The sequence below is a fragment of the Luteibacter sp. KNZ12-1A genome (assembly GCF_056755675.1).
In genome coordinates this window covers 1-86,553 of sequence record NZ_JBPGXU010000006.1, presented here as the reverse complement: position 1 = coordinate 86,553, position 86,553 = coordinate 1, and the positions used below count along the sequence as shown (strand labels likewise).

Below are 86,553 nucleotides of genomic sequence, written 5' to 3'. Positions count from 1 at the left end.
ATGTGTATAAGAGACAGGCCACCGACTCCGTGGCCGACCACGGCGCGCGTTCCCGTGGCGACAACAGGCGGTATAGCGAACCCCGTTGCACCGTGGCGCGGATCTTCTTGTACTCGGCGACATAGTTCCTGGCCGTCGCCTCTTCCGCGGGCGTCCAGTCCAGCAGGTTCGCACCGATGCCGAGCCCGCCTTGCATCGACGACAGGAAACGGAAGTCGAGCGAGCTGACGCGATTGTTCACCCAGTTCGGCGAACCCGTGACCCACGCCATCATGGTCGCGGGTGCATAGGCGTAAGTGAAGCCATCCTGGATGGACAGGCGATCGGAGGGATCGGTGTTGTCCGAAGGCCACACTTCATCCGTCAGCGCCATGATGCCCAGGTCCACTCGCGCGCCACCTCCGGAACACGATTCGATCTCGACTTTCGGATGGCGTGCGCGCAGCTGGCGCAGGATGTCGTAAAGGTTGCGGACATAGGCCACATAGACCTTCTGCTGTTCGTCGGGCGACATCTGCGGCCAGCCGGGCTCGGACCAGTTGCGGTTGTAATCCCATTTCAGGAACTGGATATCGTTCTCGCTGAGCAGGCGATCGAGCACCTCCAGAAGGTGCGCTTTCACATCGTCGCGGGCGAGATTGAGTACGAGTTGATGGCGCCCTTCGCTTCGCTCGCGGCCCGGGAAGTTGAGTACCCAATCGGGATGCGCGCGGTAGAGGTCGCTGTCGCGGTTGACCATCTCCGGCTCGACCCACAGGCCAAAGCTCATGCCGAGCCCATGCACCTTGTCGATCAACGGCTTCAGGCCATGGGGAAACTTGCGGCGATTGACCACCCAATCGCCGAGGCCGGCGTGGTCGTTGTCGCGCGCCCCGAACCAACCGTCATCCACGACGAAACGTTCCACGCCCAGCGCGGCGGCCTTCTCGGCGAGGCGCTCTTGCCCCGGCTCGTCCACCTTGAATTCGGTGGCCTCCCAGGAGTTGTACAGTACCGGGCGCAACGCCGCGTGGGCACCGCCAGGCAAGATGCGATCGCGCTCGAACCGGTGCAGGAGCCGCGACGCTTCGCCGATGCCGTCGCCGGTGTAACCCGCATAGAAGACCGGCGTATCCAGCGCCTCGCCCGGCTTCAGCCGATAGGCGAAGTCGAACGGGTTGTAGCCACCGACGACACGGACCTGGCCGAGGATGTCCTCGTCGACACGGATGCTCCATGAGCCGCTCCAGGCGAGCGCACCGAACCACACGTCGCCGTGTTCCTCGTTCCATTCGCTGCCGCGGCCGATCGCGAACCAGGGATTGTTCTCGTCGCCCGTACTGCCGCGGCGGCTCTCGAGGACGGTGGCACCTGGCGTGACGGACCGTGTCTGCAGGTGCCATTCCCCCGCCCATGTGCCGGTGAGATAGCGCAACGAATAGTCACCCGCGCGGGGCAGGTTCCACGTGGCCGACGCGGCGGCATCGATCGTGAGCGCCTGCTTTCCCGTATTCTCAATGTGAGCCGAGCGGCCGACGATGCCGGTCGCGGCGTCGGCGGTGTAATCGAGGGTCACCGCCACGCCCGCCTGTGCGTCACGCAGCAGGATGGCCAGATGGTCGCCATCGACGCGATGGCTGTCGTAGCGAAGCACCACGTCACGGTTGCCGTCGTCGAGACGGATCTTGAGCGCGGGGGTGGCCGTCATCGCACCACCCCAACCGGCGTATTCCTGCGGCGTGAGCGCACCGGCAGGGTCGAACGACGAGCGTTCAGGCGCCGGGACGGCGGGTCCGAGCGGATCGTCCGCGGGCAGCCGTGCGCCCCAATAGATCGTCTGCAACATGCCATCGGCGTTCACGCCCATCGCATAGGTGACGCCACCGGCGTCCAGCCTGAAGACGCGGTGCGCGGCATCGTAGCGTGGCGATGCCATGCGTTCCGGCGACCCCTTGGCGGTGACGCCGACCGGAGCGGCGAGCAGGCTTGCCGCGAGCAACATGGCGAGGCGGATCGTGCGGGCTCGTAACTTCAACGGTGCGATCTCCCTTCCTTTCGACTATCCGAAGCCTCCGCACGAAAGGCGAAGGCACGTTCAAGGGTTTCACCCGGTGCCAGGTCGGTCATGCCGTTGGCGACGGGGCCGCCTGGCAGGTGCACGGCATTGATCGGATGATCCACGGGTTCCAGGCAAAAGAAGTCTTCGCCTGCCGGGACATACAGAACATAGCCATCGACTTCCGCCTCGACATGCAGGCGCAACGCAAGCGCCGGCCACTCGATGGTGGCTCGACCCGGCCATCCCACGAAAGCATGGTTCAGTCCACCCGCCGGCAGCTCGCGATCCGACGAAAAATCCCACTCGGGCGGTACCGGCCCACGCCGGATCGGCAACGGATCGCGCCCGTCGTTAAGCCAGGCCGAACTGGCGGCCGCGCGCAACCGGACGCCGCCGTGCAGGGGAAAGAACGGATGCAGTCCGAGGCCGAACGGTAGCGCGAAGCTTCCCGTGTTGGTGACCCGCAGGCCCACCCTCAACGTGTCTTCCTGAAGCCGGTACTCAAGGTCCGCTCGATAGGCGTACGCATCGGCAGAGACCTCGTCAAGCGTCAGCATGGCGCTGTCGGCCTCATGTCTCGCGACCGACCACGCTCTTTGCCAACCGCTTCCGTGGATCGGATAAGGATCGTCCTCGCGGTTGAGCGTCAACGCGACCCGCCGTCCTTCATGAAAAAAACCGCCGTGGGCAATGCGATTGCTCCACGGCAGGAGGGGGTAACAGGCGAGGCGATTCGGCTCGTAACGGCCGGGCGACACATCCGGCGACCCCTCGCAAGGCCGCATCAACGGCAACTCCCGGTCTTGCCCGAGCCAATCGAAGCGGGCGATGGCGCCACCTGCGGCCGGTAGCAGGCAAACGCTCAACCGGTCGTTGCATAGCTGCAACATGTCAGAGCGAGGCACGCACACCGAGGAAGAACGTGCGGCCATTGGCCTCGGCGTAGCTCTGGCGATCGTCGAAGACCTGGTACTGGTAGATCTTCTCGTTGTTGAGATTCGTGGCGTCCATGAAGAGCGACACGTGCTCGTTGAGTTTGTAGCTGGCGCTCAGGTCCACCTGCCCGTATGCCTTCACCGAGGTCGGCTGGCTCTGGTTGCCGGCGATCGAGGCGAGGTACTTCGCGCGCCAGTTATACGCCGCGCGGAACTCGACCGGACCCTTCTGGTAATAAAGGCTCACGTTCGACGAGTTGCCGATGCCGGGAACGGCGAACTTGCCGGCGTTGGCAATCTTGTCCGCGCTGATCGAGGCGTCGCTGGTCACGTAGGTGTAGTTGGTCGCCACACCCAGGCCATCGAACGGTGCGGGCAGCTTCGTGAACTGGTAGTTGAAGGTGAGCTCGGCGCCCTTGATCGTCGCGGTGTTGAGGTTCACCGGCTCGGTCAACTGGAAGGGAAAGCCCAGCAGCGTCGTGTTGGTCGTGATAAGCGTGCTGAAATTGCTGACCTTCTTGTAGAAAAGGTTCATCGCGGCGTAACTGGTTTCGTTGAAATACCACTCCACGCCCGCATCGTAGTTCTTCGAGATGTAAGGCTTCAGCGCGGCATTGCCACGAGTGATGGTCTGGTCCTGCGGACGGAAGTTATACGACACGGACGCCGCGAGGTTGCTCAGGTCGGGGCGGGTCAAGGTCTTGTACGCGGCGGCACGGAACACGAGGTCGTCGCGCAGGTTGAGCTTGAAGTTCGCCGATGGCAACCACTCGTGGTACTTGCCATTCTGCGAAATCGGGCTCAGGGCACCGTACGTCGGGATCGCATTCGTCGGGTCGTTCGGGTTCACGGCGATCCCTACGATGGGTACCGAGTACGCATAGGAGGTCGTGTTGGTCTTGGTGTAGCGGATACCGGCGTTCAGGGTCCACGGCATGTCGCCATCGCCTTCCAGCGTCGCCATGCCATAGGCCGAACTGATCCGCTCCTTGATCATGCTGTAGGTGTTCGGATCGGGGTGCGCCGTGAAGCCGCCGCCGTTCGCGTCGAGCTGTGCCTTGAACGCGTCGGCGTTGGGCAGCTGGTTATACGCGGCCGGGGTGGCCAGGTACGCGAACAGTTTGTTGACGTCGTAGACGACCCAATCCCTCGGGAACCCGGGAGCGGCGCCACCGACCAGGTTGCCCGCATGGTAGACGTGGGCACCGACGGCATCGGCAGGCACCGTGGCGACGTAGCCGCAGTACTCGGCGCAACCGAAGCTGTTGGGAGTGTTGTAGGTGACTTCGGTCTTGGTGCGGTTGGAATTGGACAAGCCGAAATCCAGGCGCGAGAGCGTACCGTCGAGGAAGCTCTTTCCAAGGTGAAGCTGGTTCTCGAAAATCTTGTCGCTGACATTCGGGCTCTGCGTGCCCTGGTTGGTCACGTGGGCGTGAAGCGTGGAGGTATCCGTGGTCGGCAACAGCCCCGTATACGTCGGCAGGTGATCGTCACCGTTATTCGTCCAGACCGGGTTCACGCCGATGTTGCGCGTTCCCAGCACGACGAAATAGCCATTCTGCGACTCCTTGTTCCAGGCCCGCGACACCGCGCTGTCCCAATCCAACTGCAGCGACGGATCGATCTGCCAGTTGATGTGGCCGCCGACCTGTTCGTTGAATGCATCGCGCGGATTGGACTGCATCGCATAGTCGTTGGACATGCCGCCGGACTGGTCGAGCACGAATTGCTGGGCCGTTCCATTGGCCCCCGGCGTGATCGACTGGATGATGCCCGTGTTGGTGAAGGCGCCGAACGCGTTGTACTTCGAATCGATCTTGTATTCGGAGAAAAGCCCGTCCAGCTTCACGGTGACGCCTTCGACCGGTGCCCAGTCGATCGCGCCATTGAAGGATTTGCGTGTCCGCGTCTCGTTGATCACCTGCCCTTGCAGCGTCTGCGGCAAGGCGACGCTGGTGTAAGCGGGATTGATCCGCGAGAAGTTCTGGTTGGTCAGCCAGCCCAGGGTATCGATCGACTGCTCGACGTGGTCGCGCTTGTAGTAGACCACCGAAGCCAGCCAACCGAAGGTATGGTCTTTGTTGGTGTTGCCGATGAGTCCCGAAACCTTCGGCGTGGTCTTGCTCGCAAAGCCGCCATCGATGCTGTCGTTGACCCCCGCGGCGCTTCCCGCCGCATGGAAGCCGTTGAAGTCGAATGGCCGCGCGGTGATCACATTGACCGTACCGCCGATGCCGCCTTCCTCCAGGTCCGGGGTGCTGGTTTTCTGCACGACCGCCTGCTGGATCACTTCGGATGGCAATACATCGAAGTCGAACGCGCGATCGGTCGCGGCCGTCGCCATCGTGCGGCCATTGAGCAGAACGTTGACGAAGTTGGGGCCGAAGCCGCGCACGGTAATCTGGTTCGATTCACCGCCACTGCGGTTCACCGACACGCCGGGCACGCGCTGTAGCGCGTCGGCCACGTTCTGGTCGGGGAACTTGCCCGCTTCTTCGGCCGACACCGAATCCACGGTATTGACCGCATCGCGCTTGGTCGACTGCGAGAGGAACAGCGATTGCAACTGGCCCGTAACAGCGACGCCATTGAGTTCCGTGACCGCCTTGCCATCCTTCTGCCCCTTGCCGTCCTGTGCCTGGGCGACCGCGATGGGCGTCTGGCCCGGGGTGGAGGACGGTGCATCCTGTGCGTGTGCGATGGACCCGCCGATGGAACAGATGCCGAGCATGCCAGCCAATGCGTTGCGCACCGACAGCGCGAGTAACTTCCGCTGCATTCCTACTCCCCTCTCATGATGGATGGCTCACGAAGGCCGCACGCTGCCTTCGAGGGCAAGCGGACTTGCACCCGTGCATCGATGGACTTCGGTGATCCCGACTCTTCCCCGCTGATGCGTAACGACCCGCACCCCGATGGGACGCTCATGACCTGCACCCGGCAGGCGGAACGTCCGTGGGTCAATTGTAGTATTTTATGATTATATGACCGCAAGCTGCGGCGCAGCATGAGCGGATACGGCAGGTAAACGGCCTGGCTACGCCGTTTCCGTGCCCTCTCCGCTCAACAGGAGAGCGGAGGATGCAGCGGCACGAGTGCCAACCGCTTCACATTTCCGTGATCCTGGGTCGGTCGCGTCAAGCCTTCCTGCGGCCTTTGCCCCGGATATTGCTGCGCGACTCACTGACCATCCGGAGCATCGCCTGGCGCGCCACTTCAGGCTGGCGGCGACGCACCGCTTCGTAGACTTTCTCGTGGTGCGGCAAGGCGGCCTTAAAGTTCGCGGCGTTGCGCGCTGAAAGAAGGAAGAAGGTGCCCAGGGCGGTTTCGATGACCGAAAACAGAGAGACCATCAGTTCGTTGTTGGTCGCGCGCAGCAAGGTTTCATGGAACGCGAGGTCGGCCTGGGCCCAGGCGTCGAGATCCTCGGAGGCGGCCATCGCGTCATAGGCCGCCTTGAGGGTGGCCAACTGCGCATCGGTGCGCCGCCTCGCCGCGGCGGCCGCGGCGCCTGGCTCGATCAACTCGCGCATTTCCACCAGCTTCTCGACAAAGCTTTCGGTGGGCATGGAGGCGCAACGCCAGGCCAGCACGTCGGCATCGAGCTGGTTCCAATGCACGGCCTCCCGCACCCGGGCGCCCGTGCGCTGCCGCGATTCGATCAGGCCCTTGGCCACGAGTACCTTCATCGCCTCGCGCAACGCGGTGCGGCTGACGTTCAAGCGCTCGGCCAGGACCTCCTCCCGTGGCAACCCCTCCCCCGGCGCCAGCTCCCCACTGACGATAAGCCGTCCCAGCTGCTGGACCACCAGGTTGTGGAGGCCGCGCGCGGTCACGGGCTTCACCATGCATTGCTCCTTGGGATGTCTGGATTCTTCGCCATACCATTACACAGGTGCCCGCATGAGAGGTCGATATCCATGGAAAAGGCCGCGCATTGCTGCGCGGCCTTGGGTCGAACGAGGAAGGGAGGTTCGGCGGCTTGTCAGCCGTGGTCCTCGTTTTCGTGCGTCTGTTGGGGGGATTCCGGGTTCCTTGGTTTCTTTTCGATGCGGTCGCCGACGTCCTTGTCGTAGTCACGCGGGCTTCTGGGTTTTGTGTCTGGTTCGTCTGGGGTGGATTGAGTCGAAATGGGATCTTCCGAGGTGGGCCGTTTGCCAACCGTTTCGATCGTAGATGAGGACATGGCTGTGTCTCGTCGTGGACGAGCATAGAGGATAGATAGCATCTCGTTATGGTCGACGCGTCTTTTCGTGAATTCCACGAATACCAGGGCGCCCCATCTGCGTAAGCGTTCAAGCATGCCCGGCTTGTTTCAACGCCACGCATTTCTCCAGATAGATGTTTGAAAATGCACGAAGGTTTGCGCGACGCACGGATCGCTCCGCTTCAGATCCGGGGCTCGTGCGCTGCGGCAGACAACGGGTAACCGTTGGTCCGAGCCGTGCATGAATCCGACCCGTCGGATGCAGCTGCCAGGCACCATTGGCCCGCCCATCCCTTAGCACCGTTACAAGGCTGCAATGAATCTCTGCGAGGAAATCCTGCAACAAGTAATCACGGGTGGCGATGTAGGGGAACACGATCGTGTCTTCGGTACCGGCGGGAAAAAGCGCCACCGCCGGCAGCATGACATCGTGTCCAAGATTGAGCACCGCTTTCTTTTGCTCATCAAAACTGGACATCAACTTGGTATCTTTCTGCACTTTGCTGAACACTTTGCTGCGGAATAACGAAGGTTGTTCCTTCACCAGGAACAACAACGCTGCCAGATAATAAGGCAACTGCAAAAATGGCAAGTCCACCGCCTGGATCAGTCCACTAAGCCACTCCAGTTTGGACTCCGCACTACCAGCCTGATGGTAGATATACAGAATTGCTGGCAGATAACCCGACAGCAGGTCGATGTTTTGAGCGAACTCAGGTTTTCCATCCTCCAGCAACTGATCGAAGGTATTGGCATTTTTCTTTGCATCCCATGCGCCGAAACGTTTCCCTAATAGTTCGGAAAAATCATGCAGCGCCTGGCTGGCACCCCCGAATTTCTGCCGCTGTTCGAGCATGGCCATCACCGGGTTCAATTCCAGCGGTTTCGTACGCAGGAGATGCTCCAAGTAATCGGTATTGGCCGAACGACGACCTTCAACCATATCTGTCAGCACATTGTTGTCGAGCACGAGCGAATGCAGCACCTTTGACCCTGATGGGACCGCCCCCCTTCGGTGCAGTATCGGCCGGATGTACAGCGCGTCCGAATCGGCAGGCGGCGATACCGTTACCTTGCCGTCCACCACCCAAGTTTCGCCAATCAATGGCTCCACCAAGTCAAAATCGCTCATACTCTGATCCACTCGTTGTTATGTATCCAACCCTTCGATACGTATCTGACGAGCTGCATGCCTGTGCTCTTCCACCTTGACGACCTCGTAGTCGGTTCTGGCTCCCTGCTGCGTCTGCCACTGCTTGACTCGCACCGTGCACACAAGCACATCGCCCTTGGCGAAGGTCTCCACGCTTCTGTTCACATCGTCAAGGAATGACTGATCGGAGATGGTTGCACTGATCGTTGCCGCGCCATCCGACAACCTCCATTTGTTGTCCTCCTTGAACGCAAGGGAGATGATCGAGAACACCATGCGTCGCGTATCGTCGATAAGCAAATCCTCCTCGACGTCAGGCGCGTCGAAAGCCGCACGTTCATCCTTCTCCACAACGAGATTGAAACCAACACCTTGGCCTACAGCGAACGTGTTCACTCCGGCTCTATCAAGAGGCGCGAGAACCTTATCGAATGCCTTCCTTACGCCAACGTCCCGCAGCAAATCGACCGCTTCCTTTTCTACTTCGCAGAACGCTTCTCCGACGTAGATTCGAGCCTGCCTCGGCATTCCGTCGACCTCGGACAAAACCTCAACTCGCGTAATCGTCCTGCGATCGAGCCACACGAGGAGTTGTGCCAGGCCCTTTGCTCCAAAGAAGCCCAAAGGCGTGAGAATGGCCAATCCATTCGCCACCGCTGCAGCGTTTTCACCCGCAAACAGGTCGCGAATCGACCTCAGCCACTGCAACCCGGTGACAAAGTCGATATTGAAACTGCCCGTCTGGAACGAGCCTTTCACATTGATCTTGAGTTTGACGTTTTCGCCGAACAACACCTTGGCGGACGATTCAAGCAGCTCTGCCACCGCTAACAGTGCCGGCGCGAGCTCCCTCGGATCCATTTCATGGTTCGCGAGGGCGGGGCCATCGTAGGTGACGCGGAATTCAGTCATATCGTCCATGGTGCTTCCCTGCCAGGTCACGTTCTGAGATTTGATCTTTCTGATTCCAGCGAGGATATACGCAGAGCGACACCTCTTCGACCAGCCATCCGGCCGGCGCTCTTTCCGACTGTCCCGGCCATTGACCTGGCTGGCATTCGACCTTTTGCAAAAACAAAGCCGATACGCGCGGTCGAAGGCGGTATATCCCGACACGACTCGTCGGCAACTTCGCCTTCGTGTACGAGAGGCATACCCACATTCAAAACGATGGGAAAGCGAAATGGTGCCCGGAGTGGGACTCGAACCCACATACCCTTTCGGATGAGGGATTTTAAGTCCCTTGCGTCTACCGGTTTCGCCATCCGGGCGGAAAGAAAAAAGGCGCCTCCGCGTGAGCGGGTGCGCCTTGGAATGCGATGGAGGCCGAGGTCGGAATCGAACCGGCGTACGCGGATTTGCAGTCCGCTGCATGACCACTCTGCCACCCGGCCATCGCTTGCGCAGCGCGAAGAGTATCCGCGTAGCGCTTAAAAAACAAAACCCCGGATGTCCGAGGTTTTGTGGAATTACTTGGAGCGGGAAACGAGACTCGAACTCGCGACCCCGACCTTGGCAAGGTCGTGCTCTACCAACTGAGCTATTCCCGCGTCGTTGTCCGGCTATTTTAGATCAGATGGGAAATGTGTCAACCACCTTGCACCGTATTTTTTTCACTTTTTTTCACCTCGTCTGAATCCCCGCGCAAACTGGGCCATGCGGCGCGCAGGTAGTCCAGGCCCGACCAGATGGTCAGTACGCCGGCGACCACCAGCAGGGCTTCGCCGATGTGGTACAGGCGCAGGGTCTCGGCGTCGTGCTGGAGCAGGAGCACCACCAGGGCTGCCATCTGCATGGCGGTCTTCAGCTTGCCCAGGAAGGCCACTTTCACCTTGGACCGGGCGCCGATCTGGGCCATCCACTCGCGCAGGGCCGAGACGCTGATCTCGCGGCCGACGATGACCGAGGCGGTCACCGCCATGAGGATGCCCTGCCAGCCACCAGGATGGGACTGCACCAGCAGGAACAGCGTGACCGCCACCATCAGCTTGTCCGCCACCGGGTCCAGAAAGGCGCCGAAGGCGGACGTGAGCTGGAGCCGCCGGGCCAGGTAGCCGTCGAGCCAGTCGGTGAAGGCGGCAAGGACGAAGACGAGGGCCGCGGTGAGGTTCGCGCCGCGGAACGGCAGGTAGTAGACGATGACCATCACCGGCAGCAGCAGCACGCGGAACAGGGTCAGCCAGGTCGGAAGGTTGATTCGCATAGGTCGGCCGGTACGGGAGGCGTGCCGCGTGGGCGCGTCTTGGTTCAATCAAGGATGCAGCATGGCATAGATGCGTTCGGCGAGGCCGCGATCAATCCCCTTCACGCTCATCAGTTCCTCGACGCCGGCGGCTTCCACGCCCGCCAATCCTCCAAAGGCCTTCAGGAGCGCCGCGCGACGGCGCGCGCCGACACCCGCCACATCCTCGAGGGTACTCCGCTCGCGCGCGGCTTCGCGACGGCGGCGGTGCCCGCTGATCGCGAAACGGTGCGCTTCATCACGTACCGCCGCCACGAGGTGCAGCGCGGGCGAGGACGTGCCGGGGTGAAGGGTCTTGCCGCTGTCGGCCAGCACCAGGGTCTCCTCGCCGGCACGCCGGCCCGGGCCCTTTGCGACGCCGACCACGCGGATGCCTTCGACGCCCAGCTCGCGAAGCACGTCCACCGCCTGCGCCACCTGCCCGGTTCCACCGTCGATCAGGAGGATATCGGGCTTCACCCCGCCCTCCACCACTTTCCTGAACCGGCGGGTCAGGGCCTGGTGCATGGCGGCGTAGTCGTCACCGGGAGTGATACCGGCGATGTTGAACCGGCGGTAGTGCGACTTCTCCGGTCCCTCGGGGCCGAAGACGACGCATGAGGCGACCGTCAGTTCGCCGCGTGTATGGCTGATGTCGAAGCACTCGATGCGACGCGGTGTCGCGTCGAGGTCCAACACCTTCTGCAGGTCGTCGAAACGGGCCAGCAACGTATGCCGACTGGCGAGCCGCGAGGTCAAGGCCGCGCTGGCGTTGCGCTGGGCCATCTCGAGGAAACGCGCGCGCTCGCCACGGACGCTTGGCTTGAGCGAGACGGTATGGCCCGCATGGTCCGATAGCACCGATGCCAGCACGTCCGCGTCTTCCACCGGATCGCTCAATACCAGCTCACGGGGAACCTGACGCTCCAGGTAGTACTGGGCGATGAACTGCGAAAGCACGTCGGACATCGAGGCGTCGGTCGGCAGTCGCGGGAAGAAATCGCGCGAACCCAGGCTGACGCCGTTGCGGAAGAACATCACGCTCACACAGGCCATGCCTCCTTCCATGCAACAGGCGATCACGTCCATGTCCGCACTCGCGCCCTGCACGAAGTGCTGGGCTTGCAGGCGGCGCAGGGCGGCGACCTGGTCACGCAAGGTGGCGGCGCGCTCGAAATTCAATGCCTTCGAGGCATGTTCCATGGCGACGGCGAGTTCGTCGATCACCGCGCTACTGCGGCCTTCGAGGAACATCTCGGCGTGACGGACATCGTTCTTATAGTCCTCGACCTCGATCAGGCGCACACAGGGCGCGCTACAGCGGCCGATCTGGTGCTGCAGGCAGGGCCGCGAACGATTCCTGAAATAACTGTCCTCGCATTGCCGCACCTTGAATAGCTTCTGCATCAGGCCAAGGCTTTCACGCACGGCGAAGGTGCTCGGATAGGGGCCGAAGTAGCGCCCCGGGCCGGTCTTGGCCCCACGGTGGAAGGCCAGGCGCGGGTAGTCCTCGCCGCCCGACAGGTAGATGTAGGGGTAGCTCTTGTCGTCGCGCAGCACGATGTTGTAACGCGGCTTGAGCGACTTGATCAGCTGCGACTCGAGCAACAACGCCTCGCCGGCGGTGCGCGTGAGGGTGACCTCGGCACGGGCGATCTGCGACACCATCGAGGCGATGCGCGGATCCATCGGCGGTTTCAGGAAGTAATTGCCGACACGCTTCTTGAGATTGGCCGCCTTGCCGACATAGAGCAGCTCGTCCTCCGCGTCGAAGTAGCGGTAGACGCCTGGCGAGGTGGTGAGATGGCGGACGAAGGCCTTGCCGTCGAACGGATGCGACTCGGTGTGCTCCATCCCGCCATTTTACCGCGTTGGCGAGCGGCGGACGCGAAAACGCCGGCATGGAGATGGGCCATGCCGGCGAGGACCTTCCGTGGGAGCGTCGCCTGTCCTTCAGGGGGTGAGTGTGGCGACAGGGATAGGTTACGTCGCCGCCCTCTCCGGCGCGCCCGGCGAAGCCCGGGAACCCGCGTCAGGCTTGCCCGATGGCAACTGTGGGGGAACCCCTACGGTCACTCCGGACCCTGCGCGGCGAGCCATCGTTCCGCCCGGACCAGGTCCTCCGCCGTGTCGATGCCCGGTGGGAAAGGTTCCGGCGTCGGCCGGACCGAAATGGCGTAGCCGTGCTCCAGGGCGCGCAACTGCTCCAGCGACTCCGCTTGCTCCAGGGGCGTGCGCGGCAACGCCGCGAGGCGGCGCAGGAAGCCCGCGCGGTAGGCATAGATGCCGATGTGCCGCAGGAACGGCACGTTGGGCGGCAAGACATTCCGGTTCGCGGCGAAGGCATCCCTGGCCCACGGGGCGGGGGCGCGGGTGAAATACAGCGCCCGTCCGTTCCCCCCGCGCACGACCTTGACGATATTCGGGTCGAACAGTTCATCGGCGTGCTCGATCGGCGTGGCCAGGGTCGCCATCGGCGCATCGTCGCCCGCCAGGGTCGCCACCACGGCACGGATACCGGCGGCCGGGGCGAACGGCTCGTCGCCCTGCAGGTTGACCACCACGGTGTCGTCCGGCCAGCCGAAATGAACGGCGGTCTCGGCGATGCGATCGCTGCCGGAGGCATGGTCCGGGCGGGTCATGCAGACGAGGATGTCGCCGCAGCCCCTGAGTTCGCGGGTGACGCGTTCGTCATCGGTGGCGACCACGACTTGTGCCGCCCCGGCCAGCCCCGCCCTCGCCGCCACGCGACGAATCATCGACTCGCCCGAGATCTTGAGCAGCGGCTTGCCCGGCAGCCGGGTGGAGCCGAAGCGCGCGGGCACCACGACGACGAACGGGGGAATCTTCTCGGCCATGACCATATCCGCTGACAGGAAAGCGAAGCGTAGCGCCTTCCCGCCAGCGGAGGAACGCGTCAGGCAGCGGGGCGCAGCCTGAAGCCCACGCCGTTGGCCAGTTCCATGAATCCCGGGAACGAGGTCGCGACGTTGGCGCAATCGCCGATCGCGATCGGTGCCGAGGCCACCAACCCCGCGATGGCGAAACTCATCGCGATACGGTGGTCGCCGTGGCTGTCGATGCTGCCACCGCCGATCGTGCCACCTCGGATGATCGCGCCATCGGGGAGTTCGTCGACGAGGACACCGCAAGCCTTCAGGCCGTGGGCCATGCTGGCGATCCGGTCCGATTCCTTCACGCGCAGTTCGGCCGCGCCGCGGATCGTGGTCATGCCCTCGGCCACCGCCGCGGCCACGAAAAGCGCCGGGAATTCGTCGATCATGTCGGGGACGATCTCCAGCGGCAACGCCACGCCATGCAGTGGCGCATGGCGGACGACCAGATCGCCGATGTCCTCGCCGCCGCTGCTGCGTTCGTTTTCCACGCGGATATCCGCGCCCATGAGTTCCAGCGCGGCGAGCAATCCGGTGCGGCGAGGATTGAGGCCGACGGCCTTCAGGCGCAATTCGGAGCCCGGCACGATGCACGCGGCGACGATGAAGAACGCAGCGGACGAGAAGTCCGCCGGCACGTCCACATCGACGGCGCGCAGGGTGTGGCCACCTTCCAGGCGCGCGCGGCCGGGCGAATACTCGATCGGCCAGCCGAAGGCCTTGAGCATGCTCTCGGTGTAATCGCGCGTCGGATGCGGCTCGACGACCTCGGTGAAGCCGTCGGCGTACAGGCCCGCCAGCAACAAGGCGGACTTGATCTGCGCACTGGCCACGGGCGGCTCATAAGAGATGCCCTTCAACCCCGCCCCGCCACGGATGCGTAACGGCGGCTTGCCATCGTTCGTTTCGATCGACGCACCCATCGCTTCCAGTGGATCGGTGACACGACGCATCGGCCGGCGCGACAGCGATTCGTCGCCTACCAGGACGGAATCGAAAGCCTGGCCCGCCAAGAGGCCCGCAAGCAGGCGCATGCCGGTACCGGCATTGCCACAGTCCAAGGCGTCAGGACTGCCGCGCAAGCCATGCAGACCCACGCCATGGACGATCCGCTCACCCGACGCGGGTGTCTCGAAGCGCACGCCCAGCTTGCCGAGAATGGCGGCCGTGGCGCGCGTGTCCTCGCCTTCGAGGAAGCCACGGATGTGCGACACACCTTCGGCGATGGCGCCGAACATGAGCGCGCGATGCGACACCGACTTGTCGCCCGGCACGGCGATGTCGCCGCGAAGCGGACCACCCGCCGTGCTCACCCAATCCACGCGGCTCATGGCAGGTTCTCCAGCAGGCGTTCCAGTTCGCCGCGGCTGCCGATGCTTATCCGCAACGTATGCGGCAAACGGTATCCCGCCATCGGCCGTACGATCACCCCGCGTTCGAACAGGTGCGCTTCGAACGTGGCCGCGTCGCGACCGAGGTCCACGAGCAGGAAGTTGGTCTGCGACGGCAGCACGCGCAGGCCCCTTGCCGTCAGCTCGTCGGCGAGCCATGCGCGGTCGCGGCGGTTCGTATCGCGCACGCGGGCGCGGTGTTCGTGATCGCCGAGCGAAGCTTCCGCCGCGGCCAGGGCCACGGCGTTGACGTTGAACGACTCACGCAAGCGCTCGCATACCGCGGCCACGGAGGGATGGCTCAGCATGTAGCCGATACGCAGGCCCGCAAGCGCATAGGCCTTGGAAAAGGTGCGCGTGACGGCGAGGTTCGGGAAACGACCGGACAGGTGCAGCGCGGTGCTCAGGCCCTCGGCGTCCACGTATTCGTGGTACGCCTCGTCGACCACCACGAGCGTCCGCGCCGGGATCTTTTCGAGGAACGCCTCGAGCGCGGCATCCGTGAACCATGTGCCCGTGGGATTGTTCGGATTGGCGAGGTAGACCAGGCGCGTTTCGGGCGTGACCGCCGCCGCGATCGCGTCGAGATCGTGCCCGTATGGCGCGTGCGGATGGTCCGCCGGCAGCGCCGATACGGTGATCGATGGCGCACCGGCCGCCGCCGCCGCGATCGGAAATACCGCGAAACCGTACTGCGAATACACAACCGGGTGTTCCGCATCGGCGAAGCACTGCGCCATCAGCATCAGCAATTCGTGCGAGCCGTTGCCCAGGGTGATGCCCTGGACCGGAACGCCCAGCTCGGACGAGAGCTTCTGCTTCAGTGACGCGCCCAGCGGGTCGGGATAGCGCCAGATGTCCTCCAGCACACGCGTGGCGGCACGCATGGCGAGCTTGCTCGGCCCCAGCGGGTTTTCGTTGGAGCCAAGCTCGGAGAGCACGGCACCGAAACGCAGGCGCAGCGCGGGAAGGTCGTGACCGGGATCGTAGGCACGGAGTGCCGACGTCGCCCGGTTGGCGAGCGCGGCGGCATCGAAATGTGAAGTCATGGCAAGGCGACAGGGTAGGAGCCGAGAACGCGCACGTCGGCGGCGGCAGGTTTCATTTCTTCGAGCGCGGCCTGCAGGGCCGCGTCTTCCACATGGCCCGACACGTCGATGAAGAACGCGTACTGCCACTTGCCCGTATGTGCCGGGCGGGACTCGATCCGGTTCATGCTGATGCCGTGATGCGCGAGCGGGCTCAGCACGTCATACAACGCGCCGGGCTTGTCGCGCACCGATACCAGCAGCGACGTGCGGTCGTTGCCCGAGGGCGGAAAGATCGAGCGTCCGATGACGAGGAAACGCGTGGTGTTGTCCGAACGATCCTCGATCGGCCCCGCGACCGTCTTCAGCCCATAGACGCGGCCCGCCGTTTCGCCGGCGATGGCGGCGGATTCCGGCGACAACCGCGCGGTGCGCGCGGCTTCGGCGTTGCTCGACACCGGTACGCGCTCGACGTGCGGCAGGTTCACGCGCAACCAGCCCTGGCACTGCTGCAACGATTGCGGGTGCGAATAGACGCGCTTCACATCTTTCAGCTCGCCCGACAGCGACAGTAGGTTCTGGTGGACACGCAATTCCACCTCACCGCAGATCGTGGCCTTGGACACCAGGAACATGTCCAGGGTCATCTGGATCATGCCCTGCCCCGAGTTCTCGACGGGTACCACGCCGAAATCCGCGTTACCGGCGGCCACTTCCTGGAACACTTCCTCGATGCTTCCCAACGGAAGGCCATAGGCGGCATGGCCGAAGTGCTTGCGCACCGCCTGCTCGCTGAAGGTGCCCTCGGGACCGAGGAAACCGATCTTCAACGGCTGCTGCTGCGAAAGGCAGGACGACATGATCTCGCGGAACAGGCGCACCAGCTCCGCGTTCGGAAGCGGCCCGTCGTTACGGTCGATCACGCCACGAAGTACCTGGGCTTCTCGTTCGGGTCGGTAATATTCCACCGCCGCCTTCAACGGGCCCTTGGCCCGGCCGACCTGCTGTGCCCAGCGGGCACGCTCGCTGATGAGCGACTGCAGTTGCTGGTCGATGCTGTCGATACGCGTACGCGCCTCGGTCAGCGTGGCTTGTTTATCGGCCTTGTCGGCGGGGGACTTGCTCATGGACGTCCAGGCGGCTAAGTGGTTGCAATTGAAACGGTTATCGCCGCGATGCGATGTTGCAGCGCGGCGACCTCCGACTTTAACCGTGCCGCGTGGCAAAGTCCCGCATGAATTGCACGAGGGCGTCCACGGCCGCCTGTGGCACGGCGTTGTACAACGACGCGCGCATGCCGCCCACGGCCTTGTGGCCTTTCAGCGCCAGCAGGCCTGCCGCTTCCGATTCCACAAGGAAAGCGGCATCCAGCGACGCGTCGTGCAAGGTGAATGGCACGTTCATGCGCGAACGGGCGCGCACCGCGATGGGACTGCGATAGAACCCGCCCGAACCGTCGATGGCGTCGTACAAGGTCTTCGCCTTGCGCGTATTCCGCTCGCCCATCGCCACCAGGCCGCCCTGCTGCTCCAGCCATTCGAAGGTGAGGCCGGCCAGGTACCAGCCCCAGGTGTTGGGTGTGTTGAGCATGGAATCGTTCGCGGCGTGTTCGGCGTAGCGGAAGATCTTCGCCATCGGCCGGCCCTGACGCGCCAGCAACTCGTCGCGCACGATCATCACCACCAGGCCCGACGGCCCGATGTTTTTCTGCGCACCGGCATAGATCAGGCCGAAGCGGGACACATCCAGCGGGCCGGACAGGATGTTCGACGACATGTCGGCCACCAGCGGCACCTCGCCCACGTCCGGGATGTCGTGGAACTCGACACCCTGGATGGTTTCGTTCGGCGTGTAATGCACATAAGCCGCGTCGGGGTTCAACGTCCATGTGTCGCGCGGCGGCACGTCGACGAAATTCACCGATGCCGAACTGCCGGCTACGCGCGCCTCGATATAAGGCGAGGCCTCGCGCACGGCTTTCTCGCTCCAGTGTCCGGTCACGATGTAGTCCGCGCTACCACCTTCGGACGCGAGGTTCATCGGGATCTGCGCGAAGTGCTGGGTGGCGCCGCCTTGCAGGAACAGCACCTTGTATCCGGCGGGTATGGACAACAGTCCACGCAGCCGGTGCTCGGCGGCGGCGGCCAGTTCCATGAAGCGCTTGCCGCGGTGGGACAACTCCATGACGGAGGCGCCCGATCCGTTCCAGTCGAGCATTTCCGCCTGTGCGCGTTGCAGTACCGCTTCAGGCAACGCCGCGGGACCCGCACTGAAATTCCAGACTCTGCTCACGTGATTCTCTCGGCCAGGGGGAACGGCCATTATGCCGTCCGCGGAGCCACTCAGAACTGGACGAACAAGACCAGCGCGATGCCGAGCGCGAGCACCGCGGCGGTGAGGATCAGCCACCATACGTCGCCACGCGGGCCCGCGGCATCCTCAGGAAGCGGTTCGGGTTCCGGCTCCGGCATGACCACCTTCGGCTCCGCGGCCCAGCCGGGACCGTCGAGGACGAAGCGGTGCGAGGCGACGCCGAGCTGGTCGCCGGGCTGCAACGACGCGCGAACCACCTTCACCCCATTCACCCGCACGGCATGCCGCGCAGGCACGCGGGATGCATCCAGAATGACCTCGCCACCCTCCCACGCGAGGACCAGCAGGGCCGCGTCGTTGCCGGGCAACTCAAGCGGCATCGCACCATGGCTGGCGCCGAGTTCGAGGCGATCGCCCACGGGTATCACCCGGCCCGACAGCGGCCCGGCCACGGGCCGCAGCGCCACGGTGCAACGCGACTGGGTGGGTTCCCGTACCTCACGCGCCTCCAGGTCCGCGTCGTCGCGGATCAGCATGCGGCAGTCGCCCAACGACAGGCTGTCGCCCGGGCGCAGCAAGGCGCGCTCGCGCACGGGGCGCGCATTGACGTAGACGCGTCCGGTGTCGGGGGCGACTTCCAGCACCAGGCCGCGACGGTCGCGATGCAGGGTGACGTGGCGAGCGGCGACCTGCGCTTCGGACACGACGAGGTCGTTGTCGTCGGCACGGCCGATGGTCAGCACGGGCCGTGACCAGTGGAAATCACCGCGAGCCGAGCTGACGAATTCGATGCGCATGGAAGAACCGGGACGTTGACGACGCGACTTTAGCAGAGTGCGGTATCTGATTGAACGCAAAGGCGTCGCTGCCTTCAGGTAGGAACGCCTGTTAAACTCTCCGCTTTCACGCGCGAGAACCATCCACGATGGCGAAGATCGACATCCGCCGCCCCCACGGGACCACCATCGAGGGAGCCCGCGCCGTCGTCGACAAGGTGGCCGCGCGCATGAGCGAGAAGTTCGGTACCGAGGGCACGTGGCAGGGCGATACCCTCACCTTCGCCCGCTCGGGAGTGAAGGGCGCGATCGCGGTCACGGCCAGCGAGGTGCACGTCACCGCCGAGCTCGGCATGCTGCTCTCGCCGCTGCGCGGCACCATCGAGGACGAAATTCGCAGGAAGCTGGACGAGCAGTTCGGCTGAGGATTCCCCCACGCCTCCCCTCCGGCCCGGACGGGCAGGTCAGCTTCGGGTGGCCTGGATCGGCCTGCTATGGCATACTAAGGGACTTATGCGGCCATTCCGGCCGTTCACGCCGACCCGGAACACATGGCAAAAGACGACGTCATCGAAATGGAAGGTACGGTCCAGGAGACCTTGCCCAACACCATGTTCCGCGTGCAGCTCGAGAACGGGCACGTCATTACCGCCCATATCTCCGGCCGCATGCGCAAGCATTACATCCGTATCCTCACAGGCGACAAGGTGAAGGTCGAAATGACCCCCTACGACCTGACCAAGGGACGCATCACGTACCGCATGAAGTAAGGGCGCCACGCGCCGGCCTCATCGGGACATGAAAAAGCCGCGGCATGGCCGCGGCTTTTTTGTTGATGCGGGGTCGCAAGACCCCGCCCTTTGTTTACGCGGGAACCGTCGCCGGCTCGGCCGACTCCGTCTCCACGTGCAGCTCGTCGCCCTCGACCGAAAGGGTGACCTTGCCGCCCTCGGCCAGCTTGCCGAAGAGCAGCTCGTCCGCCAGCGCGCGCTTGACCTTGTCCTGGATCACACGGGCCATCGGGCGTGCACCCATCTGCGGGTCGAAGCCGTGCTCCGCCAACCAGCGGCGGGCTTCCGGTGCGACGTCCACGCTCACCTTCTTCTCCGACAGCTGGGTTTCCAGCTCGATCAGGAACTTGTCCACCACGCGAAGGATGTGGTCGAAGTCCAGCGCGTTGAACTGGATGACCGCGTCCAGACGGTTGCGGAACTCCGGTGTGAACATGCGACGGATCGTCTCCATCGCGTCCAGGGAGTGGTTCTGCTTCACGAAGCCGATGCCACGGCGCGACGCCAGCTGAGCACCCGCGTTCGTGGTCATCACGATGATCACGTTCTTGAAGTTCGCCTCGCGGCCGTTGGTATCCGTCAGCACACCGCGATCCATGACCTGGAGCAGGATGTTGTAGACGTCCGGATGGGCCTTCTCGATCTCGTCCAGCAGCAGCACGCAATGCGGATGCTTGGTGATCTGCTCGGTGAGCAGACCGCCCTGGTCGAAACCGACGTAGCCCGGAGGCGCACCGACCAGGCGCGACACCGAATGCGCTTCCATGTATTCCGACATGTCGAAGCGAACCATCTCGATACCCAGCTGCATGGCGAGCTGACGAGTCACTTCCGTCTTGCCAACGCCAGTGGGACCGGCGAGCAGGAAGCTGCCGATCGGCTTGGACGGATCGCCCAGGCCCGAACGCGCCATCTTGATCGAGGATGCCAGCGCCTCGATGGCCGCATCCTGGCCGAAGACCACCATTTTCAGGTTGCGCTCGAGGTTACGCAGCACGTCGCGATCCGACGCCGAGACCTGCTTGGCCGGGATACGCGCCATCTTGGCGACGATGTACTCGATCTCGGGCACGTCGATCTTGCCGGTACGCTCTTCCTCCGGCAGCAGGCGCTGGCGGGCGCCGGCCTCGTCGATCACGTCGATGGCCTTGTCCGGCAGCAGGCGATCCGGGATGTGCTTGACCGACAGGTCCACGGCCGCGCGCAGGGCCTCACCGGTGTATTCCACCGAGTGGTGCTCTTCGAACCGGCTCTTCAGGCCGCGCAGGATCTCGATCGAATCGGCCACGGTCGGCTCGACCACGTCGATCTTCTGGAAGCGGCGGGCCAGGGCGCGATCCTTCTCGAACACGCCACGGAATTCCTGGAACGTGGTGGAGCCGATGCAGCGCAACTCACCCGACGCCAGCATGGGCTTGATCAGGTTCGAGGCGTCCATGGTGCCACCCGACGCCGAACCGGCACCGATGATGGTGTGGATCTCGTCGATGAACAGGATGGCGTTCGGCTGCTTCTTCAGCTGGGCGATGACCGCCTTCAGGCGCTTTTCGAAGTCGCCGCGGTACTTGGTGCCGGCCACCAGCGCACCGAGGTCCAACGACCAGATGGTGCAGTCTTCGAGCACTTCCGGCACCTGCCCCTCGACGATGCGCTTGGCCAGGCCCTCGGCCAGGGCCGTCTTGCCCACGCCAGCGTCGCCCACGTAGAGCGGATTGTTCTTGCGGCGGCGGCAAAGCACCTGGATGGTGCGCTCGACTTCGTCCTGGCGACCGATCAGGGGGTCGATCTTGCCCTGGATGGCCAGTTCGTTCAGGTTGGCGGCGTATTCGTTGAGCGGGTTGCCCTTGCCTTCGCCGCCCTCCTCGCCGTCACGCTCGGCATTCGGGGCCGCGGCGGCCGACTCGTCGCCGATCTTGGCGATGCCGTGCGAGATGTAATTGACCACGTCCAGGCGCGTAATTTCCTGCTGGTGCAGGAAATACACCGCATGGGAATCCTTCTCGCCAAAGATGGCCACCAGCACGTTGGCGCCGGTGACTTCCTTACGGCCGGAAGACTGCACGTGGTAGACCGCGCGCTGGAGGACGCGCTGGAAGCCCAGCGTGGGCTGGGTGTCGCGCTCGTCGCCGGCCGGAAGCACCGGTACCGTCTCGGCGATGATCCGCTGGAGATCCGCCGCCAGGCGCGGCAGATCGACGCCACAGGCGCGCAGGGCGGCCAGGGCGGAGGTGTTTTCCGTCAGGGCGAGCAGCAGGTGCTCCACGGTCATGAATTCGTGGCGCTGCTCACGGGCCTGCTTGTAGCAGTGCCCGATGGTGACTTCTAGATCCTTGCTGAACATACGGACCGTCTCCGATAGCTGTGGGCGGCGGGGAACCAGCCCCTTGTCAATGCCGCATGAACTCCAGATGGGGGATCGGCTACATCTTTTCCATAGTGCACAAGAGCGGGTGCTGATGAGACCGTGAGTATTCGTTGACCTGGGTCACCTTCGTTTCTGCCACCTCGCGGGTGAACACGCCGCAGACACCCTTCCCCCGCGTATGTACATGAAGCATCACCTGCACCGCCCGCTCCTGGTCCATGCCGAAGAAACTGCGCAATACCTCGATCACGAAATCCATCGGCGTGAAGTCGTCGTTCAGCAGGACGACCTGGAACAGCGGCGGCCTGGCGGTTTCGGGGCGGGAGGTCTCGATGGCGAGGCCATGCCCGCGCTCACTTTCCTGGTCGTGTTCGTGTTCGTGGGACATTCAGTTCGGAGCCTTCGATACGCGAATTGTTTATACACCGGATTCCGTCCCGCTTTCCGGGTCGATTCCCACAGGTAATGGCACAATATGTCTTTTTCCAGAGCCACCTATCTCATTAAGCCGATGCCGCAGACGCCTTCTTCCGCCGAAAACGTGTGGTGCCCCCGGGTAACGGCGGCTTGCGTGGTCGCGCGCGGCGATCGATATCTCATCGTCGAGGAGGAAGTCGCCGGCGAACTCGCCTACAACCAGCCCGCTGGCCATCTCGATCCAGGCGAGACGCTGCAGGCGGCGGCCGTGCGCGAGACGCTCGAGGAAACCGGCTACGGCGTAGCCCTCGACAGTTTCATCGGTGCCTGGCAATGGGTGAATCCCGAGCACGGCGAGCAAGTGCTGCGGTTCGCCTTCGCCGGCCATGTCACCTCGCACGATGCCGCCCGGCCGCTCGATACGGGGGTGCGGCGCGCGCTGTGGCTGCGTCGCGACGAAATCGAGGCGCTGGGCGCGCGCCTGCGTACCCCGTTGATCCTGCAGACGATCGATGCGTGGCTCGACGGCCGCCGGCTGCCCCTGGATGCCGTGTCGAGCCTGTTGCCGGAGGTATCCGGATGAAGGTGATCCTCGGCGTCTCCGGCGGCGTGGACTCCTCGGTCGCGGCCCTCCTGCTCCAGCAGGCGGGGCACGAGGTCGAGGGCATGTTCATGCAGAACTGGGAGGAAGACGACCGCTCCGGCCCCTGCACCACCGACGACGACCGCAAGGACGCCGTCGCCGTTTGTGGCCGCCTCGGCATGCCATTCCACGCGCGGAACTTCGCGGGCGAGTATTGGGACGGCGTGTTCGAGTATTTCCTGGCCGAATATGCCGCCGGACGTACCCCCAACCCGGACGTCCTCTGCAACCGGGAGATCAAGTTCAAGACCTTCCTGGAGCACGCGCAGGCCCTCGGCGCGGAAAAGATCGCGACGGGCCACTATGCGCGCGTGGATTTCCGCGATGGCCGGTATCGCCTTCTCCGGGCCGTCGATGCCGCCAAGGACCAGAGCTATTTCCTGCACGCGCTCGGCCAGAAGCAGCTTGCCGCCACCTTGTTCCCGGTGGGCGAGATCGAAAAGCCGCGGGTACGAGAGATGGCCCGCGAGGCCGCCCTGCCGACGCATGCGAAGAAGGACTCCACCGGCATCTGCTTCATCGGCGAGCGCGACTTCCGCGCCTTTCTCGCCCAGTACCTGCCGGCCAGGCCCGGTCCGATGGTCGATCCCGAAGGCCGTGTCATCGGCGAGCACCAGGGAGTGATGTACTACACCCTCGGCCAGCGCAACGGCCTGGGCATCGGCGGACGCGCGGATGCGCCCAATGAGCCCTGGTACGTCGTGGGCAAGGATGTCGCCACGAATACGCTGGTCGTGGCGCAGGGTGGCGAGAACCGTTGGCTTCAATCGAACCGCCTGATCGCCACCGATGCCACCTGGGTGGCCGGTGAGCCCCCCGCCCTGTCGTTCCGCTGCACCGCGAAGACCCGTTATCGCCAGGCGGACCAGGACTGCCATGTGGAGGTCCGGGGCGACACCTTGCATGTATCGTTCGACGAACCGCAGCGCGCGGTGACACCCGGACAGTCTGTCGTCCTGTACGACGGCGAGGCATGCCTTGGCGGCGCGGTGATCGCCGCGACCGACGCGCCCTATGGCGGCCTGGCGTGAGCTTCACCCGGCCGCTCGATCATCGCTGCAAAAGCCCGGTGGGAGCGGACCTTGTCCGCGATTCCCGCGAAGCGAGTCGCAAAAATTACCGCGAGCCTGTATCGCCGACAGGGTCGGCTCCCACCAGGAACTCGCCAGACCGCGCTGCTTCGAGTCACTTCTTCTCTCCCCTACATTTCCCGAGCTTTCCGCATGAATGAAGAACGCGTCCTCGCCCTTGCCGGGGTCTTCCAGGGCGTCGCCCTCGCGCAGCAACTGGCTACCGACGGGCGGTGCGACGAGACCGCCTTCGAGGCCAGCCTTGCCAGCGTGTTCCGAATCGACGCCGATTCGGTGGCGTCCGTCTATGGCGGTGTCTCGGGAGTGAGGCGGGGATTGCGCACGTTGGTCGCGCAGTTCGAGGACCAGACCCGCGACGTGGCGGTGATGCGCATGGCGATCACCGTGCTACGCCTCGAACGCTCGCTGTCGCGCAACCGCGGCCTGCTTGAGCGCCTGCGCGAGGGCATCGTCGGCACGCAACGCCAGGTCGAGCATTTCGGCATCGGCCACCCCAATGTCGCGGCGAGGCTGGCCGAGGTGTACACCTCCACGCTATCCACGCTGAAGCCCCGCGTCATGGTCACGGGTACGCCATCGCACCTGCAGCAGAAAGCGAACGTGGACAAGGTACGGGCGGCCTTGCTGGCAGCCGTGCGCTCGGCGGTCCTGTGGAACCAGATCGGCGGCCGCCAATGGCACCTGCTGATCTACCGCAAGCAATGCGCGATGCTGGCCCGGGGCCTGCTGACCGGCTCGACCCTGGACGACGGCGGCTGATCGAGATCGAGCCCCGCGGCCCGGCCTGAGCGCCGCGCGCATCTGGTGGGAAGCCGCCTCGGCGGCGATAGCCTACGGAGCCGCCGCATCCAGCCCGGGGATCGCCTCGGCCAGCGCCCGCAGCAAATCGCCGAACTGCGCCAGATCCTCCCGCCACGGCGTGGCATTCCGCCAGTACAGCGAGATATGCCGCCCCGGCCTCGCGCCTTCCACCGCCGCCAACACCACGTTCGGTATGGAACCCAGCCGCTCGTGCGCGAGGATCGGCACCAGCGTGTAGCCACCCCGCAGCGCGACCAGCGTGGCAAGGCTTTCGATGCTCAGGTCCTGGATGCGCTCGGGCCGTGCCGAGCCGCTCATGCCGAGGTCGGACACGCCATTTCCGTGACTCTCGGCCATCAGCGTGGCGTCCGCCGCGTCCAGTTCGGTCAGCGCGATGGACATGCGTCCGGCCAGCGGGTGGCCCTTATGCAGCATCAACTCGTAAGGCTCGAAGAACAAAGGGATGGACTCCAGCCCGGTGACGATCGCGCTCGGCGGTGCCAGCACGGCGTCCAGCTCGCCCTCTTGCAAACGGCGCGAGAGGCCTCGCGGCTTGCCTTCGGAAATCGTCAGGCGGGCACCCGGGAAACGCTGGGGAAACGGCTCGATGAAGTGGGGCAGCAGGTAGGGTCCCAGCGTGGAGGGCACCCCCAGCCGCAATTCGCCGCCAAAGGCGACATCCCCGGCCCGGGCCGCGTGTTCCAGATGCTCGGCCGAGGCCAGCACCTCTTCTATGTAGCCGAGCAGGCGCTGCCCGCTGGCGGTGGGCACCACTCGCCGGCCACCGCGTTCGAACAGGGGCGTGCCAAGCGCCTGCTCCACCTTCTGCACCTGGTGCGACAGGCCGGAAGGGCTGATGTACATGGCCCGGGCGGCGCTGTTGAAGCTGCCCTCCCGGGCCACGGCCTGGACCAGGGCCAGGTCGCGCAACGACACCGACGACAAGGCCATCGATATCATCGAACGCTGCGTGCCATCAAATACGTTTGCGCTCACGTGCTCCGGCCCTCATCCTTCCGCCGCCCAGATTTCGCGCGGCCTGCGCCACCGAACGCCCATTCTAGCCGGAGGCCGGTCTCACGGCGGTCGCACACCAGCGGCAGACTGCGCGATAATCAACGCCTTTGGCGATCCGCAAGGGTCCGCCAGGCCTCCCCAGCTAAAGAACGTCACGCCAGGAGTACAGCATGAAAGACTCGTTCTCAGTCCGAGACAGTATCGAAGTCAACGGCAAGCGCCACACCATCGCCAGCCTGGCCAAGTTCGGCAAGACGTTCGACATCAAGCGCCTGCCCTACTCGATGAAGATCCTGCTGGAGAACCTGCTCCGCCAGGAAGACGGCGTGAACGTCACCGCCAAGGAAATCGAGGCCGTGGCCAAGTGGGATGCCAAGGCCGAACCGGACACCGAGATCTCCTTCATGCCCGCCCGCGTGGTCCTGCAGGATTTCACCGGCGTGCCCTGCGTGGTCGACCTGGCCGCCATGCGCGACGCCGTGACCAAGCTCGGCGGCGACCCGGACAAGATCAACCCGCTGGCGCCGGCCGAACTGGTCATCGACCACTCGGTGCAGGTCGACACGTTCGGCACGGAAAGCTCGCTCGAGCAGAACGTCGCCATCGAATTCGAGCGCAACCAGGAGCGCTACTCCTTCCTGCGCTGGGGCCAGAAGGCCTTCAACAACTTCAAGGTCGTGCCGCCGCGCACGGGCATCGTCCACCAGGTGAACCTGGAGAACCTCGCCCGCGTCGTCTTCACCAGCGAAGTGGACGGTGAATCGTTCGCCTATCCGGATACCGTCTTCGGCACCGACTCGCACACCACGATGATCAACGGCCTCGGCGTGCTGGGCTGGGGCGTGGGCGGCATCGAGGCCGAGGCCGCGATGCTCGGCCAGCCGTCGTCCATGCTGATCCCGCAGGTCGTCGGCTTCCGCCTCAAGGGCAAGCTCTCGGAAGGCGTCACCGCCACCGACCTCGTGCTCACCGTCACCCAGATGCTGCGCAAGCTCGGCGTCGTCGGCAAGTTCGTCGAGTTCTTCGGCCCGGGCCTGCAGAACCTGCCGCTGGCCGACCGCGCCACGATCGCCAACATGGCCCCGGAATACGGCGCCACCTGCGGCATCTTCCCGATCGACCAGGAAGCACTGAACTACATGCGCCTGTCCGGCCGCGACGAGGCGCTGATCGCCCTGGTCGAGACCTACGCCAAGGCGCAGGGCCTGTGGCACGACGCGAACACGCCGGAAGCCGAATTCACCACCACGCTCGAACTCGACCTCGCCGACGTTCGCCCGTCGCTGGCCGGCCCGAAGCGTCCGCAGGACCGTGTATTGCTGGAGTCGGTCAAGGACAGCTTCCTCGACGCCGTCGGCCCGCTCACCGCGAACCGCAAGCCGAAGAACGGCGACGTCGCCCGCTTCAACAATGAAGGCGGCGGTACCGCCGTCGGCAACGAAGCCAACGCCGTCGATGGCGAAGGCGTGCTCGTCGAGAAGAACGGCAAGTCCTTCCGCATCAATGACGGCTCGGTCGTGATCGCCGCGATCACCTCGTGCACCAACACCTCCAACCCGGCCGTGATGCTCGCCGCCGGCCTGCTGGCGAAGAAGGCCGCCGCACGCGGCCTCACCTCGCAGCCGTGGGTGAAGCCCTCGCTCGGACCGGGCTCGCTGGTCGTGACCGAGTACCTGAAGAAGACCGGCCTGCTCGAGGAACTCGAGAAGGTGGGCTTCTACGTGGTCGGCTACGGCTGCACCACCTGCATCGGCAACTCCGGTCCGCTGCCGGTCGAGATCAGCAAGGGCATCGCCGATGGCGACCTCGCCGTGGCGTCGGTGCTTTCGGGCAACCGCAACTTCGAGGGCCGCGTGCATCCCGAAGTGAAGATGAACTACCTGGCCTCGCCGCCGCTGGTCGTCGCCTACGCGCTGGCCGGCACGCTGAACATCGACCTGACCAAGGACGCCATCGGCACCGGTAGCGACGGCAAGCCCGTCTACCTGAAGGACATCTGGCCGAGCAACCAGGAAGTTTCCGACGCCATCGCCGGCGCGATCAGCCCGCAGATGTTCAAGGACAGCTACGCCGACGTCTTCAAGGGCGACAGCCGCTGGAACGCCATCGCCTCGCCGGATGGCAAGACCTACGCCTGGGACGATTCCACCTACATCAAGAACCCGCCTTACTTCGACGGCATGACCGCCGAGGCCGGCACCATCGAGGACATCCACGGCGCGCGCGCCATGGGCATCTTCGGCGACTCGATCACCACCGACCACATCTCGCCGGCCGGCTCGATCAAGAAGGACAGCCCGGCGGGCCGCTTCCTGATCTCCAAGGGCGTGGAGCCGAAGGACTTCAACTCCTACGGTTCGCGTCGCGGCAACGACGACGTGATGGTGCGCGGCACCTTCGCCAACATCCGCATCAAGAACCTGATGCTCGACGGCGTCGAGGGTGGCTACACCAAGTACATCCCGACCGGCGAAGAAATGGCGATCTACGACGCCGCCATGAAGTACAAGGCCGACGGCACCCCGCTGATCGTCCTCGCCGGCAAGGAATACGGCACGGGTTCGTCGCGTGACTGGGCTGCGAAGGGCACCCTGCTGCTGGGCGTCAAGGCGGTGATCACCGAGAGCTTCGAGCGCATCCACCGCTCGAACCTGGTCGGCATGGGCGTGCTGCCCTGCCAGTTCCAGGACGGCGAGAACGCGCAGACGCTGGGCCTGAAGGGCGACGAGGTCTTCGACATCACCGGCCTCAATGGCGGCGAGTCGAAGACGGCGACGGTCAAGGCCACGCGTCCGGACGGTTCGGTCAAGGAGTTCACCGTGAAGGTGCTGCTGCTGACCCCGAAGGAGCGCGAGTTCTTCCGCCACGGCGGCATCCTGCAGTACGTGCTTCGCCAGTTGGCGAAGGCGGCCTAAGAAAGCATCGCCGACAGGGTCGGCTCCCACCAGGTTTCGCACCTGGTGGGAGCCGGCCTTATCGGTGACTCGCCAAGCCTTGGTGGGAACCGACCCTGTCGGCGGTTCGGTCTACAACGCGCGCTTCCAGTTCGCTGTAAAGCAACGCCACTCGCGCCCTTCCTTCCGCCAGCCCGTCTCCACCACGTAGGCCCCGGCGTTATCGGGCAACACGCCCACCCCGGCGGTCAGGGTGACGGTGAACGTCGCCACCAGCCGATCGCCACGCTTCTCGACTTCCGTCGGCCCCATCAGCACGTGGACCTTCTGCCCGCGAAGCGCGTAGACCCGCACCAGGTTCGCCAGCGAGGCGCGATCGAGCTGTCCCGCATTGCCGTCGAAATCGTCCGTCAACGCAGCGACGGTATCCCCCGCCTTGCCCGCTTCGGCACCTGCCGAGGCAGCCGTTATCGCCGAGCGCACCTGCTCCTCGTCCGGTGTATGCCGGCAACCGGCGACACCCGCCAATGCGAGGACGACCAGCAACGTTCCCGCTTTCCACATCGTGCTTCCTCCCCATCAAAACGCGCTGCAATGCGGCTTGCCGCTATACGCGGGCGTATGCTCCAATGCCACGGCCTTATGACGATGCGCCGTGCATCCGTCACTTCCTGGAGTTCGTCCGATTCATGAGCATTGAGCGTCCGTGGCTCGACCACTACCCTGCCGGCATTCCCGCCGACATCGACGTCAACGCGTACCGCTCCGTGGCGGCCGTCTTCGAAGACTCCTTCAAGAAATTTCGTGACCGCCCGGCGTTCGCGAACTTCGGCAAGGTGCTGAACTACGGCCAGGTCGACGAACTCTCGCGCGCCTTCGCGGGCTATCTCTCCGGCGAACTCGGCCTGAAGAAGGGCGACCGCCTGGCGATCATGCTGCCGAACCTGCTGCAGTACCCGATCGCCCTGTTCGGCGCGCTGCGCCTCGGCCTCACCGTAGTAAACACGAATCCGCTATACACGGCGCGCGAACTGCATCACCAACTGGAAGACTCGGGTGCGCAGGCGCTGGTGGTCCTGGACAACTTCGCCGCCACGGCGCAACAGGCCGTGGAAGGTACCCAGGTACGCCATGTCATCACCACCGCCGTCGGCGACATGGTCGGCTTCCCGAAGGGCAACATCATCAACTTCGTGGTGAAGACGCTGCGCAAGGAAGTGCCGCCGTTCAAGCTGCCGCAGGCCGTGCGTTTCCGCGACGCGCTCGCCCGTGGCAAGGCGCACCCGCTGCCCACGGTGGAGATCGGCCACGACGACATCGCCTTCCTGCAGTACACCGGTGGCACCACCGGCGTGGCGAAGGGCGCGATGCTCACCCATCGCAACATGGTCGCGAACATGCTGCAGACCCGCCCGTGGGTCGCCGGCCACGCCACGCTGGGCGAGGAAACGGTCATCACGGCGCTACCGCTGTACCACATCTTCTCGCTGACGGTGAATTGCCTCATCTTCACCAGCCTTGGCGGCCTCAACCATCTCATCACCAATCCGCGCGACATGCGTGGCTTCGTGAAGGAGTTGCAGAAGACGAAGTTCACCGCCATCACCGGCGTCAACACGCTGTTCAACGGCCTGCTGAACACCCCCGGCTTCGACCAGGTCGACTTCTCGCACCTGCACCTTTCCATGGCCGGCGGCATGGCCCTGCAACGCGCCGTCGCCGAACGCTGGAAGAAGGTCACCGGCCATCCCATCATCGAGGGCTACGGTCTCACCGAGACCTCGCCCGTTGCGTTCGCCAATCGCGTCGACATCAAGGACTACACCGGTTCGATCGGCTATCCCATCCCGGACACCGACGCGCAGATCCGTGACGAGGACGGCAAGGTTCTTCCGCTCGGCGAAGTCGGCGAACTCTGCATTCGCGGCCCGCAGGTGATGAAGGGTTACTGGCGACAGCCGGAGGAAACGGCCAAGGTGCTCGACGCGGATGGCTGGTTGCGCACCGGCGACATCGCCCGCATGGACGAGACCGGCCAGGCCTTCATCGTCGACCGCAAGAAGGACATGATCCTGGTCTCCGGCTTCAACGTGTACCCGAACGAGATCGAGGACATCGTCATGCGCCACCCGGGCGTGGGCGAGGTCGCGGCGGTCGGCATCGACGACGAGCATTCGGGCGAGGTGGTGAAACTGTTCGTCGTGCGCAAGGACCCTTCGCTGACCGTCGAGGCGCTGAAGGAGTACTGCCGGGAGAACCTCACCGGCTATAAGCGCCCGAAGCAGATCGAGTTCCGCGATGCGCTGCCCAAGACCAACGTAGGCAAGATCCTCCGCCGCGAGCTTCGCGACGAGGAACGGAAGAAGAGCCGCCCGACCGCTGCTTAAAGGGTCTTGTCAAAGGGGCCTGCGGAAGTCGCTTCACCTGTGGGAGCCGCTTCAGCGGCGATGGGTGCTTGCCTCGTCCTGGCCCGCTGCCGCGGGATCGCCGCTGAAGCGGCTCCCACAAGGCCAGCTCCCACAAGGTCGGCTCTCACACAAAGTCGGCTCCCACAAGGTCGGTGGCCACAAGGTCGGCTGCCTTCGGTCTTCAAGCCTTCAGGGTGGTTACCACACCCGATTCTCAATCGTCCTGCCAGGCCTCGAGCGTGTCCGCGTAGCCGCCCAGCAATTCCCAGAGCGACGCCTGCTTGTCCTCGGGGATGAGGGTGTATTCCATGCCGATCTGCCGCGCGGAGACGCGGGCCACCGAGGCTTCCAGGTGGATGTGCAGGTCGTGGCCGAAGATCATGTCCAGGATCCAGGTCTGCCCTGGCTCGCCGCGCCAGCCGGGCGGACGGCGCAGGAGGGCGCCCGTGGCCGATATGTCGACCAGGTCCGTCGGGTGCGCCTCGCCGCCACGGCTCATCAGTACCGCGGTCTGCACCCTCATGCGCGCATGGCGATAGCGCGTCTGCGGGTCTTCCTTGTCATTCGACATCAGATTCTCCACCCATCCCGATAGTGCCTCCTTGTCCGTGGTGACCGGCATGACCGCACCTCGTTCACTTACGTTCCGTGTCACAAACGGACACATTAGCGCAGTCCGAGGTTCCTTCCGCCATCCTGCCGCACACTCACTCGCTGCCGCGGGTCTTGAGCACTCCCGCGCGAACCAGGGCCCCCGCGCCGAAGCGCCCATTGATCAGGTCCTGCACGCCGTCGGAACGCTTGTCCGGCGCCGGCGCCGCGAACATGTCCTGCTGCTCGTCGCCGTGCCGGGCATCGAAACCCGACAGCGTCACGCCAAGCAGGCGAAGCCGCGGCCGGGGGTGCTGACCCCACCAGACTTGAAGCAAGCGTCGTGCCACGGCATGGATGTCGGCCGTCGCGTTGCCGGGAACGGGCAACTGTGCCTGCCGGCTATGGGTCAGGAAAGGCGGTTCGCGCAATTTCACCGACACCGTACGTGCGTCCAGGCCGCGCGCCCTTGCCCGCGCACCCACGCGCTCACACTGGCGCAACAGCCAGGCCTCGGCTATGGACAGTTCCTCGACGTCGTACTCGAAGGTCCACTCCGAGCCGATCGAGACCTCGGGGGCGTCGGTGACCACCGGCCGGCGGTCCTCGCCGCGGCAAAGCTCGCGCAGCTGGGCCGCGTGGCGCTCCCCCACCGCCTTGTTCAGTCGCCAGGCGTCGGCCCGGACCAGGTCGCCGATGGTGCGTATGCCGACCTTCTGCAGGGACTCCTCGGCCACCTTCCCCACCGTCCACATGCGGCCGACAGGCAATGGATCGAGATAGCCGCGCACCTCGTCGGGCGCGATGCGCAGGAAGCCGTTCGGCTTGGACAGCTCGCTGGCCAGCTTGGCCAGGAGCTTGTTATGCGACATGCCCACGGAAGCGTTCAGTCCCGTGCGCTCGCGGATGCCCTCCTTCACCCGGCGACCGATGGCCTCGATGGAGGAAAAAAGGCGAAGGCTGCCCGTGACGTCGAGGAAGGCCTCGTCGAGCGACAGGCCTTCGATCATGGGCGTGACCTCGGCGAATACCCCGAAGACCACGTTCGAGATCTCCTGGTAGCGCGCATGGCGGGGGAAGATGTAGACACCGCCAGGGCAGCGCCGGCGGGCCTCCGAGGTGGCCATGGCCGAGCGGACCCCGTATTTGCGCGCTTCGTAGTTGGCCGTGGACACCACGCCGCGCCGGCCCAGTCCGGCCACGATGACGGGTTTTCCGACCAGGGAGGGGTCGTCCAGTTCCTCCACGGACGCGTAGAAAGCGTCCATGTCGACGTGGATGATCGCGCGCTGGCCCGGCTGCATGGCGCCTATTGTGCCGCAACGTCGTAGCGACCGGCGGCGGCCCGCTGGACTTGGGCGGGCACAGGCGATACCCTGTATCTCAATCGGGTGAACTTATTCGGGCGTCGCGCCCTCACCGGTCCGTGATCCAGGGACCGGCCGCGCTCTGCTCCCGACGTTCCTTCACAGACGGTGACCCTCCTGGGGTGTCCAGCGGCCTTGCCCTTCGCTCGTCGGCGACGATGCGTGGCAAGCCGGGCGAGGTGGCGGTGCAGCCGCCGGACGGCATCGATTGTTGCGTTCCCGGTCGCACTCGCGACCCTTCTGACGTGTGCCGATGACTAACGAGACAACCGAAGTCCAGGTGGTCGAAAAAACCCAGGGTGCCTTCGCGGGCATCCCGCAGCAGCAGGAAATGCCTCTCGCGCTCGTGCGCGGGCAACCGGTGCTGCAAATGCCCCAGGACCTGTACATCCCGCCGGACGCGCTCGAAGTCATCCTCGAATCGTTCGAAGGTCCACTCGACCTGTTGCTGTACCTGATCCGCCGGCAAAACCTCGACATCCTCGACATCCCCGTGGCCGAGATCACCCGGCAGTACATGGACTACATCGACATGATGCGCGAGGTGATGCGCCTGGAGCTCGCGGCGGAGTACCTGCTGATGGCCGCGATCCTCGCGGAGATCAAGTCCAGGTTGCTGTTGCCGCGGCCGCCGGCCGAGGAAGGCGTCGAGGAGGATCCCCGCGCCGAGCTCGTCCGTCGCCTACAGGAGTACGAACGCTTCAAGCGGGCCGCGGCGGATATCGACGAGCTGCCGCGCCTGGAACGCGACACCACCGTGGTCCACGCCTTCGTCGGCGAGCACAACGTGGTACGCGTGCCGCCACCGCTGGACCTCAAGGAGCTCCTGCTCGCGCTCAAGGACGTGCTCACCCGCGCCGATCTGTTCACGCACCATGCGATCCAGCGCGAACCGCTCAGTGTGCGCCAGCGCATGGGCGACCTGCTCCAGACCCTCAGCGAGGGTGGCGGCTTCCACCGCTTCGAAACATTGTTCGACATCAACGAGGGACGGCTGGGCGTCGTGGTCACCTTCCTCGCCATGCTGGAACTCGCGAAGGAAATGCTCGTGGAAATCGTCCAGGAAGAAGCCCTCGGGCCGATCTACCTGAAGACGAAGGTACAGATGGAGGCCGAGCCCGAGGAAGCGCTCGGCTGAAGGCCCTCCAAAGGGCCACGAACCGGGGGGCGTCGCACGAGCGGCCGCTCCCGTGCACGAACCCATCCGCGCGTGAAAGGCGCGGTACACCCTAAGGCCTATGCAACCCGAACAACTCAAACCCATCGTGGAAGCGGCGCTCCTGGCGTCGACCCAGCCGATGACGATCGCGCAGTTGAAGGCGATTTTCGGCGAGGAAGAAGACGTCGGCACGGAGGAACTCACGGCCGCCCTGGCGTCGCTCGCCGGGGACTGCGAAGGACGCGGCGTGGAACTGGTCGAGGTGGCCTCCGGCTGGCGTTACCAGGTCCGTCGCGACGTGCATCCCTGGGTCTCGCGGATGTGGGCGGAAAAGCCGAGCCGCTATTCGCGCGCCCTGCTCGAGACGCTGGCCCTGATCGCCTACCGCCAGCCGATCACCCGTCCGGAGATCGAACAGATCCGCGGCGTGGTGGTCTCCTCGAACATCATCAAGACGCTCGAGGAACGCGAATGGATCCGCGTCGTCGGTCATCGCGACGTCCCGGGCAAGCCCGCCCTGTTCGGCACCACGCGCGGCTTTCTCGACTACTTCAACCTGAAGTCGCTGGATGCCCTGCCCCCGCTTTCCGAGATCCGCGACCTCGAGGAACTCAATCCGCAGATGCGCTTCGAAGGTGACGCGATACCCGCGTCCGCCCACCCCGCGACAGCGGACGATACGAACACCGCTACCGAGACCGCGCCCATCGAGGGCGACGAGGTCGAGGTCGCGAACCAGCTGCCTGCCGGCGACGACGTCGCCGCGGCTTCCCCCACTGCCGACGAGGCAGAGAACCCCGTAGGCGACGCCGAAGACGACGACGCCGAGAAAGATACCGAGGAGTCACGCGCATGAACGCGCCACAGCGATCCCTGCTCACCCTTAAGCGCGGCGGCGACAACCCCGCCGACAGCAACCAACAGCTCGAGGAGCGCCTGCACAAGGTCCTCGCCAACGCCGGACTCGGCTCGCGCCGGATGCTCGAACAGCGCATCCAGGCCGGCGAGGTCGAGGTCAACGGCACGGTCGCCACGATCGGCTCCAGCGTCCACGCCGGCGACCGCGTCGTACTGGACGGCAAGCAGTTCGTCGTCGCCACCGACAACCGGAACGATGCCGAAGTGCTGGTCTACCACAAGCCCGAAGGCGTGGTGACCACGCGCGAGGACACCGAAGGCCGTCCCACCGTGTTCGAACAGCTGCCGCGCCTGCGCGGCGCACGCTGGGTCGCCGTGGGCCGCCTCGACATCAACACCACCGGCTTGCTCCTGCTCACCACCGATGGCGAACTCGCCAACGCGCTGATGCATCCGAAGAGCGGCCTGGAGCGTGAATACCTTTGCCGCGTGCACGGCGAGGTGCCCGACGAGGTCATCGAGCGGCTCAAGGCCGGCGTGGAACTGGAAGACGGTCCCGCGCGCTTCGACGAGATCGCCACCATCAGCCGCGGCGGCAGCCATAGCTGGTTCCGCGTCACCATCCGCGAGGGTCGCAATCGCGAAGTCCGTCGCCTGTGGGATTCGCAGGGTTTCCTGGTCAGCCGCCTGAAGCGCATTCGCTACGGCACGGTCGAACTGCCGCGCGCGCTGCGCCGTGGCGATTGCGAATCGCTGGACGACACCGCTATCAAGGAACTGCGCGAGCGCGCGGGCCTCGGTGCCCCGGCCCCCGTGCTGACGCTGAGCGCCGTGGTGCACCAGCGCCGCGCCCCGCGCCATATCACCGAATACAAGCCGGATACCCGCACCACGGGTGCGTGGAGTTCGGCACGTCACGACGAAGCCCGTGAACTCACCGCCTTCGACCGCCTGCGCGACGACAACCCGCGCGGTGGACGTGGCGGTGTCGGTGGCCGCGGTGGTCGCGGCGGCCAGGCGGGCGCTCCGCGTCGCGAGGTCAACGGAAACGTCGCGCGTCCCGAGCGCGGCGGTGCCGCCGGTGGCCCGCGCAAGTCGCGTCGCGTCGCGCCGGGCCAGGAACTTCCGTCGATCCGCACGTGGTTCGCGGGCGACAGCCGTACCGGCGGCGGCAACGCGGCCGGTAACGCCACTGGCAACCGCGGTCCGCGTCCGGGTGGACGTCCCGGCAACGCTGGTGGCGGCAATCGGCCCATGGGCCAGGGCCGTGCCGAAGGCAACCGTGCGGCAGGCCCGGGCCGTTCCGACGGCAATCGTGCGCCAGCGGGCGCGCGTTTCGATGGCGGTGGCAATCGTGGTCGCGGTCCGGCCGGTGGCGGCAATCGCACGGGCGGTGGCGGCCAGGGTGGCGGCAACCGTGCCGGCGGCGGTCCGCGTCCGGGTGGCAACCGTGGCGGTCGTCCGGGTGGCGGCGGTGGCGGTGGAAACCGTGGCGGTGGCGGCGGCAATCGCGGCGGCAACCGCTAATTGGGAGCCCGCGGTCGCCTAGCGCGACCGCTTCATTTCGCGTGCCGCGAAGCCAGCTTCGCGGCCACGGCGTCGAAACCGATGCCGCGCGCGCGCAGGACCACCATCAGATGGAAGACGAGATCGGCGGCTTCGCCGATCAGCGCGTCGTCGTCCTCGGCGATCGCGGCGAGCGCCGTCTCGACGCCCTCCTCTCCCACCTTCTGCGCCATGCGGCGGATGCCGCCTTCGAACAGCGTCGTCGTGTAGCTGCCTCGTGGCCGTTCCGCGTGTCGCGACGCGACCAGCGCATCCAGTTCCGCAAGGAATCCCAAGGCAGGCGCGACATCGTCGCCAAAGCAGCTCGTCGTGCCGGTATGACACGTGGGCCCGGCCGGCAAGGCGCGCACGAGGATCGTGTCCGCGTCGCAATCGAGTCGTGCATCGACCAGGGCCAGCGTGTCGCCCGATGTTTCGCCCTTGGTCCATAACCGCTGCTTGCTTCGGCTGAAGAAGGTGACCTGGCCGAACTCCCGCGTCTTCGCCAGCGCGGCCTCGTCCATGTAGCCCAGCATCAGTACCTCGCCCGTACGCGCATGTTGCACGATCGCCGGCAACAGGCCGCCACCCTTGGCGAAATCGGGGACCCTCTCGCTCATAACCTCACCTCGATGCCTTGCGCGCGCAAGTCGCTCTTGAGCGCGGGAATACCGATATCGCCCGAATGGAACACGCTCGCCGCGAGCGCCGCATCGACGTCCGCGTCACGGAACACCTCGGTGAAGTGCTCCGGCTTGCCCGCGCCACCGGAGGCGACCAGCGGCACTTGGCAGATCGCCCGCGCCGCCTTCAGCTGCTCGATGTCATAGCCACGACGCACGCCATCGGTGCCCATGCAATTGAGCACGATCTCACCCGCCCCCAACCGTTGGACCTCCTCGATCCAGTCCAGCGTGCGCTTGCGCAAGGCCCGCGTGCGCGAAGGGTCGCCCGTGTATTGGCGAACGCGCCATTGGCCATCATCGTCGCGCAAGCTGTCCACGCCGATGACGACGCACTGCACGCCGAACGCGTCGGCGATCTCGCCGACCAGGGCCGGCCGCTCCAGCGCGGGGGAATTGATGGAGACCTTGTCCGCGCCCGCATGCAACACCTCGCGCGCATCCTCGACGCTGCGGATGCCACCGGCCACGCAGAACGGGATATCGATTTCGCGTGCCACCCGTTCCACCCAGTCGCGGTCGACCCGGCGGCCTTCCGGACTGGCGGTGATGTCATAGAACACCAGTTCGTCGGCCCCTTCGTCGCGGTAACGCAGGGCCAGCTCGACGATCTCGCCGACCACCACGTGGTCACGGAAGCGCACGCCTTTCACCACCTGGCCGTCGCGCACGTCGAGACAGGGAACGATGCGACGATTCAGCATGACGCGTTCGCCTTCTGTGCGACGGCGAGCGCGTCGGGTAGCGTGAAAGCGCCTTCCAGCAGGGCACGGCCGAGGATGACGCCCGCGACACCCTGCAGCGCGAGGCCCGCGACATCGTCGAGCGAACGCACACCACCCGAGGCCTGCACGTCCAGTGACGGCGCCAGTGCGGCGAGGTGGTGGTACAGCGCGACGTTCGGGCCGGTCATCGTGCCGTCACGGTCGATGTCGGTGCAAAGGACATGGCGTGCACCGGCGGCTTCGTACCAGGGAACGAGTTCATCCAGCGTACGCGCCTCATTGGCCGTCCAGCCGGCGCTCGGCAAGGTCCATGCGCCATCGCGGAAACGCGTGTCCAACGCCAGCACGATGCGCTCGGCGCCGTAGCGCCCGATCCACGCCGCCACCGTCTCGGGCGCGCGTATGGCCATGCTGCCGACCACCACGCGCTGCGCTCCCGCCGCCAACAGGCGGCGCACGCCGTCTTCATCGCGAATGCCCCCGCCGGCCTGCACGCGAAGCCGCCCCGCCGAGGCGATGCCGGCGATGGTCGCGAGGTTCTCGAAACGGCCGGTGCGTGCGCCGTCGAGGTCGACCACGTGCAACCACGTGGCGCCTTCGTCGGCGTAACGCGCGGCCAGCGCTTCGGGCTCGAAAGCGAAGGTGGTCTGCTGCGCGTAATCGCCCTGGAAAAGGCGGACGACCTTACCGTCACGCAGGTCGATGGCGGGAATGGGAAGTGTCATAGGGCAAGGAAGTTCCGCAGGAGCTGCGCGCCCACGCCCGCCGAACGCTCGGGGTGGAACTGCATGCCCATGAAGTTGCCGGCGGCGACGACGGCAGCGAAGGGCATGCCGTGCTCGCTCGCCGCGAGGGTGTAATCGCCGGTGGGCACCGCGTAGCTGTGCACGAAGTAGGCCGTGTCTCCTTCACGCAAGCCCGCGACGAGCGGATGGCTGGCGGTGACGTGCAGGCTGTTCCAGCCCATGTGCGGCACCCGCAAGCCTGGCGTATCGATGAAACGCCGTACCGTAGCGGGAACCACGCCGAGGCACTCGGTATCCGCTTCCTCGGAGCGTTCGCAGAGCAGTTGCATGCCGAGGCAGACACCGAGCACCGGCTGGGTGAGCCCGCGCATCACATCCACCAGGCCGGCCTCGCGCAGCATGCGCATGCCGGGTCCCGCCGCGCCCACGCCTGGCAGGATCACATGGCTCGCGGCACGAATCGCCGCCGCGCTGGAGGTCAGTTCGGCGTCGGTACCGAGGCGCTGCAAGGCATAGCGCACCGACCCGATATTGGTGCCACCGGCGTCGACGAGGACGACCCGCATCACAGGCTCCCTTTCGTGCTGGGCAACTCCTCGCCTTCGCGGCGGATCGCCTGGCGCAAGGTACGCGCGACCACCTTGAAGCAGCCTTCGACCATGTGGTGCGCGTTTTCCCCGTGCACGGTGAGGTGCAGGTTCGCGCCGAGCGTCTCGCACAGCGAGCGGAAGAAATGCGGCACGAGTTCGGTCGGCACGTCGCCGACGCGTTCACGCGTGAACTCGCCTTCGAAGACGAAGTACGGGCGGCCGGAGAGATCCAGTTCGGCACGCGCGGCGCTCTCGTCCATGGGCAAGGCGAAGCCGTAGCGGCCGATGCCACGCTTGTCGCCCAGGGCCTGGCGCAAGGCTTGGCCGAGCGCCAGCGCCGAATCCTCGATGGTGTGGTGTTCGTCGATATGGGTGTCGCCATCGCAGCGCAGGTCGAGCGCGAAGCCGCCGTGCTTGCCGATCTGTTCGAGCATGTGGTCGAAGAAGCCCAGCCCCGTATGTACGACGGGGTCGGCGACACGGTCGAGGTCGACGGCGACGCGGATCGAGGTTTCCTTCGTCTTGCGCACCACTTCGGCGGTACGCGGCGCGTCGAGCAAGGCGTGCGCCACCTCGGCCCAGCTCGCACCGCGGGCGCCGACGAGGAAACCGCGCACGCCCATGTTCGCCGCGAACACGAGATCGGTGTCGCGATCGCCGACCATGGCCGATTGCGCACGGCTCCAGCTGTCGTCGGCAAGCCAGTGCCGGGCCAGGCCGGTGGCCGGCTTGCGTGTATCGCGTTTCTCGTGGGGAAGGCTCCGGTCGATCAGCTGTTCGCGGAACGTGACCCCTTGCGAGGCGAGGATACGCAGCAGGAGCTGATGCGGGCCATCGAAGGCTTCCTGCGGGAAGGCCGGCGTGCCCAGGCCATCCTGGTTGGTCACCATCACCAGTTCATATCCCGCACCGACGATGCGTTGCAGCGCGGCGACGACGCCCGGCATCAGCGCCAGCTTTTCGAAGCTGTCGATCTGCTCGTCCGCCGGCTCCTCGATAAGGCAACCGTCGCGGTCGACGAAGAGGATCTTCCGGCTCATGCGGTGGCTCCGGCGCGGAGGATCGCGAGCACGCGATCGTTCTCGTTACCCGTGCCCACGGTGATGCGCAGCGCGTCGCCGAGTCCCGGGTATCTCGTGATGTCGCGCACGACGATGCCGGCGGCGAGCAGGCGCCGGTAGGTACCGGCGGCATCGTCGAAACGCACGGCGAGGAAGTTCGCATGCGACGGCAACACCTCGCGAACCCCCGGCATGGCCGACAGCGCCGTGAACATGCGCGTGCGCTCGGCGAGGATCTCCTGCAGGTGGTGGCGCTGCACACGCCTGCCTTCGTACGAGAGCGCGCCCAACGCCGCGTCCACGCAGGGCGACGGCAACGGATACGGCGGGATGATCCGGCGCAACAAGGCGATCACGTCCGCGTGCGCCACCAGCGCTCCGACACGCGCGCCGGCCAGGGACCAGGCCTTGGACAACGTGCGCAGCACGGCCACGTTGTCATGATCGTCGATCAGCGACGTCGCACTGGCCACCCCGCTGAACTCGGCGTAGGCCTCGTCGATCACCAGTACGGCACGCCCGTCGAGTTCGCGGGCCAGGCGCTCCAGCACATCGCGCCGCACGAGATTGCCGGTGGGATTGTTGGGCGTGCAGACAAAGACGAGCTTGGTCGCCGGGGTGACGGCGGCAAGCAGCTTATCGGCGTCGAGACCACCCGCAGGTTCGAGCGGCGCTTCGATCACGGTGGCGCCCTGGATGCGCGCGCAGACCGCGTACATGCCGAAGGTGGGCGGTGAGACGACGACGGCATCCTCCCTCGCGCGACAGAAGGCGCGTACGAGCAGGTCGATTGCCTCGTCGCTGCCGCGCGTCACGAGCACGCGGTCCGGCTGGCTGCCGTAGAGGTCGGCCAGTGCGTCCACCAGCGCCCGCGGCTGCGGGTCCGGATAGCGGTTCAGTCCATCGCCGCCGGGGATGTTCGGAGGACGCGAGGACTCGTTCGCGTTGAGCAGGACGGTGCCACCCTGCGCTTCCATGCGCGCGCTCGAATAGGGTGACAGCGCACGGATATCGGGGCGGGCCAGGTCGAGGACACTCATGCGGTCGCATCCATCGCGGCGAGGCGCAAGGTGACCGCTCGGCGGTGCGCCTCCAGTTGCTCCGCGGCGGCCAGCGTGGCCGCGCAAGGACCGATGACGCGCAGGCCGGCGGCGGTCACCTCCTGCACGGTGACCTGTTTCTGGAAGCTGGCGACCGAGACGCCGCTGTAGCTGCGCGCGTACCCGTAGGTCGGCAATACGTGGTTGCTGCCACTGCAGTAGTCGCCCACGGATTCAGGCGTCCATTCGCCGAGGAACACGGAACCGGCCGATTCGACGGCGTCGAGCAATGCCCGTGGTTCGGCGGTCTGGATGATGAGGTGCTCGGGCGCGTAGCGGTTGCTGACCGCGATCGCCTCGTCGAGATCGTCCACCTGCACGAGACGGCTTTCCGCCAGCGCCCTGGCGGCGATATCCGCCCGCGGCAAGGCGGCGCGCTGCCGCTCCACCTCGATCGCCACGCGATCGAGCAGGCCCGCCGACGGGCTGACCAACAACACCTGTGAATCCGGGCCGTGCTCGGCTTGCGAGAGCAGGTCGGCGGCGACGAAACGCGGGTCGGCGTCGGCGTCGGCGATCACAAGCACCTCGGATGGGCCGGCCGGCATGTCGATGGCCGCGCCGGCGGGATCGCCCGCCACCTGCAACTTCGCCTCGGTGACCCATGCGTTACCGGGCCCGAAAATCTTGTCGCAGCGTGGAACGGTTTCCGTGCCGTAAGCCATCGCGGCGATCGCCTGCGCGCCGCCAAGCTTGAATACGCGATGCACGCCCGTGGCTTTCGCGGCGAACAACACGGCATCGTCGCAACGGCCATCGGCCTGCACCGGCGTGCAAAGCACCACGTCGCGGCAGCCCGCGATGGCCGCCGGCACACCGAGCATGATCGCGGTGGACGGCAGGGGCGCACCACCGGCGGGGACGTACAGGCCTACCCGGCCGATGGGCCGCAATACCCGTTCCACCCGCACGCCCGGCGCGGTGTCGACCGCGATGGGCGTCGGCGCCGCCGCGCGATGGAAGGCCTCGATGCGGCCAGCGGCTTCGATCACCGCGGCTTTCAGTTCGGGCGCGAGGCGGGCCTCCGCCGCGGCGAACTCCTCGTCGCTGACCTCGAGCCCTTGCAGGCGGGTGCCGTCGTAGCGCGCCGTGAGTTCGGACAAGGCCTCGTCGCCGCGCCGGCGCACCTCCGCCACGATGGCTTCCACGCCTTCGCGCAGTTCTACCGAGCGCGACTGCGCGGGCCGCGCCAACGCGGCCTCGCGGCCGTTTTCGTCCAGGGTCGTCCAGTCGATCCGTTTCATGCCAGCATCTTCTCCACCGGCAGCACCAGCATGTCGCGAGCACCGGCGCGTTTCATGTCTTCGAGTTGGCGCCAGCTCACCGAGCCGGCGCACAGGGCCTGCAACACGACCTGATCGGGTGCACCGTCCACCGGCGTGAGCGTCGGCACCGGGCTGCCAGGCAACAACCGCGTGATCGCGGCGAGCGCGTCGCGCGGTGCCTGCATCAGGATCAGGCGCGAGTCGCGCACCTGGATGACGCCGTCGAGCCGGCGCAGGAGCAGCTCGGCGATCTCGCCACGCTCATCGGGCGGAAGCTCGCGGTGCCCGGCCAGCACGGCCTCGCTCTCCACCACCACCGCTGCCTCCCTCAACTGGTTGGCGACCAGGGTGGCGCCGCTGGAGACGAGGTCGCAGATCGCATCGGCGGTGCCGAGGCGGGGGGCGATCTCCACGGAGCCGGCGAGCATCACGACCTTCGCGTCCACGCCGTTCGTCCGCAGCCATTCGCCAAGCAGCCCCGGATACGAGGTGGCGATACGCTGGCCGTCGAGCTGCGCAGGGCCGTCGTAGGCGTCTTCCTGGGGGACGGCGATGGACAGGCGGCAGTGGCCGAAGCCCAACGACCGCAGTTCGTCGAGGCCCGCCCCGGCCTCGCTGCTGGAGAGCTGGAACTCCCGCAGGACGTTGCGGCCGACGATGCCGAGGTCGCATACGCCTTCGGCGATCAGGCCGGGGATGTCGTCGTCACGGACCAGCAGGAGGTCGACGGGCTCGCCCTCGCCGAAACAGAACAACTTGTCGCGGCTCTGGCGGAACTTGAGGCCGCAACGCGCCAGCAGCTCCTGGGCCGGCTCCGTGAGCCGCCCGGACTTCTGCATGGCGATCCGCAGGCGGTCGCGCGGCTTCATGCGGCACCTCCCGCGTTCCGCCGCGCCGCCGCGGCCATGTAGCCGCCGCTGCCCTGGTTGAGGTAACGGGCCACACGACCGATCGTGGTGATGCTCACCGCCGTCCGCTCGTGGATCTCCCGATAGGAACGCCCCTCCAGCAAGTGGGGGACCACCCGCCAACGATCGACCATCACCTCGATTTCCGCGGGGGTGCAAAGGTCATGCAGGAAAGCCCGCATCTCATCGACGGTGGACAGGCCCAGCAGGGCCTCGCACAGGCTGGTCTCGGCCGAGTCGGCCGGGGTTTCGGGATCGAGCGAGCGACGCTTCATAGTGTACTAACGCGTTAATACGATAACGCATCCTACCTCTGCAACCCGGTCGTGGCAAGCGCCGACACGTGATTGCGCTTTTCTTCCATATATTTCGCGGCTTCGGCCCGCCAACATGACGAGATTCCATCGCCATGAGGCCTGACATGACGAGTACCGTGATCATCGCCGACGACCATCCGGTGGTCGTGGCGGGGGTCGAAACGATTCTCAAGGCGCACCGCTACGAAGTCGTCGCACGCGCCCACGATACGGACACGCTGTTCGACTCCCTCGCCGACCACCCCTGCGACGTCGTCGTCACCGACTATTCCATGCCCGAGGGCAGCCAGCCCGACGGCATGCCCATGATCCGGCGCATTCGCGCCGCCCGTCCGGATACGGGCATCGTGGTGCTCACGATGATGTCCAACCCGGCTATCCTGCGCAGCCTGCTCGACATGGGCGTCGCTGCCATTTTCGACAAGCGCACGAACCTGCGCGACATCCCCGTGGCGGTGCATGCCGCCGACGTGGGCCGCTCCTACCTCAGTCCCGCCATACGCCGGCTGTTCCATGAGGCGGATTGCGCGAACGGCCACGACGACGCCACCCGGCTTTCGCCGCGCGAGGTCGAGGTGCTGCGCGCCTTCGCGCAAGGACACGGCCTGGGTGACATCGCGATATTGATGGGTCGCAGTTTCAAGACCATCAGCCGGCAGAAGCGCTCGGCCATGAACAAGCTGGGCCTAGCCAACGACGCCCAGCTCTACCAGTACCTGGCGGGGGTGCGCGCCGGCATGCTGGACGACTGGTCCCCCGCCGTGGAGGCCGCGGCCACCCTTCGCTTCTTCGGCTCGTGAGTGTCAGCCGCCGTCGACGAGGCGGCCGGAAGCCACCAGCTCGCATACCGCGCGCACATCGCCATCCATCGCGCGATCGCGCTGCATGAAGGCGATGTGCTCACGCAGCTTGGCCAACGCGGCGCGCACCGCCACCCCACCATGGAAGTCATCCGCTGCGGCGAGTGCATCCATCAAGGCGCGTACTTCGCGTTCGAAACCTGCGTAATGCGGCGAATCCGGACGCGGTGCGCCGGAGATCTTCGCCGCCAGCGCCTGCCAGTCGCCACGGTGCGCCAGGGATCGCGCGGCGTTGAGCATGTCCTGGCGGTACTCGAGGGCCTGGGCCGCCGTATAGAGTTCCATCGCCAGCACGTGGCCGAGGTCTTCGGTCATCTCCAGCACATGGCGTGCCTCGTTGGCACCCATCGACACATGGTCCTCGGCGTTCGCGCTGGTCGGCACGGAATACACCGAGGCCGGATGCGCCCGCGTGGCCAGGTCGTTGACCAGGGCGGCGGCGGTGTACTGGACGATCATGAAACCCGAATCGGTCGCGTCCTCGTTGCCGATAAGAAAAGCCGGGAGGCCATCATTGTTGGCCGGATCGACAAGCTTTGCCGTGCGTCGCTCGGAAATCGACGCCAGCACCGGAATGGACGCTTTCACGTAGCTCATTGCCAGCGCCAGCGGCATGCCGTGGAAATGGCCGGCGGAAATCACCTGGTCTTCGATGACTTCGGCGTTCTCGGCATCCGGGAACACCAACGGGTTGTCGGTGACGGCATTGAGCTCGACGTCGAAGACCCGGCAAGCCTGCTCCCATGCGTCACGTACCGCGCCGTGCACCTGCGGCGCGCAACGCAGGCAATAGGCATCCTGCGGCTGGTGCTTCTTCCCGCCCTTGAAGGGAAGGAATCGCGAATAGAAGGCTTCCTTGCCGTGACGCTGCGTGGCCGGCACCCAATCCCAGCCGATATCGAAACGATGGCCCTGGTCGGCCGGGTCGGACCATGCATCGGAAAGCCATGGGCGAAAACGCGGCACGAGGTGGTAAGGGATATCGGCAAGCGTCGAGCCCTGGAGCAGGCCGCGGATATTTCGCGCCGCGTCGACCTGGCCCGGATGGGGGCGCAGCGCATGCACTTGCTCGGCATAGGCGCCCGTGCGGCCGGCAAAGGCGTCCAGCGTCATCGCGGCGGCGAGATCCGCGGTACGGATCAGCATGTCCATCGTGTCGAGCGCGAGCACGCCGGTGGCGAGCATCTGCGTCGTACCGTTGTTCAGGGCCAGGCCTTCCTTGAAGGACAGGCGCACCGGTTCCAACCCCGCCGCGGCGAGGGCCTTGGCACCGGGCATGCGCTCGCCCTTGTAGAAGGCTTCGCCGCCACCGAGCAGCACGATCGCCAGATGAGAGAGCGGCGCGAGATCGCCACTGGCGCCGACCGAACCCTTTTCGGGAATGACCGGGATGACGTCGCGGTTGAGCAACTCGGCCAGCGCACGCAGGGTTTCCACGCGGATGCCGGAATGGCCACGCATCAAGGTGTTCACGCGGATCGCCAACATCGCGCGGACGACATCCGTGGAGAACGGCTTACCGACGCACACCGCATGCGTGATGATGAGATTGTGCTGCAGTTCTTCCAGCAAGCTGCCTTCGCGCGGCTCCGGATTGCCACCCGGCAGTTCGTCACGCACGCGATGCGCGCCGAGCAACTTGTCGGCATTGCTGCCGAAGCCCGTGGTGACGCCGTAGATCGGCTCACCGCCACCCACCTTCTCGGCCAGGAAATCGGCGGCACGCTTCACCTTGACCAGTTGCGCCTCGTCCAGGCGGATCGTGGCGCCGCGGCGAGCGATGTCGGCGACCTGGGCACGCGTGAGGCTACGCCCGTCGAGAAGGATACTGCTGGTCATGGTAAAGGCCGTGATATGTCGGGAGGATGGATGGATCAGACGCCGATTTCGGCCTGGGCCAGTTCGACGCGCAGGGTCTTCACCAGGTCCGCGCGCGGCACTTCGAACTGGTCTTCGCGGCGAAGGTCCTTCACGGTGACGACGCCCTTGGCGATCTCGTCTTCGCCAAGCACCACCACGAAGCGGATGCCCGCACGGTCGGCATACTTGAACTGCTTGCCCAGCTTGCCGCCTTCGAGCACCACCTCGGTGGCGATGCCAGCGGTGCGCAGTTCATTGGCCACGGCCAGGTAGGTGGGCAACTGGGCCGGGTCCATTTGCGTGACGAGCACATCGACCGTGCTCCGCGCCGTCGAGATCAGGCCGGCATCGCGAAGCTGCCAGTAAAGGCGGGTAAGACCAATGGAAATGCCCACGCCCGGCAGGTGCGACTTGGTGTACTGGCCCGCGAGATTTTCATAGCGGCCGCCCGAGCAGATCGAACCGATGCCCGGGTGGTCGTCCAGCGTAGTCTCGTACACGGTGCCCGTGTAGTAGTCGAGGCCACGGGCAATCGAGAGGTTCAACGCGAAATGCGTTTCCGGCACGCCGAAATCGCGAATCAGGGAAAGCACTTCCTTCAGCTCGGCCCTGCCCTGCTCGAAGGTTTCCGAACCGCCGCCGAGCGCATCGAGCTTCGCGAACGCGTCGTCCACCGAGGTGGAGCGCACCTGCACGAAGGCGAGGATCTTCGCCGCCACTTCGGCGGAAAGACCGAATGCCTCTCCCGTGAGCGTATCGCGCACGTAGTCGGCACCGCGCTTGTCGAGCTTGTCGACCTCGCGCAGCACGAGCATCTGCTGCTCGGCGTCGGCGATGCCGAGGTTCTCGAAATAGCCGCGCATCAACTTGCGGTTGTTGAGCTGGATGGTGAACGCGCCGATATCCAGTTCGCGGAACACGCTGTAGATCACCGCCGGGATTTCAGCGTCGTAGCGGACGGACAGGGAATCCTTGCCGACCACGTCGATGTCGCACTGGTAGAACTCACGGAAGCGGCCGCGCTGCGCTCGCTCGCCACGGTAGACGCGCTGCATCTGGTATCGGCGGAACGGGAAGCTCAGGTCGTGCTCGTGCTCGGCCACGTAACGCGCCAACGGCACGGTGAGGTCGAATCGCAGGGCCAGTTCGGGCACCCCACCCTTTTCCGCCGCCGCGCCCAGGGCGCCGGTCGACTGGACGAAGTACACCTGGCGCTCGGTTTCGCCACCCGTCTTGGTCAGCAACACGTCGCTATGCTCGATGACCGGCGTCTCGATCGGCAGGAAGCCGAATCGCTCGTAGTTGCGACGGATCGTATCCAACATGCGCTGGAAGGCGATCTGATCGAGCGGCAGGAGCTCGAGGACACCGGGCATGGTGCGGGCCGGGGTGAGTGCCATGCAATTCCTCTTCGGACAGGCTGTACGGGCGCCGCCATGCGGCAGCCGCATAGATTAGCAGATGGCTACCGATACCCCTGGCGCTGAAATGTAAAAAAGATGCGACGACCTGTTGCCAAGGGAACGCCCCGTGGCTAATATACGCGGCTCCCGTCGGGGTGTAGCTCAGCCTGGTAGAGCGCTACGTTCGGGACGTAGAAGTCGCAGGTTCGAATCCTGTCTCCCCGACCAATGTTTTGATGAAAACACCGGCCATTGGCCGGTGTTTTCGTTTGTGCGCCTGGCGAACGTGTCCGTTCATCGACTCGTTGTGGGAGCCGACCCTGTCGGCGATGGGTGCTTGCCGTATCCCGGCCCGCTGCCGCGGGATCGCCGGCATAGCCGGCTCCCACGATGGGATCGGTTTCCCACGATGCGTTCGGCTCCCCATAACGCAAAACGCCCCACGAGGGGGCGTCTTGCGTAACTGGCGGAGAGTGAGGGATTCGAACCCTCGATAAGGCTTTTGACCCTATACTCCCTTAGCAGGGGAGCCCCTTCGGCCTCTCGGGCAACTCTCCGTGATCGTCGTCGAGGAACGAGCCTTAACGAGCCAGCAAGGATACTTTGCCTTGCTTCGGCCGTAAAGACTTTACTGGTCGTCCCCGGAATGGCCGGCCGGATCGTTCTCGTTCTTGATGCGCTGGTAAATTTCCTCGCGATGAACCGCGACATTCTTCGGCGCATTGATGCCGATGCGCACCTGGTTACCCTTCACACCCAGAACGGTGACGGTCACCTCGTCGCCGATCATCAGGGTTTCACCGACCCGGCGGGTCAGAATCAGCATGATTGATACTCCATAAAATCAGGTATTGGCTTCCCCACCAACGACAACCTCACCCCGAGTGCTTGCCGTCAATGGATCGACGTTCCGACCATCGAAGGCCGATTGCCTTCCCCGGCTCTTGTTGTGTGTGTGTCGCTGACCAGCTGTCCTGCCACTCTCGATCCGAAGGATCGATGCCGAAGGATGCATTCGACATTCGGATGATACTAGCCGAGCCAAACCGGGGGACGCAACGCACACGGCCGGCGATGCATGCGCCGAAGCACCTTTATGGCGTGTCGACGCATACCCCGGCCATCTCCCGTTCAGCGCAGGCGAGCTTCCACCCACGCCGGAATGCCCGCGAGCACAGCCGGCAAGGCCGGGCCGTCGAGGCCGCCGCCCTGGGCCATGTCCGGCCGACCGCCACCCTTGCCCTCGATGTGGGAGGCCACTTCGGCGACAAGATCACCGGCCTTGACCCGGCCCAGCGCCGTCCCGCCGACACCGGCCACCAACGACACGCGACCGTCCGCCGCACCCGCCAGGACGATGGCGCAGTCACCCAGCTTCTGTTTCAGGACATCCAGGCTGTCGCGAAGCGACTTGGCGTCCAGCCCCTCCAAGCGAGCGGCGACCACCTTGATCCCGGCCACGTCCACGGCCGACGCGGCGAGGTCGGCCGATGCCGAACTGGCCGCCTTGGCCTTGTAGGATTCGATTTCGCGCTCCAGCTTCTTTTGCCGGTCGAACAGTTGGCGCAGTTTCTCGATGACCTCGTCGCCATGGGCGCCGACCAGACCGGAAACCTCGCCCAGCACGCGCTCCTCATCGGCCACGCGGGCCAGGGCGCCCGCACCCGTCACCGCCTCGATGCGGCGCACACCCGCGGCCACACCCGATTCGGAGACGATCTTGAACAGGCCGATGTCGCCGGTGCGCGACACGTGCGTGCCGCCGCAGAGTTCGGTGGAAAAGTCGCCCATCTTCAGCACGCGCACTTCCGAGCCGTACTTCTCACCGAACAAGGCGATGGCGCCGAAGTCGATCGCCTCGTCATAGCCCATGTGATGGACTTCCGCCTGGGCGTTGCGACGGATCTCGTCGTTGACCATGCGTTCGATCTGGGCCAATTCCTCGGCGGTGACCGGCTTGAAGTGCGAGAAATCGAAGCGCAATCGCTCCGGTGCGACCAGCGAGCCCTTCTGGGCCACATGGTCGCCCAGCACGGTACGCAACGCGGCGTGCAACAGGTGCGTGGCCGAATGATTCAGCACGGTGGCCTGGCGCTGAGCCGCGTCCACCGAGGCGGTGACGATGGCGCCCTTCGCGAGGGGCGCGGAGCCCTGCCAGGTACCGAAGTGCGCGAAGAAGGCGCCGGCGACCTTCTGCGTATCCGCCACGGCGAAGGCACCGGAGGGATTGCGCAGTATGCCGGTATCGCCGACCTGGCCGCCGGATTCGGCATAGAAAGGCGTGCGGTCGAGCAGCAGGAAGGCCTCCTCGCCATCGGCGAGACGATCGACGGCCTTGCCGTCGCGAACGATGGCCAGAACCGTCGCATCGGCGAGATCCAGAACGTCGTAGCCCGTGAACACCGTCGGCGCAAGCGCGCTGGCGACCTCGGCGGGGAGTTGGGCCTTGCTGCCGAAGTTGCTGGCGGCACGGGCGCGGGCACGTTGCTCGCCCATGGCGCGCTCGAAGCCCTCCATGTCGACGGTCATGCCGCGCTCGCGTGCGATATCGGCGGTGAGGTCGACGGGGAAACCGTAGGTGTCGTAGAGCCGGAAGGCATCGACGCCCGGGATGATCTGCCCCGATTTCGCGGCGATGTCGTCGAACAGGCGCATGCCATGCTCCAGGGTCTCACCGAACCGATCTTCCTCGGTCTTCAGGGCCTGCTCCACGAAGGATTGCTTCGCGGCGATCTCGGGATACGCCTCGCCCATCTCGGCGACCAGCGGCGCCACCATCTTCCAGAAGAAATCGCCACGCACGCCGAGCATCCAGCCATGCCGCAGCGCACGCCGGATGATGCGGCGGAGCACGTAACCGCGCCCTTCATTGGACGGCAGGACACCATCGACGATCAGGAAGGAACAGGCACGGATATGGTCGGCGATGACACGCAACGACTTGTTGGCGAGGTCGGCCGTGCCAGTCAGGCGTGAGGCTTCCGCGATCAGGTGCGCGAACAGGTCGATCTCGTAGTTCGAATGCACATGCTGCAGCACGGCCGCCAGGCGTTCCAGACCCATGCCGGTGTCGACGCAGGGTGCCGGCAACGGCGAGAGCGTGCCGTCCGGAGCACGGTCGAACTGCATGAACACGAGGTTCCAGATCTCGATATAACGATCGCCGTCCTCATCGGGCGAACCCGGGGGACCGCCGGCGACGTCGGGGCCGTGATCGTAGAAGATCTCGGTGCAGGGGCCGCAAGGGCCGGTATCGGCCATCTGCCAGAAGTTGTCCGACGCGAAGGGCGCACCCTTGTTGTCGCCGATACGGACGATACGATCCGCCGGCACGCCGACTTCCTTGTTCCAGATGTCATAGGCCTCGTCGTCGGTGTGATAGACGGTGACCCACAGCCGCTCGGGCGGAAGTTTGTAAACCGAGGTGAGCAATTCCCACGCGTAAAGGATGGCATCGCGCTTGAAATAGTCACCGAACGACCAGTTGCCCAGCATCTCGAAGAAGGTGTGATGCCTGGCGGTATAACCCACGGCGTCGAGATCGTTGTGCTTGCCACCGGCACGCAGGCAGCGCTGGACGTCGGCCGCCCGAACGTAGCCCGGCTTTTCACTGCCGAGGAACACGTTCTTGAACGGGACCATGCCCGAGTTGGTGAACAGCAACGTGGGGTCGTTCGACGGCACCAACGATGCCGACGGCACGATGGTGTGGTCCTTGGAGCGGAAGAAGTCGAGGAAGGTCGAACGGATTTGGGCGGTTTTCATGAGCGATCGTGGCGTGGGAGCTGCGAGACATGTCGCGGGGACGCTCCGTCCAGAATCAAGGCTCACTGCCTTCAGTCGTCGTCGGCGTCTTCCGCATCGGCATGGGTAAGAACACGTACTGTGGCGGCGGCGAAGCCGCGACGCAAGAGGAATTGCGCCCTTCGCGCCCGCTCGGCGGGGTCGGTGGATGGCTTGCCGTAGCGTCGGCGCAGCTGATTCGCGGCCAGATCGTGCCAATCGACGTCCGCCGCCTCGATCAATTCGCGGATACGAGCATCGGCGATTCCCTGGCTACGCAGTTCGGCACGAATGCGGGCCGGCCCATAGCCCTGCCCCACCCGGCTGCGTACCAGGGACCCGGCGAAGCGGTCGTCGTCCTGGTAGCCCTGGTCGCCCAGGCGCTCGAGCGCCGCCACGGACTCATCGCGCTCGAAACCGCCGCGTTCCAGTTTCTGCTTGAGTTCGCGGCGGGAATGCTCGCGCCGGGCCAGCAGCCCAAGCGCCTTGTCGTATGCGGTACGGGTGGGGCGGTCGGACTTGCCGCCGCCCTTCCCCGTTTCCTTATCAGACTTCCTCAAGCTCGTCGGCCTCGGTCGAGGCTTCGGCCTTCGGGCCCGCCTTGACCAGCAGGCGGGCGCGCAACTCGGCATCCACTTCGTTGGCGATGGCCGGATTGTCGCGCAGGAACTGGCGCACGTTTTCCTTGCCCTGGCCGATGCGGTCACCCTTGTAGCTGTACCAGGCACCGGATTTGTCGATCAGATTCTCGCGAACGCCCAACTCGATGATCTCGCCTTCGCGCGACGTACCTTCGCCGTAGAGGATCTCGAACTCCGCCTGGCGGAACGGCGGCGCCACCTTGTTCTTTACGACCTTGACGCGCGTCTCCGAACCGATGACCTCCTCGCCCTTCTTCACCGCGCCGATACGGCGGATGTCCAGGCGAACCGAGGCGTAGAACTTCAATGCGTTACCGCCGGTGGTGGTTTCGGGGCTGCCGAACATCACGCCGATCTTCATGCGGATCTGGTTGATGAAGATGACCAGGCAATTGGTCTTCTTGATGTTGGCGGTGAGCTTGCGCAGGGCCTGGCTCATCAGACGGGCATGCAGGCCCACGTGGGAATCGCCCATCTCGCCTTCGATTTCGGCTTTCGGCGTCAGCGCGGCGACCGAGTCGACCACCACCATGTCCACGGCGCCGGAACGCACCAGCATGTCGGCGATCTCAAGCGCCTGTTCGCCGGTATCCGGCTGACTGACCAGCAGATCGGCGACATTCACGCCCAGTTTTTCGGCGTAGCTAGGATCGAGCGCATGTTCCGCGTCGACGAACGCCGCCGTGCCGCCCGCACGCTGGCAGGAGGCGATGGCCTGCAGTGTCAGCGTGGTCTTGCCCGAGGACTCCGGGCCGTAGATCTCGACGACGCGGCCACGCGGAAGGCCACCGATGCCCAGGGCGATGTCCAGGCCGAGCGATCCCGTCGACACCGTGTCGATCTGGTCGTCGACGCGGTCGCCAAGACGCATCACGGCACCCTTGCCGAACTGCTTTTCAATCTGGCCGAGGGCACTCGCCAGCGCCTTGCGCTTATTGTCGTCCATCGTGGTTTCCAGTCTCTTTGTGTAGGTAAGTATCTTGCCCGACCGTGGTCTCAGGGACTGCGATCCGCAATCGCCAAGTTTGCCATAGACGGCCTGGTTCAGCCCTTTAGTTCGTCGGTCATTCCAACAAGCGCGGCAGCCACCGTCTGTCGCCGGACCGCCTCGCGATCCCCCTCGAAATGGTAGAGCCGGGCGTGGGCATAGCCCCCACGCCGCTTCCAGCCGATCCACACCGTGCCAACGGGTTTTTCCGGCGTGCCGCCAGAGGGGCCCGCGATCCCGGTGACCGCCACGGCCACGCCCGCACCGTATCGGGCCAGTGCCCCGGACACCATCTCGAGCACCGTCTCCTCGCTCACGGCACCGGTCCGTTCCAAGGTGCGGGGATTGACGCCAAGAAGGGCCTCCTTGGCGCTGTAGCTGTAGCTGACGACGCCGGCCTCGAACCAGGCCGAACTTCCCGCCAGGTCGGTCAGCGTCTTGGCGATCCAGCCACCGGTACACGATTCGGCGGTGGCGACCATCACCCGCCGCTCGAGCGCGGCGGCAGCGACATCCTGCGCGAGCGCCATCAACTCGGCGTCGGAGGGAATGACTGCGGAATCCATGGAGGTCCTGTCGGTAAAAGGAGAGGTTCTACTACCGGCGCCTCGGGATGTCGACGCGGGGACAGCCAGGGAACCCGATTTTTGGAGAATTATTCTATTGTTTCGATTGAAATATACGCCTACGATGGCACGTATTCATTGACATAGTTACGCTCATGTCGGTTGCCACTACGCCACCCGAAGACGGCCCGCCGCCGGGCTGGCAGGGGATATTCATAAGAGGTCACAGCCATAGAAGCTCACAGGCATCACCGAACAGGCCGGGTCGTTCGAGAGACGAAGTGCGGGCATTCGCGGGCGCGCCCGCATAGCGACCCCGACGGATGCCCACAACACACCCTGACATTCGTCCACTGACGTGACGTCCTCCGTTCAGTCAGCATTTCGCATACGTCCAGCAGCGCCGTTGGACCTGCGGTCGACCGGCTCACGCAACGCCTTGAATGAGGAACGATGTCGCACGACTGACACGACGGGATGACAACTTATTGCCCAAGGAGAGGGGGTACGCGATGGTTTCAACCGCAACCTTCATGAGACATACACAAATCCGGCAGTTACGTGACGCAACGCGCACGTACGGAGCGATGCCCGTCAACACTTCAGCGCGTTTCACGCATATTACATGCCCGCAATGTGTGACAAGAGTCCCAAAAACATGCACATCGACCACTAGTCAGAAATTTGGCGTTGCGTTATCTTTACATCGCGGACAGGGGTCCGCATCAGGGGTGGGGAATCCAAGGTCGATAAGGCGCAACCCTGAGTGGGCGATCATCGTATCGTCGCTCGTGCGCATGACCATTCTTCGCTGGCACGTTATGCAAGGGCGCCTACGCGCTCGTACAGGATGTTGTATGGATGAATTGCATGTCGCTAGGAGCCGGTTGGCTCAAGGCTCCAGCTACTGCCGGGGGCACCACCTCCGCCAGCGCATTCGGCGCGGCGGCACATCGATGGATACAGAGGCAGGCGGTCCTCCCCGCCCGCCCCGCTGCCCCGCGCCCTTCGTAACGAAGTAACGCATTCCCGGCTTCGCGCCTGGCGATGAGCCGCGCGAAGTGCTGCCGACGTTTTCCTCTTTGGTCTTCCGATGAATGACGAGCCACGCGTGAATAGAACCCTGCACCCTGCCCTTGCCATCTGCTTCGTCTCCGCGCTCGCCGTGCTGCTCACCGCTTGTGGCACACCGGCCGCGAAGGATTTCGGGGGTCGTTGGAAGCCGGTGAACCGGTACGACGACAAGACGGTCGAGATCCCGCTCGCGGTTCCCTACACCTATTACGCCGCACCCATGGATGGCACGTTGAAGACGATGCTGACGCGGTGGTCGAGCGATACGGGAACCAAATTGTCGTATCGCTTGCGCTCTGACTTCACGCTGCCAAAGGCCACCGCACAGATCCACACCTCGGAGGTTCGTGACGCGGCGACTCAACTGAGCACGATCTTCGCGCCTCAAGGCGTCACCGTCGTCGTGAACGGACCAGAAATCCTGGTTGAAGAAACGAGCGCCATCGTTCCGACGACTCCCGTCGCCAAGACGGAGAAAGCAACACCGACACCGGCCAACGAAGCGCCTTCTGCTACGCCGGACAAGGCTCATCTCGCACAACAAGCGCCAGCCACGACGACTCCTGCTGTCGCCGCGGACAGCGCGTCCCGGACCCAGTAACTCCACCCGCGACAGTCACACCAGGCCCTTCGATGTTGAACAAGAAAAACTCTCCGAAGATCGACGCCGCGGTATCGAAGTCAGTCGACTTCGAAATCACGATGTCCGACCTTGCCCAGCGCAGCGAACGCCGCGCATGGATGGTGGCGTTCTGTGCGATCTCGATGTCGGTGATCCTAGCGGGCGGCTACTTCTACATTCTTCCCTTGAAGGAAAAGGTGCCGTATATCGTGCTCGCGGATGCCTATACGGGCATGAGTTCGTTGACGCGCATCACCGATGACGTCGTCAACCGGCGCATTACCGCCAGCGAAGCGATCAATCGAAGCAATATCACTCACTTCATCCTCGCGCGTGAATCGTTCGACGTCACGATGATCAATCTTCGTGATTGGGCAACCGTGTTGACGATGGCTTCGCCAAACATCGCCAAGGCCTACACCGACCTGCACGCCCTCGACAATCCATCGGCCCCTTACAAGATCTACGGCCGCGATCGTGCCGTCCGCGTCAAGATCCTCAGCATCGTATTGATCGGCGGTGAGGATGGGACCACGCCCAAGGGAGCCACGGTACGCTTTCAACGCACCGTCTATAACAAGGTGTCCGGTCAGACCGTGCCGCTGGACAGCAAGATCGCCACGATGGCATTTGCGTACAAGCCGAACCTGAAGATGGACGACCAGTACAGGGTGGAGAATCCGCTCGGGTTCCAGGTTACCGACTACCGGGTCGACAACGACTACGCCGAGCCCCCACCTCCTGAGAGCTCGCCGCCCACGACCGCCGCCGCTGTCGCACCTGCCAGCGTGCCGGCTCCGTCCACCTCGGCCGCAGCCACGGTCGCCGCCATGCCGCCTTCCCCGGTACCCACCGATGGCACGTTGTCCGGTGGCATCGCACCGGCACAGCTGCAGACGGGGCAGGCACCCGCCGCCGCACCGCAAGCAACGGCTCCCGTCCACCCGAACGCCGCCAATGGAGGGCGCCGTTGATGAAGCGCGCAACCACTCTTCGACTTTCACTGGCGCTCTGCCTCGCGACTGCCGGCATGATCGGCGCCGCGAACGCGCAGGTCGTCACGCCTTACGAATACGAGCCGGACAAGATCTATACGGTACGCACAGGCCTCGGCATAACGACACAGATCGAGCTCAGCCCGAACGAAAAGATCCTCGACTATAGCACCGGCTTCAGCAGTGGCTGGGAGCTGACCCGGCGTGACAACGTCTTCTATGTGAAGCCGAAGAATGTAGACGTCGATACGAACATGATGATTCGTACGGCGACCCACTCCTATATTTTCGAACTGAAGGTGGTCGCCACCGATTGGAAGACACTCGACCAGGCACGTCGCGCCGGCGTGCAGTACAAAATCACGTTCAATTATCCCGCCGATACAAGCTTCCTGGCGGAGACGAAGAAGGTCGCCGCGACGCCGGAACTCGACACGACGCTGGTAAAGGGGCGCGACTACAACTTCGACTACGACTATGCCATGAAGCGCAAGACCGCTCCCTGGCTGGTGCCGATCAATGTCTACGACGACGGCCGCTTCACGTACATAAAAATGCCCGATCTCAAACAGTTCCCGACGGGCAACTTCCCTACGATCTACATGCGCGAGAAGGAACACGGCGAGGACTCGGTGGTGAACACGACGGTTGAGGGCAACACCATCGTTGTCCACGGCACGTACAACTACCTTGTCATCCGGCACGACAACAACGTCGTGGGTCTGCGAAGGAACACGAAGAAGTGAGCCCGAATAATCCTTATCATCCCGACGACGAGAACCGCGACGGCCAGGTGCCGCCGCGGGATGCCGCTGGCGAGCAAGCCGAAGCGCTGGCGAATAATCCCTACTCCGCACAACAACGCCAGGCGCCTCCGCCGGACCTCGATGCCGGCGCGCCTCAACTGGCGGCTGCCGACGTGCGGCGGATGAACCGGCGTGCCCTCGGCTTCCTGGCTGGCATCGTCGCGTTGCTGTTGTTCGCCGCCTACTTCTTCCTGAGCGGCAACCAATCTGCGGCGCCGGCCCCGAAACCCAAGCACGAGGAAACCGTTTCGATACCCGACGCTCCCAAGGTCGCCCCCATACCGGAACAGGCACCTCCACGGCTGCCCGAGCCGATCGCGCTCGCTCCACCGCCTCCGCTGCCGTCCACTGCGCAGCCGCGCGCACCCACGCAGCGCATGAACACGGGGCCGTCGCTCCTCGAGCGGCGAATGATGGACACCGAAGCCGCCCAGGTAGCCGGTGCCAGCGGGCAACCGGCAGGCGGTGGCATGGGCGGACCTGCCAATCCTTACGGAATGATTCCGGGCATGCCCTATCCCGGACCGTCGGGTGGCGTGCCGGTAAACAGCGCATATGGCGGCAAGGCCCTTCCGGATGTGTCCAATGCCTCCCCGCTGACCCACCCGGATACGCTGATGCTGCGCGGCACCTTCATTCGCTGCGTTCTTGAAACACGGATCATCACGGACATTCCGGGTTTCACCTCCTGCGTCGTCACCGAGCCCGTGTATTCGTTCACCGGCAAGCGCTTGCTGTTGCCCAAGGGCTCCAAGGTTCTGGGCAAGTACGAAATGGAGCCCAATGGGCCACGCGTCGCAGTGATCTGGGATCGCATCGTCACGCCCACGGGCATCGACGTGAACATGGCCAGCCCGGGTGTGGATACGCTCGGCGGGGCCGGCCACCCCGGCTATTACAATGCGCATTGGGGTAGCCGAATCGGCGCGGCCCTGCTCATCTCTCTTCTCAGCGACGCATTCAAATACGAAGCGGCGGAACACGGCCCTCGCCAGACCACGATCAGCAATGGCGTGGTGACGCAAAGTCCGTTCGAAAGCAACACCGCCGCGACGCTCCAGCAGATCGCGAACACCGCGGTACAACGTGCGGCCAACCGTCCTGCCACGGTCACGATCAACCAGGGCACCGTTCTCGCCATCTATGTTGCGAAGGACGTCGACTTCAGTGGCGTCGTGGCGCGGTATTGAGCAGATGAGCCAGCCCGCCCTCGCCGCCGTCGGAAGCGACTTCCTGGACTACCAGTACGAAGTACTGGGCATCCGGGACTACCTCGCATCGTCCGACGTGACCGAGATATGCATAAACAAACCGGGCGAACTCTACCTTGAGAGTCGCGGCGCCTGGCGTCGCGTGGAAGTACCGACACTCACGTTCGAGCGGGCTCGCCAGTTCTGTACCGCGGTGGTCAATGAAAGCAACACCGGGCAACGCATCACCGATGTAGACCCGGTCGTCTCGCTGACATTCCCCACCGGGCAACGTGCGCAATTCGTCCTTCCGCCAGCATGCGAGGCTGGACGTGTCTCGATAACCATCCGGTTGCCTTCACGTCAAAGCAAGACGTTGGCGCAATATCAGGAGGACGGGTTTTTCGACCAGATCCTCGAAGGCGCCAATACGATCAGCCAGGCGGATCGTGAATTGCTGGAACTGCGCGCCGAACGCCGCTATGCGGATTTCTTCCGCCATGCTGTGCTGAGCAAAAAGAATATCGTCGTCGCCGGCGCCACCGGCAGCGGCAAGACCACGTTCATGAAGTCGCTGGTGGGACATATCCCGGAAGACGAGCGGCTGGTCACCATCGAAGATGCACGCGAGCTTTTCATCGACCAGCCGAATGTCGTCCATCTCCTGTATTCCAAGGGCGGACAAAGCGCCAGCAATGTCACCGCGAAAAGTTGCATGGAGGCCTGCCTCCGCATGAAACCCGACCGGATCATCCTGGCAGAGCTTCGTGGCGATGAATCGTTCTACTTCATCCGAAATTGCGCATCCGGGCATCCCGGGTCGATTACAAGCTGTCACGCAGGAAGCGTGGAGCAGACCTGGGATCAGCTGGGGCTCATGGTGAAGGCCTCCAACGAGGGCGCGGGGTTGGAGTTCTCGACGATCAAACGCTTGCTGATGCTGACCATCGACATCGTCGTTCATATCAAGGCGCATGCCGGGCGTCGCCACATCACCGGCATCGATTTCAACCCGGCTCGGGCCCTGGCTCCGGACGGGGGGTAACACGCGAAACACATCGGTCATTAGACAGGAGTTGTAACGGTGGTACCAGGAATGGAAATGATGGCTTGCCCAAACCTCGCCGTACCGGCGGAGGTGATGCAGCATGTCGTGAATGTCGAGTCGTCGCGCAATCCGTTTGCGATCGGCGTCGTTGGCGGGCAGCTCGTGCGCCAACCGGAGAACCTCGGCGAAGCCGTGGCGACAGTGCGCATGCTCGAGTCGAAGGGCTACAACTACTCACTGGGCGTGGCGCAGGTGAATCGCGCCAACCTCGGCAAGTTCGGCCTCGATACGTACGAGAAGGCCTTCCAGGTATGCCCCAACCTCGTCGCCGGGTCGCAGATCCTCGCCCAGTGCTATGCCAGTGCGGGTGGCGACTGGGGAAAGGCTTTTAGCTGTTACTACTCCGGCAACTTCACCACCGGTTACCAGGACGGCTACGTCCAGAAAATCTTCGACTCCATGGCGCGCCAATCCGCCCTGGCGGCAACGGCGGTACCGATCCCACTGGTCAAGTCTTCCACCAGCAGCGGCAAGGGAACGCCTGTCTATACGGGTGACGCTGCCGCCTACCGCGTAGCCATGCGTAGCGTGGCCGATGCGGCCGTCGCCTCCGCGCTCGCGCCAGCGGTGGCCGCCGCGGCCGGCGCAACCCCGCCCAGCCGCACGGTCGCCCCGTCAGCCAGCCCCGCCGCCATGACCGACACACCGCCGGACGCCGCCTCCATCGCGCAGGCCCTGCAAGCGGCATCGGCGTCGACCCCGTTTGCTCCGGGTGGGAATGCGTCGCTTGCGGGTTTCGCCCCGACGCTTCCGACACCGACACCCGCACCCGCGCCTGGCCGAATCCCTACCGACCCGACGACGGCCGCGATCATGTCGCAGATCGGCGCGCAGGTACCCGCGGGCAACCCCGTACTCGCTCCCGGCCGTATCCGAACGGACCCGGCCACCGCGGCGGCCATGGCGCAGATCGGCGTTTCATCCAACGCCAACGGTACCGGCGCCGCGGAGGGCAACGACATCTTCGTTCCCCAGGTGCAAGGACCTGGCGATCCCACACCCACCACCGCCGTCTCCCCGGCCACGCCCACGGCACCCGCCGGCGACCCGGCCGATCTTCGCCAGGGGGGAAGCGATGGCGCCTTTGTTTTTTGACGTGCTCCCGCCTCGCAGGACGCACGTCGTTGCGAAACCGGCTACGAGCGTCGTAGCCGTCCTAAACCCGGCCGCTAACCACGGCCGTATCCAGCCCTGTAACACACCAAGGAACTACGAGATGGCCCTGTCCAACCTGCCCAACGTCCCGACCGATCGTGCATCGCTCAACAAGATGGTGACCCTGCTCATGGTCGCCACCGTCCTGCTGCTGCCAACGATCGGCGTGGCCCAGGACGTGACCGAAACCTCGAAGAAGGTCTGCGGCTTCTTTGAGAACATCAATTCATTGCTGAATGCCGCGTCGATCGTCGTGGTGACCATCGCCGTGATCTTCTCCGGCTACCAGATCGCCTTCGCCCACAAGCGCATCGCCGATGTGGCGCCGGCCCTTGTCGGTGGCGTGCTGATCGGTGCCGCCGCGCAGGTGGCGAAGATGGTCGTGGGCGGCAATGGCGGCTCGTCGAACGCATGCAGCTCCACCAGCGGAGCCACGACGGCCTCCTTCCTGATGGACGCCATGCAGACCGCGATGCACCTCCTGCACTTCCATGCATAAGAACGCGCTCTTCCGCGGCTGCACGCGGCCGGCCATGTTCATGGGCGTGCCCTATATCCCGTTCTTCATCGGGGCGGGAAGCGGCTTGCTGATGGCGATGTATTTCAACATGTGGTTCCTCCTGTGGATTCCCGTCAGCGTATTCGTGATGCGCCAGATGGCCCGCCGCGACGAAATGATCTTTCGTCTGCTGGGACTCCGCCTGCAATTCCGCACGCGGATCCGGAACCTGCAGGAACACGACGGCATGTGGGTGTTCTCGCCCAACAACTACCGCGAGCCCGGCAAGGCGAAACGGTAAGGCAATACTCCGCCCTGGCAGAACCCTGCCAGGGCCTTTTTAGCGCTTCTCGACGGTAGCCAGAGCCATGTTCACTCCAGATGCAGCGATCGGTGAGTTCATTCCATTGTCCACGCATGTTTCGCCGACCGTCCTCAAGACGACCGGCGGCGATTTCCTGCTCGTCTGGCGACTGGCCGGCCTTCCCTTCGTGGGCCGCGAAGAGTGGGAGATAGAACATCGCCACAATACTTTCAACCGGATGTTGCAGACCCTCCGCGCGCCCGATTTCGTCAACGTGGCCTTCTGGGTCCACGATATTCGCCGCCGTGGCAGCGTCAAGGACAGCAGCCGCTTCGAACACCGCTTCAACCAGGAAATGTCCGATGGCTACTACGCTTCGCTCTCCAGCCAGAAGCTGATGCAGAACGAGCTCTACCTGACGATGATCTACCGTCCCGTGGTATCGGGAAAACGCTTTGTCGAGAAGTCGTCCAACGCCGAGCGTCTCCTGTCGGAGCAAAACCAGGCGATCGCGACGACACTGGAATTGGCAGGCAACGTGGAAGCCGTGCTCAAGGACTACGCACCGACACGTCTGGGCATGTACGAAGCGCCGAACGGCGTGGTTTTCTCGGAAGCACTCGAGTTGTACGGCTACATCCTCAATCGTATCGAGGAGCCGGTGCCCGTACTCAGCGCAGCAGTACGCGACTACCTCCCCGTCAGCCGCCAGCGATTCTCTTCCAAGACAGGCGACTTCGTCCTCACCACACCGAATGGCATCAATCACTTCGGCGCGATCCTCAATATCAAGGAGTACGTCGAGGGGACCTATCCAGGCATTCTCAACGGACTCAAATATCTCGACTTCGAGTACGTCATCACCCATTCCTTCAGCCCCATGGGACGTCAGGATGCGCTCAAGGCACTGGAGCGTACGAAGGGCATGATGATCTCCTCGGGCGACAAGGCCGTGAGCCAGATCATCGAGATGGACCAGGCCATGGACCAGCTCGCTTCGGGCAACTTCGTGCTGGGCGAGTATCACTTCACGATGGCGATTTACTCACAGGCGCAGGAAACCCTTTCCCAGCAGATCGCTGCTACCCGTGCGGAGCTCTCCAATGCGGGTTTCATCTCGGTGAAGGAAGACCTCGCCGTGACGTCGGCGTTCTATGCGCAATTCCCTGGAAACTGGAAATATCGTACGCGCCTCGCCAATGTGAGCTCGCTCAACTTCCTCGGCCTGTCGCCCTTGCACAACTTCGCCACGGGCAAGAAGCAGAACAACCCCTGGGGTGACTGCGTCACCACCTTGCAGACGACCAACGGCCAGCCGTACTACTTCAACTTCCATGCGACCCATCCTGCCGAAAATTCGTTCGGCGAGAAGGCCATTGCCAATACCATGGTTATCGGAAAATCCGGTACCGGCAAGACTGCGCTTATCAACTTCCTGCTCAGCCAGGTGCAGAAGCTCGACCCGGCGCCAACCATATTCTTCTTCGACAAGGATCGCGGCGCCGAGATTTTCGTGCGCGCATGCGGTGGCAACTACCTGGCACTGGAGAACGGCAAGCCGACCGGCTTCAATCCGTTCCAATGCGAGCGTACGGAAGAGAACGTGCAGTTCCTGGCCGATCTGGTCAAGGTCCTCGCTGGCAAGAGCGTCTACAGCTCTCGCGAAGAAGAAGATATCTACCGCGCCGTGGAGAACATCCTCGATACGCCGATGCACCTCCGCAACATGACCAACTTCCAGAAGAGCCTGCCGAACCTCGGTGACGACGGCCTGTTCATCCGCATTCGCAAGTGGACGGCCGGCAATTCCCTGGGTTGGGTCTTCGACAACCCACGCGATACGGTGGACCTGGACAAGGCCAATATCATCGGCTTCGATTACACCGACATCATCGACAATCCGGAAGTCCGTGCACCGGTCATCAATTATCTCCTGCACCGCCTGGAAGCACTGATCGACGGTCGCCGCCTGATCTACGTGATGGACGAGTTCTGGAAGATCCTCGACGGCAAGGGCGGACTCAAGGAATTCGCGAAGAACAAGCAGAAGACCATCCGCAAGCAGAACGGCATGGGCATCTTCGCCACACAAAGTCCCGAGGATGCCCTGGCCAGCGACATTTCCGCGGCTCTCATCGAACAGACCGCCACCATGATCCTCCTGCCCAACCCCAACGCAAGCCGCGAGGACTATGTCAACGGCCTGAAGCTAACCGATGCCGAGTACCAGGTGGTGGTGAGCCTCGACGAGCGCTCGCGCCGCTTCCTGGTCAAGCAGGGTCATGCATCGGCCGTATGCCAGCTCAACCTGCGCGGCATGGACGATGCCCTGTCGGTCATTTCCGCATCCACGGACAACATCGAGATCATGCACGAGATCCTCGCCCAGCACGCCGAAGCCGCCGGCGTGTCGCCCAACGACCTCACCCCGGACCAGTGGCTGCCGTCCTTCTACGAAAACCGCAAGGGCAGTGGCAAGAAACCCACACCTGCCTCCCCCTCGACGCGCCCCGCCCGCTCGGCCGCCCGCTGACGCAGGCCAACGCATTGACCCTGGAGACCATCATGGCAACCCGAAATATGTACCCCCGCCGGATATCCCTGCTTCGCCGCCTGCTCGGCGGCGGCACGTTCCTGGTGGCCCTGCTCGCCGCGGCACCCGCCGCCCAGGCGCAGTGGGCCGTGAACGACGCCGACGCCAATTCCAAGCTCAGCCAGATCGAACAGCACACCAACGATACCGTCAGCCAGACCAAGGACATCAACAAGGTGCTGGGCCAGACAGGCGATGGTGATGGCAAGACGATGAACGCCAACCTCGACGCGATCAACAAGAAGTTCAAGATCGGGGAGTACAAGGACACGCAGCCGGGTCCGCGAGTGGCCGATCCGAAGAAGGCCCTTCCCGAAGACAGCACGCAGTTGGACGACGGCACCCGCTGCAAGGCGGTCGCCGAGCCCCAGCAGGCAAACTGCAAGCTGATCGTCGACCTCGAGAACGCTCAGTACCAGTACATGTTGACCATGTACAAGAACACGAAAACACGCGACGACATGCTGCGCGAACTCCTCAAGGAACGGCAGGCGATCGGCGCGGACGACCCGAACCAATATGGAAAGCTTGAAGACAACACCAACAAGCTCACCGCGTTGTACAACCTGATCGCTCTCGACCAACAGCAGATGCAGACGGTGAACTATGCCTACGAGGCCAACCTCAAGTACCTGCGATCGCAACAGACACTGGCGGCGAACGCAGCCAACACGGGCAAGAAGCCGTCGGAATGGGGTTCGATCCAACTCCCGGGCGTCGGTAACGTGGATATCGGTAGTGCCATCAGCAGCCTCGCCACGGGTGCGGTGCTTTCCGAGACGCTGAAGGGTGTACAGAGCGACAAGCCAAGCGGCATGCAGACCCTCAGTATCGGTGAGTCCAATGGCTTCTGATCCGATCACTATTACTGCAAACGGAACGTCGCGTCATGGTTGACATCCTGGGTACACATTTCGAACATTCGGCCGTCGCCATGCTCAGCGGCCCGCTGGATAACGCAACACAGTTCGTCTTCTTCCAGACGATCAATAACTTCCTGCGTGATGAAATCGACATCATGCAGTGGAAGCTGCTTTCCAGCTCCGCCACGATCATTGGCTTCGTCGCGGTAACCGTGCTGACCGTGTGGATCATGTTCCAGGGCTTCCGCATCGTAACCGGACAGTCGCGCCAACCGATGATGGTACTCGTGGGCGACTCCCTGAAAGCGACCCTCGTCGTCTTCATAGCGACCACCGCAGCCTATTCGTCCTCGTCGGTCTATTGGACCTTGAGCGACGGTATGTCGACCGTGATCGCGCAGTACGTCACAGGGGAAAAGGGGAGTCCGTTCCAGCACATCGACAATAACCTCGCGGGCATGGAGGTGGCGATGGGCACGATCGACGCCATCGATACAGGCGGCGACCAGGCTGCCCAGGACGCCAAGGACCGTGATCGCTGGTTCACGGGCATCGGCATTGCCGGTCCCAGCGTCATCGCCGGCTCCATGCTGCTGTTGAACAAGATCGCTCTCGCCCTGTTCGTCGGTTTCGGCCCGATTTTCATCATGTGCCTGCTCTTCGAACCTACGAAGCAACTGTTCAGTAAATGGCTTCTCTATGGCATCGGCACCGTCTTCTCCCTCGCCGTCCTCAGCGTCATGGTGACCATCGCCATGAAGATGATGGCCGCGGTGACTGCCGCGTTCGCCGCGAAGTATCTGCTTTCCATGCCAAGCATGGGTGGCGCAGGCTCCACCGACGGCATCAACAGCATGGCCCTCCAGCAAGGCGGCCTTGGCCTGTTGCTCACGACGATGATCATCAGCGCCCCGCCCATGGCTGCCGCCTTCTTCCAAGGCACGCTGGGCCAGTTCAACTCGTACTCGCCGTTCGGGCATATCAAGCCGGAGCAGTCGGGTGGGCGTGGGGGATATGGTGTCCCTGGAACATCAAGCTACGTTCCACCGAGTTATAACGCTCCGGCCCGAGGAGATACAACACAGAATTCGGGACAGAGCAACACGTTTGGAAACTACTCTCAGCTCCCATCTTCGACATCCAGCTATGCGCAGGGACAGGATGTGATGAAGCAAAAAGACACTGGATACACATGAAACACGCCCGAATGAGAATTTTCCAAACGATAGCCGCTTTCTTCGTGATGTATGCAAACGCGGCATGGTCTCAATGTGCGACCGGAGTTAATACCGGGGGCGGCAATTGCGTGCCACCAGATGCACAAGGAATGCCCGGATATAACCCTGGACAGGGAAATATCCCGCAGCCACCGGCTCCGGTATGGAATCTAACGTGGGGTGCCATCGTCATCGATAGCGAAACCGGTGGAGCTGGGACTGTCGTTGGCCGCGACACCGAGGCGGATGCCGTAAATGACGCTAGGCGAGATTGTGAAAGTCGTGGCGCAACCGGATGCAAGGTTGAAATGACCTTTCGAAATGGCTGTGCCGCCGTTGCATGGGGAGTCGGTGGGCACGGTGTGGCAAGTGGTTCCAGCCAATCCGGAGCGGAGAATGATGCAATGAGGTACTGCAAGCAATCAGCGCAAAGTTGCAAGGTTGTCTATAGCGATTGCAGTGCGGCACGACAGGCACAATAAGTACACGTCCCGTGGAAATTTATCACTCGATGAAGCACCGTCTTGCCACCACCCTACTAGCCCTCCTTTCGTTGATGCTCACGGAAGGCACCACCCATGCCATGCAAGCGCCTCGCGCCGCCTCGACGTCCGCCACTCAGGACAAAGGAAGCAAGATGGATGACCTGAAATCATTCGCGACCGGGGGTAGGACGATTCTCGAATCCCGGGTCGGCGATATCAGGGGCGATGGATCGGAAGGCGTGGTGCTTGTCCTGGATCCGCCGGCTGCTGGTGCGCCGAAGCTCGGCGAAGGGCCGGCACGTGAAGTGGTTTTGCTGGTGCGCGACGATCACGGACGGCTACATAAGGTCGCCTCGAACTCCCGTGTCGTTCCTTGTTCCAGCTGTGGCGGCTTGTCCGGCGATCCATACGGATATACACGTATCGATCGGGGGCACTTCACCATCGTCATTGGTGGCGGCGGTCGTGAGCACTGGTCGGATGAATTCACCTTCGCCTACGTGTCCGATCGCGACGATTGGTTCCTCACGGGCGCCCTGCGGCGCGTGGAGGACGCGGACACCGGACAACAAAAGCAGCTCGACCTTCCGGCAAAGGATGTCGGCAAGATCGCCTTCGAGGACTTTGACCCGGCGAAGTTACCGGAGGTGGAGTTGCCCTGATATCGAGTGACACCGACCCGCCGGGAACAGCGGGTGCATGGCAAGCAGGAAGCCCGCCGAACGTGGTAGTCAAACAGGAGCTACACATGGCGATTGATCGTGAAACACAACTGCTTGCCGCGGCGGCCGCGGCGGGCATCACGCGACCACGGGAACTGGCCAACTTCATGGCTCAGGTCTCGCACGAGTCCAATGGATTGAACCGGCTCGAAGAAAGCTTCCGCTATACACGCAACATTTCGCAGATACCCGTGCAATCGGCGTGGCGCGAAGGGCCCGACGTACTCGAAACGGCTCGAATCGGTGCACTCCAGGGTCGTCCGGAGAAGCTGGCGGAGCTGATGTACGGTGGTCGCAACGGTAACGAGCGCCCTGGCGAGGGCTACCTCTACCGGGGGCGCGGCTACATGCAGCTCACGGGCAAGGACAACTATCGGGCGGCGGGCGATGCACTGGACCTGGACCTGGTAAAGCATCCCGAACTGGCAGCCGACCCGACGAACGCAGCGCGGATCGCCGTGTGGTACTGGCAGAATCGCGTTCCCGAAACCGCACGCGAAGACGTCAAGGCGGCAACACGCGCCATCAATGGCAGATACAACGGCCTGGACGATCGACAGGAACGTTACGTGGCCTGGGAAAGAAGGCTGACGCCCGAAGTCATGGAACGATTGGCTAATAGCCACCCTGACGCGTCCCCGCCAGCAGCCGGCATGCGGAGTCGTCTCCATCACAGCACGTCGATGCCGCTCAAGGAGGGTTCGCACGGCGACGACGTGCATCGCCTTCAGGCCAGCCTATCCAGTCTTGGATACAAGGATGCCGTTGGCCGCTCCCTGGAAGCCGATGGCGATTACGGCCCGTCGACGAAGGTGGCCGTCAAGGCTTTTCAGCGCGATGCCGGCATCAAGGTAGACGGCGTCGTGGGACGAGATACGATCGACGCTATCGAACATGCGCAGGACCTGATCGAGGCGGGTCGACGTCACCGTCACCACCATCCGCATGGACCAGGGCAGCCATCCCATCCGGTGCCTGGACTGAACCATGCGTCGCATCCGGATCATGCGTTGTTCCGTCAAGCGCGTGACGCCGTGCATCGTCTCGATACCGAGCATCGGCGAGAACCCGACCAGCGCAGTGAGAACCTTGCGGCTGCGCTTACGGTGGCGGCACGCCACCAAGGCATGAATCGCATCGACCACGTGGCGCTCAGCGAGGATGCCGCGCGTACCTACGCGGTGCAGGGAGACATCCACTCCCCGCACAAGCAGGTAGCCGAGGTGGCCACCCAACAGGCGATCGCGACGCCCGTCGAACAGAGCGCCCAGGTACTCGCCCGGCAGGCGGCACAGGCCGAGCACGAGCAGCGCCAGGCCCAGCAGGCGAGCCAGCAAACGCCGCCATCCCCATCACCGCTTTGAAAGGACCCGCGATGCGCAAGCTTCTTCTTCCTTCCCTGGCCTTCGCGCTCCTGCTGGCCGCGTGCGACAAGGCGCCTCCTCCGTCACAGGCACCTGCCGCCGCATCGACTGCGGATACACAGGCGTCCCGCTGCCCGGCGGACGACTTCGATGCCTTCCTGCCCCTCTTCCAGAACGACGTGTCCCTGCAAAAGGCATATGTAACCGACCCACTGCAAAGCGACTCGGTCGATCCCAACGCCGATCCCGAGCCCAAGCCCGTATCGAAGATGCTGGGAAAGGCCGAGGTTACGTTTCCCGTGATGCCTAGCCAGGCGGATCAGGCGAAAGATGGCCTCACGACCACGCGGACCGCAACCGGCCCGACGGAAGTCACGATCAAGCTGGCCAAACCGGACACCGACTACCAGATGTCGTTCTTCTTCCGGAAGGACGGCTGCTGGCACCTCTACCGCGTCAAAGACGATTCGCTCTGAACCGGAGGAGAGACCCATGCCATACCAGGACGTCATGAATGTCATCCTGCCGCAGCAGGGCAATCGTGCGGCGCACATCACCGGGCACTATGGCGAACATCGCGCCAAGGGCCCCCACGGTGGATCCGACTTCAACTACGAAGGCGGACAGTCGGGCATCAACCTGACTCATCCCTCCATCCACTCGCCGATCGCCGGCGAGGTCACCTTCGTCGGTGGTCAGTACGGCACGATCAAGATTCGCGACGCCGAGGGCAATAGCCACGAGCTCCTGCATACGCAGTCCCAATCCGTGAAAGTCGGGCAACACATCCAGGCGGGCGATGAAATCGGACGCATGGGTGGTCGCGGCCCCGACGGCGCAGGCCAATATGCCCAGCATGTCCATTACCAGATGAAGGATGCGCAAGGCCACCCGGTCAATCCCGAGACGTTCTGGCGCGACCGGCAGATCCAGCCGGGGGGCGCCCACACCACGCCCGCCGGCCATTCCCACGATGGTAGCCACACGGTTATTCGCGAGGGCACCAGGGGGCCTGACGTCCACGCATTGCAGGAACGCCTGAACGCCCTCGGCATCCGTGACGCCCAGGGGCATCGCCTGTCGACCGACAGTCATTTCGGCGGCCACACGAAGGAAGCCGTGGAGAATTTCCAGCGTGCCCACGGATTGAAGCCCGATGGCGTGGTTGGTCCGCGCACCGCGGAAGCACTCCAGCACCAGCAGGCTCATGGCGCACCGCGACTCGATGCGCCATCCCATCCGGACCACGAGATCTATCGGCAGGCACGGGAAGGCGTGCACCGGCTGGATGCGCAACATGAGCGGGCGCCGGACGAGCGCAGCGACCGTCTTGCGGCGTCGCTCACGGTCGCCGCACGCCAGGAAGGCCTGCAACGCATCGACCACGTCGCCCTAAGCGCCGATGCCAGCCGGGCGTATGCCATGCAGGGAGAGCCCGGTTCGCCGTTCAAACAGGTCGCCGAGGTGGAAACGCAGCGGGCCATGAACACGTCGATCGAGCAAAGCAGCCAGGCCTTGCAGCACGTGGCACAACAGGCTCCTGCGCAACAGCAGGCGCAACAGCAGCAGGCGCAACCGATGCCGGGGCCATGAGCATGACGACGATACGTCAACCGCTACGCAGCGGTGCCGCCGTTGCCCTCCTGTCCCTGATCCCCTATGCCTATGGTGCCGCCATGAAACAACCCGATATCAAGCTCAATCCGAACCCTCGCATGCGTTACGAGATCACGGCCACGGTTACCGATGCTCCCGGAGCCTTCGAACGAATCGAAGGGTCCGTGGATTACAAGGTGTTCAACGGCGCCTGTGTGCCCTTGACGCCTGTCACGGGCGCCACCGTAGAGCCCCAGAAGCGGCTCCCGGTCGTCTTCGAGCGAGACGGCGAAAATACGTTCAAGGCCGTGATCTATGTCGATCAGATCCAGGATGAGGACTACTTTGGCCTCGGAGTCTGCCATTGGTCGGTCGTCGGCGCTTCCGCCGACTTCCACCACGGCGAGGTGAACTTCAGCCCGGCGATTTATCACGATGACATCCTTGGCCAGAAAAGCGTGGTCCGGTATTTCTCGGAGCGTTCCTACGAAAGGACATCGCGTTCACGTATCGACACAGGTTCCCCAAGCAAGTCGGACTTCAATGATGCCGGCGCGATCTTCTCCATCACCTTGAAGGCCGTGGAGAAGCTCCAGTGAACCCGCGGTCGACGGACTATGCCCTGCTTTCGCAGAACGTCTATCACGACACGCCCGTCAACCAGAAAGTCATCCTGGACGGCGTCACCTATCGCGTCGCCGCCGCGGAAAACAACCCAACGACGGGATTCCAAGCCCAGGCGTACATACGCGAAGACGTCAAACCGAGTCAGGTCGTCATCGCGTTTCGTGGCACCGAGTTCGATCGCGAGCCCGTTCATGATGGCGGCGTGGACGCGGGCATGGTCCTGACTGGAGTAAACCTCCAGACGCACGATGCCATGGCTTTCACCGAACGGGTCATCGCGGAGACAAGACAAGACGCCGTCGATCAGGGGAACGCACCACCCGATATCTCGGTGACGGGGCATTCCCTCGGCGGCACGCTCGCCGAGATCGCGGCGTCGCGCTATGGCTTGAAAGGCGAGACGTTCAACGCCTACGGAGCCGCCGGGCTACTGCAAGGCGTTCCCGCAGGCGGGAACCAGGTCATCGACCACGTGCGGGCCGGTGATCTGGTAAGTGCCGCCAGCGAACACTTCGGCGAAGTCCGGATCTACGCGGCGCAGAAGGATATCGATACCTTGTCACAGGCGGGCTATCGCGACGACAGCGGCATTCTCTCGCCGCGCAATCCGATCAAGGCCACCGATTTCGACGCCCACGCGATCGATAATTTCGTGCCGGAAAGCAAGCTTCTGGGACACTCGATCATCGATGCCGAAAGCCAGGCCCGCTATCGAGCCCACGAAGGCATGGTCGACCGTTATCGCAACGATGTCATGGATATCCGCAAGGGATTATCGGCCTCGTGGGAGATACCCAAAGCCATCGGCGAAGGCGTCGACTACCTGCACGATAAAATCGACGAAGGCTTGACCGCGACCGGTCATGCCGTGAGTCATGCGGCGCACGAAGTGGCGGAAGTGGCGGGCCGGGTACGCGACGAAGTGTCGAAAGACCTCCACGCGGCTGGCCACGCGATCAGCGAGGGCGCATCCAATGCCTGGAATACCCTCACCCACCCCGGCTCCTGGTTCAACGACGAGAAGCCCACGCCACAGCGGCTCGATCATCCCGAGCACCCGGGCCACGGCTTGTTCCAACAGGCTCGTGAAGGCGTCCAGCGGCTCGATAGCCAGCTGCAACGCCAACCCGACGAACAGAGCACCCGGCTCGCCGCGTCGCTTACCGCGGCGGCCCAACAGGGAGGCATGCAGCGGATCGATCACGTCACCCTGAATGCGGACGCCAGCCGGACCTATGCGGTGCAAGGGGAAGCCAATTCACCCTTCAAGCAAGTGGCGGAGGTGGACACGCAACGCGCCGTGGGCACTCCCGTCGAGCAGAGCACGCAGCAGTGGCAACAAGCGTCGGATCAGCAGGGACGTGTTTCAACGCAGTCAATGTCGCAAGAACAGCAGGCAAAGATTCAAGCCCATCCGCCCTCATAGAGCACCTCGGATAAAGACGAAGAAGGTCTCATCGCCGCAGTGGCATTCAATGTGTGACATAAGCAAAAGGTGCGTCATGAAGATACGGATGATTGTATTGGCACTGATCTATAGCCCGATGATCTTGGCGCAGGCCTCGGGTTTCTACGAGTTTATCCGCTATAGGGACAACGATCCCTTCCTTTTTTGCACGGAAGGCCTCAAGGGATGGGACAAATGTTGGTTCCCCCTAGATCCAGGAAGCGGCACTTACATGTACACGGGCGTGTGCGACGAACCGAATCCGAAAGGACGCTCCTGGACCTTTGAAGACCGGGATTCGCTCTCTCAATACCAGAGGGTCTGCCCGAAGGCGATGCAAGCTGGAAACTGGCAGGGCACAGGCGACGGGTCAAACAGTCCACATCCACATTAACTGTCGTCCCATAGCCAACACGCGTTCGCAGGATTCACTTAATGAGTAAGCCATTTGCCTACTTGGCGGCAGGTCTCGGCCTTGCTGCCATCGCCATAGGGAATTTTCTCTCGGGATACCTGACGCTGCTCTTCCTCGGCCTGAAGGACGAGCACGTCAAATGGAACACGTACTGGAGCTATATCAGGGCGCTGAATCTTCCCCAGGTACAGCCCTATGTCTGGAAGATCGAGACGGCCGGCATCATCGGCATCCTCGTGCCGCTGATCGCGTGGCTCGTCGTGCTTTATTTCCTGATGAAACCAAAAAAGCAGGCCATGCACGGCGACGCCCGCTTCGCCACCGCCTCCGACCTGCGCAAGCAGAACATGCTCTCCCCCGCCCCGAACGGCATCCTCGTGGGTAAGTTCAAGGGCAACCTGGTCCGTCTTCCTGGCCAGCAGTTCGTGATCCTCGCCGCGCCCACCCGCTCGGGCAAGGGCGTCGGCGTGGTGATCCCGAACCTGCTCGATTACCAGGAATCGGTGGTGGTGCTGGATATCAAGCAGGAGAACTTCGACCTGACCAGTGGCTGGCGCAAATCGCAGGGGCAGGAAATCTATCTGTTCAACCCGTTCGCCGAAGACCGTCGCACGCACCGCTGGAATCCATTGAGTTATGTCTCCAAGGACCCCGCATTCCGCGTGTCGGACCTCATGAGCATCGCCTCGATGCTCTACCCCGACGTATCCGACGACCAGAAGTTCTGGGTGAGCCAGGCGCGCAACGCCTTCATGGCGTTTTCGCTATACCTCTGCGAGAAGTGGGAAGACGACGAGAAGAAGGGCCGGCCGGCGATCGTGCGCAGCAAGCCCACGCTGGGCATGATCTATCGCCTGTCGTCGGGCGATGGCACCGACCTGCGCGAACTGTACACGCGACTCTCGAAGGAACCCTTCCTGAGCGCCAACGCCCAATCGGCCTTCGCCAACTTGCTCTCGCAAGCCAACGAAACCTTCGCCTCCATCCTCGGTACCTTCAAGGAGCCGTTGAACGCCTGGATCAACCCCGTGCTGGACGCGGCCACCAGTGAGGACGATTTCCTGCTCACCGATGTACGCAAGAAGAAGATGACGATCTATATCGGTATCCAGCCGAACAAGCTGGCCGAGAGCAAGCTGATCGTGAACCTGTTCTTCAGCCAGCTGATCAACCTCAATACCAAGGTGCTGCCGCAGAACGATCCGACCCTGAAGCACCAGTGCCTGCTGCTCATGGACGAGTTCACATCGATCGGCAGGGTGGAGATCATCGCCTCGGCGGTGTCGTACATGGCGGGCTACAACATCCGCCTCCTTCCCATCATCCAGAGCATGGCCCAGCTCGACGCCACTTACGGCAAGGATGTGTCACGCACGGTCATCACGAACCATGCGCTCCAAATCGTCTACGCCCCGCGCGAACAGCAGGACGCCAACGATTACTCCGACATGCTCGGCTATACGACGGTACGCCGCGAGAACATCACCAAGAGCAAGAAGGGCGACGTGTCGAAGAGTCACTCCGAGGAGAAACGTGCACTCATGCTTCCGCAGGAATTGAAAGCCATGGGCACCGAGAAGGAAGTGTTCCTCTACGAAGGCATTCCACACCCGGTGATGTGCGAAAAGATCCGCTACTACCAGGACAAATACTTCACGTCGCGATTGATGGAAAAGGCGAAGATCGAACCGCTCTCCATCTGACAAGACCACAGATACACGCAACTGTTGTTTTTCTTTCCCTGAACAGAGCCATCTCATGAATCCTGCCGCAAAAGCACTATTACTGACAGTCGCAACCGCCATCCTCCCGGCAACCGCCTTGGCAACCACCGCACCGGCCACCATGTGCGGCAAGTCCGACCAGGTCGTGTTTTCCTGCCCCCTCGCCGGCAGCACCAAGACCGTTTCCATGTGCGCCGCAGGTGACGTGGCTCACGGTGACGGACGCTTCTACTACGCCTATGGCCGTGACGCAGCGAAACCCGAAATGACGTTTCCGGCCACTGGAAACGAGGGTGAGTTCACGCGCACGCACCTGACCTTCGCCGGCAATACCGGGGGCTACGCCTATGCCTTCACGAATGCCGGTTTCAAGTATGTCGTCTATTCCGTGTCGGGCTCCAACAACCTGCAGGACGGTGGGTTGGTGGTCTTGAAGGATGGCCAGGCAAAACCGGTGAAGCAAAGCACTTGCCAGGCCGGCAAGGCCACCGACACGGATGAAGACGCACTCATCGACGCGACACTCAAATGGAAGAGTGACCCCGCGATCGAGAAAAACGGGATCCCCACGCGCTGATCGCTCGTCGGATCCTTCCTTTCATTAATCAGGAGTTACACCATGTCCGCGAAAGAAAACGCCGACTATCTGATGGATGCCGCCATGAAGGCGGGTATTACAGACCCCAAGGAACTGAGCAATTTCATGGGCCAGATGCAGGTCGAGTCGGGTGGATATTCCCGCATGACCGAAGGCCTCGGTTACTCCGGTAGCCGTCTCCTCGAGGTGTTCCCCGGCCGCAACGGGATGAATACGCTCGCCGAGGCCAACAAGATCGCCGCGGGCGGTCCCGAGGCCATCGCCAACGAAATCTACGGTGGCGCCTGGGGCAAGAAGAATCTCGGCAATACCGAGCCCGGAGATGGCTGGACCTTCCACGGCCGTGGCTATGTCCAGCTCACCGGCCGCGCCGGCTACGAGAAGATGGGCAAGGAACTGGGGCTCGATCTCGTGAATCATCCCGAGCTCGCGGAAGACAAGGAAGTGGCTGCAAGGATCGCCATCCAGTACTGGAAGGATCGCGTTCAGGCCAATGGTCACCAGACCGACGTGGACGCCGCATGCAAGGACATCAACGGCGGACACAACGGCCTCGGCGAACGCAGGAACGCGGCCGAGGCATGGCAGAACGCCATCGAGAAGGGTTACAAGCCGGGCGGCCCCGAAGCGATGCCCACCGCGAAGGCCTCGCACGGCATGAGCAAGGAAAAAACAGAGCAGGTGCAGACGCTGCTCAATGCCCATGGCTACACCGATTCAGCGGGCCACCCGCTGAAGGTCGATGGTCATGCCGGCAAGGAAACCCGCCTTGCCATCGAGCGCTTCCAGGCGGACCACCACTTGAAGCCGGACGGCGTGGTCGGCCCCGCGACGTTGAAAACACTGGAGCAGACACCGCAACGGCAAAATACCCCGTCCACCGCACCGGACACCGGCAAAACCGCCCGTCACACCGAGGCCCCTTCGCTCGACCATGCCAACCATCCATCGAACAACATGTATCGCCAGGCGCTCGAAGGCGTCCAGCGTCTCGATGCGCAGCATGGACGGGCCTCGGGTCCGCATACGAGCATGATCGCGGGCTCACTCACGGCCGCCGCCGTGACGAACGGCATGCAACGGATCGACCACGTGGCGCTCAGCGACGATGCCAGCAGGGCCTACGCGATGCAAGGCGATGCCAAGTCGCCGTTCAAGCAGGTCGCCGAAGTCGACGTGCTCCAGGCCACGCGGACGCCGCTGGCACAGAGCAGCGCGGAAGCCATGCCACACGGCCAGACGCAGGCTCAGGCGCAACAGCACGCGGAAGCGCAGGTGCAAAGCCAGCAACAGGGTCCATTGCGGGCGTAAAACCGGAGGAGCCGCCCCGCGAGGGGGGGCTCCTCACATCCCGTCAGCGATGCAGGCCAGGCTGTTCCGGCTGGGGCTGTGGTTGCTGTGCCTGCTGCGGCGTTGACTGCTGGGGAACTTGCGCGGCATTTTGCTGCCACTCGGCGCTGCTTTGCGCCACGCTCTTCCCCACCGCCTGGCCTACATCGACCTCGGCGACCTGCTTGAACGGCGAATTCAGGTCGCCCTGCACGGCATAGGCACGCTTGGCATCGTCGCTCAAGGCGACATGGTCGATGCGGGTCATTCCCTGCGCCTTCGCGGAAGCGGCCAACGAGCCCGCCAGGTTGGCGCTTAGCTGGTCGGGGGCACGCCCCTGCTTCGCATCCAGAGCATATACACCCGCTGTCGCCTGCTGGAACATGGCATGGCCCGGGTGTGACGCATCGGCAAGGGAGACCGGCGAAGGTGCCGGCTGCATGGCCTGCTTCAACGCATCGAACGTCTTCGTTCCCGCGATGCCATCGTCAGTGAGGTGATGATCGCGCTGGAAGGATTGCAGTGCGGCCTTGGTGTTGCCACCGAAGTCGCCATCGGGCGTGATCGGTCTTCCGTCGGCCCCCTTGTAGCCGAGCTGGACCAATTGGGCTTGCAACGCCCTCACTTCGGGACTGTGGTCGTGCTCGCGCAACGTGCCGGCGCGCTGGACATGATCGCCACTTGCGTTGCCCGGATGGGAAGGCTGGCCACGCCCCTGGCCCGGATGGGTCACGTGCAGCAAACGCTCTTCGGCACCGTTGCGGCGGACGTTCACATCGAGGGTATGGTCGGCATTCCTCACCGTGTGGATATCCCGGCTGTCGACACTGCTCCATTGGCCGTCGACCAGTGCATGACCGTTCCCCTTCCTGTCCCACATCAGCATGTCGCGACCTTCCGCGTAGAAGCCGCGGTCCCTCGCTGTCTGGGCATACGAACCGTTCTGGCCGAGCGCCTGGATCATCGGGCGGCTATGTGCGGGATCGACGAAGGCATCCTTGATGACCGCATACTCGTGAGGGAGGTTCGGATGTGTCGGATCGTTGCCGAGTTGCGTGGGATTGACCGTGGGATTGGCGAGCACGTTGTCCCATGCGGGGCGCATGGGGTGATTGGAGGGCGTCGCACGCAGGTCGTTGAACAGCGCCGTTCCTTGCAGCGCGTGGTCCCGCCCGTCGGTGACATAGTCCGCATAGCGATTCAGCGAGGCGCTCACCTCGGCCACACTGTGATGCTCGCCGCTTTCGATCTGTTGCAGCAAGCGATTGCCGTAGGTCTCGCTCTGGTTATAGAGCTTCGCCGTGATGCCGATGAGCCTGGCCTGGTCCTGCTCCGAGGCGTTCTGGTAAAGCGAGGTACGTTGCAAGGGAGCGACGGCGTTCGTCATCAGCCGGTCCACCTGCGCCGTATCCCGCGCATGGACGAATGAAACACCCGCGTCGCTCGCCATGAAAGCATCCAGGTGCGACTTGACCGTCGCGTCGAGTGGCCGGCCATGCTGCGCTTCGATCTGGTGCCCCGTACGCCCCAGGTCCGCCGCGGTCTGGTTGCGCTGTGCCGCCGACAATTCCCAATCCGGATGCTGGGTCCTTGTCCACGCCTGGAATGCATCCGTCAGTTGCGTCGCCACCTCGGGGTGCTGTCCCAGGTCAGTCTGCAAGGTGCCGATCGAGTAACCGCTGTTCCCCACGGGAATCAGGATGGGATTCCCGTGCGCGTCCCTTCCGGTATTTCCGGCGAGGCTCAGGCGATATGCCACGTCGGAGCCTTCCGACGTCACGCCAATCGCAAAGTAAGCCAGCGCGCGGGCTTCGTTGTCGGTCAATCCAGGCATGCTCTATCTCCTTCAGGGACGTCGTCAGTTCGAACCGGTCGGACAACGGATATCCAGCGGCACCTTTTCGCCGTGGACCGTGCGATGCAATTCCACGTATTTTTCGAACTTGCCGTCGGCGGGGGAGCCCCACGTCCGGTACCAGGCGAGATCCTTGCCAACAGGCACGAAGTACGCGTCGTCACCCGTACCGTAGGCCGGGCATAGCGGGAAGCCGCCCCGGGTCTCTTCGTCGCTGCAAAAGCGAACGAAGAGCTTGCCCTCCCGCAGCTGGCCCTTGAACGAGCCCGACTCGCCTCCGGCTCGTGTACCGTCGGACCACGTCCCCTCGACATCGGCGCCCGCCGGTTTGGCGGAAAACTGCACGTAATGCCCGGAACCGCAGTCGCTGCGATAGCCCCAGTCGCCCTTCACGGTCTCTGCCGAGGCAGGAGCAACGCCTATGCGTTGTTCGAGTTCAGTGGCCCTGCCAGCCGTTCGACCGAGGGAGCATTCGTTCTTCGCCACGTCCTTGCCATTGCCTTTGCCGCACGCCTTGTCGCGGTCAGCCAGCCATTGGCGTTCTTCATTCCGTAGCGTCGTCCGCTTCGCCTCGTCGAGCGATGCCGCCAATGTCCGGTATGCGGCATTGAGGCGGGCGTCCTGGTAGTCGTACTCCCTGGCGATGCATGGTCCGCGGTCGCCGCCCTTGGTCGCATCGACGCAGGCCCCGTAGGACGGGCTCATCCGCGCCTGCACGTCGTCGCCTGACGGCATGCGAGGACTTGCAAAGGCCGCTTGGCCAGCGAGCAGGAAGGCCAAAGCCGGCGCCCCGAGTCGGGCAAGGCGGCGTCGCCGCGTCGTTTCCATCTGCGTGCCGAACATCAAGACTCCTTTGGCATATGGTCCTGGTTCCCCGCTTCGGAGGATACCAGCCACCATCGCCGGGAAACCGTGCATGTGTCAGCCTTCCGCCCTGCACGATGGCCGTTCCCGGCAAGCCCGCCCGACGTCGCTTATCATGTACGGCCAGCGTGCCGGCATCGGCCCACCTCCATCGATCGACCTCGGAAAATCATGGCTCTAGCAGAAGACACCTCGGTGGGCGCCGGGCATACGCCCTTCATGCGCCAGTACCTCGCGGCGAAAGCCGAGCATCCGGACATCCTCCTGTTCTTCCGGATGGGCGACTTCTACGAGCTTTTCTATGACGACGCGCGCAAGGCGGCGCGGTTGCTCGACATCACCCTGACCCAACGCGGCCAGTCGGCCGGCGCCCCCATTCCCATGGCCGGCGTGCCTTACCACGCCGTGGAAAATTACCTGGCTCGGCTGGTGAGGCTGGGCGAATCGGTGGCGCTGTGCGAGCAGATCGGCGACCCGGCCACGTCGAAGGGTCCGGTCAAGCGCGAGGTCGTGCGCATCGTCACGCCCGGCACCGTGACCGACGCCGCGCTGATGGAAGAGCGCCGCGACAACCTGCTGCTTTCCATCGCCGCTGGGTCGAAGGGCTACGGACTGGCCTGGGTGGACCTCTCCACCGGTCGCTTCCTGCTCACCGAAGTGTCGTCGGCCGAAGGGTTGGCCGCCGAGCTGGCTCGCCTGCAGCCCGCCGAAACGCTGGTCGGCGAGGACGTGGCCTGGCCCAAGCTCGTGTCCTCCCTGCCGGGCCTGCGCAAGCGCCAACCATGGCACTTCGACGGAGATGCGGCCACGCGCGAGTTGTGCCGCTTCTTCAAGACACGTGACCTGCTCGGTTTCGGCGTGGATGGCATGCCCCTGGCCATCGCCGCGGCCGGCTGCCTGCTCGGTTACGTCGAGGAAACCCAGAAGAGCGCCCTGCCCCATCTCACCGGCATGGCGGTGGAGAACGCCGGCGAGACCATCGCCATGGATGCCGCCACGCGGCGCAACCTGGAAATCGACACCCACCAGAGCGGCAACGTCGAGAACACCTTGCTGGGCGTGCTCGACGAGACGGTGACGCCCATGGGCGCGCGCCTGCTGCGCCGCTGGCTCAACCGTCCGCTACGCGACCGCCACGTGCTGCGTGGCCGTCACCAGGCGATCGGCAGCCTCATCGATGCACGCCGTCACGCGACCTTGCGCGAGCGCCTGCGCGGCATCGGCGACCTAGAGCGCATCCTGGCGCGCGTGGCCTTGCGCTCGGCGCGTCCGCGCGATCTTTCCACGTTGCGCGATGGCCTCGCCGCGGCCCCCGGGTTGCGCGACGACATCGCCGGCATCGACAGTCCCTTGTTGCACGGCCTCGTCGAACGCATCGGCGATCACGCGGAGACCGCCGCCCTGCTTGCCCGTGCCATCGTCGAACAGCCGCCCGTGCTGCTTCGCGACGGCGGCGTGCTCGCCGAAGGCTACGACGAGGAACTGGACGAACTGCGCCGCCTCTCCACCAACGCCGATCAATTCCTGGTCGACATGGAGGAACGCGAGAAGGCCGCCAGCGGCATCCCGACGTTGAAGGTCGGCTACAACCGCGTCCACGGCTATTACATCGAAATCACCAAGGCGCAGGCGGAGAAAGCGCCACAGCACTACACGCGCCGGCAGACCACGAAGAACGCCGAGCGCTACATCACCGAGGAACTGAAGCAGTTCGAGGACAAGGTGCTGTCCGCGAAGGAACGCTCGTTGATGCGCGAGCGGGCACTGTACGAACTGCTGCTCGACAAGCTGATCGAGCACTTGCCCGAACTGAAAACCGCCGCCGCGGCGATGGCCGAACTGGACGTGCTGGCCAACCTCGCCGAGCGTGCCGAGACGCTGGACTGGGCGGCACCGGCATTGACCGATGTACCGGGCATCCGCATCGATCGCGGCCGCCATCCCGTCGTCGAGAAGGTTCGCGACGAACCCTTCGAGCCGAACGACCTCGCCCTGGACAAGAGCCGCCGCATGCTGGTGATCACCGGCCCGAACATGGGCGGTAAGTCCACCTATATGCGCCAGAACGCGTTGATCGTGCTGCTCGCGCACGTGGGCAGCTACGTGCCCGCATCGGCCGCCACCATCGGGCCGATCGATCGCATCTTCACCCGCATCGGCGCCGGCGACGACCTGTCGCGCGGCCAATCCACCTTCATGGTGGAAATGAGCGAGACGGCGAACATCCTGCACAACGCCACCGAGTGCAGCCTCGTGTTGATGGATGAAGTCGGCCGCGGCACCAGCACCTACGATGGCCTCTCGCTGGCGCGCGCCGCGGCCGTCCATCTGGCCGCCACCAGCTGCGCGTTCACCTTGTTCGCGACGCACTACTTCGAACTCACGGAGCTGGCGGGCGAATTCCCGACCATCGCGAACGTCCACCTCGACGCCGTCGAGTACGGCGAACAGCTGGTTTTCATGCACACCGTCAAGGACGGTCCGGCGAACCGCAGTTTCGGGTTGCAGGTGGCCGCGTTGGCGGGATTGCCCAAGTCCGTGATCGCGGATGCGCGCCGTTATCTGTCCGCGCTGGAACAGGGACACGAAGTCACGGCCGCGGTTGTGACACCGCCTGCGGCGGCGCCGCAGATGGGTTTGTTCGCACCGCCGCTGCCATCCCCCGTGGAGGAAGCGCTGCGGGCGGTCGATCCGGACGACCTGTCGCCGCGCGAGGCGCTCGACCAGCTCTACAAGCTGAGGAAAATGCTGCGTTGAACCATAGGGCGCCGCTATCGGTTCGATTCGAACAAACGAATTCCCTAAGCCGGCGGCGCTACCTATAGTTTCCAGGCCGCTTTCACGGGGCCTTATGACTCTCCATCTTCCGGCCCCGTGGCGTCCCCCTTCCCTATCCGAGTCAGCAGCCCGGGTGGGGATTCGGGGGGCGGTTTTTCTGGGGCTTGTGTCAGAGGGTCTTCTTCAGGTCCTGGATCAGGCGCCGGGCATGTTTGTCCGGACGTGAGTCGGGGCGCAGCAAGGCGCCACCCGTGAGGCGGCGATCCTCTTTCCGGCGCGCGCGCTCAGCGATGCTTTCTTCCGTTTCCGTGTAGAGCTTCTGCGCTTCCGGCGCCGGTCCGCGCTTTTCCGAAAGCGCCAGGACAACGCAGGCCAGACGCTCCTCGCCCCGGTTGATCCGGAGCGTGTCGCCCACGTGCACCAGCTTGGCAGGCTTGCACGTCGCGTCGTTGAGTTCCACCTTGCCGCCATCGATCGCCTGCTTGGCCAGGCTACGGGTCTTGAAGAAGCGTGCGGCCCAGAGCCACACATCGGCGCGTACACCCGGGGAGGTCATCGGATCGGTCATGCGCAGAGGGTATGGTCGTGCCCGTGCGTTACCAAGGCTCATCCTGCCGGCAGGAACAGATTGCCCACCGGAATCGTCACCAGGGAGAGCAGGATGCCCGCACCGAGCACGGTATTGGCCAGGCGCGGTTCCAGCCCGTACTGATCGGCAAGGATCGCCGCCGAGATCATCGGTGCCATGGCGGCCTGGAGAACCCCCACGGTAAGCGTCAGGCCCCCGACGCCCGCGGCCAGACCGATGCCCAACGTGGCAAGGGGCGCCAACAGCAGTTTCCAACCGAGCCCTGCGAGCAGCGGCCCGATCTGCTCACGGCGTAGATGCAAGTGGAATTGCAGACCCACGGAAAACAGAGCCAGTGGCGTCAGCGTCTGGCCAATCTGCAGCAACAGCTTCTCCACCGCTTCCGGCCAGCCCCCGGCCAGGCCCACGATCACGCCAGCCACCAGCGCAAGAAACGCCGGGAAGGTCAGCACGCGATGTGCGATCGCAGGAAGGCTCGCACCCCGTCCTGAATAGATCGACGCCACGACGATGCCCCCGGCGGCCAGCAGCGGAAAACATCCGAGCTGATCGGCGATCACGGCGATCGAAAGGCCCGCCTTGCCATGCAGGGCCTCCATCATCGGATAGCCCATGAACGAGGTATTGCCGAGTCCGCAGACGAGGGTCAGGCAGCCGATCCGGTGCGGCGACCACGAGAGCACCTTGCCGAGCGTGGCGAACACGGCCCACGCGCCGAAGAAGGTCACGTACATGCCCGCGACGGGAAACCATAGCTGCGCATCGACCGTCACCTTCGGCACGAGCGCCAGCACGAGCGCAGGCAGCGCGATATTCAGCACCCACCAGTTGATCCCGGGCACGATCCCTTCGGGAAGCGCGACGAAGCGCCGGCAGAGCATGCCGAGGGCGAGGCAGACGAAGAGGATCAGCAAGGCGGACATGGACGGCGACGATAGCAGCGGCCACTGCGAGCTGTCATTCGTGCGACGGCCAGCTCACGAAGAACCTACTTGCGAGGGGCCTGCTTGCGGGGGCCTGCTTGCTAGGGGCCTGCTTATCTGTGGGAGCCGCTTCAGCGGCGACGGGTGCTTGCTACAACCTGGCCCGCTGCCGCGGATCGCCGACAAGGTCGGCACCCACCACACTGACGGCCCACTTACCCAAGGGGGCCTGCTTGTCTGTGGGAGCCGCTTCAGCGGCGACGGGTGCTTGCTACGACCCGGCCCGCTGCCGCGGGATCGCCGACAAGGTCGGCTCCCACCAAGTTATCCTGGACTAGCTGAGCCATCCAAAACTGGCCTGGTGGGAGCCGACCCTGTCGGCGATTCGCTGTGACTAACCCAGCAACACCCGGTTCATCCGCTGCACGAACGCCGCCGGATCTGCGAGTTGCGCGCCAGCCGTGATCTCCGCCTGCTCGAGCAAGAGCCCCGCGATATCGCCAGCCTTCGCATCGTCGCTCTCGCCGGCCAGCCGCTTCACCAGCGGATGCTCCGGATTGAGTTCCAGCACGGCCTTCGACTCGGGCACGTCCTGGCCGGCTTCGCGCAACAGGCGTGCGAGGTGCGGGGCCAGGTCGAAATCCGCCAGCGCCAGGCACGACGGCGAATCGGTGAGGCGCGCCGAGACACGCACATCGCCCACGCGATCGCCGAGCAGCTTCTTCGTGCGTTCCAGCAACGGTGCGGCCTCGACCGCGGCGGCTTCCTGCTTCGCCTTGTCAGCTTCGTCCAGCGGGAACTCGCCCTTGGCGACGTTACGCAGGCGCTTGCCTTCGTATTCCGTCAGGTAGCCGAGCATCCACTCGTCCACGCGATCGGACATCAGGAGAACCTCGATGTCCTTGGCCTTCAGCGCTTCGAGCTGCGGACTACCGGCAGCGGCGGCGTAGCTATCGGCGGTGACGTACCAGATGGTGTCCTGTCCCACCGCCATGCGACCGATGTAGTCGTCGAACGAAACCGTCTTCGCCGCGCCGTCGCCCTTCGTGGAAGCGAAACGCAGCAGCTTGGCGATGCGTTCACGGTTCGCCGTGTCCTCGACGATGCCTTCCTTCAACGTGTTGCCGAAGCCGGCGAGGAAGGTGGCGAACTTTTCCGGCTCGTCGCGCGAGATCTTCTCGAGCAGGTCGAGCACCCGCTTCACGCAAGCAGTCTTGATCCGCTCGAGCTGGCGATTCTGCTGGAGGATTTCACGGCTCACGTTGAGCGGCAGGTCGTCGGCGTCGACGACACCACGAACGAAGCGCAGGTAGTTCGGCAGGAGCTCCTCGGCCGCATCCATGATGAAGACGCGCTTGATATAGAGCTTCAATCCCTTGCGCTCGTCGCGGCCGCCCATCATCAGGTCGAATGGCGGTTGCTCCGGCACGTAGAGCAGCGTGGTGTAGCTCTGGTTGCCCTCGACACGGTTATGCGTCCAGGCGAGCGCATCGTTGAAGTCGTGGCCCAACGCCTTGTAGAAGTTCTGGTATTCCTCGTCCGTGATTTCGCTCTTCGGACGCGACCACAATGCGGAGGCCGAATTGATCGTCGTCCACTCGGTCGGGTCCGGCTTGCCGTCCTTTTCGGCGGGCATGCGGATCGGGAAGGCCACGTGGTCGGAGTACTTGGTGATCGCGCTGCGCAACGTCCAGGACTTGAGGAACTCGTCCTCGTCGGCCTTCAGGTGCAACACCACCGTGGTGCCGCGCTCGGTGACGCTGGTGTCTTCCAGGCTGTACTCGCCCTTGCCATCGCTTTCCCAGCGAACGCCCTCGACGGCGGGCAGGCCGGCACGACGGGTGATCACCGTGACCTTGTCGGCCACGACGAAGGCGGAGTAGAAGCCCACGCCGAACTGGCCGATCAGGCGGGCGTCGGCCTTCTGTTCGCCGGAAAGGGCTTCCAGGTAACGCCGGGTGCCGGAACTGGCGATCGTGCCGATATTGGCGACGACCTCGTCCCGGCTCATGCCGATGCCGTTGTCGCGGACGCTGATGGTTCGCGCCTCCGGATCCCAGCTGACCTGGATGCGCAGGTCGGCATCGCCATCGGTGAGGCTGGGATCGGCCAGCGCTTCGAACCGCAGCTTGTCGCAGGCGTCGGAGGCGTTGGAGATCAGCTCGCGAAGGAAGATTTCCTTGTGCGAGTAGAGGGAATGGGTGACCAGGTGCAGGACCTGGGCGACTTCGGCTTCGAACTTACGGGTTTCCTGGCTCACGGTGCCGTTCCTTCAGGGTGGGACAGACACCGGATTATGTGGGCGGGGCGGGGCCGAAAAAAGGGTGCGTTGTCGCTGGAATCGCCGCCCCCGGGGGGGGCCCCCCCCCCCGCCCCCCGCGCCCGCCCCAGGCCGGGGGGGGAGGTGGTGGG

Annotated in this window: 72 protein-coding genes, 5 tRNA genes and 2 pseudogenes; 34 read left to right on the top strand and 45 right to left on the bottom strand. The window is 64.3% G+C overall.

Annotated features, from left to right (window positions below; genetic code table 11):
- From ACR9ZJ_RS02975 to ACR9ZJ_RS02895, 17 genes are all read right to left on the bottom strand, one after another.
- A partial coding sequence (locus tag ACR9ZJ_RS02975; protein WP_481286839.1) for an alpha-galactosidase occupies positions 1-2,014 on the bottom strand: 2,014 nt, incomplete at its 3' end.
- Positions 2,011-2,928: an aldose 1-epimerase gene (locus ACR9ZJ_RS02970; protein ID WP_481286838.1), complete on the bottom strand. Its 918-nt coding sequence runs from the start codon at positions 2,926-2,928 to the stop codon at positions 2,011-2,013. The genes ACR9ZJ_RS02970 and ACR9ZJ_RS02975, both read right to left, overlap by 4 nt.
- Position 2,929: 1 nt before the next feature.
- Positions 2,930-5,752 (bottom strand): TonB-dependent receptor, encoded by a 2,823-nt coding sequence (locus tag ACR9ZJ_RS02965; protein WP_481286837.1) that lies wholly within the window; start codon positions 5,750-5,752, stop codon positions 2,930-2,932.
- Between the two features lie 358 nt (positions 5,753-6,110).
- Entirely contained in the window at positions 6,111-6,821 is a 711-nt protein-coding gene (locus ACR9ZJ_RS02960; protein WP_481286836.1) for a FadR/GntR family transcriptional regulator, read from the bottom strand.
- A gap of 447 nt (positions 6,822-7,268) precedes the next feature.
- Complete coding sequence (locus tag ACR9ZJ_RS02955) at positions 7,269-8,312, bottom strand: hypothetical protein (RefSeq protein ID WP_481286835.1); 1,044 nt, start codon at positions 8,310-8,312, stop codon at positions 7,269-7,271.
- An 18-nt stretch (positions 8,313-8,330) separates the two neighbouring features.
- Positions 8,331-9,254, bottom strand: a complete 924-nt coding sequence (locus tag ACR9ZJ_RS02950) for an LAPAL motif-containing putative phage structural protein (RefSeq protein ID WP_481279887.1) — start codon at positions 9,252-9,254, stop codon at positions 8,331-8,333.
- A gap of 263 nt (positions 9,255-9,517) precedes the next feature.
- Positions 9,518-9,604 (bottom strand) — tRNA-Leu (locus ACR9ZJ_RS02945).
- Positions 9,605-9,653: 49 nt separating this feature from the next.
- Positions 9,654-9,727 (bottom strand) — tRNA-Cys (locus ACR9ZJ_RS02940).
- Between the two features lie 80 nt (positions 9,728-9,807).
- A tRNA-Gly gene (locus ACR9ZJ_RS02935) sits at positions 9,808-9,883 on the bottom strand.
- Between the two features lie 38 nt (positions 9,884-9,921).
- Positions 9,922-10,536 carry a CDP-diacylglycerol--glycerol-3-phosphate 3-phosphatidyltransferase gene (gene pgsA, locus ACR9ZJ_RS02930; RefSeq protein WP_481279868.1) on the bottom strand — a complete coding sequence of 205 codons (615 nt, stop codon included), beginning with the start codon at positions 10,534-10,536 and terminating at the stop codon, positions 9,922-9,924.
- 48 nt (positions 10,537-10,584) lie between these two features.
- Positions 10,585-12,408 (bottom strand): excinuclease ABC subunit UvrC, encoded by a 1,824-nt coding sequence (gene uvrC, locus ACR9ZJ_RS02925; RefSeq protein WP_481279867.1) that lies wholly within the window; start codon positions 12,406-12,408, stop codon positions 10,585-10,587.
- 218 nt (positions 12,409-12,626) lie between these two features.
- Positions 12,627-13,412, bottom strand: a complete 786-nt coding sequence (kdsB, locus tag ACR9ZJ_RS02920) for a 3-deoxy-manno-octulosonate cytidylyltransferase (RefSeq protein ID WP_481279866.1) — start codon at positions 13,410-13,412, stop codon at positions 12,627-12,629.
- 59 nt (positions 13,413-13,471) lie between these two features.
- The gene (gene aroA / locus ACR9ZJ_RS02915; RefSeq protein ID WP_481286834.1) at positions 13,472-14,779 is read right to left on the bottom strand and encodes a 3-phosphoshikimate 1-carboxyvinyltransferase; all 1,308 of its coding nucleotides are present in this window, start codon (positions 14,777-14,779) and stop codon (positions 13,472-13,474) included.
- Positions 14,776-15,888 (bottom strand): histidinol-phosphate transaminase, encoded by a 1,113-nt coding sequence (gene hisC / locus ACR9ZJ_RS02910; RefSeq protein WP_481286833.1) that lies wholly within the window; start codon positions 15,886-15,888, stop codon positions 14,776-14,778. The genes aroA and hisC (ACR9ZJ_RS02910) overlap by 4 nt, the downstream gene beginning before the upstream one ends.
- Positions 15,885-16,994, bottom strand: coding sequence for a prephenate dehydratase (pheA, locus tag ACR9ZJ_RS02905; RefSeq protein WP_481286832.1), 1,110 nt, complete (start codon positions 16,992-16,994; stop codon positions 15,885-15,887). The genes hisC (ACR9ZJ_RS02910) and pheA overlap by 4 nt, the downstream gene beginning before the upstream one ends.
- Positions 16,995-17,073: 79 nt before the next feature.
- Complete coding sequence (serC, locus tag ACR9ZJ_RS02900; RefSeq protein ID WP_481286831.1) at positions 17,074-18,159, bottom strand: 3-phosphoserine/phosphohydroxythreonine transaminase; 1,086 nt, start codon at positions 18,157-18,159, stop codon at positions 17,074-17,076.
- A 50-nt stretch (positions 18,160-18,209) separates the two neighbouring features.
- On the bottom strand, positions 18,210-18,977 hold the full coding sequence (locus ACR9ZJ_RS02895; protein WP_481286830.1) for an FHA domain-containing protein: 768 nt from the start codon (positions 18,975-18,977) through the stop codon (positions 18,210-18,212).
- A 128-nt stretch (positions 18,978-19,105) separates the two neighbouring features.
- Between ACR9ZJ_RS02895 and ACR9ZJ_RS02890 the strand changes: the two genes are divergently transcribed.
- Entirely contained in the window at positions 19,106-19,381 is a 276-nt protein-coding gene (locus ACR9ZJ_RS02890; RefSeq protein ID WP_306850469.1) for a polyhydroxyalkanoic acid system family protein, read from the top strand.
- A 126-nt stretch (positions 19,382-19,507) separates the two neighbouring features.
- Positions 19,508-19,726, top strand: a complete 219-nt coding sequence (infA, locus tag ACR9ZJ_RS02885; protein ID WP_019466733.1) for a translation initiation factor IF-1 — start codon at positions 19,508-19,510, stop codon at positions 19,724-19,726.
- Positions 19,727-19,820: 94 nt separating this feature from the next.
- Here infA and clpA read toward each other — a convergent pair whose 3' ends face one another.
- Both clpA and clpS read right to left on the bottom strand, forming a co-directional pair.
- Positions 19,821-22,088, bottom strand: coding sequence for an ATP-dependent Clp protease ATP-binding subunit ClpA (clpA, locus tag ACR9ZJ_RS02880; protein ID WP_481279860.1), 2,268 nt, complete (start codon positions 22,086-22,088; stop codon positions 19,821-19,823).
- A 79-nt stretch (positions 22,089-22,167) separates the two neighbouring features.
- A complete protein-coding gene (gene clpS / locus ACR9ZJ_RS02875) occupies positions 22,168-22,500 on the bottom strand; it encodes an ATP-dependent Clp protease adapter ClpS (RefSeq protein WP_306850467.1) in 333 nt (110 codons plus the stop codon).
- Between the two features lie 87 nt (positions 22,501-22,587).
- Here clpS and ACR9ZJ_RS02870 point away from each other — a divergent pair, with 87 nt between their 5' ends.
- The 3 genes from ACR9ZJ_RS02870 (at position 22,588) to hflD (ending at position 25,022) form a co-directional block, all read left to right on the top strand.
- On the top strand, positions 22,588-23,112 hold the full coding sequence (locus tag ACR9ZJ_RS02870) for an NUDIX hydrolase (protein ID WP_481286829.1): 525 nt from the start codon (positions 22,588-22,590) through the stop codon (positions 23,110-23,112).
- Complete coding sequence (mnmA, locus tag ACR9ZJ_RS02865) at positions 23,109-24,203, top strand: tRNA 2-thiouridine(34) synthase MnmA (RefSeq protein ID WP_481286828.1); 1,095 nt, start codon at positions 23,109-23,111, stop codon at positions 24,201-24,203. The genes ACR9ZJ_RS02870 and mnmA overlap by 4 nt, the downstream gene beginning before the upstream one ends.
- A gap of 192 nt (positions 24,204-24,395) precedes the next feature.
- On the top strand, positions 24,396-25,022 hold the full coding sequence (gene hflD / locus ACR9ZJ_RS02860; RefSeq protein ID WP_481279857.1) for a high frequency lysogenization protein HflD: 627 nt from the start codon (positions 24,396-24,398) through the stop codon (positions 25,020-25,022).
- 72 nt (positions 25,023-25,094) lie between these two features.
- Here the strand turns inward: hflD and ACR9ZJ_RS02855 are convergent, their stop codons facing one another.
- A complete protein-coding gene (locus ACR9ZJ_RS02855) occupies positions 25,095-26,024 on the bottom strand; it encodes a LysR family transcriptional regulator (protein WP_481282676.1) in 930 nt (309 codons plus the stop codon).
- A gap of 227 nt (positions 26,025-26,251) precedes the next feature.
- Here ACR9ZJ_RS02855 and acnA point away from each other — a divergent pair, with 227 nt between their 5' ends.
- On the top strand, positions 26,252-28,996 hold the full coding sequence (gene acnA / locus ACR9ZJ_RS02850) for an aconitate hydratase AcnA (RefSeq protein WP_481286827.1): 2,745 nt from the start codon (positions 26,252-26,254) through the stop codon (positions 28,994-28,996).
- A gap of 111 nt (positions 28,997-29,107) precedes the next feature.
- Here acnA and ACR9ZJ_RS02845 read toward each other — a convergent pair whose 3' ends face one another.
- Positions 29,108-29,539 (bottom strand): hypothetical protein, encoded by a 432-nt coding sequence (locus ACR9ZJ_RS02845; RefSeq protein WP_481286826.1) that lies wholly within the window; start codon positions 29,537-29,539, stop codon positions 29,108-29,110.
- Positions 29,540-29,664: 125 nt separating this feature from the next.
- Here ACR9ZJ_RS02845 and ACR9ZJ_RS02840 point away from each other — a divergent pair, with 125 nt between their 5' ends.
- Positions 29,665-31,362 (top strand): AMP-binding protein, encoded by a 1,698-nt coding sequence (locus tag ACR9ZJ_RS02840; protein WP_481279854.1) that lies wholly within the window; start codon positions 29,665-29,667, stop codon positions 31,360-31,362.
- Positions 31,363-31,597: 235 nt separating this feature from the next.
- On the opposite strand, the gene ACR9ZJ_RS02835 is transcribed toward ACR9ZJ_RS02840, so the two are convergent.
- Positions 31,598-31,954 carry a PilZ domain-containing protein gene (locus ACR9ZJ_RS02835; protein WP_448099457.1) on the bottom strand — a complete coding sequence of 119 codons (357 nt, stop codon included), beginning with the start codon at positions 31,952-31,954 and terminating at the stop codon, positions 31,598-31,600.
- A gap of 136 nt (positions 31,955-32,090) precedes the next feature.
- Positions 32,091-33,278 (bottom strand): DNA polymerase IV, encoded by a 1,188-nt coding sequence (gene dinB / locus ACR9ZJ_RS02830; protein ID WP_481279853.1) that lies wholly within the window; start codon positions 33,276-33,278, stop codon positions 32,091-32,093.
- Positions 33,279-33,672: 394 nt separating this feature from the next.
- Between dinB and ACR9ZJ_RS02825 the strand changes: the two genes are divergently transcribed.
- The 3 genes from ACR9ZJ_RS02825 to ACR9ZJ_RS02815 all read left to right on the top strand — a co-directional run bounded on the left by ACR9ZJ_RS02825 (position 33,673) and on the right by ACR9ZJ_RS02815 (position 36,885).
- Positions 33,673-34,479 (top strand): segregation and condensation protein A, encoded by an 807-nt coding sequence (locus ACR9ZJ_RS02825; RefSeq protein ID WP_481286840.1) that lies wholly within the window; start codon positions 33,673-33,675, stop codon positions 34,477-34,479.
- Positions 34,480-34,579: 100 nt separating this feature from the next.
- The gene (gene scpB, locus ACR9ZJ_RS02820; RefSeq protein WP_481279852.1) at positions 34,580-35,356 is read left to right on the top strand and encodes an SMC-Scp complex subunit ScpB; all 777 of its coding nucleotides are present in this window, start codon (positions 34,580-34,582) and stop codon (positions 35,354-35,356) included.
- Positions 35,353-36,885 (top strand): pseudouridine synthase, encoded by a 1,533-nt coding sequence (locus ACR9ZJ_RS02815; RefSeq protein WP_481286825.1) that lies wholly within the window; start codon positions 35,353-35,355, stop codon positions 36,883-36,885. The genes scpB and ACR9ZJ_RS02815 overlap by 4 nt, the downstream gene beginning before the upstream one ends.
- A 32-nt stretch (positions 36,886-36,917) precedes the next feature.
- On the opposite strand, the gene hisIE is transcribed toward ACR9ZJ_RS02815, so the two are convergent.
- The 9 genes from hisIE to ACR9ZJ_RS02770 are packed head-to-tail and all read right to left on the bottom strand — an operon-like array spanning position 36,918 to position 44,256.
- Entirely contained in the window at positions 36,918-37,523 is a 606-nt protein-coding gene (gene hisIE / locus ACR9ZJ_RS02810) for a bifunctional phosphoribosyl-AMP cyclohydrolase/phosphoribosyl-ATP diphosphatase HisIE (protein ID WP_481286824.1), read from the bottom strand.
- Complete coding sequence (hisF, locus tag ACR9ZJ_RS02805; protein WP_481279849.1) at positions 37,520-38,290, bottom strand: imidazole glycerol phosphate synthase subunit HisF; 771 nt, start codon at positions 38,288-38,290, stop codon at positions 37,520-37,522. The genes hisIE and hisF overlap by 4 nt, the downstream gene beginning before the upstream one ends.
- Positions 38,284-39,036: a 1-(5-phosphoribosyl)-5-[(5-phosphoribosylamino)methylideneamino]imidazole-4-carboxamide isomerase gene (hisA, locus tag ACR9ZJ_RS02800; protein ID WP_481286823.1), complete on the bottom strand. Its 753-nt coding sequence runs from the start codon at positions 39,034-39,036 to the stop codon at positions 38,284-38,286. The genes hisF and hisA overlap by 7 nt, the downstream gene beginning before the upstream one ends.
- On the bottom strand, positions 39,033-39,623 hold the full coding sequence (gene hisH, locus ACR9ZJ_RS02795) for an imidazole glycerol phosphate synthase subunit HisH (protein ID WP_481286822.1): 591 nt from the start codon (positions 39,621-39,623) through the stop codon (positions 39,033-39,035). Before hisH ends, hisA begins: the two co-directional genes overlap by 4 nt.
- Complete coding sequence (gene hisB / locus ACR9ZJ_RS02790; RefSeq protein WP_481286821.1) at positions 39,623-40,687, bottom strand: bifunctional histidinol-phosphatase/imidazoleglycerol-phosphate dehydratase HisB; 1,065 nt, start codon at positions 40,685-40,687, stop codon at positions 39,623-39,625. Before hisB ends, hisH begins: the two co-directional genes overlap by 1 nt.
- Positions 40,684-41,748 (bottom strand): histidinol-phosphate transaminase, encoded by a 1,065-nt coding sequence (gene hisC / locus ACR9ZJ_RS02785; protein ID WP_481279845.1) that lies wholly within the window; start codon positions 41,746-41,748, stop codon positions 40,684-40,686. The genes hisB and hisC (ACR9ZJ_RS02785) overlap by 4 nt, the downstream gene beginning before the upstream one ends.
- Positions 41,745-43,052 carry a histidinol dehydrogenase gene (gene hisD, locus ACR9ZJ_RS02780; protein WP_481286820.1) on the bottom strand — a complete coding sequence of 436 codons (1,308 nt, stop codon included), beginning with the start codon at positions 43,050-43,052 and terminating at the stop codon, positions 41,745-41,747. The genes hisC (ACR9ZJ_RS02785) and hisD overlap by 4 nt, the downstream gene beginning before the upstream one ends.
- Positions 43,049-43,942, bottom strand: a complete 894-nt coding sequence (gene hisG / locus ACR9ZJ_RS02775; protein ID WP_481279843.1) for an ATP phosphoribosyltransferase — start codon at positions 43,940-43,942, stop codon at positions 43,049-43,051. The genes hisD and hisG overlap by 4 nt, the downstream gene beginning before the upstream one ends.
- Complete coding sequence (locus ACR9ZJ_RS02770) at positions 43,939-44,256, bottom strand: YerC/YecD family TrpR-related protein (protein WP_306850450.1); 318 nt, start codon at positions 44,254-44,256, stop codon at positions 43,939-43,941. Before ACR9ZJ_RS02770 ends, hisG begins: the two co-directional genes overlap by 4 nt.
- A 146-nt stretch (positions 44,257-44,402) precedes the next feature.
- Here ACR9ZJ_RS02770 and ACR9ZJ_RS02765 point away from each other — a divergent pair, with 146 nt between their 5' ends.
- Entirely contained in the window at positions 44,403-45,098 is a 696-nt protein-coding gene (locus ACR9ZJ_RS02765) for a response regulator (RefSeq protein ID WP_481286819.1), read from the top strand.
- Positions 45,099-45,101: 3 nt separating this feature from the next.
- Here ACR9ZJ_RS02765 and ACR9ZJ_RS02760 read toward each other — a convergent pair whose 3' ends face one another.
- Together ACR9ZJ_RS02760 and hisS are read right to left on the bottom strand one after the other, a co-directional pair.
- A complete protein-coding gene (locus ACR9ZJ_RS02760; protein WP_481286818.1) occupies positions 45,102-46,997 on the bottom strand; it encodes an HAL/PAL/TAL family ammonia-lyase in 1,896 nt (631 codons plus the stop codon).
- A gap of 35 nt (positions 46,998-47,032) precedes the next feature.
- Positions 47,033-48,418 carry a histidine--tRNA ligase gene (gene hisS, locus ACR9ZJ_RS02755; RefSeq protein ID WP_481279841.1) on the bottom strand — a complete coding sequence of 462 codons (1,386 nt, stop codon included), beginning with the start codon at positions 48,416-48,418 and terminating at the stop codon, positions 47,033-47,035.
- A gap of 154 nt (positions 48,419-48,572) precedes the next feature.
- On the opposite strand from hisS, the gene ACR9ZJ_RS02750 reads away from it, so the two are divergent.
- Positions 48,573-48,649 (top strand) — tRNA-Pro (locus ACR9ZJ_RS02750).
- 236 nt (positions 48,650-48,885) lie between these two features.
- On the opposite strand, the gene ACR9ZJ_RS02745 is transcribed toward ACR9ZJ_RS02750, so the two are convergent.
- From ACR9ZJ_RS02745 to ACR9ZJ_RS02720, 6 genes are all read right to left on the bottom strand, one after another.
- Positions 48,886-48,978 (bottom strand) — tRNA-Ser (locus ACR9ZJ_RS02745).
- Between the two features lie 71 nt (positions 48,979-49,049).
- Entirely contained in the window at positions 49,050-49,247 is a 198-nt protein-coding gene (gene csrA, locus ACR9ZJ_RS02740) for a carbon storage regulator CsrA (protein ID WP_072323041.1), read from the bottom strand.
- 305 nt (positions 49,248-49,552) lie between these two features.
- Entirely contained in the window at positions 49,553-52,186 is a 2,634-nt protein-coding gene (alaS, locus tag ACR9ZJ_RS02735) for an alanine--tRNA ligase (protein WP_481279840.1), read from the bottom strand.
- 71 nt (positions 52,187-52,257) lie between these two features.
- On the bottom strand, positions 52,258-52,764 hold the full coding sequence (locus tag ACR9ZJ_RS02730; RefSeq protein WP_481286817.1) for a regulatory protein RecX: 507 nt from the start codon (positions 52,762-52,764) through the stop codon (positions 52,258-52,260).
- A complete protein-coding gene (gene recA / locus ACR9ZJ_RS02725; protein WP_371023277.1) occupies positions 52,751-53,791 on the bottom strand; it encodes a recombinase RecA in 1,041 nt (346 codons plus the stop codon). Before recA ends, ACR9ZJ_RS02730 begins: the two co-directional genes overlap by 14 nt.
- Positions 53,792-53,889: 98 nt before the next feature.
- Positions 53,890-54,399: a CinA family protein gene (locus tag ACR9ZJ_RS02720; protein ID WP_481286816.1), complete on the bottom strand. Its 510-nt coding sequence runs from the start codon at positions 54,397-54,399 to the stop codon at positions 53,890-53,892.
- 1,093 nt (positions 54,400-55,492) lie between these two features.
- On the opposite strand from ACR9ZJ_RS02720, the pseudogene ACR9ZJ_RS02715 reads away from it, so the two are divergent.
- The 21 genes and pseudogenes from ACR9ZJ_RS02715 to ACR9ZJ_RS02615 all read left to right on the top strand — a co-directional run.
- A pseudogene (locus tag ACR9ZJ_RS02715) lies at positions 55,493-55,903 on the top strand (hypothetical protein); the annotation flags it as partial.
- A 203-nt stretch (positions 55,904-56,106) separates the two neighbouring features.
- A complete protein-coding gene (locus tag ACR9ZJ_RS02710) occupies positions 56,107-57,069 on the top strand; it encodes a VirB8 family type IV secretion system protein (protein WP_481286815.1) in 963 nt (320 codons plus the stop codon).
- Positions 57,070-57,125: 56 nt separating this feature from the next.
- A complete protein-coding gene (locus tag ACR9ZJ_RS02705; RefSeq protein ID WP_306850688.1) occupies positions 57,126-57,836 on the top strand; it encodes a TrbG/VirB9 family P-type conjugative transfer protein in 711 nt (236 codons plus the stop codon).
- Positions 57,833-59,086, top strand: a complete 1,254-nt coding sequence (locus ACR9ZJ_RS02700; RefSeq protein WP_481286814.1) for a TrbI/VirB10 family protein — start codon at positions 57,833-57,835, stop codon at positions 59,084-59,086. Before ACR9ZJ_RS02705 ends, ACR9ZJ_RS02700 begins: the two co-directional genes overlap by 4 nt.
- Positions 59,087-59,090: 4 nt before the next feature.
- Entirely contained in the window at positions 59,091-60,131 is a 1,041-nt protein-coding gene (virB11, locus tag ACR9ZJ_RS02695; protein ID WP_481286813.1) for a P-type DNA transfer ATPase VirB11, read from the top strand.
- 51 nt (positions 60,132-60,182) lie between these two features.
- Positions 60,183-60,644 (top strand): annotated as a pseudogene (locus tag ACR9ZJ_RS02690) (lytic transglycosylase domain-containing protein); the annotation flags it as partial.
- Positions 60,645-61,410: 766 nt separating this feature from the next.
- Positions 61,411-61,848 (top strand): TrbC/VirB2 family protein, encoded by a 438-nt coding sequence (locus ACR9ZJ_RS02685; RefSeq protein WP_481286812.1) that lies wholly within the window; start codon positions 61,411-61,413, stop codon positions 61,846-61,848.
- Positions 61,841-62,149: a VirB3 family type IV secretion system protein gene (locus ACR9ZJ_RS02680; RefSeq protein WP_481286811.1), complete on the top strand. Its 309-nt coding sequence runs from the start codon at positions 61,841-61,843 to the stop codon at positions 62,147-62,149. The genes ACR9ZJ_RS02685 and ACR9ZJ_RS02680 overlap by 8 nt, the downstream gene beginning before the upstream one ends.
- 67 nt (positions 62,150-62,216) lie before the next feature.
- Entirely contained in the window at positions 62,217-64,685 is a 2,469-nt protein-coding gene (locus tag ACR9ZJ_RS02675) for a VirB4 family type IV secretion/conjugal transfer ATPase (RefSeq protein ID WP_481286810.1), read from the top strand.
- A gap of 32 nt (positions 64,686-64,717) precedes the next feature.
- Complete coding sequence (locus ACR9ZJ_RS02670; protein WP_481286809.1) at positions 64,718-65,599, top strand: hypothetical protein; 882 nt, start codon at positions 64,718-64,720, stop codon at positions 65,597-65,599.
- 35 nt (positions 65,600-65,634) lie between these two features.
- A complete protein-coding gene (locus tag ACR9ZJ_RS02665; RefSeq protein WP_481286808.1) occupies positions 65,635-66,804 on the top strand; it encodes a TrbL/VirB6 family protein in 1,170 nt (389 codons plus the stop codon).
- Entirely contained in the window at positions 66,801-67,307 is a 507-nt protein-coding gene (locus ACR9ZJ_RS02660; RefSeq protein WP_481286807.1) for a DUF4189 domain-containing protein, read from the top strand. The genes ACR9ZJ_RS02665 and ACR9ZJ_RS02660 overlap by 4 nt, the downstream gene beginning before the upstream one ends.
- Before the next feature lie 155 nt (positions 67,308-67,462).
- On the top strand, positions 67,463-67,972 hold the full coding sequence (locus ACR9ZJ_RS02655; protein WP_481286806.1) for a hypothetical protein: 510 nt from the start codon (positions 67,463-67,465) through the stop codon (positions 67,970-67,972).
- A gap of 86 nt (positions 67,973-68,058) precedes the next feature.
- Complete coding sequence (locus ACR9ZJ_RS02650) at positions 68,059-69,396, top strand: XVIPCD domain-containing protein (RefSeq protein ID WP_481286805.1); 1,338 nt, start codon at positions 68,059-68,061, stop codon at positions 69,394-69,396.
- Between the two features lie 11 nt (positions 69,397-69,407).
- Positions 69,408-69,872 carry a hypothetical protein gene (locus ACR9ZJ_RS02645; RefSeq protein ID WP_481286804.1) on the top strand — a complete coding sequence of 155 codons (465 nt, stop codon included), beginning with the start codon at positions 69,408-69,410 and terminating at the stop codon, positions 69,870-69,872.
- Between the two features lie 16 nt (positions 69,873-69,888).
- A complete protein-coding gene (locus ACR9ZJ_RS02640; protein ID WP_481286803.1) occupies positions 69,889-70,989 on the top strand; it encodes an XVIPCD domain-containing protein in 1,101 nt (366 codons plus the stop codon).
- Positions 70,986-71,591, top strand: a complete 606-nt coding sequence (locus ACR9ZJ_RS02635; RefSeq protein WP_481286802.1) for a hypothetical protein — start codon at positions 70,986-70,988, stop codon at positions 71,589-71,591. The genes ACR9ZJ_RS02640 and ACR9ZJ_RS02635 overlap by 4 nt, the downstream gene beginning before the upstream one ends.
- Entirely contained in the window at positions 71,588-73,045 is a 1,458-nt protein-coding gene (locus tag ACR9ZJ_RS02630; protein WP_481286801.1) for an XVIPCD domain-containing protein, read from the top strand. Before ACR9ZJ_RS02635 ends, ACR9ZJ_RS02630 begins: the two co-directional genes overlap by 4 nt.
- A 456-nt stretch (positions 73,046-73,501) precedes the next feature.
- Entirely contained in the window at positions 73,502-75,184 is a 1,683-nt protein-coding gene (locus ACR9ZJ_RS02625; RefSeq protein WP_481286800.1) for a type IV secretory system conjugative DNA transfer family protein, read from the top strand.
- A 55-nt stretch (positions 75,185-75,239) separates the two neighbouring features.
- Entirely contained in the window at positions 75,240-75,782 is a 543-nt protein-coding gene (locus ACR9ZJ_RS02620; protein WP_481286799.1) for a hypothetical protein, read from the top strand.
- A gap of 42 nt (positions 75,783-75,824) precedes the next feature.
- On the top strand, positions 75,825-77,114 hold the full coding sequence (locus ACR9ZJ_RS02615) for an XVIPCD domain-containing protein (protein ID WP_481286798.1): 1,290 nt from the start codon (positions 75,825-75,827) through the stop codon (positions 77,112-77,114).
- 43 nt (positions 77,115-77,157) lie between these two features.
- Here the strand turns inward: ACR9ZJ_RS02615 and ACR9ZJ_RS02610 are convergent, their stop codons facing one another.
- Together ACR9ZJ_RS02610 and ACR9ZJ_RS02605 are read right to left on the bottom strand one after the other, a co-directional pair.
- Positions 77,158-78,966: an XVIPCD domain-containing protein gene (locus tag ACR9ZJ_RS02610; protein ID WP_481286797.1), complete on the bottom strand. Its 1,809-nt coding sequence runs from the start codon at positions 78,964-78,966 to the stop codon at positions 77,158-77,160.
- Between the two features lie 24 nt (positions 78,967-78,990).
- Complete coding sequence (locus tag ACR9ZJ_RS02605; protein WP_481286796.1) at positions 78,991-79,905, bottom strand: lysozyme inhibitor LprI family protein; 915 nt, start codon at positions 79,903-79,905, stop codon at positions 78,991-78,993.
- 117 nt (positions 79,906-80,022) lie between these two features.
- Between ACR9ZJ_RS02605 and mutS the strand changes: the two genes are divergently transcribed.
- Complete coding sequence (gene mutS / locus ACR9ZJ_RS02600) at positions 80,023-82,608, top strand: DNA mismatch repair protein MutS (RefSeq protein ID WP_481286795.1); 2,586 nt, start codon at positions 80,023-80,025, stop codon at positions 82,606-82,608.
- Between the two features lie 190 nt (positions 82,609-82,798).
- On the opposite strand, the gene ACR9ZJ_RS02595 is transcribed toward mutS, so the two are convergent.
- The 3 genes from ACR9ZJ_RS02595 to htpG all read right to left on the bottom strand — a co-directional run bounded on the left by ACR9ZJ_RS02595 (position 82,799) and on the right by htpG (position 86,401).
- A complete protein-coding gene (locus ACR9ZJ_RS02595) occupies positions 82,799-83,197 on the bottom strand; it encodes an RNA-binding S4 domain-containing protein (RefSeq protein WP_481286794.1) in 399 nt (132 codons plus the stop codon).
- 38 nt (positions 83,198-83,235) lie between these two features.
- Positions 83,236-84,141 carry an AEC family transporter gene (locus ACR9ZJ_RS02590; RefSeq protein ID WP_481286793.1) on the bottom strand — a complete coding sequence of 302 codons (906 nt, stop codon included), beginning with the start codon at positions 84,139-84,141 and terminating at the stop codon, positions 83,236-83,238.
- Positions 84,142-84,535: 394 nt separating this feature from the next.
- Positions 84,536-86,401, bottom strand: a complete 1,866-nt coding sequence (htpG, locus tag ACR9ZJ_RS02585; RefSeq protein WP_481286792.1) for a molecular chaperone HtpG — start codon at positions 86,399-86,401, stop codon at positions 84,536-84,538.
- Positions 86,402-86,553: the final 152 nt, after the last annotated feature.

Coding starts and splice junctions, on each gene's coding strand:
- ACR9ZJ_RS02965 (WP_481286837.1), bottom strand. CDS start 5,752: ATGCAGCGGAAGTTACTCGCGCTGTCGGTGCGCAACGCATTGGCTGGC.
- ACR9ZJ_RS02890 (WP_306850469.1), top strand. CDS start 19,106: ATGGCGAAGATCGACATCCGCCGCCCCCACGGGACCACCATCGAGGGA.
- ACR9ZJ_RS02770 (WP_306850450.1), bottom strand. CDS start 44,256: ATGAAGCGTCGCTCGCTCGATCCCGAAACCCCGGCCGACTCGGCCGAG.
- pgsA (WP_481279868.1), bottom strand. CDS start 10,536: ATGCGAATCAACCTTCCGACCTGGCTGACCCTGTTCCGCGTGCTGCTG.
- ACR9ZJ_RS02660 (WP_481286807.1), top strand. CDS start 66,801: ATGAAACACGCCCGAATGAGAATTTTCCAAACGATAGCCGCTTTCTTC.
- hisC (WP_481279845.1), bottom strand. CDS start 41,748: ATGAGTGTCCTCGACCTGGCCCGCCCCGATATCCGTGCGCTGTCACCC.
- ACR9ZJ_RS02685 (WP_481286812.1), top strand. CDS start 61,411: ATGGCCCTGTCCAACCTGCCCAACGTCCCGACCGATCGTGCATCGCTC.
- acnA (WP_481286827.1), top strand. CDS start 26,252: ATGAAAGACTCGTTCTCAGTCCGAGACAGTATCGAAGTCAACGGCAAG.
- ACR9ZJ_RS02605 (WP_481286796.1), bottom strand. CDS start 79,905: ATGCACGGTTTCCCGGCGATGGTGGCTGGTATCCTCCGAAGCGGGGAA.
- ACR9ZJ_RS02615 (WP_481286798.1), top strand. CDS start 75,825: ATGTCCGCGAAAGAAAACGCCGACTATCTGATGGATGCCGCCATGAAG.
- hisB (WP_481286821.1), bottom strand. CDS start 40,687: ATGAGCCGGAAGATCCTCTTCGTCGACCGCGACGGTTGCCTTATCGAG.
- hisA (WP_481286823.1), bottom strand. CDS start 39,036: ATGACACTTCCCATTCCCGCCATCGACCTGCGTGACGGTAAGGTCGTC.
- ACR9ZJ_RS02825 (WP_481286840.1), top strand. CDS start 33,673: ATGCCTCTCGCGCTCGTGCGCGGGCAACCGGTGCTGCAAATGCCCCAG.
- uvrC (WP_481279867.1), bottom strand. CDS start 12,408: ATGGAGCACACCGAGTCGCATCCGTTCGACGGCAAGGCCTTCGTCCGC.
- ACR9ZJ_RS02625 (WP_481286800.1), top strand. CDS start 73,502: ATGAGTAAGCCATTTGCCTACTTGGCGGCAGGTCTCGGCCTTGCTGCC.
- recA (WP_371023277.1), bottom strand. CDS start 53,791: ATGGACGACAATAAGCGCAAGGCGCTGGCGAGTGCCCTCGGCCAGATT.
- ACR9ZJ_RS02710 (WP_481286815.1), top strand. CDS start 56,107: ATGTTGAACAAGAAAAACTCTCCGAAGATCGACGCCGCGGTATCGAAG.
- ACR9ZJ_RS02665 (WP_481286808.1), top strand. CDS start 65,635: ATGGTTGACATCCTGGGTACACATTTCGAACATTCGGCCGTCGCCATG.
- ACR9ZJ_RS02655 (WP_481286806.1), top strand. CDS start 67,463: ATGGATGACCTGAAATCATTCGCGACCGGGGGTAGGACGATTCTCGAA.
- aroA (WP_481286834.1), bottom strand. CDS start 14,779: ATGAGCCGCGTGGATTGGGTGAGCACGGCGGGTGGTCCGCTTCGCGGC.
- ACR9ZJ_RS02590 (WP_481286793.1), bottom strand. CDS start 84,141: ATGTCCGCCTTGCTGATCCTCTTCGTCTGCCTCGCCCTCGGCATGCTC.
- clpA (WP_481279860.1), bottom strand. CDS start 22,088: ATGTTCAGCAAGGATCTAGAAGTCACCATCGGGCACTGCTACAAGCAG.
- ACR9ZJ_RS02970 (WP_481286838.1), bottom strand. CDS start 2,928: ATGTTGCAGCTATGCAACGACCGGTTGAGCGTTTGCCTGCTACCGGCC.
- ACR9ZJ_RS02640 (WP_481286803.1), top strand. CDS start 69,889: ATGCCATACCAGGACGTCATGAATGTCATCCTGCCGCAGCAGGGCAAT.
- ACR9ZJ_RS02870 (WP_481286829.1), top strand. CDS start 22,588: ATGTCTTTTTCCAGAGCCACCTATCTCATTAAGCCGATGCCGCAGACG.
- hisIE (WP_481286824.1), bottom strand. CDS start 37,523: ATGAGCGAGAGGGTCCCCGATTTCGCCAAGGGTGGCGGCCTGTTGCCG.
- csrA (WP_072323041.1), bottom strand. CDS start 49,247: ATGCTGATTCTGACCCGCCGGGTCGGTGAAACCCTGATGATCGGCGAC.
- mnmA (WP_481286828.1), top strand. CDS start 23,109: ATGAAGGTGATCCTCGGCGTCTCCGGCGGCGTGGACTCCTCGGTCGCG.
- pheA (WP_481286832.1), bottom strand. CDS start 16,994: ATGAGCAAGTCCCCCGCCGACAAGGCCGATAAACAAGCCACGCTGACC.
- mutS (WP_481286795.1), top strand. CDS start 80,023: ATGGCTCTAGCAGAAGACACCTCGGTGGGCGCCGGGCATACGCCCTTC.
- ACR9ZJ_RS02955 (WP_481286835.1), bottom strand. CDS start 8,312: ATGAGCGATTTTGACTTGGTGGAGCCATTGATTGGCGAAACTTGGGTG.
- ACR9ZJ_RS02720 (WP_481286816.1), bottom strand. CDS start 54,399: ATGGATTCCGCAGTCATTCCCTCCGACGCCGAGTTGATGGCGCTCGCG.
- clpS (WP_306850467.1), bottom strand. CDS start 22,500: ATGTCCCACGAACACGAACACGACCAGGAAAGTGAGCGCGGGCATGGC.
- ACR9ZJ_RS02845 (WP_481286826.1), bottom strand. CDS start 29,539: ATGTGGAAAGCGGGAACGTTGCTGGTCGTCCTCGCATTGGCGGGTGTC.
- dinB (WP_481279853.1), bottom strand. CDS start 33,278: ATGCAGCCGGGCCAGCGCGCGATCATCCACGTCGACATGGACGCTTTC.
- ACR9ZJ_RS02760 (WP_481286818.1), bottom strand. CDS start 46,997: ATGACCAGCAGTATCCTTCTCGACGGGCGTAGCCTCACGCGTGCCCAG.
- virB11 (WP_481286813.1), top strand. CDS start 59,091: ATGAGCCAGCCCGCCCTCGCCGCCGTCGGAAGCGACTTCCTGGACTAC.
- ACR9ZJ_RS02675 (WP_481286810.1), top strand. CDS start 62,217: ATGTTCACTCCAGATGCAGCGATCGGTGAGTTCATTCCATTGTCCACG.
- ACR9ZJ_RS02595 (WP_481286794.1), bottom strand. CDS start 83,197: ATGACCGATCCGATGACCTCCCCGGGTGTACGCGCCGATGTGTGGCTC.
- ACR9ZJ_RS02650 (WP_481286805.1), top strand. CDS start 68,059: ATGGCGATTGATCGTGAAACACAACTGCTTGCCGCGGCGGCCGCGGCG.
- hisD (WP_481286820.1), bottom strand. CDS start 43,052: ATGAAACGGATCGACTGGACGACCCTGGACGAAAACGGCCGCGAGGCC.
- ACR9ZJ_RS02765 (WP_481286819.1), top strand. CDS start 44,403: ATGACGAGTACCGTGATCATCGCCGACGACCATCCGGTGGTCGTGGCG.
- hflD (WP_481279857.1), top strand. CDS start 24,396: ATGAATGAAGAACGCGTCCTCGCCCTTGCCGGGGTCTTCCAGGGCGTC.
- ACR9ZJ_RS02670 (WP_481286809.1), top strand. CDS start 64,718: ATGGCAACCCGAAATATGTACCCCCGCCGGATATCCCTGCTTCGCCGC.
- ACR9ZJ_RS02950 (WP_481279887.1), bottom strand. CDS start 9,254: ATGGACGATATGACTGAATTCCGCGTCACCTACGATGGCCCCGCCCTC.
- ACR9ZJ_RS02610 (WP_481286797.1), bottom strand. CDS start 78,966: ATGCCTGGATTGACCGACAACGAAGCCCGCGCGCTGGCTTACTTTGCG.
- hisH (WP_481286822.1), bottom strand. CDS start 39,623: ATGCGGGTCGTCCTCGTCGACGCCGGTGGCACCAATATCGGGTCGGTG.
- kdsB (WP_481279866.1), bottom strand. CDS start 13,412: ATGGCCGAGAAGATTCCCCCGTTCGTCGTCGTGGTGCCCGCGCGCTTC.
- hisC (WP_481286833.1), bottom strand. CDS start 15,888: ATGACTTCACATTTCGATGCCGCCGCGCTCGCCAACCGGGCGACGTCG.
- ACR9ZJ_RS02855 (WP_481282676.1), bottom strand. CDS start 26,024: ATGATATCGATGGCCTTGTCGTCGGTGTCGTTGCGCGACCTGGCCCTG.
- ACR9ZJ_RS02635 (WP_481286802.1), top strand. CDS start 70,986: ATGAGCATGACGACGATACGTCAACCGCTACGCAGCGGTGCCGCCGTT.
- ACR9ZJ_RS02645 (WP_481286804.1), top strand. CDS start 69,408: ATGCGCAAGCTTCTTCTTCCTTCCCTGGCCTTCGCGCTCCTGCTGGCC.
- ACR9ZJ_RS02960 (WP_481286836.1), bottom strand. CDS start 6,821: ATGGTGAAGCCCGTGACCGCGCGCGGCCTCCACAACCTGGTGGTCCAG.
- ACR9ZJ_RS02835 (WP_448099457.1), bottom strand. CDS start 31,954: ATGTCGAATGACAAGGAAGACCCGCAGACGCGCTATCGCCATGCGCGC.
- ACR9ZJ_RS02815 (WP_481286825.1), top strand. CDS start 35,353: ATGAACGCGCCACAGCGATCCCTGCTCACCCTTAAGCGCGGCGGCGAC.
- hisG (WP_481279843.1), bottom strand. CDS start 43,942: ATGAAGCCGCGCGACCGCCTGCGGATCGCCATGCAGAAGTCCGGGCGG.
- hisS (WP_481279841.1), bottom strand. CDS start 48,418: ATGGCACTCACCCCGGCCCGCACCATGCCCGGTGTCCTCGAGCTCCTG.
- ACR9ZJ_RS02705 (WP_306850688.1), top strand. CDS start 57,126: ATGATCGGCGCCGCGAACGCGCAGGTCGTCACGCCTTACGAATACGAG.
- ACR9ZJ_RS02840 (WP_481279854.1), top strand. CDS start 29,665: ATGAGCATTGAGCGTCCGTGGCTCGACCACTACCCTGCCGGCATTCCC.
- ACR9ZJ_RS02620 (WP_481286799.1), top strand. CDS start 75,240: ATGAATCCTGCCGCAAAAGCACTATTACTGACAGTCGCAACCGCCATC.
- scpB (WP_481279852.1), top strand. CDS start 34,580: ATGCAACCCGAACAACTCAAACCCATCGTGGAAGCGGCGCTCCTGGCG.
- alaS (WP_481279840.1), bottom strand. CDS start 52,186: ATGAAAACCGCCCAAATCCGTTCGACCTTCCTCGACTTCTTCCGCTCC.
- ACR9ZJ_RS02895 (WP_481286830.1), bottom strand. CDS start 18,977: ATGCGCATCGAATTCGTCAGCTCGGCTCGCGGTGATTTCCACTGGTCA.
- hisF (WP_481279849.1), bottom strand. CDS start 38,290: ATGCTGAATCGTCGCATCGTTCCCTGTCTCGACGTGCGCGACGGCCAG.
- infA (WP_019466733.1), top strand. CDS start 19,508: ATGGCAAAAGACGACGTCATCGAAATGGAAGGTACGGTCCAGGAGACC.
- ACR9ZJ_RS02680 (WP_481286811.1), top strand. CDS start 61,841: ATGCATAAGAACGCGCTCTTCCGCGGCTGCACGCGGCCGGCCATGTTC.